At 57.0% G+C, this 112862-nt stretch carries 114 protein-coding genes (2 of these 114 running past the window's edge); 59 read left to right on the forward strand and 55 right to left on the reverse strand.

Features of this window, described 5'->3' with window-relative positions; genetic code table 11:
* On the forward strand, positions 1-897 hold the 3' portion of the coding sequence (locus FOV68_RS00820; RefSeq protein WP_045140397.1) for a D-2-hydroxyacid dehydrogenase family protein. It extends 60 nt beyond the left edge of the window; the window shows 897 of its 957 coding nt (coding positions 61-957); the start codon falls outside the window, past its left edge; its stop codon occupies positions 895-897.
* Positions 898-1036: 139 nt separating this feature from the next.
* Here FOV68_RS00820 and katE read toward each other — a convergent pair whose 3' ends face one another.
* The gene (gene katE / locus FOV68_RS00825) at positions 1037-3301 is read right to left on the reverse strand and encodes a catalase HPII (protein WP_143990172.1); all 2265 of its coding nucleotides are present in this window, start codon (positions 3299-3301) and stop codon (positions 1037-1039) included.
* Between the two features lie 389 nt (positions 3302-3690).
* Between katE and zinT the strand changes: the two genes are divergently transcribed.
* The 3 genes from zinT to FOV68_RS00840 all read left to right on the forward strand — a co-directional run bounded on the left by zinT (position 3691) and on the right by FOV68_RS00840 (position 5076).
* A complete protein-coding gene (gene zinT / locus FOV68_RS00830) occupies positions 3691-4338 on the forward strand; it encodes a metal-binding protein ZinT (RefSeq protein WP_022625726.1) in 648 nt (215 codons plus the stop codon).
* Positions 4339-4478: 140 nt separating this feature from the next.
* Positions 4479-4799 carry a type II toxin-antitoxin system RelE/ParE family toxin gene (locus FOV68_RS00835; RefSeq protein WP_010245489.1) on the forward strand — a complete coding sequence of 107 codons (321 nt, stop codon included), beginning with the start codon at positions 4479-4481 and terminating at the stop codon, positions 4797-4799.
* Complete coding sequence (locus FOV68_RS00840) at positions 4792-5076, forward strand: helix-turn-helix domain-containing protein (RefSeq protein WP_064704402.1); 285 nt, start codon at positions 4792-4794, stop codon at positions 5074-5076. Before FOV68_RS00835 ends, FOV68_RS00840 begins: the two co-directional genes overlap by 8 nt.
* 105 nt (positions 5077-5181) lie before the next feature.
* On the opposite strand, the gene FOV68_RS00845 is transcribed toward FOV68_RS00840, so the two are convergent.
* Complete coding sequence (locus tag FOV68_RS00845) at positions 5182-5547, reverse strand: MmcQ/YjbR family DNA-binding protein (RefSeq protein ID WP_143990173.1); 366 nt, start codon at positions 5545-5547, stop codon at positions 5182-5184.
* Positions 5548-5648: 101 nt separating this feature from the next.
* Between FOV68_RS00845 and FOV68_RS00850 the strand changes: the two genes are divergently transcribed.
* Positions 5649-6659, forward strand: a complete 1011-nt coding sequence (locus FOV68_RS00850) for a UV damage endonuclease UvsE (RefSeq protein ID WP_143990174.1) — start codon at positions 5649-5651, stop codon at positions 6657-6659.
* On the opposite strand, the gene FOV68_RS00855 is transcribed toward FOV68_RS00850, so the two are convergent.
* The 3 genes from FOV68_RS00855 to FOV68_RS00865 all read right to left on the reverse strand — a co-directional run bounded on the left by FOV68_RS00855 (position 6652) and on the right by FOV68_RS00865 (position 9000).
* On the reverse strand, positions 6652-7515 hold the full coding sequence (locus FOV68_RS00855) for an SDR family oxidoreductase (RefSeq protein WP_143990175.1): 864 nt from the start codon (positions 7513-7515) through the stop codon (positions 6652-6654). The genes FOV68_RS00850 and FOV68_RS00855 overlap by 8 nt on opposite strands.
* An 89-nt stretch (positions 7516-7604) precedes the next feature.
* Positions 7605-8453: a manganese catalase family protein gene (locus FOV68_RS00860; RefSeq protein WP_031591488.1), complete on the reverse strand. Its 849-nt coding sequence runs from the start codon at positions 8451-8453 to the stop codon at positions 7605-7607.
* A 289-nt stretch (positions 8454-8742) separates the two neighbouring features.
* A complete protein-coding gene (locus tag FOV68_RS00865; protein ID WP_022625723.1) occupies positions 8743-9000 on the reverse strand; it encodes a biofilm development regulator YmgB/AriR family protein in 258 nt (85 codons plus the stop codon).
* Between the two features lie 538 nt (positions 9001-9538).
* Here FOV68_RS00865 and FOV68_RS00870 point away from each other — a divergent pair.
* Positions 9539-9763, forward strand: a complete 225-nt coding sequence (locus FOV68_RS00870; RefSeq protein WP_010245468.1) for a hypothetical protein — start codon at positions 9539-9541, stop codon at positions 9761-9763.
* Between the two features lie 108 nt (positions 9764-9871).
* Here the strand turns inward: FOV68_RS00870 and FOV68_RS00875 are convergent, their stop codons facing one another.
* The gene (locus FOV68_RS00875) at positions 9872-10123 is read right to left on the reverse strand and encodes a hypothetical protein (RefSeq protein WP_033779254.1); all 252 of its coding nucleotides are present in this window, start codon (positions 10121-10123) and stop codon (positions 9872-9874) included.
* A 335-nt stretch (positions 10124-10458) separates the two neighbouring features.
* Between FOV68_RS00875 and umuD the strand changes: the two genes are divergently transcribed.
* The 5 genes from umuD (at position 10459) to FOV68_RS00900 (ending at position 13662) form a co-directional block, all read left to right on the forward strand.
* Positions 10459-10878, forward strand: a complete 420-nt coding sequence (umuD, locus tag FOV68_RS00880; protein ID WP_010245460.1) for a translesion error-prone DNA polymerase V autoproteolytic subunit — start codon at positions 10459-10461, stop codon at positions 10876-10878.
* Between the two features lie 2 nt (positions 10879-10880).
* On the forward strand, positions 10881-12149 hold the full coding sequence (gene umuC / locus FOV68_RS00885) for a translesion error-prone DNA polymerase V subunit UmuC (RefSeq protein WP_143990176.1): 1269 nt from the start codon (positions 10881-10883) through the stop codon (positions 12147-12149).
* 151 nt (positions 12150-12300) lie between these two features.
* Entirely contained in the window at positions 12301-12576 is a 276-nt protein-coding gene (locus FOV68_RS00890; protein ID WP_033767133.1) for a hypothetical protein, read from the forward strand.
* Between the two features lie 185 nt (positions 12577-12761).
* Complete coding sequence (locus FOV68_RS00895) at positions 12762-13376, forward strand: TetR/AcrR family transcriptional regulator (RefSeq protein WP_039391867.1); 615 nt, start codon at positions 12762-12764, stop codon at positions 13374-13376.
* A 145-nt stretch (positions 13377-13521) separates the two neighbouring features.
* Complete coding sequence (locus FOV68_RS00900) at positions 13522-13662, forward strand: hypothetical protein (protein WP_255473573.1); 141 nt, start codon at positions 13522-13524, stop codon at positions 13660-13662.
* Between the two features lie 271 nt (positions 13663-13933).
* Here the strand turns inward: FOV68_RS00900 and FOV68_RS00905 are convergent, their stop codons facing one another.
* From FOV68_RS00905 to FOV68_RS00920, 4 genes are all read right to left on the reverse strand, one after another.
* A complete protein-coding gene (locus FOV68_RS00905) occupies positions 13934-14206 on the reverse strand; it encodes a hypothetical protein (protein ID WP_143990178.1) in 273 nt (90 codons plus the stop codon).
* Between the two features lie 444 nt (positions 14207-14650).
* On the reverse strand, positions 14651-14881 hold the full coding sequence (locus FOV68_RS00910) for a YgdI/YgdR family lipoprotein (protein ID WP_010245445.1): 231 nt from the start codon (positions 14879-14881) through the stop codon (positions 14651-14653).
* A 15-nt stretch (positions 14882-14896) separates the two neighbouring features.
* Entirely contained in the window at positions 14897-15130 is a 234-nt protein-coding gene (locus FOV68_RS00915) for a YgdI/YgdR family lipoprotein (RefSeq protein WP_039391948.1), read from the reverse strand.
* A gap of 373 nt (positions 15131-15503) precedes the next feature.
* On the reverse strand, positions 15504-15707 hold the full coding sequence (locus FOV68_RS00920; protein WP_003848989.1) for a hypothetical protein: 204 nt from the start codon (positions 15705-15707) through the stop codon (positions 15504-15506).
* Positions 15708-15896: 189 nt separating this feature from the next.
* Between FOV68_RS00920 and FOV68_RS00925 the strand changes: the two genes are divergently transcribed.
* The 4 genes from FOV68_RS00925 (at position 15897) to pdxY (ending at position 19225) form a co-directional block, all read left to right on the forward strand.
* A complete protein-coding gene (locus tag FOV68_RS00925; protein WP_010245432.1) occupies positions 15897-16211 on the forward strand; it encodes an MliC family protein in 315 nt (104 codons plus the stop codon).
* 25 nt (positions 16212-16236) lie between these two features.
* Positions 16237-16893, forward strand: coding sequence for a pyridoxamine 5'-phosphate oxidase (pdxH, locus tag FOV68_RS00930; protein ID WP_010670068.1), 657 nt, complete (start codon positions 16237-16239; stop codon positions 16891-16893).
* A 140-nt stretch (positions 16894-17033) separates the two neighbouring features.
* Positions 17034-18308: a tyrosine--tRNA ligase gene (tyrS, locus tag FOV68_RS00935; protein ID WP_010245429.1), complete on the forward strand. Its 1275-nt coding sequence runs from the start codon at positions 17034-17036 to the stop codon at positions 18306-18308.
* 56 nt (positions 18309-18364) lie between these two features.
* Complete coding sequence (gene pdxY / locus FOV68_RS00940) at positions 18365-19225, forward strand: pyridoxal kinase PdxY (protein WP_010245428.1); 861 nt, start codon at positions 18365-18367, stop codon at positions 19223-19225.
* A 32-nt stretch (positions 19226-19257) separates the two neighbouring features.
* On the opposite strand, the gene gstA is transcribed toward pdxY, so the two are convergent.
* On the reverse strand, positions 19258-19863 hold the full coding sequence (gene gstA, locus FOV68_RS00945; RefSeq protein ID WP_033757533.1) for a glutathione transferase GstA: 606 nt from the start codon (positions 19861-19863) through the stop codon (positions 19258-19260).
* A gap of 151 nt (positions 19864-20014) precedes the next feature.
* Positions 20015-21511: a dipeptide/tripeptide permease DtpA gene (gene dtpA / locus FOV68_RS00950; RefSeq protein WP_010245419.1), complete on the reverse strand. Its 1497-nt coding sequence runs from the start codon at positions 21509-21511 to the stop codon at positions 20015-20017.
* 669 nt (positions 21512-22180) lie between these two features.
* On the opposite strand from dtpA, the gene FOV68_RS00955 reads away from it, so the two are divergent.
* Complete coding sequence (locus FOV68_RS00955) at positions 22181-22876, forward strand: CTP synthase (protein ID WP_039391880.1); 696 nt, start codon at positions 22181-22183, stop codon at positions 22874-22876.
* Between the two features lie 39 nt (positions 22877-22915).
* On the opposite strand, the gene FOV68_RS00960 is transcribed toward FOV68_RS00955, so the two are convergent.
* The 12 genes from FOV68_RS00960 to ydgT form a co-directional block, all read right to left on the reverse strand.
* A complete protein-coding gene (locus FOV68_RS00960) occupies positions 22916-24259 on the reverse strand; it encodes an enolase C-terminal domain-like protein (protein WP_143990179.1) in 1344 nt (447 codons plus the stop codon).
* Entirely contained in the window at positions 24237-25580 is a 1344-nt protein-coding gene (locus FOV68_RS00965; protein WP_039391884.1) for an MFS transporter, read from the reverse strand. Before FOV68_RS00965 ends, FOV68_RS00960 begins: the two co-directional genes overlap by 23 nt.
* Before the next feature lie 257 nt (positions 25581-25837).
* Positions 25838-26557, reverse strand: coding sequence for an HPP family protein (locus FOV68_RS00970; RefSeq protein WP_143990180.1), 720 nt, complete (start codon positions 26555-26557; stop codon positions 25838-25840).
* 207 nt (positions 26558-26764) lie between these two features.
* The gene (gene nth, locus FOV68_RS00975; protein WP_031591465.1) at positions 26765-27397 is read right to left on the reverse strand and encodes an endonuclease III; all 633 of its coding nucleotides are present in this window, start codon (positions 27395-27397) and stop codon (positions 26765-26767) included.
* Positions 27394-28098: an electron transport complex subunit E gene (locus FOV68_RS00980; RefSeq protein WP_010245400.1), complete on the reverse strand. Its 705-nt coding sequence runs from the start codon at positions 28096-28098 to the stop codon at positions 27394-27396. The genes nth and FOV68_RS00980 overlap by 4 nt, the downstream gene beginning before the upstream one ends.
* Positions 28091-28723, reverse strand: a complete 633-nt coding sequence (rsxG, locus tag FOV68_RS00985) for an electron transport complex subunit RsxG (RefSeq protein ID WP_039391889.1) — start codon at positions 28721-28723, stop codon at positions 28091-28093. Before rsxG ends, FOV68_RS00980 begins: the two co-directional genes overlap by 8 nt.
* A 3-nt stretch (positions 28724-28726) precedes the next feature.
* Positions 28727-29785, reverse strand: a complete 1059-nt coding sequence (gene rsxD, locus FOV68_RS00990; RefSeq protein ID WP_143990181.1) for an electron transport complex subunit RsxD — start codon at positions 29783-29785, stop codon at positions 28727-28729.
* Positions 29786-32623 (reverse strand): electron transport complex subunit RsxC, encoded by a 2838-nt coding sequence (rsxC, locus tag FOV68_RS00995; protein ID WP_143990182.1) that lies wholly within the window; start codon positions 32621-32623, stop codon positions 29786-29788.
* The gene (gene rsxB / locus FOV68_RS01000) at positions 32616-33194 is read right to left on the reverse strand and encodes an electron transport complex subunit RsxB (RefSeq protein ID WP_010245386.1); all 579 of its coding nucleotides are present in this window, start codon (positions 33192-33194) and stop codon (positions 32616-32618) included. Before rsxB ends, rsxC begins: the two co-directional genes overlap by 8 nt.
* A complete protein-coding gene (gene rsxA / locus FOV68_RS01005) occupies positions 33194-33775 on the reverse strand; it encodes an electron transport complex subunit RsxA (RefSeq protein WP_003853423.1) in 582 nt (193 codons plus the stop codon). Before rsxA ends, rsxB begins: the two co-directional genes overlap by 1 nt.
* A gap of 123 nt (positions 33776-33898) precedes the next feature.
* Positions 33899-34342, reverse strand: a complete 444-nt coding sequence (locus FOV68_RS01010; RefSeq protein WP_010245382.1) for a DUF2569 domain-containing protein — start codon at positions 34340-34342, stop codon at positions 33899-33901.
* 110 nt (positions 34343-34452) lie between these two features.
* Complete coding sequence (gene ydgT, locus FOV68_RS01015) at positions 34453-34668, reverse strand: transcription modulator YdgT (RefSeq protein ID WP_003853427.1); 216 nt, start codon at positions 34666-34668, stop codon at positions 34453-34455.
* A 687-nt stretch (positions 34669-35355) separates the two neighbouring features.
* Here ydgT and ytfQ point away from each other — a divergent pair.
* The 4 genes from ytfQ (at position 35356) to yjfF (ending at position 39901) form a co-directional block, all read left to right on the forward strand.
* Complete coding sequence (ytfQ, locus tag FOV68_RS01025; RefSeq protein WP_010245380.1) at positions 35356-36312, forward strand: galactofuranose ABC transporter, galactofuranose-binding protein YtfQ; 957 nt, start codon at positions 35356-35358, stop codon at positions 36310-36312.
* Between the two features lie 76 nt (positions 36313-36388).
* A complete protein-coding gene (locus tag FOV68_RS01030) occupies positions 36389-37909 on the forward strand; it encodes a sugar ABC transporter ATP-binding protein (protein WP_143990184.1) in 1521 nt (506 codons plus the stop codon).
* On the forward strand, positions 37902-38918 hold the full coding sequence (gene ytfT, locus FOV68_RS01035; RefSeq protein ID WP_010245375.1) for a galactofuranose ABC transporter, ATP-binding protein YtfT: 1017 nt from the start codon (positions 37902-37904) through the stop codon (positions 38916-38918). Before FOV68_RS01030 ends, ytfT begins: the two co-directional genes overlap by 8 nt.
* The gene (gene yjfF, locus FOV68_RS01040) at positions 38915-39901 is read left to right on the forward strand and encodes a galactofuranose ABC transporter, permease protein YjfF (RefSeq protein ID WP_010670080.1); all 987 of its coding nucleotides are present in this window, start codon (positions 38915-38917) and stop codon (positions 39899-39901) included. The genes ytfT and yjfF overlap by 4 nt, the downstream gene beginning before the upstream one ends.
* 44 nt (positions 39902-39945) lie before the next feature.
* On the opposite strand, the gene FOV68_RS01045 is transcribed toward yjfF, so the two are convergent.
* The 3 genes from FOV68_RS01045 to FOV68_RS01055 form a co-directional block, all read right to left on the reverse strand.
* Positions 39946-40413 (reverse strand): GNAT family N-acetyltransferase, encoded by a 468-nt coding sequence (locus FOV68_RS01045; protein ID WP_143790063.1) that lies wholly within the window; start codon positions 40411-40413, stop codon positions 39946-39948.
* A 382-nt stretch (positions 40414-40795) separates the two neighbouring features.
* Positions 40796-42295 (reverse strand): L-arabinose isomerase, encoded by a 1500-nt coding sequence (araA, locus tag FOV68_RS01050; protein WP_134160014.1) that lies wholly within the window; start codon positions 42293-42295, stop codon positions 40796-40798.
* Between the two features lie 190 nt (positions 42296-42485).
* The gene (locus FOV68_RS01055; RefSeq protein WP_031591459.1) at positions 42486-44189 is read right to left on the reverse strand and encodes a ribulokinase; all 1704 of its coding nucleotides are present in this window, start codon (positions 44187-44189) and stop codon (positions 42486-42488) included.
* 365 nt (positions 44190-44554) lie between these two features.
* Here FOV68_RS01055 and FOV68_RS01060 point away from each other — a divergent pair, with 365 nt between their 5' ends.
* The 5 genes from FOV68_RS01060 to FOV68_RS01080 all read left to right on the forward strand — a co-directional run bounded on the left by FOV68_RS01060 (position 44555) and on the right by FOV68_RS01080 (position 50297).
* Positions 44555-45538 carry an arabinose ABC transporter substrate-binding protein gene (locus FOV68_RS01060; RefSeq protein WP_010245365.1) on the forward strand — a complete coding sequence of 328 codons (984 nt, stop codon included), beginning with the start codon at positions 44555-44557 and terminating at the stop codon, positions 45536-45538.
* Between the two features lie 99 nt (positions 45539-45637).
* Positions 45638-47158 carry an L-arabinose ABC transporter ATP-binding protein AraG gene (gene araG, locus FOV68_RS01065; protein ID WP_010245364.1) on the forward strand — a complete coding sequence of 507 codons (1521 nt, stop codon included), beginning with the start codon at positions 45638-45640 and terminating at the stop codon, positions 47156-47158.
* Positions 47159-47170: 12 nt separating this feature from the next.
* The gene (araH, locus tag FOV68_RS01070) at positions 47171-48154 is read left to right on the forward strand and encodes an L-arabinose ABC transporter permease AraH (protein WP_010245363.1); all 984 of its coding nucleotides are present in this window, start codon (positions 47171-47173) and stop codon (positions 48152-48154) included.
* A gap of 76 nt (positions 48155-48230) precedes the next feature.
* Positions 48231-49148 carry an arabinose operon transcriptional regulator AraC gene (gene araC / locus FOV68_RS01075; protein ID WP_003853440.1) on the forward strand — a complete coding sequence of 306 codons (918 nt, stop codon included), beginning with the start codon at positions 48231-48233 and terminating at the stop codon, positions 49146-49148.
* Between the two features lie 102 nt (positions 49149-49250).
* Positions 49251-50297, forward strand: coding sequence for an oxidoreductase (locus FOV68_RS01080; protein WP_010670085.1), 1047 nt, complete (start codon positions 49251-49253; stop codon positions 50295-50297).
* 307 nt (positions 50298-50604) lie between these two features.
* Here the strand turns inward: FOV68_RS01080 and add are convergent, their stop codons facing one another.
* The 3 genes from add to malX all read right to left on the reverse strand — a co-directional run bounded on the left by add (position 50605) and on the right by malX (position 54522).
* On the reverse strand, positions 50605-51600 hold the full coding sequence (add, locus tag FOV68_RS01085; protein WP_010245359.1) for an adenosine deaminase: 996 nt from the start codon (positions 51598-51600) through the stop codon (positions 50605-50607).
* A gap of 143 nt (positions 51601-51743) precedes the next feature.
* On the reverse strand, positions 51744-52916 hold the full coding sequence (locus FOV68_RS01090) for a MalY/PatB family protein (protein WP_143990185.1): 1173 nt from the start codon (positions 52914-52916) through the stop codon (positions 51744-51746).
* Between the two features lie 16 nt (positions 52917-52932).
* On the reverse strand, positions 52933-54522 hold the full coding sequence (malX, locus tag FOV68_RS01095; protein ID WP_031593591.1) for a maltose/glucose-specific PTS transporter subunit IIBC: 1590 nt from the start codon (positions 54520-54522) through the stop codon (positions 52933-52935).
* Positions 54523-54696: 174 nt separating this feature from the next.
* Between malX and malI the strand changes: the two genes are divergently transcribed.
* Positions 54697-55722, forward strand: coding sequence for a Mal regulon transcriptional regulator MalI (gene malI / locus FOV68_RS01100; RefSeq protein WP_115758588.1), 1026 nt, complete (start codon positions 54697-54699; stop codon positions 55720-55722).
* A gap of 42 nt (positions 55723-55764) precedes the next feature.
* On the opposite strand, the gene FOV68_RS01105 is transcribed toward malI, so the two are convergent.
* Positions 55765-57264, reverse strand: coding sequence for a YdgA family protein (locus FOV68_RS01105; protein ID WP_143990186.1), 1500 nt, complete (start codon positions 57262-57264; stop codon positions 55765-55767).
* A 132-nt stretch (positions 57265-57396) separates the two neighbouring features.
* Positions 57397-58572: a mannose-6-phosphate isomerase gene (gene manA, locus FOV68_RS01110; RefSeq protein ID WP_143990187.1), complete on the reverse strand. Its 1176-nt coding sequence runs from the start codon at positions 58570-58572 to the stop codon at positions 57397-57399.
* 199 nt (positions 58573-58771) lie between these two features.
* Between manA and fumC the strand changes: the two genes are divergently transcribed.
* Positions 58772-60169, forward strand: coding sequence for a class II fumarate hydratase (gene fumC / locus FOV68_RS01115; protein WP_010245332.1), 1398 nt, complete (start codon positions 58772-58774; stop codon positions 60167-60169).
* A 43-nt stretch (positions 60170-60212) separates the two neighbouring features.
* Here the strand turns inward: fumC and tus are convergent, their stop codons facing one another.
* Positions 60213-61142, reverse strand: coding sequence for a DNA replication terminus site-binding protein (gene tus, locus FOV68_RS01120; protein ID WP_033757557.1), 930 nt, complete (start codon positions 61140-61142; stop codon positions 60213-60215).
* A gap of 202 nt (positions 61143-61344) precedes the next feature.
* Between tus and FOV68_RS01125 the strand changes: the two genes are divergently transcribed.
* From FOV68_RS01125 to FOV68_RS01145, 5 genes are all read left to right on the forward strand, one after another.
* Entirely contained in the window at positions 61345-62529 is a 1185-nt protein-coding gene (locus tag FOV68_RS01125) for an MFS transporter (protein WP_143990188.1), read from the forward strand.
* A 207-nt stretch (positions 62530-62736) separates the two neighbouring features.
* The gene (locus FOV68_RS01130) at positions 62737-63231 is read left to right on the forward strand and encodes an Rrf2 family transcriptional regulator (RefSeq protein WP_010245324.1); all 495 of its coding nucleotides are present in this window, start codon (positions 62737-62739) and stop codon (positions 63229-63231) included.
* 197 nt (positions 63232-63428) lie between these two features.
* Entirely contained in the window at positions 63429-63611 is a 183-nt protein-coding gene (locus tag FOV68_RS01135) for a type II toxin-antitoxin system HicA family toxin (protein WP_010245321.1), read from the forward strand.
* 22 nt (positions 63612-63633) lie between these two features.
* Complete coding sequence (locus tag FOV68_RS01140; protein WP_010245317.1) at positions 63634-64059, forward strand: type II toxin-antitoxin system HicB family antitoxin; 426 nt, start codon at positions 63634-63636, stop codon at positions 64057-64059.
* A 35-nt stretch (positions 64060-64094) separates the two neighbouring features.
* A complete protein-coding gene (locus tag FOV68_RS01145) occupies positions 64095-64448 on the forward strand; it encodes a type II toxin-antitoxin system HicB family antitoxin (RefSeq protein ID WP_143990189.1) in 354 nt (117 codons plus the stop codon).
* Between the two features lie 87 nt (positions 64449-64535).
* On the opposite strand, the gene oqxB is transcribed toward FOV68_RS01145, so the two are convergent.
* Together oqxB and FOV68_RS01155 are read right to left on the reverse strand one after the other, a co-directional pair.
* Positions 64536-67688, reverse strand: coding sequence for a multidrug efflux RND transporter permease subunit OqxB (gene oqxB / locus FOV68_RS01150; protein ID WP_143990190.1), 3153 nt, complete (start codon positions 67686-67688; stop codon positions 64536-64538).
* 12 nt (positions 67689-67700) lie between these two features.
* Positions 67701-68855: an efflux RND transporter periplasmic adaptor subunit gene (locus FOV68_RS01155; RefSeq protein WP_010245312.1), complete on the reverse strand. Its 1155-nt coding sequence runs from the start codon at positions 68853-68855 to the stop codon at positions 67701-67703.
* 302 nt (positions 68856-69157) lie between these two features.
* Between FOV68_RS01155 and FOV68_RS01160 the strand changes: the two genes are divergently transcribed.
* From FOV68_RS01160 to FOV68_RS01170, 3 genes are all read left to right on the forward strand, one after another.
* Positions 69158-69499 carry a helix-turn-helix domain-containing protein gene (locus tag FOV68_RS01160; protein ID WP_009090299.1) on the forward strand — a complete coding sequence of 114 codons (342 nt, stop codon included), beginning with the start codon at positions 69158-69160 and terminating at the stop codon, positions 69497-69499.
* An 86-nt stretch (positions 69500-69585) separates the two neighbouring features.
* Entirely contained in the window at positions 69586-70020 is a 435-nt protein-coding gene (locus FOV68_RS01165; protein WP_143990191.1) for a ribonuclease domain-containing protein, read from the forward strand.
* Between the two features lie 2 nt (positions 70021-70022).
* Positions 70023-70286, forward strand: coding sequence for a barstar family protein (locus tag FOV68_RS01170; protein WP_010670099.1), 264 nt, complete (start codon positions 70023-70025; stop codon positions 70284-70286).
* On the opposite strand, the gene FOV68_RS01175 is transcribed toward FOV68_RS01170, so the two are convergent.
* From FOV68_RS01175 to FOV68_RS01190, 4 genes are all read right to left on the reverse strand, one after another.
* A complete protein-coding gene (locus FOV68_RS01175; RefSeq protein WP_143990192.1) occupies positions 70283-72649 on the reverse strand; it encodes a virulence factor SrfC family protein in 2367 nt (788 codons plus the stop codon). The two genes, FOV68_RS01170 and FOV68_RS01175, sit on opposite strands and share 4 nt — an antisense overlap.
* The gene (locus FOV68_RS01180) at positions 72646-75609 is read right to left on the reverse strand and encodes a virulence factor SrfB (RefSeq protein ID WP_143990193.1); all 2964 of its coding nucleotides are present in this window, start codon (positions 75607-75609) and stop codon (positions 72646-72648) included. Before FOV68_RS01180 ends, FOV68_RS01175 begins: the two co-directional genes overlap by 4 nt.
* 2 nt (positions 75610-75611) lie before the next feature.
* Positions 75612-76976 (reverse strand): SrfA family protein, encoded by a 1365-nt coding sequence (locus tag FOV68_RS01185; protein ID WP_143990194.1) that lies wholly within the window; start codon positions 76974-76976, stop codon positions 75612-75614.
* Positions 76977-77148: 172 nt separating this feature from the next.
* Positions 77149-78321, reverse strand: coding sequence for a benzoate/H(+) symporter BenE family transporter (locus FOV68_RS01190; RefSeq protein ID WP_255473575.1), 1173 nt, complete (start codon positions 78319-78321; stop codon positions 77149-77151).
* Between the two features lie 123 nt (positions 78322-78444).
* Here FOV68_RS01190 and FOV68_RS01195 point away from each other — a divergent pair, with 123 nt between their 5' ends.
* From FOV68_RS01195 to FOV68_RS01205, 3 genes are all read left to right on the forward strand, one after another.
* Positions 78445-79002 (forward strand): helix-turn-helix domain-containing protein, encoded by a 558-nt coding sequence (locus FOV68_RS01195; protein WP_060680161.1) that lies wholly within the window; start codon positions 78445-78447, stop codon positions 79000-79002.
* 66 nt (positions 79003-79068) lie between these two features.
* Complete coding sequence (locus FOV68_RS01200; protein ID WP_031592861.1) at positions 79069-79494, forward strand: MarR family winged helix-turn-helix transcriptional regulator; 426 nt, start codon at positions 79069-79071, stop codon at positions 79492-79494.
* A gap of 15 nt (positions 79495-79509) precedes the next feature.
* Positions 79510-80070: an isochorismatase family protein gene (locus tag FOV68_RS01205; RefSeq protein ID WP_143990196.1), complete on the forward strand. Its 561-nt coding sequence runs from the start codon at positions 79510-79512 to the stop codon at positions 80068-80070.
* Positions 80071-80083: 13 nt separating this feature from the next.
* Here FOV68_RS01205 and FOV68_RS01210 read toward each other — a convergent pair whose 3' ends face one another.
* Together FOV68_RS01210 and pqqU are read right to left on the reverse strand one after the other, a co-directional pair.
* Positions 80084-80425: a contact-dependent growth inhibition system immunity protein gene (locus tag FOV68_RS01210; protein WP_143990197.1), complete on the reverse strand. Its 342-nt coding sequence runs from the start codon at positions 80423-80425 to the stop codon at positions 80084-80086.
* Between the two features lie 21 nt (positions 80426-80446).
* Positions 80447-82567 (reverse strand): TonB-dependent receptor PqqU, encoded by a 2121-nt coding sequence (gene pqqU / locus FOV68_RS01215; RefSeq protein ID WP_186289704.1) that lies wholly within the window; start codon positions 82565-82567, stop codon positions 80447-80449.
* A 165-nt stretch (positions 82568-82732) separates the two neighbouring features.
* Here pqqU and FOV68_RS01220 point away from each other — a divergent pair, with 165 nt between their 5' ends.
* Positions 82733-83623 (forward strand): NAD(P)-dependent oxidoreductase, encoded by an 891-nt coding sequence (locus FOV68_RS01220; RefSeq protein ID WP_071941098.1) that lies wholly within the window; start codon positions 82733-82735, stop codon positions 83621-83623.
* Positions 83620-84399, forward strand: coding sequence for a helix-turn-helix domain-containing protein (locus FOV68_RS01225; protein ID WP_143990198.1), 780 nt, complete (start codon positions 83620-83622; stop codon positions 84397-84399). The genes FOV68_RS01220 and FOV68_RS01225 overlap by 4 nt, the downstream gene beginning before the upstream one ends.
* On the opposite strand, the gene leuA is transcribed toward FOV68_RS01225, so the two are convergent.
* Positions 84320-86035 carry a 2-isopropylmalate synthase gene (gene leuA / locus FOV68_RS01230; RefSeq protein WP_143990199.1) on the reverse strand — a complete coding sequence of 572 codons (1716 nt, stop codon included), beginning with the start codon at positions 86033-86035 and terminating at the stop codon, positions 84320-84322. The two genes, FOV68_RS01225 and leuA, sit on opposite strands and share 80 nt — an antisense overlap.
* 240 nt (positions 86036-86275) lie before the next feature.
* On the opposite strand from leuA, the gene FOV68_RS01235 reads away from it, so the two are divergent.
* The 17 genes from FOV68_RS01235 (at position 86276) to FOV68_RS01315 (ending at position 100432) form a co-directional block, all read left to right on the forward strand.
* Positions 86276-87292 (forward strand): dipeptidase, encoded by a 1017-nt coding sequence (locus FOV68_RS01235; protein ID WP_143990200.1) that lies wholly within the window; start codon positions 86276-86278, stop codon positions 87290-87292.
* Positions 87293-87435: 143 nt separating this feature from the next.
* Positions 87436-87507, forward strand: a complete 72-nt coding sequence (gene pqqA, locus FOV68_RS01240; protein WP_010245082.1) for a pyrroloquinoline quinone precursor peptide PqqA — start codon at positions 87436-87438, stop codon at positions 87505-87507.
* 54 nt (positions 87508-87561) lie between these two features.
* Positions 87562-88479, forward strand: coding sequence for a pyrroloquinoline quinone biosynthesis protein PqqB (gene pqqB / locus FOV68_RS01245; RefSeq protein WP_061901461.1), 918 nt, complete (start codon positions 87562-87564; stop codon positions 88477-88479).
* A 3-nt stretch (positions 88480-88482) separates the two neighbouring features.
* Entirely contained in the window at positions 88483-89238 is a 756-nt protein-coding gene (gene pqqC / locus FOV68_RS01250) for a pyrroloquinoline-quinone synthase PqqC (RefSeq protein ID WP_010245074.1), read from the forward strand.
* Between the two features lie 3 nt (positions 89239-89241).
* Positions 89242-89520, forward strand: a complete 279-nt coding sequence (pqqD, locus tag FOV68_RS01255; RefSeq protein ID WP_010245072.1) for a pyrroloquinoline quinone biosynthesis peptide chaperone PqqD — start codon at positions 89242-89244, stop codon at positions 89518-89520.
* Positions 89483-90649: a pyrroloquinoline quinone biosynthesis protein PqqE gene (gene pqqE / locus FOV68_RS01260; RefSeq protein WP_161793189.1), complete on the forward strand. Its 1167-nt coding sequence runs from the start codon at positions 89483-89485 to the stop codon at positions 90647-90649. The genes pqqD and pqqE overlap by 38 nt, the downstream gene beginning before the upstream one ends.
* Positions 90649-92925, forward strand: coding sequence for a pyrroloquinoline quinone biosynthesis protein PqqF (gene pqqF, locus FOV68_RS01265; RefSeq protein WP_143990201.1), 2277 nt, complete (start codon positions 90649-90651; stop codon positions 92923-92925). Before pqqE ends, pqqF begins: the two co-directional genes overlap by 1 nt.
* Before the next feature lie 114 nt (positions 92926-93039).
* Positions 93040-93624: a YceI family protein gene (locus tag FOV68_RS01270; protein WP_010245067.1), complete on the forward strand. Its 585-nt coding sequence runs from the start codon at positions 93040-93042 to the stop codon at positions 93622-93624.
* Between the two features lie 458 nt (positions 93625-94082).
* Positions 94083-95063, forward strand: a complete 981-nt coding sequence (locus FOV68_RS01275) for a 6-phosphofructokinase (protein ID WP_143990202.1) — start codon at positions 94083-94085, stop codon at positions 95061-95063.
* 10 nt (positions 95064-95073) lie between these two features.
* Positions 95074-95388, forward strand: coding sequence for a PTS sugar transporter subunit IIB (locus FOV68_RS01280; protein WP_090961135.1), 315 nt, complete (start codon positions 95074-95076; stop codon positions 95386-95388).
* Positions 95381-96748: a PTS sugar transporter subunit IIC gene (locus tag FOV68_RS01285; RefSeq protein WP_008925155.1), complete on the forward strand. Its 1368-nt coding sequence runs from the start codon at positions 95381-95383 to the stop codon at positions 96746-96748. Before FOV68_RS01280 ends, FOV68_RS01285 begins: the two co-directional genes overlap by 8 nt.
* Positions 96735-97577, forward strand: coding sequence for a class II fructose-bisphosphate aldolase (locus FOV68_RS01290; RefSeq protein WP_010670115.1), 843 nt, complete (start codon positions 96735-96737; stop codon positions 97575-97577). Before FOV68_RS01285 ends, FOV68_RS01290 begins: the two co-directional genes overlap by 14 nt.
* A 95-nt stretch (positions 97578-97672) precedes the next feature.
* A complete protein-coding gene (locus FOV68_RS01295; RefSeq protein ID WP_010245053.1) occupies positions 97673-97942 on the forward strand; it encodes a hypothetical protein in 270 nt (89 codons plus the stop codon).
* A 9-nt stretch (positions 97943-97951) separates the two neighbouring features.
* Positions 97952-98389 carry a PTS sugar transporter subunit IIA gene (locus tag FOV68_RS01300; RefSeq protein ID WP_031592905.1) on the forward strand — a complete coding sequence of 146 codons (438 nt, stop codon included), beginning with the start codon at positions 97952-97954 and terminating at the stop codon, positions 98387-98389.
* Positions 98386-99009: an AAA family ATPase gene (locus FOV68_RS01305; RefSeq protein ID WP_143990203.1), complete on the forward strand. Its 624-nt coding sequence runs from the start codon at positions 98386-98388 to the stop codon at positions 99007-99009. The genes FOV68_RS01300 and FOV68_RS01305 overlap by 4 nt, the downstream gene beginning before the upstream one ends.
* Positions 98978-99418 (forward strand): thiol-disulfide oxidoreductase DCC family protein, encoded by a 441-nt coding sequence (locus FOV68_RS01310; RefSeq protein WP_143990204.1) that lies wholly within the window; start codon positions 98978-98980, stop codon positions 99416-99418. The genes FOV68_RS01305 and FOV68_RS01310 overlap by 32 nt, the downstream gene beginning before the upstream one ends.
* A gap of 114 nt (positions 99419-99532) precedes the next feature.
* Positions 99533-100432: a LysR family transcriptional regulator gene (locus FOV68_RS01315; protein ID WP_143990454.1), complete on the forward strand. Its 900-nt coding sequence runs from the start codon at positions 99533-99535 to the stop codon at positions 100430-100432.
* On the opposite strand, the gene FOV68_RS01320 is transcribed toward FOV68_RS01315, so the two are convergent.
* The 5 genes from FOV68_RS01320 to FOV68_RS01340 form a co-directional block, all read right to left on the reverse strand.
* The gene (locus FOV68_RS01320) at positions 100407-101216 is read right to left on the reverse strand and encodes a substrate-binding domain-containing protein (RefSeq protein WP_115387552.1); all 810 of its coding nucleotides are present in this window, start codon (positions 101214-101216) and stop codon (positions 100407-100409) included. The two genes, FOV68_RS01315 and FOV68_RS01320, sit on opposite strands and share 26 nt — an antisense overlap.
* A 10-nt stretch (positions 101217-101226) precedes the next feature.
* The gene (locus FOV68_RS01325) at positions 101227-102534 is read right to left on the reverse strand and encodes an MFS transporter (RefSeq protein ID WP_143990455.1); all 1308 of its coding nucleotides are present in this window, start codon (positions 102532-102534) and stop codon (positions 101227-101229) included.
* Positions 102535-102857: 323 nt separating this feature from the next.
* Positions 102858-103568, reverse strand: a complete 711-nt coding sequence (locus FOV68_RS01330) for a helix-turn-helix transcriptional regulator (RefSeq protein ID WP_143990205.1) — start codon at positions 103566-103568, stop codon at positions 102858-102860.
* Entirely contained in the window at positions 103546-103956 is a 411-nt protein-coding gene (locus FOV68_RS01335; RefSeq protein ID WP_039386689.1) for an amino acid-binding protein, read from the reverse strand. The genes FOV68_RS01330 and FOV68_RS01335 overlap by 23 nt, the downstream gene beginning before the upstream one ends.
* A 1-nt stretch (position 103957) precedes the next feature.
* Positions 103958-104272: an antibiotic biosynthesis monooxygenase gene (locus FOV68_RS01340; RefSeq protein ID WP_031592353.1), complete on the reverse strand. Its 315-nt coding sequence runs from the start codon at positions 104270-104272 to the stop codon at positions 103958-103960.
* A gap of 125 nt (positions 104273-104397) precedes the next feature.
* Here FOV68_RS01340 and FOV68_RS01345 point away from each other — a divergent pair, with 125 nt between their 5' ends.
* Positions 104398-105291, forward strand: a complete 894-nt coding sequence (locus tag FOV68_RS01345) for a dihydrodipicolinate synthase family protein (protein ID WP_039386684.1) — start codon at positions 104398-104400, stop codon at positions 105289-105291.
* Between the two features lie 19 nt (positions 105292-105310).
* Here FOV68_RS01345 and FOV68_RS01350 read toward each other — a convergent pair whose 3' ends face one another.
* The 3 genes from FOV68_RS01350 to FOV68_RS01360 all read right to left on the reverse strand — a co-directional run bounded on the left by FOV68_RS01350 (position 105311) and on the right by FOV68_RS01360 (position 106962).
* Entirely contained in the window at positions 105311-105805 is a 495-nt protein-coding gene (locus tag FOV68_RS01350; protein WP_143990206.1) for an ATP-binding protein, read from the reverse strand.
* A gap of 322 nt (positions 105806-106127) precedes the next feature.
* The gene (locus FOV68_RS01355) at positions 106128-106367 is read right to left on the reverse strand and encodes a hypothetical protein (RefSeq protein WP_010245020.1); all 240 of its coding nucleotides are present in this window, start codon (positions 106365-106367) and stop codon (positions 106128-106130) included.
* 265 nt (positions 106368-106632) lie between these two features.
* Positions 106633-106962: a cupin domain-containing protein gene (locus FOV68_RS01360; protein ID WP_143990207.1), complete on the reverse strand. Its 330-nt coding sequence runs from the start codon at positions 106960-106962 to the stop codon at positions 106633-106635.
* A 139-nt stretch (positions 106963-107101) separates the two neighbouring features.
* Here FOV68_RS01360 and FOV68_RS01365 point away from each other — a divergent pair, with 139 nt between their 5' ends.
* Positions 107102-107740 carry an RpiB/LacA/LacB family sugar-phosphate isomerase gene (locus FOV68_RS01365; RefSeq protein ID WP_003853539.1) on the forward strand — a complete coding sequence of 213 codons (639 nt, stop codon included), beginning with the start codon at positions 107102-107104 and terminating at the stop codon, positions 107738-107740.
* 70 nt (positions 107741-107810) lie between these two features.
* On the opposite strand, the gene FOV68_RS01370 is transcribed toward FOV68_RS01365, so the two are convergent.
* The 5 genes in view from FOV68_RS01370 to FOV68_RS01390 are tightly spaced (at most 9 nt apart) and all read right to left on the reverse strand, a layout consistent with a single transcriptional unit that may run on beyond the window.
* Positions 107811-108575 (reverse strand): ABC transporter ATP-binding protein, encoded by a 765-nt coding sequence (locus FOV68_RS01370; protein WP_143990208.1) that lies wholly within the window; start codon positions 108573-108575, stop codon positions 107811-107813.
* Positions 108576-108584: 9 nt separating this feature from the next.
* Positions 108585-109451, reverse strand: coding sequence for an ABC transporter ATP-binding protein (locus FOV68_RS01375; RefSeq protein ID WP_143990456.1), 867 nt, complete (start codon positions 109449-109451; stop codon positions 108585-108587).
* Positions 109423-110328: an ABC transporter permease gene (locus FOV68_RS01380; RefSeq protein ID WP_039386673.1), complete on the reverse strand. Its 906-nt coding sequence runs from the start codon at positions 110326-110328 to the stop codon at positions 109423-109425. The genes FOV68_RS01375 and FOV68_RS01380 overlap by 29 nt, the downstream gene beginning before the upstream one ends.
* A complete protein-coding gene (locus FOV68_RS01385; RefSeq protein ID WP_010245000.1) occupies positions 110325-111356 on the reverse strand; it encodes an ABC transporter permease in 1032 nt (343 codons plus the stop codon). Before FOV68_RS01385 ends, FOV68_RS01380 begins: the two co-directional genes overlap by 4 nt.
* Positions 111353-112862, reverse strand: partial view of an ABC transporter substrate-binding protein gene (locus FOV68_RS01390; protein WP_255473630.1) — the 3' portion only. It continues 77 nt past the right edge of the window; 1510 of the gene's 1587 nt are visible here — the last part of the coding sequence; its start codon lies off the right edge, out of view; its stop codon occupies positions 111353-111355. Before FOV68_RS01390 ends, FOV68_RS01385 begins: the two co-directional genes overlap by 4 nt.

A 112862-nucleotide genomic window follows, 5' to 3' on the forward strand; every position in this document is an offset into this window, starting at 1 on the left:
CTCCAGCACAATGACAAGTTTCATTGCTCAGCGCTGGGAGACCTCAGCAAAGATTTACGGGCAGATCAGGAGTTATCTTGTGCAGAAGCATTAATACTGATCCGCGAAAGAACCATCATTGATGAGGCTTTTCTGCGGCGTACCCCACATCTTAAATTGATCAGTCAGACGGGTAAGCTGGCGAGAAATGTTGACATTGATGCATGCACCCGAGCGGGAGTTGCCATTGTTGAAGGTATTGGCTCTCCGATTGCGCCTGCTGAATTAACCTGGTTGCTAATCATGGCATCCCGAAGGAAGTTAGTCTCGTCGGTGAACGCGATGGCTGAGGGCCACTGGCAAACAGAGATAGGTTCGGCCGTCCACAATCAGGTTATAGGTATTCTGGGCTATGGCAAAATAGGTAAGCGTCTCGCCTCATTTGCAGCCGTTTTTGGTATGCAGGTGCAGGTATGGGGAAGTCTGCGAGCACAAGAAGAGGCTCGCGCTGCCGGATGGGTGGTTCCTGCCAGCCGTGAACAGTTTTTCGCAACAAGCGATGTCATAACGGTACATCAGAGGTTGGTGGCTGCGACAGAAGGGAATATTACTTCAGCCGATCTCGCGCTGATGAAAACAGATGCCTTATTCGTGAACACCAGTCGTGCTGAATTGGTTTGTGAAGGGGCGCTTTATAAAGCTCTGAAACAGGGACGACCTGGATTTGCTGCACTGGATGTTTACGAACAAGAACCTTTGTATAACACTCACAATCCTTATTTACAGATGCCAAATGTTCTTTGCACTCCACATCTTGGATACGTTGAAAAGGCCAGCTATTCGCTCTATTTCAGAACGGCTTTTGATAATGTGATACGTTTTTTTGAAGGTGATGCTTCACATGTCATTAATTTTTGATTTTTTTATCAAAAAAGCCTGAATCCGGTAGAGTACCGAATCCAGGCCAGTTAACCGCCTGATATAAACCGTCCAACTTTATGGGGTCAGTTCACAGGGGCGGTTTTTTATTTCGTGACGCGGCATCGTGCCGCTGACATCAGGCCGGGACGGACTGTGCCTTCTGGCTGCGCGACCAGACGCGGTGCGCTTTCATCGCCTGAGTGAACTCAGACATCAGCGCGCTCTCCGCCGAGTCGCCCTGCACAATACCTTCTTCCTGATCCGCATCTTCCAGACCGAACTGCGCTTTAAAGCGGCGCGCTTCGCCCACCAGACCAATCACCTTGAGGTGCTTGTAGGCTTCCAGCAGGAAGTAACGGGCATCGCCGCTCAGCAGCAGGGCATCGATATTGCCATCCGGCACCATCACCGCATCAAAGGTCAGAGAGGGCAGACCGGCGAACGTCGCATCGACCGGCAGCACTGAACCGTCATCGGCGCGCACCTGGCCCATATGCGGAGCCAGCAGTTTGGCGTGAACACCCACTGCTTTCAGCGCCTGCAAAATCGCCAGCACATCAGCCGCCTTCACACCATCGCTGAGCAGCAGTGCGACCTGACGACCTTTAAGCTCGCCATCCGGAATGGCGTAGAGGCTCAGGCTGTCATCTTTGGTCAGGCCATTCACCGGCGCAGGCGGCTGAATGTTGAGCTGCTCATCCGTCAGAGCGAGTCCCAGGTTATCCGCCACGCCCTGCGCCAGTTTCGTATCAATGCGTGCCAGATGATCCACCACACGCTCACGGATATAAGCACGCGCCACTTTACTCAGTTCAAACGAGTAGGCACCAATGATGTGCTGCTGCTCGACTTCAGTCTGGCTCAGCCAGAACAGGCGCGGCTGCGCATAATACTCACCAAATGAGGGGCTGCGCTCGCGCACTTTATGGCCCTCAATCCGCTCCTGATAGCTCTCGAAGCCGCCGCCTTCTGCAGCAGGTGGAGTTTCACGCGGCCAGTTATCGTTGATCGAGTTCGGCTCGTAGTTCGCCGGATTGGTGTCGATATCCTGACGATGCATGCCCTGACGCTGGAAGTTATGGTACGGGCAGGTCGGACGGTTGATCGGGATCTCATGGAAGTTCGGTCCGCCCAGACGACTGATTTGCGTATCGGTATAGGAGAACAGACGACCCTGCAGCAGCGGATCGTTGGAGAAATCGAGGCCCGGCACGATATGGCCTGGGTGGAACGCGACCTGCTCGGTTTCAGCAAAGAAGTTGTCCGGGTTACGGTTAAGTACCATCTTGCCGACAATCTCAACCGGCACCAGCGCTTCCGGGATCAGCTTGGTGGCATCCAGAATATCGAAGTCAAATTTGAACTCATCCTCTTCCGGGATCAGCTGCAGGCCCAGTTCATATTCCGGGAAATCACCCGCTTCAATGGCTTCCCACAGATCGCGGCGATGGAAATCGGGATCGCGACCGGTCAGTTTCTGTGACTCGTCCCACAGCAGCGACGCTTTACCGGCCACCGGCTTCCAGTGGAAACGGACAAAGGTCGCTTTACCTTCTGCGTTAATCAGGCGGAAGGTGTGAATACCAAAGCCTTCCATGGTGCGATAGCTGCGCGGAATACCCCGGTCAGACATCGCCCAGATAACGTTGTGCATGGTTTCCGGCTGCAGAGAGACGTAATCCCAGAAGGTGTCATGGGCGCTCTGGCCCTGCGGGATTTCGTTATGCGGTTCCGGCTTAACGGCATGCACAAAGTCAGGGAATTTATGCGCATCCTGAATAAAGAACACCGGCGTGTTGTTGCCCACCAGGTCAAAGACACCCTCTTCGGTGTAGAACTTGGCGGCGAAACCGCGAATGTCACGCACGGTATCAGCCGATCCGGCACCGCCCTGAACCGTGGAGAAACGCACGAAAACCGGCGTAGTCTGCTCGGGATCGCTGAGGAACTGCGCTTTGGTCAGATCTTTCAGGGAGCGGTAAGGCTGAAAATAGCCGTGTGCGGCAGAGCCACGGGCGTGAACGATACGTTCCGGGATACGCTCATGGTCAAAGTGCGTGATTTTCTCACGCATAATAAAGTCTTCCAGCAGCGTCGGACCGCGCGAACCGGCACGCAGTGAGTTTTGATCGTTGGCGATGCGTGTGCCCTGGTTGGTGGTGAGGGCGCGGTCGGTGCCGTTTTTGCGGCTGGCTTCAAGCTGGTCAAGTTTGGCGTTGTGCGTCTGAGGCGCTTTCAGGCTGCCGGGGGCGGTGGGTTGCTTACCTGGCGGGGTCGGTTCGGCTGGGGGCTGATGCGAACCATCCTTCGGTGCCAGTGAACCCAGGCCCGGCTCTGAGGATTCCGGACCGGTGGTTGGGGCGCGCTCGCTCAGGGGTTTCTTCTCTGTTTCTTTCGACATTAATCCATGCTCCAGCGGTTATTTTACTTTCGACGACACTAAATATAGAACAACCTGAACAATACTGAGGTTAAACCGGGCATTTAACTGCGACGACTGTGCCTTTTTTGTCCGCCAGAAATGCGCACTTATCTCTTAATCCGGATTACCGTTTCGCTTATTCATGCCCTGTGCCGTCTGGCTTAACGTCGTATCAGCCCGCGCCTGCTATACGGATAATGTGCTTTCAGAGGATGCAGAATCTGCCGCCGCAGGAGGCGTTCATGGCCTGATGCAGGGTGGTAAAAGATTAATAAAATTAATGCTGGCGTTTGCTGCTTTTGGTTGAGCTTGGGAATGTTATATCATAACATTTCATTTTGTAACGTTGACCGGGGTATCAGACTTTGATGAATCATGCAGGTAAATGGATTGGGCTACTGGGCGCACTGTTAGTCAGCCAGCCGTCGCTGGCACACGGCACGCATGCACATGGAAAACCGCTGTCAGCCCTGGAGCAGAAAGCGGCAGAAGGGGTTTTTGCTGACAGCGATGTGAAAGATCGTCCGCTCGCTGACTGGGATGGCCTGTGGCAGTCGGTTTATCCGCTGCTGCAAAGCGGCGAACTGGACCCGGTCTGGCAGAAGAAAGCGCAGCAGGATCACAGCAAAACGGCAGAGGAGTATAAAGCGTATTACCGCAAAGGCTACGCCACCGACGTCGATACCATCGGTATTGAAAATGGCGTGATGGAGTTCCACATCGGCGATCAGGTCAGCGCCTGCCACTACCGGTATGCGGGCCACAAAATCCTGACCTATACCTCAGGTAAAAAAGGGGTGCGCTACCTGTTTGAATGCCAGGACGCGGGCAGCAAAGCGCCCAAATATGTGCAGTTCAGCGACCACACCATCGGGCCGCGTAAATCTGCCCATTTCCATATCTTTATGGGCAACGATTCTCAGCAAGCCCTGCTGGCGGAGATGGATAACTGGCCGACCTATTATCCTTACCAGATGATGAACTCACAGGTCGTGGAGGAGATGCTGCATCACTGAGTGCGGGGCCGGTGTTAGATGCCACGCTGTTCAGGGCTCTTACGCAAGGATAGCGACTGGATTCATTTCCCCCGTCTGAGGAAATATAGATCCTTGAGTTAAGTTAACTCATGAGTTAACTTAACTCCAACGGAGGATCTATGTTTGAGATAACGATACACAAGGACGCGCTCACTGAAATTAAGGCAATGCCAGAGATGCTCCGGGCTAAGCTGGCCCGGCAAATAGATAAACTGGCTGCCCGTGGAACTGATTTGAGAGAGCCGGATACCAAACCGTTAGGGTCGGGTTTTTTTGAGCTCAGGGCAAAGGCTAATGAGATTGGGCGAGCGGTGTATGTTTACCAGAAAGGCAGACGTATTTTTATCCTGAAAGCTTTTGTGAAAGAGACAAAGAAAACGCCAGCAGCAGTCATGACGGCAGCGGCGCACCGTTTAGAGGAGATGTTAAACGATGAGTAAGAAATCAGTTGCGTGGAAGACGGCCCGCAAAGAAATTTTATCTGATCCGGCTGTTCGCGAACATTACGAGGCAGAAGTTCGGGCAGAGCACCTGCGCGAGCAGTTAGCCAAATGGCGGGAAAGCGCCGGAATGACCAGCGCTCAGGTCGCGGAGGCGCTCGGTGTCAGCCCGTCGGCAGTGTCACGCACCGAGCGTCGCGCAGATAAAGCCACAGTTGAAACACTCGCCCGCTATGCCCGTGCCTGTGGCGTTGAAAATCCCCAGATCTCTCTTTGATTGAGAGATGACGGCAGGTGCCAGAACAATGCTGGCCCTGCTATTTATCTTGCCTGCTATCAAGCAAACTTTCTTTCCGGTGCACACGCACCCCCTCCACGGGTTTTATCCCACCCAGGCCGGGCGGCGCGAGGCGGGTATACCCTTAACCACACGGTGATACGAATCCTCAACCAACTGCTGAATCAAGCCAGGCGAGAGGTCGTCACCGGGATAGACCGTGATCCAGTGACGTTTATTCATATGATAACCGGCGGTGATCGAGGGATAGATCACCCGGTGCAGCTCTGCCTGCTGCGGCTCGCATTTCAGGGTGATAATCGGCACACCCCGCAGTTCGGTCAGCAGTAAAAACACTTTTCCACACACTTTATAGACCTGATGTTCCGGCCCGAATGGATAGCTGCATTCAGCGGCGGGCAGCCGCCCAGCCGCTTCAATGGCGATGCGCTGGATCTCATGACCCTGCATAGTGAGTCTCCCTGTGATTATTCAGCCTGAGTCTGCGGCCCGCGACTGGCTGGTCGCCAGGGGCCTGTTACACTTCTGATAAGCATAAATCAGGAGCAGACATGAAATTAGGCTTTGCATGTAAGTATCTCAACAGCGATGGCAAACAGTTTTTCCCGTTTCGCGCCACCACCCGTAAACGGTTTCTGAGTTTATCGCACGATGAACGTCATCAGCTGATCTATGAGATTACCGTCACTAACCTCAACAATCTCTACCTGACGCTTGAGCATCTGGCCACCTTACCTGAGCCACTCAGGATGATGCGCATCGGCAGCGATCTGTTACCGCTCTATACGGTCCCCGAGGCCACGCCACTGTTCACCGAATTTCTGCCCGAACTCTATCCGCTCTTTTCCCGCTGTGGCGAGCTGGCGCGGGCGCATCACATCCGGCTCTCATTCCATCCCGGACAATATACCGTGCTCGCCTCCGATAATCCCGATGTGGTGGTGCGCGCGCTGGAGGATGTGGAGTATCACACGCTCTGCGCCTGTCTGATGGGATATGGCAAGACCTTCCAGGATTTTAAAATCAACATTCATATGAACGGCAAGGCGGGATTCGACGGCTTTAAACGGTCATTTAATCAGCTCAGCCCGGAAGCGCGGCGGATGCTGACGGTGGAGAATGATGAGATCTCCTGCTCGCTGGATGACGTGCTGCAGGCAGCACCGCTCTGTCCGGTGGTGCTGGATATTCACCATCACTGGGTAAAAGAGAGTGAGTTTATTCAGCCGGATGACGCGCGTGTTGCCAGAGTGATCGAATCCTGGCGCGGCGTGCGGCCGGTGCTGCACTATTCGATTTCGCAGGAGGGGATGATTCCGCAGGAGGGCTGGCCCGATCAGCAGCAGCTGGGCGTGAGCAAAAGCAAGCTGCGGGCGCACTCTGACTACTTCTTTAACCCGACGCTGAATGCATGGGCACTGTCGTTTCAGGATTTCGATATCATGTGCGAAGTGAAAATGAAGAATCTGGCGCGGGAACAACTCTACCAGTGGGGGATAACGCAGAAGCTGATCACTCATCCCCTGGCCGAAGAGACCAGGGAATCGGCGAACGTTAAATAATGACCACACCGCCCGTCACGGCGATGGTCGCACCTGAAATGTAGCTGGCTTCGTCACTGGCCAGCATCACATAGGTTGGCGCCAGTTCAGCAGGCTGACCGGCACGCTGCAGCGGCACTTCGCTGCCAAAGTTCTTCACCTGTTCAACCGGCATGGTCGACGGGATCAGTGGCGTCCAGATAGGGCCGGGCGCGACCGCATTGGCACGGATACCTTTTTCAGCCAGTAAGGCTGCCAGGCCGCCAGAGAAATTAACGATGGCGGCTTTGGTGGCGGAGTAGGCGAGCAGCTTCGGTTTCGGCTGGTCAGCATTGATCGAGGCCGTATTAATGATCGATCCACCAGCAGGCATATGCCGTGTTGCCGCTTTAGTGATGTAAAACATCGCGTAAAGGTTGGTCTTCATGGTCCGGTCAAACTCTTCGTCGCTGATCTCATCCAGCGATTCGCGCGTCATCTGATACGCCGCGTTGTTCACCAGAATATTAATCTCACCAAAGGCTTCGACGGCTTTATCGACCAGGGCGTTGCAGTGTGACGCCTCGGTAATATCGCCAGGCACCAGTACCGCTTTCTGTCCCGCTTCTTCAACCAGCCGGGCGGTATCCTGTGCATCCTCATGTTCATCAAGATAAGAGATCAGGACATCGGCCCCTTCCCGGGCAAAGGCAATAGCGACGGCCCGGCCAATGCCGGAATCGCCACCGGTAATAATGGCTTTTTTCCCCGCCAGGCGGCCTGAGCCCTGATAACTCTGCTCGCCGTGATCGGGCAGAGGCTGCATAGCCGCGGTTTTACCCGGTGGCGTTTGTTGCTGTTCGGCAAAAGGGGGTTGCGGGCGTTGAGTCGATGACATGAATATTCCTCCATAAAAATCCGTTAGCGTAAAACAGCCGGTCTGGCTCACACCGCGCGGTGTGGCCCGGACCGGCACGCCTGTGTCAGTTAAGGCTTCGGTGACGTAATGCCGTCAATCTGCTCAGACTGCGCACCAGAACCGGGACGGGCATTGCCGAGCAGCGGCTCATCGCCCAGCATATCTGGCTGCTGTTTCGCGCTGAACTGACCATGGCCATCGTAAGCCGGGCCACTGCTCCAGCGACCTTCCGGCAGCGGTTTATCCAGCGAGGTATTCAGGCAGTAGTAAGAGTGCTCCTGCGCCTCATGTTCCTGCGGGAAGCTGTTCGGGATCGGCAGCGACGCGTTCAGTCCGCCCATCTCTTCGATCACCGCCAGCCACTGCTGCTGGTGCATAGTGTCACGGGCGATCAGGAAGGAGAGGAAGTCCTTCATGCCCTTGTCTTCCGTCATGTTGTAGAGGCGGGTAGCCAGTACGCGGCCCGTGGCTTCTGCGGTGACGTTAGCCAGCATATCGGCCGCCACGTTGCCGGACGCATAGATATGACTCATATCAAAAGGCACGCCGTTGGCGTTAACCGGCATCGCTGCCAGACCGGAAGAGAGGATATGGCGCGGGTTCATTCCGCCCAGAATCGCATTAACCACCGGATCTTTCGCTGACGCTTCCTGGTAAGAGAGCGGGGCGCCTTCAAGGTTAAGCGCCACGGCGTAGCCCAGCATCTCGATATGGCTAAGCTCTTCGGTGGCGGTCGAGATCAGCAGATCACGAATCCGCACATCACCGCGCGCGCCCATCGCCTGGAAAAAGTATTGCATCGCTACACGAATCTCACCTTCGACGCCGCCGATGGCCTGCTGGAGCAGCATGGCAAATTCTGGATCGGGTTTTTCTACACGAACCGGGAATTGAAGTTTTGATGAATGATGAAACATGATTATTTTCCTCGTCTGTGTTTGCAGTGGATGCAGAAAAAGCCTGGACACAGATATCGGATAAATAAAGCGAAACGAGAGCATTTAATCGGAATTTCAGGTTGAATAAGTGGCGAAAACGGTGAATTCCCGAGCTATATCTGGTCCGGCGGGGCAGGCAATCTTAGCGGTGAGAAGGGGACAAGTGATTCAGTGCAGGAGAAATAAAAAAAGCCCCATAACAGGGGCTGATTCCGGACGGGAAAAGCATCCATGCTAATTCGCGTTCCCTCATAACAGACACAGATTTTTAGCTGTCGCTGGTCGCCGAAGCGCGCTGCAGAACATGTTCAAGCGCCTGACGGTAAATATCCTGCTTAACCACGTCACGCTCACTCTCCAGGCGGTGAATCAGGCCCAGCACAATGTCTTTATCGGAGACATGGGTTTTCGCATGGGCGAGTTCGGCATGGACTGCGGCGATAACCTGTTTTTCAGTGGTCAGCGCTGTACCAGAGTTCATGAAGTAATCAGAAATCTGAGACTCTGTATTCATCGTTGTTTGCATGTCAGGCCTCATAAGAAATGGGGGGAAGAACGCGTCGATTCAGATCCGGTAACCGGCTGACGCAAAAAAAATGCATCTGAAGGTGGAAATCCACAACACCTTCAGATGCGGTGCAAAGCACCTTTCGTTACAAGTGATTTAACATCACGAGACAAAGTTATACAAGAATCGCAAAGTTGTACAATGAAATTTGACAAAATTTAACTGGTCGGTGATGTATTTCAAAAGTATGTTTAAAGTGGAAAAAGAGGTTTTCGATGGTTAATTGAATAAATACAGCGGGTTGGTGAGGTTTTCAGAGGGCGGCGATTTTCAGACCAGCAGGCTGGAAATTATGCTGACGACACATCAACACGTTAAAACCGCTTTTTTCCGCAGATTTCAGCCAAAGTTGTACAGGTTTCAACGCTGGAAAAGTGGCGGGTGCGATTGTGCTGCTGCAATCCTGGCCGTCTGACAGGCCATGCCGCATAATTCACTTCCCACGCCTGATGCAGAAGGCTAAGGTTGACCCCTTATTTATCACAAGGAAATGATCATGGTTCACGACTATTTCGCAATTCCGCCTGCGGGCATGACTCAGGAACAACATAAACGTTCGGTCGCCGTGGCTGCTGCTCTGTCAGTGGCAAAAGAGTCCGTCAGCGCCTCCACCTCGGCAACCGGCTCAAAAACCGCCTGGGATCTGCAGGCCGTGGCGAATGAAGTTGCTAATCTGGCCGACGCGATTCAGGATGCGCTGGAGAGTGACAGCGAGGTGTAAATACTAACCGGTATCGTCTGAGGCTGCTGCGGAGGCGGTGCAGGACAGGGCAGTGGCAGCGTTCAGGAGCCGATAAAGTCCGGCAATCGGACGCTGCCGGAAATCCGCTTATTCCATTGCGGGTGGCTCATATTTAATATACTGACGCAGGGCATCATGGATAGCCTGGTTATTGCCCTCTTCCAGACCGCGTTCGGCATACTCTTTCGCCAGCGCCGCCAGTACATCGTCAAACTTCCCTTTGTAATTGAGATTATTCAGCGCAATTTGCTGACCGAGTATCGCTTTTAATACCGTAGTCTCAACCGTTAACTGCGCAACTGCCTCTTCCAGATGTTTGATTCGATCGTCGTCTGCCATAACCCCTCCATGCTTAAAAAAGCAGAATAACCAGCCCGCCCGTAATATTCAAACCTCTCCGAATGCCAGAGAAGCGTTGTCAGATTTTCCTTAAGTAAAAATAATCAGCCGGTGAATTTATAAGATTCTTTACTGTAAGAAGAAATCGACGATATTCCGGCGATGCGGCGAAAGTAACCCGTTTCCGCTTACTCTGACGGCAATGCGAAAAAACGTTTAAAAAAAAGTGCATTACCATCAACCCCTTCGCTTAAAGATGTTCCATGTCACTTGATTAAAAGGGGGATTAGCTATTACTGTTTTTATATACAGTAATCTGAAAAAGGAGCGAAATTATGGAATTCATTAAACCTGCGGACATTCGTGCCGTTATGCCTTTACCGCTATATATCGAACGTGTGCCGTGCGGGTTTCCATCCCCGGCGCAGGATTATGTCGAACAACGCATTGATCTCAATGCGCTGATGGTTCAGCACCCCAGCGCCACCTATTTTGTCCGGGTCAGCGGCGAGTCAATGATTGAGGCGGGCATCAATGATGGCGACATGCTGGTGGTCGACAGTTCACTCACCGCCTCACACGGCGATATTGTGGTCGCCGCGGTCGAAGGTGAATTCACCGTTAAACGTCTCCAGCTTCATCCCTGCCTGCAACTGATGCCGATGAATACCAAATTTAAACCGATCGCTATCCAGACCGAAGATGCGCTGGAGGTGTTTGGCGTTGTGACCTTTGTTATTAAAGCGACCCACTGACCATGTTCGCGCTGGTCGACGTAAACAGCTTTTACGCGTCGTGTGAGACCGTTTTCCGGCCTGATCTTAAAGGTAAACCGGTAGTAGTGCTGTCGAACAACGACGGCTGCGTGATTGCGCGCAGCGCCGAGGCAAAGAAAGCCGGCATCAAAATGGGTGCGCCCTATTTTAAGATGCGTGAAGAACTAACGCGTCACGCGGTGCAGGTCTTCAGCTCAAATTATGCGCTCTACGCCGACATGAGCCATCGGGTGATGACCATACTGGAAGAGATGGCGCCGTCGGTGGAGATCTACTCGATCGACGAGGCGTTTATGGATCTCACCGGCGTGCAGAACTGTATGGCGCTGGAGACCTTTGGTCGCCAGGTCAGAGAACGAATAGGCAAAGAGACCCATCTGACCGTGGGCGTCGGCATTGCACAGACTAAGACGCTGGCCAAGCTGGCGAATTTTGCGGCCAAAAAGTGGAGCAAAACCGGCGGCATTGTCGACCTGTCGGACCCTGAACGACAAAAAAAGCTGCTGGCGCTGATTGATGTGGCGGAAGTCTGGGGCGTGGGTCATCGGATCGGCAAACGGCTCAACGCCATGGGCGTCATGACGGCGAAAGATCTGGCCGATCAAAGCACCGAGGCCATCCGCAAACAGTTCAGCGTCGTGCTGGAGCGCACTGTCAGAGAGCTGCGTGGCGAATCCTGTCTGGAGCTGGAGTCAGTGACGCCGGTAAAACAGCAAATCATGTGTTCGCGTTCGTTTGGCAGCCGTATCTCCGACTACGATCAGATGCGCGAGGCTGTCTGCGCGTATGCCGGGCGCGCGGCGGAGAAGCTGCGCCGTGAGAATCAATATTGCCGTCAGGTAGGGGTATTTGTGCGCACCAGTCCGCATGCGACTGACGAACCCTTTTATGGCAATCAGTCGATGGAGCAACTGCTGATTCCGACACAGGACACACGCGACATCATCAGAGTTGCAATGGCGTGCCTGGATAACATCTGGATTGAGGGACATCGCTATATGAAGGCGGGCATCGTGCTGGGGGATTTTTTCAGCCAGGGCGTGGCTCAGTTTGATCTGTTTGACGAACATCAGCCACGCCGCAACAGCGAAGAGCTGATGAAGCTGATCGACACAGTCAACAAGCTCGGCAGCGGGAAGCTGTGGTTTGCCGGGCAGGGGATCAACAAAGCCTGGTCGATGAAACGCGAGATGCTGTCGCCTGCCTATACCACCCGGATAACCGATCTGCCTGTGGTTGCGCTTAAGTGAAGGCTGACCCGATGTTCCTCTGCTGCTGAAGCCGCGGCCTCTGCTAAAAGCTTTTTTTATCACGCGATTAAAGTGGCAGGAAGTTATGCTTTGCCTGACCCGATGAGTAGTTTTTCATCGGGTATTTTAAGCAAATTACCAGGTAAATATAATGGATTTCAGGCAGTTTGAAGCCAGAGTGATGCTCTGGCCCGCAATACATTTCACAGCAATCATAAAATCCCGCCATCATGACGAATATGAGATTTATGCGATCGACGATAACAGCAATATAAAAACCCGACTCTTTCTATGTTTTGCTGACAATGAAAACCACGCCAGCCTGCTTATTAAGCAATTTACGTTATGGCTGATAAAAATAAACGCGCTGAAGCGCAGCCAGCAGCGGGAAAAAGGCCGCACAGAGACAACATCCTTATCTGAATGAACCGCGTCCGGCTTGCACCGCAGACCAGACTGCGGCTGGTCAGACCGCGGCAAATCATATTAACGCGTCCGGGAAATAACGGGCCGTCTGCGCGTGACGGGTGACGGACGGCCTATCTTGTTACCCGCGCCTGGGATAGAATCGCCATTGATTTTGACAGCAACACACCCCCCAGGCCGGTAACAATGACCACGACAGCCACAACGTATAAAAACAAAGAGCGGGGACGCCCCAGAGAGTTCGGGATCGAACAGGCTCTGGATGACGCCATGATCGTTTTCCGGCAAAAAGGTTATCACGCGGCCTCAATGAACGATCTGGGTGAGGCGATGCATCTCTCCGCAGGCAGCATCTATAAGGCGTTTAAAGATAAGCGCTCGCTCTTCCTGCTGGTATTCGAACGCTATCTGTTGCTGAGAAATAGTGAGTTGCGCCGTCGTCTGGCACCCTGTGCCAGCGGGCGGGGGAAAATAACCGAGCTATTGCAGTTTTACCTGGATTCGGCACGTGCCACAGAAGGGCGTTGCGGCTGTCTGGTCGTCGCCAGCGCGATTGCGCTGCAGACCATGGATCAGCCACTCGCGCAGCGCATTGATGAGGTCGTTCAGCGTAATCAGCGCTTCCTGGTCTCGCTGCTGGAGCTGGGGCAACAGGATGGATCTATCGATAACACGCTGGACAGCGAGGCGGCAGCCGGTTTAATTCTCTGCATTGCTTTTGGATTGCGGGTGGCAGGTAAGGTCAGCGATGTGACTAACGAAGAAAAGACGCTGGCACTGGCATTGAAAGTACTGGGGTAACCAGGCAAGGCCGCTCGATCAGTAAACAGATTTCCCGGACCAGGGCTTCCAGACAGAGAAATTCTGCACTCTCCTTTCCCCTCATCTGATTATATGCCAGGCTTTCACGCTTTATCCTGTAGCGAAGAAAATTAAGGCGCGTTTCGTGAAAACCTCAATCATACTGACACTTGTGGCAGCCATTGGCTGTTCTGTTTTTGCCGCCCGTGGTGGGTTTGAAACCCCTACAGCGAAACATCCAAAAACGCTGCAGGTGACTGAAAACGGGGAGCCGCTGACGTACTGACCGTGACGGCAGGTGGGGAGAAGCCGACGATGGCCGGTTAACGGCCAGACAGCAGGCTGATGAGTGCAGAGTAATGGCACTCATCAATGGGTGTCTGGCCGTTTCAGGCCGTGACGGGAGCCAGGTGCAGAGCATTGCAATTCACGTACTGGTCACGTTCTGGCGACATGCACTATTCCACTGCCACGCTGCCACGCTGTCCCGGCGTCTCTGGCCGAGAGGCCAGGCGCGCGCCCGGCACCCAAAATAAACAGCAATGACCCGCCCATAACTAACGATAATCTTTAAGATTAACCGGTGCCTGTCCGGTCTCAACCAGCCAGTTTAATTCGGCACGGTCGCGCGTTGAGGATTTGATAAAACCTTTGAGCCAGTTCCGCGCATCGGCAATCTGCGTGACCCGCTCATCGTTGCGCTCCTGTTCGGCCATGTCGCTCAACTGGCGAATCAGTGCTACCAGCGTAATTTCCTGTTCGTCAAACGCCAGATTAATTGCAGCTTCACCAAGAATCATATGACCGGTTGTTTTGTCGTGATAAACCATCTGCACCCTCCTGATTAAGTAGCGATATAAAGAGTCTAGTTAAAGGCGCTCCGGACTAAAAGGTGGGAAACAGCAGGGCGCTGTGATTAAAATTTACCGAAAATAAAGTGAACCTTTAAGCGAGGCGGTAAACCACTCATATCAAAGCATAAAAGCTGGCCGAGGTTATTCTTCAGAAATAAACTGAGCTATTATGCTGGTTAAAAACACGGTGAGTTGCCGGAAATTCAGATAAGAGCGGAGCGGCGAATGTCGTTATCAGATTATTATCTGCACGACTACCCGCACGGTTGCCTGTCATATTATTGCCACGCCGCAGCAGATATTTCTGATTTAAAAACTACCGGGGAATAAAACCAGGCCTGTGTGCCACTTCGTGGCCAGGCGCAGATAAAAATAAAGCCGCCCATGGGCGGCTTTATACATCGGGCAACAGCGATCGGGTTATTTCTTCGGTACTTCAGAGACCGCTTTGACGTCCGCTTTATTAATCTGCTGCTTCACGCCATTTGCATCGGTATAAGCCAGCAGACCTGCATCCGATTCAGAAGGCTTGCCATCACTAATAATGGTGCGTCCATCGTTAGTCTGAATCGCATAACTGGTACGGGTGCAGCCGGTTAATACGGTCATACCAATCAATGCGGCGAGAGGTAAAATCAGCGCTTTTTTCATCTTATTCACCTTATATTAGTTGTCGAGTTCACTCATGTTACTGATCTCGTTACGATTGATCTGCTCAGTTTTTCCTGTCTGAGCATCGCGGTAAGAAACCAGACCAGTATCTGAATCAATCTGCGGTTTGCCATCGGTGACAATCGTGCGGCCATCGGTGGTCTTAATCGACTGGTTTGAGGCACAACCTGCCAGCGTACCTAAAGTGAGAGCCAGCAACGCGACGGCTGACAGGGATTTCATTTTCATTTTCATTTTTTCTGCTCCATGAAGTATATCCGAACGTTTACAGCATAGTCGGCTTTATCAGGTTTGCTGGCTCTGCCGCGTCTCGCTGCCTGTTTTTTAAACAAAACCGGAGTGTATGGTGCTGATTAGGGGACATGGCGGCGTGAAATAGCATTTATTGCAAATGTACCCAGCCGTTCTGTGCCATCTCAGCAGAGGATGCGCTGTATCAAAATAAGATCGATGCTGATGCGGGAAATAAGCCCGGCAGCCAGAGCGGATATTTCCGTAGAAGCCGGAATAGCTGTGCGGAAATAGTCAGCATCGGGGTGAATGTCTGGCGGGATTCACGGGTCCGATACCCTGAAGGCTATCGGACCCGTGGAGAAGGGGATCAGAGGATGGAGTCTTCGCCCGCTTTGGCGGCCGCTTTTTCTGCTTTCATGGCGCTGACCGGGTCTGATGCGCTCAGCCAGCGGTCAAATTTCTGGTAGGTGTCGATAAAAGTTTTAAAGTAGCTGCTGGCGATGGTGGCATTCTCTTTGTGGTTCATAAACGCCACTGCCAGCTTAAATGCATCTTCGTTATCAAATTTCATGTTTGTCTTCCTCGCTTAAGATCTATAGAGCGTAGCCTGAGAACGCGGCCTGTGCATTCAGACAACCGTCTGAAAAGGCCCAATAATTCAGCCTGACTGACAGCATCTGCCAGATTGGCGTGGATTCCCACTTACTTCGCGCCCAATCCTTCTTATAATGCCAGCTTCACTCGTGAAGGAGACCCGCTTATGTTGAAAGGATTAACCGTTGCCGCGGTGCTACTGCTGTCAGGCTGTAGCCTGATGCATAAACAGCCGCCGTCGCCGCAGACCCTGCACTATCGCTGCGGAACCATGCCCCTGACCGTGACGCTGGACGAGGCGCAGCAGCAGGTCAGTTTCATCATGGATGGGCAGCCTCTGACGCTGAAGCAGACGGTATCCGCTTCCGGCGCACGCTACAGCGATAATACCTATGTGTTCTGGTCCAAAGGAAACGGCGCTTTTATCGAACGTAACGATAAAATTGTCGTGAATGATTGTGAGCTGCAACCTGCCAGCTGACTTGTTATCTGAATAGGCGAGCATTATGAGCGACAGTGAAACGCTACACACCATTGCCCATCTGCGGCGTGAATATACCCGCGGCGGATTGCGTCGTAAGGATCTGCCGGACGATCCGATCGCGCTGTTTGAACAGTGGCTAAGCCAGGCCTGCGAGGCAAAACTGCCCGATCCTACCGCCATGACCGTGGCAACCGTAGATGAGCAGGGCCAGCCGTGGCAGCGTATCGTGCTGCTGAAGCACTACGATGCGCAGGGCATGGTGTTTTACACCAACCTCGGCAGCCGTAAGGCGCTGCAGCTGGCGCACAATCCGCGCATCTCTCTGCACTTCCCATGGCACTATCTGGAGCGTCAGGTGATGGTGCTGGGTGAAGTGGAGAAACTGTCGCCCCTCGAGGTGCTGAAATATTTCCACAGTCGTCCGCGCGACAGTCAGATTGGTGCCTGGGTGTCGAAGCAGTCGAGCCGTATTTCGGCACGCGGTATTCTGGAAGGAAAGTTCCTGGAGCTTAAACAGAAGTTCCAGCAGGGCGAAGTGCCGCTGCCCAGCTTCTGGGGTGGCTACCGGGTGAAATTTCACACGCTGGAGTTCTGGCAGGGTGGCGAACATCGTCTGCACGATCGTTTCATCTATCAGCGCGATCACGACGGCTGGAAAATCGACCGTCTGGCACCCTGAATCTGCGCGATTCGCCCCTATCAGCGCTGGCACAGAAAGCGTCAGCGCTTTATGCTATAGCCCTGATTTTTTTCGATTCCGCAACTCAGCGGAAAGCTGTGTACCAGCATAGGTGCAGTCTGATCAATTTGGAGTCAGTAATGACCAGCAGTAACCTGATACAACAATTGCAGGAGAGGGGCCTAATCGCCCAGGTGACGGATGAAGACGCGTTAACAGAGAAACTGGCGCAGGGGCCAATTTCGCTCTATTGCGGCTTTGACCCCACTGCTGACAGCTTGCATTTGGGCCATCTGGTACCGCTGCTCTGCCTGAAGCGTTTTCAGGATGCCGGCCACAAGCCGGTAGCGCTGGTCGGTGGTGCAACCGGCCTGATTGGCGACCCGAGCTTCAAAGCCGCAGAGCGTAAACTTAATACCAGTGAAACCGTCAACGAATGGGTTGAAAAGATCCGCCAGCAGGTGGCGCCATTCCTCGACTTCGATTGCGGCAGCAACAGCGCCATCGCCGCCAACAACTACGACTGGTTTGGCGGCATGAACGTGCTGACCTTCCTGCGTGATATCGGTAAGCACTTCTCTGTTAACCAGATGATCAACAAAGAAGCGGTGAAGCAGCGTCTGAACCGTGACGATCAGGGCATCTCCTTTACCGAGTTCTCCTATAATCTGCTGCAGGGCTATGACTTCGCCTGCCTGAACGAGCTGCACGGTGTGTCGCTGCAGATTGGCGGTTCTGATCAGTGGGGCAACATCACCTCCGGTATCGATCTGACCCGTCGTCTGCATCAGAATCAGGTCTTTGGCCTGACCGTTCCGCTGATCACCAAGTCTGACGGCACCAAATTCGGTAAAACCGAAGGCGGCGCAGTCTGGCTGGATGCGAAGAAAACCAGCCCGTACAAGTTCTATCAGTTCTGGATCAACACCGCAGATGCTGACGTCTATCGCTTCCTGAAGTTCTTCACCTTCCTGAGCATGGAAGAGATCAACGCGCTGGAAGAAGAGGACAAAAACAGCGGCACCGCGCCACGTGCGCAGTACGTGCTGGCTGAGCAGGTGACGCGTCTGGTGCATGGCGAAGCGGGTCTGTCGGCGGCGAAACGCATTACTGCCAGCCTCTTCTCCGGATCCGTGAGCGAAATGACCGAAGCCGATTTTGAACAGCTGGCGCAGGATGGTATGCCAACTATCGTGCTGGGCGCTGACGATGATCTGCAGCAGGCGCTGGTGAAAGCAGAGCTGGTGCCGTCCCGTGGCCAGGCGCGCACCATGATCGGCTCCAATGCCGTTTCACTGAACGGTGAAAAGCAGTCCGATGCGGAGTACCGCTTCAGCGACAGTGACAAACTGTTTAACCGCTATACACTGCTGCGTCGCGGCAAGAAACATTACTGCCTGATTAACTGGCAGTAAGATTTCAGGGCCGGTTTCCGGCCCTTTTTTATGGCAAGGCAGGACAGGGCAAACAAGTGAAAAATATTTTAGCGATTCAGTCGCACGTTGTTTTTGGTCACGCTGGTAACGCGGCGGCTGAGTTTCCGATGCGCCGTATGGGCGCAAACGTCTGGCCGCTGAATACCGTGCAGTTTTCCAACCATACGCAATATGGCCACTGGACCGGCACGGTGATGCCTGCAACGCATTTAACCGACATTGTTAAAGGCATTGCTGACATCGACCGCCTGAAGACCTGTGACGCGGTCCTGAGCGGATATCTGGGCTCGGCAGAGCAGGGCGAGCAGATTCTGCAGATTGTCCGTCAGGTCAAAGCGGCCAACCCGAATGCCTGGTACTTCTGCGATCCGGTCATGGGCCATCCGGAGAAAGGCTGCATCGTAGCACCGGGTGTGGCGGAGTTTCACTGTAAAATGGCGATGCCTGCCAGCGACATTATCGCCCCGAATCTGCTTGAACTGGAGATGCTGAGCGAGCGCACCGTCACGGACGTCGACGCGGCGGTAGACGCTGCGCGGGCACTGATTGCCCAGGGACCACGCGTGGTGCTGGTGAAGCATCTGGCGCGTGCGGGTCGTCGCAGCGATCGCTTTGAAATGTTGCTGGTGACGGCTGAAGACGCCTGGCACATCAGCCGTCCGCTGGTCGATTTCGGTGTCCGTCAGCCGGTCGGCGTGGGCGATCTCACCAGCGGTCTGCTGCTGGTTAATCTGCTGCACGGCAAATCATTGCAGGATGCGCTGGAGCATGTCACCGCAGCGGTGTACGAGGTGATGCTGAAAACCCATCAGATGGGCGAATATGAACTGCAACTGGTGGCGGCACAGGATGCCATCGCCACGCCGACGCAGCACTTCGCGGCAGAAAAACTGTAACGCATCAGGGCCGGATAACCGGCCCTGTTCACTCAGGCTAAGCCTTCCGCTTTAAGCGCCGCCTGCACCGCAGGACGTTCCGCGACACGATCAAACCATGCGCCCAGCGCCGTAAAGCCGGATAAATCCAGTCCCAATGCTTTTGCCCAGCGCGTCACCACAAACAGATAGGCATCCGCCACGCTGAAATGCAGCCCCATCAGCCACTGTTTGTCGCGCAGTGACTCATCGACATAGCGGAATTTTGCTTCCAGCTGGCTGCGGGTCTGCGCTTTCACCTCATCGGAGTAACCTGGTCGAAACAGGGGACCAAAGCTTTTATGCAGCTCACTGCCGATGTAGCTGAGCCACTCCACAGTGTGATAACGCGTCAGGCTGCCAACCGGTGCCAGCAGATGGCGATCGGGCTTCAGATCCGCCAGGTACTGAACAATGGCGACGCCTTCCGTCAGCACAGAACCGTCGCTGAGCTGCAGCGCGGGCACCTGACCTTTAGGATTGATTTGGCGGAAGTCATCGCCCCGTTCAGTGATTTTTGTGGCCAGATCAACGCTCACCTGAGTGAAGTCGAGTCCGCATTCACGCATAACAATATGGGGTGAGAGAGAGCAGGCACCCGCTTTGCAAAACAGTTTCATGACCAGGTACTCCTTGTTGCAATGGGATATTTGCATAGTAAAGAGTCAAAGCGGGATTACCAGTGACAAAGATCAGGGATCTGCGAAGGGCGTTGCGGCAAGCCATAAAAAAAGCCGGGCAGAGCCCGGCTTAGCTGAAGTGCAGCAGCAATTACGCCTGCACGTTATTTTTTTTTGCGTCCGGATCCTGCGCCATGCGGTTCAGCATCGGCGCCGTAATCAGCATCAGCAGGGCGATCACCGCCGTCACGATACCAATCTGCTGGAATACGCGGCTGTAGGTCGCCAGCGAAATCAGTGGATCGGTAACGTTTTCAGGCACGGCCATCAGGTTTGCCACTTTACCGGCAATCACTGCCGCGCCAGCGGTAGTCAGGAACCAGGAACCCATGATAAAGCCCATCAGACGCTGAGGCACCAGCTGTGCCACCATCGCCAGGCCGAGGCCAGAGATCATCAGCTCACCGATACTCTGCAGCGCATAGCTCAGGATCAGCCAGTTAACGGAAACGATACCGGCATCGCTGGCGAACTTCGCACCCACCGGCAGCACCAGGAACGCAGCGGAGCAGAGCACCATACCAAAGGCAAACTTGTGCGGCATCGGCAGTTTATCGCCCAGCTTGTTATAGAGCGCCGCCAGCAGCGGACTGGCCAGCATAATCCAGAACGGGTTCAGTGCCTGGAACTGCTCGGGGGCAAAAGTAATGCCGAGAATGGTGTGCTCAACGTTGCGGATAGCAAAGAAGTTGAGTGACGTTGGCATCTGCATATAAAGCACGAAGAACAGAATCGCTTCGACCATCAGCAGGAAGGCAACAATCATCTTACGACGTGCCGCACCCTGCAGTGCAAAGGCTTCTTTAGCAAACACCAGCACGATACCCAGGGCAATCACCGCCAGCACCAGTCGTGCGATAGACTGGTGATGCAGCATCCAGTTGGCCAGTGCAATCAGTACGACGATGCCGACCAGCGTCATCAGCAGTTTTCCGATCTGCAACGGCGCGAAATCGGGTTTAGAACCGTAGTCCTTAACCATGCGTTTGCAGAACAGGAAGTTAAACAGGGTGATGATCAGACCGATAACGCACAGTGAGAAGGCTACGCTATAACCATATTTCGCCGCTAACCACGGTGTCAGCATCATTGAGAAGAGTGAACCGATGTTGATCGACATATAGAACATGGTGAAAGCGCCGTCGAGACGCGGGTCATCTTTGTCATAGCAGGTAGAGAGCAGCGAAGAGGGATTTGCCTTAAACAGGCCGCTACCCACCGCGATGGTCGCCATACCGATGTAGACAATGCTGACGTTATGACCGGAGAATGCCACCAGCGCATAGCCCAGCGCCAGCACCAGGACACCCAGCACGATGACGCGTTTAGTACCCAGCACCTTATCACCGAGCCAGCCGCCAATCGCGACCAGACCATACACCAGCGCACTGAATGAAGAGAACAGGGTAATGGAGTCTGATTCAGACAACCCCAGTTGCTTCACCAGGTAAACCGCCATAATGGCCTGCAGGCCATAGAAGCCAAAACGTTCCCATAACTCAATCGAAAAGATTAAGTAGAACGCCTTCGGCTGTTTAAACGCATTGAGACTGACAGCCTCATCAGTGTGTTTGTTTGCAGTTGACACATGTACCTCAGTTTTTTCATACCCTGTTTCGGGACAGGAATTAAGTCCGCGTCATGTGAGTTTTCCATGCGCAAGATTGTTATTAGAAGGGAAAAGCGGCGACTAATTTGGCTGATTACGGGCGGCAGGGCAAGAATTTTCTGACAACCCACCCGACCCTGAAATGTTGGGTTAAAAAACTTATAGCAAACTGTTAATTGGTTTTTAATTTTGAGTGTGGTGAAAATAGCAGTGCATAAGCGCTGGATAAGCGCCTCGCACTGGAGAGTATTAACATTAACTGCTAATGCGCGGTTAACCAGATAAATAGTTTGCTGAATGATAATCAGGCAGCACTAACGGCAGGTTGCTGATTAATTCACAGTCAATCTGCCGAATTATCGGACATTACACGCCCGGCATTGCCGGAAAAACCGTCAAATGATGATCCTGTGCACAAACAGATGATTTATTTCAGAAAGGAAAAAAAGAAACCGGTTGCGTCGTCTCGTCTGACGCGGGAGCTGAGGGTGCTCGCAGGCACCGGCAAGATAAGAATCAGCTCAGTCTGCCGGTGAAAAGCCGCCCGTGCGTGTTAAAAAACCTATCAGGAGAATCCGTTTTCAGCTCGCCCTCGACAGAAAATTAACATTACTGTAACCTCTCAATTTCCCCGAGAAGGATCTGTTTATGTCGTCCCCCCTGCGCTTATCCCTGGTTGGTGACTACCGCGCCGATGCGGTTGCCCATCAGGCTATCCCCCTTGCTATTGAACGTGCTGCCCGCTGGCTGAATATCACCGCTGAAGCGGAGTGGATCGCCACTGACCGACTGGATGAGTCAGAACTGCAACTCAGCGATGCCGTCTGGGTGGTGCCCGGTAGCCCCTATCGAAATGATGCCGGCGTGTTTGATACACTCCGCTGGGTGCGTGAAACCGGAAAGCCTTTTCTTGGCTCCTGCGGTGGCTTCCAGTATGCGCTGATCGAGTATGCGCGCAACGTACTGGGCTGGCAGGATGCCAGTCATGCCGAGACGGACACCGGGGGGAGGATGGTGATTGCCCCGCTGAGCTGCTCGCTGGTGGAACAGCGCGGCGCGGTGAGGTTCGAACCCGGGTCACGCATTGCCAGAGCCTACGGCGTGCTGGAGAGCGATGAAGGTTATCACTGTAACTTTGGTGTTAACCCGGAATTCAGTGCAGCGCTGGGCGATAATACGCTGCGCATTACTGCCTGGGACAACGCGGGCGATGTGCGTGGCGTTGAGCTACCGGATCACCCATTCTATGTCGCCACGCTGTTTCAGTCGGAACGCGCCGCACTGCAGGACAAAGATTCTCCGCTGGTGATTGCCTGGATGCAGGCGGCGCTGGCGCAACGCTAAATGCAATCATCCTGTGACACTGTCACAGGATGATGTTTATCAGCGCAGCATGGCCGGACGTTTTGCGTTAAAGGACCAGTTATCGATCAGAAACTGCATACCCAGCGCATCGTTTCGGTTTTTGTCCGGTAGCGAGTTGTAGAGCGCATGTGCCGCTTCAACCCGCGCCATATTCAGGGTAATCCCCAGCCCTGGACCCTCTGGCAGTTCCAGATAGCCATCCCGAATCTGCGGCGCATGCTGCGTCAGCTGCTGCCCATCCTGCCAGATCCAGTGGGTATCAAAGGCGGTCAGGCGATCACCCGGTGCGGCGGCCCCCAGATGCGCAACCATCGCCAGCGACACGTCAAAGTGGTTGTTTGAGTGGCAGCCGGTGGTCAGGCCCCACTCATGGCAGAGCTGCGCCACGGTATGTGCGTTACGCATCGTCCAGAAGTGTGGGTCGGCCAGGGGAATGTCGATGGCATTCAGCTGCAGCGCATGCTGCAACTGTCGCCAGTCATTGGCGATCATATTCGTGGCAACCGGAATGCCGGTGGCCCGCCTGAATTCTGCCAGCGTTTCCCGACCGGAATAGCCATGCTCCGCGCCACAGGGATCTTCCAGATAGGGAATGCGGCCCGCCAGCTGTTTGCCATAATAAATGGCCTCATCCAGCGACCAGCTGGCGTTGGGATCAACCGTTACCCGCGCCTGCGGGAAGCGCGCCAGCAGGGCATTGACCGTCTCCACTTCCACTTCGCCGTGATGGACACCGCCCTTGAGTTTGAAATCGCGGAAGCCATAGCGATCCGCTGCCGCCTCCGCCAGCCGCACCACGCCTTCCGCGTCCATCGCTTTCTCATGACGCAGTTGCAGCCAGGCATCACCACCCGTGTGGCCCGCCTGATAGTTCATGCTGGTCAGATTACGGTCGGCGATATAGAACAGATAGCCGAGGACCGGCACCCGATCGCGCTGTTTGCCGCTGGCAAGTAACTCGGCCACCGGCAGATTCAGGTGCTGACCCAGCAGATCAAGCAGCGCCGCTTCAATCGCCGCGGTGGCGTTGTAAAACTTCTCCGGATTCATCTGCGGAATATGAATGTCGTCGGTATGCGCGGTCTGCTGGTGTCGTGCGTCGCTGGCAAACAGCGTGGCGATGGTGGCATTCAGCCGCAGGAGTTCGCTGCCCTCAATCTGCGGACGAAAGCGCTCAAGCAGCGCCAGCGTTGAAGCGTGACACGGACTTTCGCCGACGCCGGTACGGCCAGCCGAGTCAGTCAGGATCACCAGGATACGGGTAAAGTAGCAGTTGTGTGCGCCGCCAATGTTCAGCAGCATGCTGTCATATCCGGCGACCGGCACTACCCGCATTGTTTTAATGACTGGACTGTCTGACATGTTGATTCTCCATAGGATCAAGGGAAGGCGGGGATGGCTTGCGGCGCAGCAGCAGCCACAGCCCGGTCAGCAGCGAGACGCTGGTCAGGGCGTAGAGACCGCCGGTGGTGGAGCCGGTCTTCATCTCCAGATAGCCAAAAACCGTCGGTGCGAAGAAGCCGCCAAGGTTGCCAACGGAATTCACCAGCGCAATGCCGGGCGCGACAATCGAGGCGGGCAGCTCTCCCTGCGGCATCGGCCAGAAAAAGGTCGCACTGACTTTCGAGCCGATACAGGCCACGATCATCGCCAGGAAGCCAAACCACGGGGAACCCAGCGTGGCCATAAAGGTGCCGCAGGCCGCGACCAGCATGGCGACACCCAGCGCTTTATCGAGCTTGTCGCGGTGGCGGTCTGAAAAGCGGCTCAGCAGGTTAATGGCGATAATGGCGCACAGCCAGGGCACGGCGGTGAGAATGCCGATGCCAAAACTGCTGAAGCCCTGAATGCGCTGAATAATCTGCGGCAGCCAGAACACCAGCGTGTAGCCGGTCATGGTCATAGTGAAAAAGATCGCGCAGAAGAACAGCAGGCTGCGATTACGTAGCAGCGACATTTTGCCTGGCTCGCGGTTAAGCTCGTCACGCTGCGCCTCTTCATTCTGCAGCTGCTGCATCAGCGCCTGTTTCTCCGCGGCACTCAGCCAGCGCGCCTCGCCAGGTCGTGACACCAGTACCCAGGCGGCCAGAATGCCGACCAGCACCGACGCACCGCCTTCGAGAAACATCACCCACTTCCAGCCAGCAATCCCCAGGAAATTGTGCATCATCAGGATCGCGCCGGTGATGGGGCCGGAGAAGAGAAAGGCGCCAGCGGTGGCACTCAGCACCATCGCGGTGGCACGGCCGCGCCAGGCATTGGGCACCCACTGACGGAAATAGAACAGCACGCCAGGAAAGAAGCCTGCTTCCGCTACGCCAAGTAAAAAACGCAGCAGGTAAAACTGGATCGGTGAGGTGACGAAACCGGTCAGGACCACCACCAGTCCCCAGGTAATCATAATGCGCGTCAGCCAGACGCGGGCGCCAAAGCGCTTCATCATCAGGTTGCTCGGCACCTCAAACAGTGCATAGCCAATAAAAAAGAGGCCCGCGCCCAGCCCAAAGGCCGCCGCGCTGATCCCGGCATCGGTGCGCAACTCCGCTTTGATAAAGCCAATATTGGCGCGGTCGATCTGGTTAATAATCAGCATCACCACCAGCATCGGGATGATATGGGTGAAGAACTTTTTGATGGCGGAGGCGATCAGCTCATCGTGCTGTGGGGACAAGGCGCTATCCATCGGTCTTCCTCGTGAGAAACGTAAAGAAGAGCAAAGTGTAGGGCGCTGAAAAGGCCAGCTCTATGGGCATCCGCCCAGGAGCCGATGGGCGTACGGCCTGGACGGTTGTGTTATCAATATGTTATGGAGTGGCGTGGACGAAGCGGCAGAGTAAAACTGTGGCAGCGATCAACTTCTTAAGCCCAGGGTTCAGAGGAGACCTGAATGCCAGAAGTTGCGCCGACACTGAAAGATGTGCCAGTGTCGGCAGACAGGGTTCAGCCACTGAACTGACGGCGCTGGGCAATCTCTTCAGCACGCAGCAGCAGCGCCTGTAAATCATCCTCGTCTATATCCAGCAGTTCACCGTCCTGCAAAGCCTGATGCAGATCCGCACGCGTCAGCGGGACCGGCATGGCTACCGGATCGGGTTTAACTTCTTCGGGGGCCAGCGGATGCGGATAGCGACGACCGGCCAGATTATTAAACAGCAGAGCCAGCAGGGCCAGGGTCAGTGAATTGAGCAGGATCGGCGTCAGGACAAAGTGATATCCAAGCTGCTGCACCGAAGGGCCGCCCAGAATAGCGGTCAGCGCAACGGCACCGCCGGGCGGATGCAGACAGCGCAGCTGGAACATTAACAGGATCGCCACACAGGCTGCGACGCCGCAGGCAAGGGCAGGATCAGGGATCAGCTGGCTGATGGTAACGCCCGCCAGCGCTGACAGGCTGTTGCCGCCGACGATTGCCCACGGCTGAGCCAGCGGACTGGCGGGCAGACCAAAGAGTAAAACCGCCGAGGCACCGACCGGCGCGACAAACCACAGATTCAGCTCGCCCAGCACCCAGTGGCTCAGCAGGCTGGTCAGGATCAAGCCGATACCGGCGCCCAGTCCGGCGATCATTACATGCTTTTTACTCACTGCCAGCGGATGTGGCCAGAGGCGCGTCAGAAACAGGCGCAGAGGATGGCTTCCGGCAGAAGCGCTTTTGTTCATTACTTTACTCACCGTGTCATAACATTTTCTTATCGTCAGGGGCGGCGATTCTCCATCATCAACATCAATGTAACAACCCGACAAACTGTACCGTTATTCGTACGAACAGGGAGAGCAGCGAAAAGAGGGATCAGGCAGGAGACGCGTCAGCAGCGGTGATCGCCGGATAATAAAAAACCCGCCGCAGCGGGTTTCTCGTCAGTGCGATCACTCGACTTTGTCGGGATACTCGCAGAGATCTTCAATCAGGCAGGAGCCACAGCGGGGTTTACGCGCCACGCAGGTGTAGCGGCCGTGCAGAATCAGCCAGTGATGGCAATCAACCTTGTACGCCGCCGGAACCACCTTCAGCAGCTTCTGCTCCACCTCTTCCACATTCTTACCCGGCGCAAATTTCGTCCGGTTGCTGACGCGAAAGATATGGGTATCGACGGCAATCGTCGGCCAGCCAAAGGCGGTGTTGAGCACCACATTGGCGGTTTTACGGCCGACACCAGGCAGGGCTTCCAGCGCCGCACGATCTTCCGGCACTTCGCCGTTGTGCTGCTCAAGCAAAATGCGGCAGGTTTTAATCACATTTTCCGCTTTGCTGTTGAACAGGCCGATGGTTTTAATGTATTCCTTCACGCCATCCACACCCAGCGCCAGCATCGCGGCAGGCGTATTGGCCACCGGATAGAGCTTTGCGGTGGCTTTGTTCACGCTGACATCGGTCGCCTGCGCCGAGAGCAGCACCGCAATCAGCAACTCAAACGGTGAGCTGAAGTTGAGTTCGGTGGTCGGATGCGGATTATTCTGCTGCAGCCGACGGAGAATTTCGGTCCGTTTGGTCTGATTCACACCGGTTTCCCGACTGCGTCCTGAGGGGGCGCGGTTTCGGCCGCCTGAGCACGCAGTGCTGCCCGCTGTTTCATCTTCTGATCGATCAGATATTTACCCGCCAGCATCATGCCCAGACCGATAAAGGCGCCTGGCGGCAACATTGCCAGCAACATTGGCGAATCGAAATGGACCACTTCGATACGCAGCGACTTCGCCCAGGGACCGAGCAGCTGGTCGGCACCGTTAAACAGCGTGCCGCTGCCGATAATTTCGCGCAGCGATCCCAGAACCACCATAGCGCAGGTCGCGCCCATGCCGATGGCGAAGCCATCCAGCGCGGCAAGCGGAATGCTGCTTTTAGAGGCGACGGCTTCAGCACGACCGACCACGATGCAGTTGGTCACGATCAGCGGGATAAAAATCCCCAGCGACTGATAAAGACCATAGGCATAGGCGTTGATCAGCATCTGTACGCAGCTCACTACCGAGGCGATGATCATCACATAAATCGGGATACGAATTTCCGACGGCACCCAGCGGCGCGAGGCGGAAATAAAACTGTTGGTCAGGGTCAGCACCAGCGTGGTCGCCAGTCCTAAACCCAGCGCGTTGGTGGCGGTCGCCGTGACCGCCAGCAGCGGGCAGAGGCCCAGCAACTGCACCAGTGCCGAGTTGTTCTTCCATAATCCACCGACCAGCAGGCTTTTAGCTTCACTCATTTGCGTCTCCACATACCGGTAACGAAGAGAGTCTCTCCGGAAGCGTTTTCATTAACAGCGCGGTGCGTCTGGTTGCATTGACTACCGCGCGTGGGGTAATGGTGGCACCGGTGAACTGATCGAATTCACCGCCATCTTTCTTAACCGCAAAGGCTTTATCTGCCGGACCATGAACCACTTTGCCATTAAAGCTGTTGATCCAGTCAGAGATACGCAGTTCGATCTTATCCCCCAGACCGGGCGTTTCATGGTGTTCAATCACCCGCACGCCCAATACTTTACCCTGGAAATCGGCACCAACCAGCAACTGTATCGCACCAGAATAGCCGTCAGGCGCAGTGGTCTCCAGCGCAGCCGCGACCGGCTGGCCACCTTTACGTGCCAGGAAGAGATGGTGCGGCGCACTGTTGCCCAACGCTGCATCCGTGACAACGTAACAGTCCTGCTGAATATTGTTATCATAAAGCTCAACAGGCACCACCTGGTCCAGCAGGTTTTTCTGCTGCAACAGGGTCTGATGTTCCACCGTCGGCCTGGTTACGGTATTCACCACTGCCGTGGCGGCGGTGGTGATCGCGGCGAATATTGCCAGCGTTACCCCGTTTTTGCGAATCGTCTCCAGCATCGCTTAATCCTTCTGATGGCCGTAAACGCGCGGCTGGGTGTAGTAATCGATGAGCGGCACGCAGATGTTCGCCAGCAGCACAGCAAACGCTACGCCATCGGGATAACCGCCAAAGCTGCGGATCAGCCAGACCAGCAGTCCAATCAGCGCGCCATACACCAGGCGGCCACGGTTGGTAGTCGAAGCGGTCACCGGATCGGTGGCAATAAAGAACGCACCCAGCATAGTGGCACCGGAGAAAAGATGAATCAGCGGGCTGTTCAGCGATTCTGGTGAGAAGAACCAGCCCAGCGTCGCGCAAAAGGCCAGTGACAGCAGCATGGCGGCAGGGACATGCCAGCGGATAGCATTTTTCCACAGCAGGAACAGGCCGCCGGCCAGATAACCTGTGTTAACCCACTGCCAGCCGAGGCCCGCCAGCACGCCGCTGTAAATCGGCTGTGCCAGCAGATGTTCAGCACTGTGCCCCGCGCGTAAACCAGTTTTAAACGTATCAAGCGGCGTCGCCTGGCTGATGCCATCGACACCTATCTGTAGCTGCTGCATGGTTTCACCCGCCAGCGTGTGGCCCTGGAACACCATGCTCAGGCTGTCCATCAGCCCGGGTTTGATCGCCTGAAGCGTATCGGGCGGCAACCAGCTGGTCATCTGCACCGGGAAGGAGATGAGCAGGACCACATAGCCGACCATCGCCGGGTTAAACGGGTTCTGGCCCAGTCCGCCATAGAGCTGTTTCGCAATGACAACAGCAAACAGGGTACCGATCACCACCAGCCACCACGGCGCCAGCGGCGGCAGGCTGATACCGATCAGGACGGCGGTCAGCAGCGCCGAGTTATCCGCCAGGGTGCTGGCAACGGGCGCTTTGCGCAGTCGCAGAATTGCCGCCTCTGTCAGCCAGGCAGTCAGCGTCGCCAGTAAGACCTGCAAAAAGGTGCCGTAGCCAAAGAAATAACACTGTGCAGCAAAACCTGGCACCGCGGCCAGCACCACCAGCAGCATGATATTGCCGGTGCTGCGGCGGTTATGGGTGTAAGGAGAACTTGCGATACGAAAAGCCATTTAATCCTCAAGCGTCGTAGACGACTGCGCTTTACGCGCTTTGGCACGGGCGATGGCGGCAGCAATAGCGGCCTTGCGCGCATCATCGGGTTGATTCAGTTCAGGTGCCTGTTCAGGTTCTGCATTGGCGTTATTTGCCTGCTCCTGAGCCTGCTCCGCTTTATCCACCGCAAAATGCGCGGCGGTGGCCAGTGCTGCGGCATCACGAGAAGCGGCATCCGCCTCACTTTCCGCCTGAGCGGCTTTCTTCGCTTTGGCACGGGCGATGGCGGCCTGAACCGCGGCTTTACGCGGATCGGTCTCAGCGGCGGCGTCCGGCACGGCTTCGGCAGCGCTGTCGGTTGCGGCCTGTGGTGCCTCGGCGTTTTCCGCCTGAGCGGCTTTCTTCGCTTTGGCGCGGGCGATGGCGGCCTGAACTGCGGCTTTACGCGGATCGGTCTCAGCGGCGGCGTCCGGCGCAGCCTCAGCAGCGCTGTCGGTTGCGGCCTGCGGAGCCTCGGCGTTTTCCGCCTGAGCGGCTTTCTTCGCTTTGGCGCGGGCGATGGCGGCCTGAACCGCGGCTTTACGCGGATCGGTCTCAGCGGCGGCGTCCGGCGCAGCCTCTGCAGCGCTGTCGCCTGCGGCCTGCGGAGCTTCGGCGGCTTCAGCCTGTGCGGCTTTCTTCGCTTTGGCGCGGGCGATGGCGGCCTGAACCGCGGCTTTACGCGGATCGGTCTCAGCGGCGGCGTCCGGCGCGGCTTCTGCAGCGCTGTCGGTTGCGGCCTGCGGAGCTTCGGCGTTTTCCGCCTGAGCGGCTTTCTTCGCTTTGGCGCGGGCGATGGCGGCCTGAACCGCGGCTTTACGCGGATCGGTCTCAGCGGCGGCTGGCGCAGCCTCTGCAGCGCTGTCGGTTGCGGCCTGCGGAGCTTCGGCGTTTTCTGCCTGTGCGGTTTTTTTCGCTTTGGCGCGGGCGATAGCGGCCTGAACCGCGGCTTTACGCGGATCGGTCTCAGCGGCGGCGTCTGCAGCGCCGTCGATTGCGGCCTGCGGAGCCTCGGCGTTTTCCGCCTGAGCGGCTTTCTTCGCTTTGGCGCGGGCGATAGCGGCTTCTACTGCGGCTTTACGCGGATCGACACTGGCCTCAGCCTGGTTATTTGCCGCATCAACCGGCACTGTTTTCTTCGCTTTCGCCCGGGCGATAGCCGCTTCAACTGCCGCTTTACGCGGATCGACGGTCTGACGCGTCACCGGCTGGGTTTCAGCCTGCGCCTCGGCCTGACGCAGACGCGCCTGTGCATGGCGGGCTTCACGCTGAGCTTCAAGCGTTGCCTCATCCGGTTCGGCCGCCTGGCGGGCTTTCACCCGCGCTTTGGCCGCAGCCAGTTCGCTGGTATCGGTGCGGGCAACGCGTTGTTTGGCCTCTTCATGACGCGCTTCACGAGCCAGCTTTTCACGCTCAAGCCGCGCCTGGCGGGCTTCGAAGCGTGCTTTGGCTTCCAGCGTGCGTTTCGCTTCCAGATCGATGGCGCGCAGTTCCGCTTTTTCCTGACGGTAATATTGCACCAGCGGAATATTGCTCGGGCAGACATAGGCGCAGGCACCACATTCGATGCAGTCATCAATATGGTGAGCGCGCGCTTTATCATGATCGCCGCCCTGGCTGAACCAGTAAAGCTGCTGCGGCAGCAGTTTGGCCGGACAGGCATCGGCACAGGCTGAACAGCGAATGCAGGACTGCTCTTCGTCGTTGTTGCCCATCTCACTGGCAGATGGAGCCAGAATACAGTTGGTGATCTTCACTACCGGCACATCCAGCGATGGCAGGGTAAAGCCCATCAGCGGACCGCCCATGATCACCATCTGACGCGGGGCAGGTGTGAACCCGACCTGGTGCAACAGATGACTGATTGGGGTGCCGAGACGACTCCAGACGTTACGCGGCTGGGCGATCGCCTCGCCGGTCAGCGTCACAACGCGTTCGGTGATCGGTTCACCATTGATAATGGCCCGTTTAACCGCCCAGGCGGTGCCGACGTTCTGCATCAGCACGCCGATATCGGAGGAACGCCCGCCATGCGGCACTTCCTTCCCGGTCAGGATGCGGGTCAGCTGCTTGGCTCCGCCGGAGGGATATTTGGTCGGGATGACCCGGATTTGCAGATCGCGCTCGCTACCCAGCGCCTGCTTCAGTGCGGCAATGGCTTCAGGCTTGTTATCTTCAATGCCAATCAGCACCTGTTCAGCCTGTAACACCCAGGCGAGAATACGGCTGCCTTCCAGGACTTCAGCTGCGTAGTCCTGCATCAGACGATCGTCAGCGGTGATATAAGGCTCACACTCCGCCGCATTAATAATCAGCGTTTTAACCCCGCGAAGGCCACCTTTCAGCTTGGTAGCGGTGGGGAAACCCGCGCCGCCGAGACCAGCGATGCCGGCGTCGTGAATGCGCTGCACAATGTCGGCGCGCGGATGCTGACGGTAGTCAGGCAGCGGATCCAGCGGTATCCAGCGGTCGTCGCCATCTGGCGTCAGGAAAATGCAAAGCTCGGAGAGACCCGAAGGGTGCGCGGTCATATGCTGACCGATATCTTCAATCACGCCGGAGGTGGGCGCATGGACCGGCAGCATGCGGCCGGTGCCAAATGTCAGAGGCTGACCGCGCAGCACTTTGTCGCCAGGCGCAACGCAGATCTCACCTTCATGTCCGATATGCTGTTTCAGCGGGATAATAAAACGGTGCGGCAACGGCAGTTCGCTGAGCGGCGTGTCGTTGGACTGGGTTTTCATTTCCGGCGGATGAATACCGCCCTGAAAATCCCAGACCTTCTCTTTTTTCAGGAAGTTAAACAGATTAAGCATGAGTTTCTACCGGGATCACCCGTACAGGAATGGTATTTAAATCCCACTTCCAGTTAGCTGGGGTGGTGGCAACCGGACGCATTTCAATACAGTCAGTCGGGCAGGGCGCGACACAGAGATCGCAGCCGGTGCAGACATCGCTCAGCACGGTGTGCATGGCGCGGGTTGCCCCGACAATGGCATCCACCGGACAGGCCTGAATACATTTGGTGCAGCCAATACAGTTGGCTTCATCAATAAACGCCACGGTGCGCACTGGCTCTTTCGCCGTTTCATCACCATCAATGGGCTGCGGTTCAACGTTAAGCAGCGCGGCCAGCTTGAGCATGGTCTGCTCACCACCTGGCGCGCATTTATTGATCGCTTCACCATTGTTGCCGACCGCATCCGCATAGGGGCGACAGCCCGGATAGCCGCACTGACCGCACTGGCTCTGCGGCAGAATGGCATCAATCTGCTCAACGATAGGATCTTCTTCGACCTCAAAGCGGCGCGAGGCGTAACCCAGCAGCGCACCGAACACCAGGCTCAGCGCACTTAATACGGCAACAGCAATCCAGATCGCGGTCATCAGAATTTCACCAGACCGCTGAAGCCCATAAACGCCAGCGCCATCAGGCCCGCGGTAATCAGGGCGATGGAGTTACCTTTAAACGGAGCAGGAACATTGGCCAGCACCAGCCGTTCGCGCATACCGGCGAACAGGACCATCACCAGTGAGAAGCCGATAGAGGCACTGAAACCATACAGCGCGGCCTGCATAAAGGTGTGGTTAAGGTTGACGCTCAGCAGCGGCACGCCCAGCACCGCACAGTTGGTGGTGATCAGCGGCAGAAAGATACCCAGAAGACGATAGAGCGACGGGCTGGTTTTACGCACCACCATTTCGGTGAACTGCACCACGACGGCGATCACCAGGATATAGGCCATGGTACGCAGATAGACCAGATCCAGCGGCAACAGGATCAGATGGTTGACCAGCCAGGCGCAGATCGAGGCCAGAGTAATGACGAATGTCGTGGCGAGGCCCATGCCAATGGCCGTTTCCAGTTTTTTGGAAACGCCCATAAAAGGACACAGGCCGAGAAACTTCACTAATACGAAGTTATTCACCAGCACGGTGCCAACAAAGAGAAGCAGATAATCGGTCATTTTTTCGCCTGGGAGCCAGAAAGCGGCTTATTATCATTGATAGCGCGGCGTATCTCAACACCTGCGCCATCCGCTGAGCGGCAGACCGCACTCAGAATTAAATTCCTGACATAACTCACAGCGTTACGGCGCGATAAAGGTCGTTTTTACCCGTTTTGAGCGTTTGAAGTAGGGCGCAAACACCGCAGCGGCCAGCAGCGACAGCAGTAATGTCTGGAGGGCACGGCTATCGGTAACCGGCGTAAAGGCAAAGGTTTTCAGCGCCAGCAGCACGGTAATCAGCAGCCAGAGCAGATAGTGACGCGGCAGGCGGCGGGAGCGCTTAAAGAACAGCCAGCTGATCCAGAGACTATAAGCCCAGACCGCCACGGCGGTGAGCAGGGAAATAGCCCAGTAAGAGAAGAGTGTGCTGCCGTGAGAAAACAGCGCCACACGCCATTCCGGATTAAACAGTGGTGTCAGATACATCGCCAGCACCAGAACGGTGGTTAACAGGGTCATTATCAGCCAGGCCAGCGGCAGCAAAAGCCAGCCACCAATACGCGGCGCAGCAACCTGTTCATTCATCGTGGTTATTCCTGTCTCGGGGAGTCGAAGCGCAGCAGAATAACATGTCCAGAGGGGCACGCCCATCCGGACAAGATCAGCGGGATAAACAGCGATAAATCAGCCGGAAATCAGACCACGTAGCGCCACACCGTTTTAGGGACACAGCCGAGATCATATAACCGTCCGCCAGAGACCAGTTCAGCACGTCGGTGATCGGCAGCCCGGTACATATTGATGATTTCCAGATCATTCGTCAGGGAGTAATTAAGATGATCGAAAAGCTTTTCCAGACTGTCTGAATTATTTACTTTGCGGAATTTAAGCAGGTAATCGTGCGCAGTCATCATTGCCATAACAGATAGAAGTAACAAAGGAGTACTCAGTATAGGGGGCAAGCTTATGCTGTCCAGATCATGCGGCTTAAAAAAGGCGAAAATCAGATAAAAGCACCTTATTAGTCACTAAAACTCCAGATCTGGCTTTTTTACTATTGTCTGAGCCAGCAACTCAGCGTCTCTAACTTAAACACCTCACTAACTAATTACGGACAGAGCCGGCATAGAGCGTTTAAAAGCAGAGGTTAAATATTATTTTTTTTCTTATTCAGCGCTGACAATGCATTAGTGGCTTCTTTCTCACCCTTTTAGCCCAAAAAAATTAGCCATTCTGCACTTAGTGCCAGAGAAACGTTTCGCGCCTGACTCAGGCCAGCGATCTACTGTGCGGACTATCACAAATCCCATTTTTTGTTCATCGCAGGCCGGATAACCCGTTTTGTACGCCTGGCTGTAATCGTTTCCAGTGGCAGTAAGCATAAGCGATTCTGTTTATTACAATTATTTAACGAGCAGATTTTTTCTACTCAGCCGTTTTATCCATAACTCCCTCGTCAGTCAAACCGTGTGACTACACGTAACCCCTTTAAATTGCTCTATTTTGTGAAGTGTGTCGCCATTATGCACGCTTTTTTAGTCCAGTCTAAGCAGGCTCTCTACCCTAAACAGCAAACGCCTTTCAGAGGATTAAAAACTATGTGGAAACGTTTACTTCTGACCACGCTGGTCAGCGCCGCGTTAACCGGCCCGGTACTCGCTGCAGATATGACGGTCGGCTTCTCGCAGGTAGGTTCGGAATCTGGCTGGCGTTCGGCGGAAACCAACGTAGCGAAAAGCGAAGCCAAAAAACGCGGAATCACCCTGAAAATCGCCGACGGACAGCAGAAACAAGAGAATCAGATCAAAGCGGTACGTTCGTTCATCGCTCAGGGCGTTGATGCCATCTTCATCGCACCGGTGGTGCAGACCGGCTGGGAGCCGGTACTGGAAGAAGCCAAAGATGCCAAAATCCCGGTTTACCTGCTGGACCGCGCCATTGTGGTGAAAGACAAATCGCTCTATCAGGCGGTGGTGACGGCTGACAACGTGCTGGAAGGCAAGCTGATTGGCGACTGGCTGGTGAAAACCGTGGGCGACAAGCAGTGTAACGTGGTGGAACTGCAGGGCACGGTGGGTGCCAGCGTGGCAATCGATCGTAAGAAAGGCTTTGCTGAAGCGATCAGCAACCATCCAAATATTAAAGTGATCCGCTCGCAGTCGGGTGACTTTACCCGCAGTAAGGGTAAAGAGGTGATGGAGAGCTTTATCAAGGCGGAGAACAACGGCAAAAACATCTGCATGGTTTACGCGCATAACGATGATATGGCGATCGGTGCCATTCAGGCGATTAAAGAAGCTGGCCTGAAACCGGGCAAAGATATTCTGACCGGCTCGATTGATGGTGTACCGGATATCTATAAAGCGATGCTGGCGGGTGAGGCTAACGCCAACGTGGAGCTGACGCCAAACATGGCTGGCCCGGCGTTTGATGCGCTGGAAAAATTCAAGAAAGATGGCACGCTGCCGCCAAAAGTGATCAAGACCGAATCTAAGCTGTTCCTGCCTGCCGACGCGCAGAAGGAGCTGGATACCAAAAAAGGCATGGGTTACTGATTCACCGATCAGCCGCAGACCAGCCGCAGACCGCCCTACGGGGCGGTTTTTCATGACGTGAGGCGGAGTGAGCAGAATGACCACGCAAAATGAAACACCGCTGTTATCCATCAGCGGCGTCAGCAAAGGTTTTCCCGGCGTCAAAGCGCTGAATAATGTTTCCTTTGATATCCGTAAAGGGGAGATCATGGCGCTGCTGGGGGAGAACGGTGCCGGCAAATCCACCCTGATCAAAGTGCTGACCGGTGTTTACAGCCGTGATGCAGGGACCATCACCCTGAATGATGAGCCGATTACGCCGCATAACACGGCGCAGGCGCAGGAGATGGGCATCGGCACCGTTTATCAGGAAGTGAATATGCTGCCGAATATGTCGGTGGCAGATAACCTCTATATTGGCCGCGAACCGCGCCGCTTTGGCATGATCGACCGTCGCCGGATGGTGCGGGAGGCCGATGCGCTGATGCGGAATTATGGTTTTTCCCTCGATGTAACACGTCCGCTAGGCCACTACTCGGTGGCGATGCAGCAGATTATCGCCATCTGCCGCGCGGTCGATCTTTCCGCCCAGGTTTTGATCCTGGATGAGCCGACAGCCAGTCTGGATGCCAGCGAGGTTGAGATGCTGTTTACCCTGATGGCGCAGTTAAAAGCCAAAGGGATGAGCCTGATTTTTGTGACGCACTTTCTCGACCAGGTGTACCGCATTACTGACCGGATTACCGTGCTGCGAAACGGGCAGTTTATCGCCACCCGCGATACCGCCACGCTGCCGCAGATTGAGCTGATTAAGCTGATGCTGGGTCGCGAACTGCTGGAGACGGCGCTGCAGCGGCAGGGCAGCACGCTGCGCAGCAATCAGCCGGTGGTGTCGTTTGAAGATTACGGCAGGAAAGGCACCATCGAGCCCTTTAATCTGGAAGTTCGTCCAGGCGAAGTCGTAGGACTGGCGGGGCTGCTGGGTTCGGGCCGCACCGAAACCGCCGAGGTGTTGTTTGGTATTCGTCGTGCCGACCGAGGAACAGCGAAGATCAAAGGCAAGGTGCAGCGCATTACTAATCCGGCGAAAGCCTCGCAGCTGGGCATGGGTTTTTGCCCGGAAGATCGCAAGACTGACGGGATTATTGGCGCGGCCTCGGTTCGTGAAAATATTATTCTGGCGTTGCAGGCGCAGCGCGGCTGGCTACGGCCGATTAAAAAGCGCGAGCAGCAGGCGATTGCCGATCGTTTTATCAAGAGTCTGGGTATTCGTACGCCGCATGCAGAGCAGCCGGTGGAGCTGTTATCGGGTGGCAACCAGCAGAAGGTGCTGCTGTCGCGCTGGCTGGTGACCAAACCGCAGTTTTTAATTCTCGACGAACCGACGCGCGGCATTGATGTGGGCGCGCACGCCGAGATTATCCGTTTAATTGAATCCCTGTGCGCCGACGGTCTGGCGCTGCTGGTGATCTCCTCTGAACTCGAAGAGCTGGTCGGTTATGCCGATCGGGTGTTGATTATGCGCGATCTGAAGCAGGTGGCAGAAATTCCGCTGGAGCAGCTTTCGGTAGCGTCGATCGTCAATGCTATCGCGGACGGAGGGGTAAAACATGCTTGAGTCCCCTATGACATCTGAAAAAACGCCACGTCGTAAGCTGAAACTCCCGCCTGGGATGCCGCAAATCGCCGCGCTGCTGTTGGTGCTGTTGATTGACAGTCTGGTGGCCAATAACTTTTTTGCCGTGCATCTGCAGGATGGGCGTCTGTTCGGCAGTCCAATCGATATTCTTAACCGTGCGGCACCGGTTGCCCTGCTGGCGATTGGGATGACGCTGGTGATCGCCACCGGCGGCATCGATCTTTCCGTGGGTGCGGTGATGGCTATCGCAGGCGCGACGGCTGCGACATTGACCGTAGCCGGACATGGTGTGCCGTTTATTATTCTCTGCACGCTGGGAACCGGTTTAGCCTGTGGCGTATGGAATGGCGTGCTGGTGGCACTGCTGCGTATTCAGCCATTTGTTGCCACGCTGATTCTGATGGTTGCCGGGCGCGGTATCGCTCAGCTGATTACGCAGGGGCAGATTGTGACGTTCGACAGTGACAGTCTTGGCTGGTTTGGTAACGGCTCGCTGTGGATGCTGCCGGTCCCGGTCTGGATCACGCTGGTGGTAGCGCTGGCGGTCTGGCTGCTGACGCGCAAAACCGCGCTGGGTCTGTTTATCGAAGCCGTGGGGATTAACCTGCGCGCGGCCCGTAACGCGGGTGTGACAGGCTGGCTGGTGGTGATGTCAACCTACGCCATAAGTGGCGTTTGTGCCGCTGTTGCGGGACTGATCGTCGCGGCGGATATTCGCGGTGCGGATGCGAATAACGCCGGATTATGGCTGGAGCTGGATGCGATTCTCGCCGTGGTGATTGGCGGTGCGTCGCTGATGGGTGGCCGCTTTAATCTGGTGTTGTCGCTGATAGGCGCGCTGATTATTCAGTCGATGAATACCGGGATTTTGCTCTCCGGCTTCCCGCCTGAGCTGAATCAGGTGGTGAAAGCGGTGGTGGTGATGTGCGTGCTGTTACTGCAGTCACCACGGTTTATTGCGATGTTGAAACGGAGACGCCCGACATGATTAAACGTCATCTTCCGCTGATGATCACTTTGCTGGTGTTTGTGGCGGGTTACCTGTTTTGTCTGAGTCAGTTTCCGGGCTTTGCCTCCACCCGGGTAATCTGCAATATCCTGACCGATAATGCTTTCCTTGGGATTATCGCCGTCGGCATGACCTTCGTGATTTTATCGGGCGGTATCGATCTGTCTGTGGGTGCAGTGATCGCCTTTACCGGCGTGTTTCTTGCCCGGGCGATCGGTGATTTTCATATCGATCCCTTGCTGGCCTTTGCGCTGATTCTGTCGCTGGGCGCGCTGTTCGGGGCCATGATGGGCTGGCTGATTGATGCGCTGAAGATTCCGGCATTTATCATTACGCTGGCGGGGATGTTTTTCCTGCGCGGATGCAGTTATCTGGTGTCGGAGAACTCAATTCCTATCGATCATCCGTTCTACAGCATGCTTTCCAGTCTGGCGTGGAAAGTGCCGGGCGGTGGGCGTCTCAGCCTGCTGGCGGTGATTATGCTGGTGGTGGTGTTTGGCGGGATTATTCTGGCGCACCGCACGCGCTTTGGTAACCGGGTTTACGCCATCGGTGGCAATATGACATCCGCCCAGCTGATGGGCGTTTCGACCCGCGCGACCACCATTAAGATTTATATGCTTTCCACCACGCTGGCGACGCTGGCCGGGATCGTGTTCTCGATTTATACCTCGGCAGGTTATGCGCTGGCCGGGTTGGGTGTGGAGCTGGATGCTATTGCGTCAGTGGTGATTGGCGGCACGCTGCTGTCGGGTGGTGTGGGTACAGTTTTGGGCACGCTGTTCGGTGTGTTGATTCAGGGGCTGATTCAGACCTGGATTAACTTCGACGGTACGCTGAGTTCCTGGTGGACCAAGATCGCCATCGGAATTCTGCTGTTTGCGTTTATCGCCCTGCAGCGGTTACTGACGGTCATCTGGGATCGTCAGCAGAACGCGCCCGTTAAGCGATTACCTTCCTGAGTTCTTCAGTACTCCGGTCAATGGCGGCTCGCAGGAGCCGCCTTTTACTGCGCAAGATGCAGCACCATTACCGTGACCTCTTCACCCGCGATTTGCCGCTGTTCCACCGCCTGCCACCCTGAACGCTGATAGTACGCCTGTTGATCGGGTGTATAGAGCCACAGTTCACTAATCTGCTGTTGTCTGGCTCGCGCAATCGCCTGCTGTATTAACGCTTTTGCCACGCCCTGACCCCGGAATGCCTTGTCCGTCACCACCTCACCAATCCAGAATTCTCGTGCCGGAATGTCATCCAGTTCATAGCGAATGACGCTACAGGTCGCGACCACCGTTTCACCATCCGGCGTGGCAATAAGGGTAAATTCTGCCGAAGGTTTCTGATTGCGCTGTTTTAAACGCTCAAGGATGGCAGGCGGGTGAGACCATACAGGAAGATGTGACCATTCAGTGTGCAACAGTTGTGCGGTTTGTCCGGCGAAGCCGGGATGTTGGTTTAGCTCGGCAATTTGCATGGCGCTGGCGACCTTTGTTTTTGTCAGGCTACAAGCAATACAGGCTGGTGGGGGAAAGTGCAAGAGCAGGAATTTAGCTTTTAAAACAATCACTCAGATCTAAAATAAAGGAGGGAATGATGGGCAGTGGAGTAAAGCGTCCGCCGCATGGACAAAAACGCCGGGAGCGTTTTTGAACAGCGCGAAGCGTTGGCCCGCTCGCGGGCGAGCCTCATGGATAAGGCGAGTAGACCGGCGGCCGAGCCTACAGGGATGTATTTACGGCGACTTTACGGAACGCCCGCCATTCCCGACTGAATAGCACTGATTTTCAAACAAACGGCGCTTTACCGTCTATGAATCAATCTTTTTCATAGACAATTAAAGCGCCAAAAAACAGTTTTTAACGTTTCAAACGGTAATACGCTTCGTTCCAGCGCAGCGCGTCTTTAAACGCAGGTAAACGCGTGTGCTCATCAATCACCAGCACTTCGATATCGTTCATCTCACCGTACAGATACATATCATCCAGCGTCAGCGCCTGACTGAACACCGTATGGTGCGCGCCGCCGCCCAGAATCCACGCTTCGGATGCGGTCGCCAGTGACGGCTGGGCTTTCCACAGTGCGCGCGCAACCGGCAACTTCGGCAGCGGTTTCGGCTGTTCGATAGCATCCACCACGTTAACCAAAAGACGGAAACGATCACCCATATCAATTACGCTGGCGTTAATCGCGCGACCCGCTGGTGTTGAGAAAATCATGCGCGCCGGGTCGGCTTTATCACCAATGCCCAGGAACTGCACATCGATCAATGGCTTCTCTTCAATGGCAATCGACGGGCAGACCTCCAGCATATGTGAGCCGAGGACCAGATCGTTACCAGGTGAGAAGTGATAGGTGTAATCCTCCATAAAGGAGGTGCCACCTTTGCGATTGCCAGCCAGCACTTTGAAAATACGCAGCAGCGCAGCGGTCTTCCAGTCACCTTCACCTGCGAAGCCATAACCCTGACCCATCAGACGCTGAACCGCCAGACCTGGCAACTGCGTCATGCCGTGCAGCGTCTGGAAGTTGGTGGTGAAAGCGTGACAGCCTTCCGCTTCCAGGAAACGCTTCAGACCCAGCTCAATGCGTGCGGCATCCAGCACGTTCTGACGCTTTTCGCCGCCTGAAGCGGCGACATCGGTAAAGCGATAAAGGCTTTCATATTCGTCGACCAGCGCATTCACGTCGCCATCGCTGACGCCATTGATCACCTCAACCAGATCGCCGACACCCCAGCCATTCACCGAATAACCAAACTGAATCTGCGCGGCGACTTTATCGCCTTCGGTCACGGCCACTTCACGCATGTTGTCGCCAAAACGCGCGACTTTCAGCTGCTGACTGGCCTGTTTTGTCAGTGCTGCACGCATCCAGTTGCCGAGGCGCTGCTGGCTGGCGCTATCCTGCCAGTGACCGGTCACCACGCTATGCTGCAGGCCCATACGTGCGCCGATGAAACCGAACTCGCGGCCGCCGTGTGCGGTCTGGTTCAGGTTCATAAAGTCCATGTCCATGCTGTCCCACGGAATCTCCGCATTGAACTGGGTATGGAATTGCAGCAGCGGCTTATTCAGCACGCTCAGGCCACCGATCCACATTTTGGCCGGGGAGAAGGTGTGCAGCCAGGTAATGATACCGACGCACTCCTTGTCATAATTGGCGTCGCGACACAGGGCCAGCGCTTCATCCGGTGACTTAACCAGCGGTTTCAGCTCCAGACGCAGCGGTAAACCGGCCTGATTTAAACCCTCGACCACCTGACGTGCATTCTGTTCAACCTGGCGTAACGTCTCCGCCCCGTAGAGGTGCTGCGTGCCGATGACAAACCACACGCTGTAGCTGTTTGACTGTTCCATAAACCACTCCTTTACTTTGAGCCTACCCAATAGGCTATTTTATTTGTCAGTCTGAACCTGGACAGTGCTCACACAGGCTGCTTTAGCAACCTGAACGCCCGTCAGGGCGGCCCTGAAAGGGCGAGCGTAGCGAGTAATCCTGTACGCTCCGGTTGTTCCGCGCTGTCCGTGTCCAGACTGCCTGCAACAATTACGCCTGGTGGGATAGGCTCTTAGCGGAAGCGGGGCGGGCGGCATATTGCGGTTCAGCCGCCACGCACCACTGTTGATAGCGTTGATAAAGTTGTTGATAGCGGGCGACGCGCGCCGGATCGGGCTGCAGCGTCACGGCAATCGGACTGGCCATCACCTGCTGGGCGTCGGGAACGCTGGCGTGCACACCGGCGGCGACGGCGGCGAAAATGGCCGCACCCAGCGCACAGCACTCGTCAGAGGCGACGATATCCAGTGGGCGGTTCATCACATCGCAGCAGGCCTGCATAATCGCCGGGGATTTCCGCGCGATGCCGCCCAGGGTCAGAATGCTCTCGACCGGGATCTGCTGCTGTTCGAAGCACTCCATAATTGCGCGTGCGCCAAATGCGGTGGCGGCGACCAGACCACCAAACAGCGCGGGGGCATCGGTGCCCAGATTGAGGTCGGTAATCACCCCTTTCAGTCGCTGATTGGCATTTGGCGTGCGGCGACCGTTAAACCAGTCCAGTACCACCGGCAGATGGTCGAGCTGCGGGTTCGCGGCCCAGGCCTCGGTCAGATCCTTAATCAGACTCTTTTGCATCTCAGCCAGCTGAGGCTTCAGCTCCGGATGCTGCTGCGCCGCCAGCTGCAATGGCCAGCCCAGTAAACGGCTGAACCAGGCGTAGATATCACCAAAGGCAGACTGACCCGCCTCCAGCCCGATAGCGCCTGGCATTACGCTGCCATCGACCTGACCACAGATGCCTTTGATGTCGCGATCGCCGACCTTTTCAGTATCCGCAATCAGGATGTCGCAGGTTGAGGTGCCGATCACTTTCACCAGGGTATAGGGTTTGGCACCGCCACCGACCGCGCCCATATGGCAGTCAAATGCGCCACCCGAAAGCGTCACGGTTTGCGTCAGGCCAAGACGCTGCGCCCATTCGGGGCTAAGCGTGCCGACAGGCAGATCAGCGGTCCAGGTATCGGTAAACAGAGGAGAGTCGAGCTGCTGCGTTAACAGCGGGTCCAGCGCATTGAGAAAATCGACATCGGGCAAACCATTCCAGTCGCCGTGCCACAGCGCCTTGTGCCCGGCCGCACAGCGGCCGCGGCGCAATTTGTCAGGTGCGGTGGTGCCACTTAACAGGGCTGGCACCCAGTCGCACAGCTCGACCCAGGAGACAGCGGCGTCACGCACGGCCGCATCTTCACGCGACACGTGGAGAATCTTCGCCCAGAACCACTCTGAGGAGTAAATCCCGCCAATGTAGCGGCTGTAATCCTGGAAGCGGCCGCTGTGGCACAGCTGATTAATCTCTTCTGCTTCTTCTATAGCGGTGTGATCTTTCCACAACACAAACATCGCATTGGGGTTGTCGGCAAACTCCGGACGCAGCGCCAGCACGTTGCCGTCGCGGTCAATAGGGGCAGGGGTCGAACCGGTGCTGTCAACACCAATGCCGACCACGGCGTTGCGCTGATCTTCACTCAGTGCATTCAGCACGCCGAGCAGTGCCTGCTCCATGGCGTCGATGTAATCCTGTGGATGGTGACGAAAACGGTTAGTGTGCGGATCGCTGTATAAGCCCTGTTGCCAGCGCGGATAGCTGAACACCGCACTCTGCAGCTCTTTGCCGCTATGACAATCCACGGCCAGCGCACGCACCGAATCACTACCAAAGTCCAGCCCAAGGGTGATGGCTCCAGCACGCATCGGAATCTCCTGTAGTTAGTTAACTCCTGTATCCTGGGTTCGCCGCGCCAAATCAGTTAGTCATCGCTGGCTGACAATATGCACTTTTCTGTCATCGGCAGTGATTTTGTGATCCATTGCAAAAGTTAAGGTCCGGTTAAATTTGCTGAATATATGGATCATTTTGTCGTGATTTTAAGATGTGATACCGCTCTACATTTTTCTTCGCTAATACCGCTAAAACTAGCCCAGCGTCTGGACAGTCTGTCAGCACATGCCAGCCTAACGCACTGATTTATGGCTGTACCCACAAAACAAAACAAACTGGTAGCGTTTACACCGATTCGTTATTAGCAGCGAAAAATAACCTGGTACCGGAGAGCATCATGCATAAATTCACTAAAGCGTTCGCGGCCATCGGCCTGGCAGCGGTTATGTCACAATCCGCTATCGCCGAGACCATGAAGCTGGGATTCTTAGTCAAGCAACCAGAGGAACCCTGGTTCCAGACTGAATGGAAATTCGCCGACAAAGCGGGCAAAGATCTTGGCTTTGATGTCATTAAAATTGCCGTGCCGGATGGTGAAAAAACCCTGAATGCCATCGACAGCCTGGCGGCTAACGGCGCGAAAGGTTTTGTTATCTGTACGCCCGATCCGAAACTCGGCTCTGCCATCATGGCAAAAGCGCGTGGCTACGGTCTGAAAGTCATCGCGGTCGATGACCAGTTCGTCACCGCCAAAGGCAAACCAATGGATACCGTGCCGCTGGTGATGATGGCCGCGACCAAAATTGGTGAGCGTCAGGGTCAGGAACTCTATAAAGAGATGCAGAAACGCGGCTGGGATGTGAAAACCACCGGCGTGATGGCGATTACCGCCAACGAACTCGACACCGCTCGTCGTCGTACCGGCGGCTCCATGGACGCCATCAAAGCCGCTGGCTTCCCGGCAGCGCAGATCTACCAGGTCCCCACCAAATCTAACGACATCCCTGGCGCGTTTGACGCCGGTAACTCTCTGCTGGTTCAGCATCCTGAAGTCAAACACTGGCTGATTGTCGGCATGAACGACAACACCGTGCTGGGCGGCGTGCGCGCGACCGAAGGTCAGGGCTTTAAAGCGGCTGACGTCATCGGTATCGGCATCAACGGCGTGGACGCCATCAGTGAACTGTCGAAAGAGAAGGCAACCGGCTTCTACGGATCGCTGCTGCCAAGCCCGGATATCCACGGCTACAAAAGCAGCCAGATGCTCTACAACTGGGTCAGCAAAGGTGAAGAGCCACCGAAATTCACCGAAGTTACCGATGTGGTGCTGATCACCCGTGACAACTTCAAAACTGAACTGGCGAAAAAAGGACTGATGTAACCCTGAGCCTGCCAGGCAGTTTGTCGCCTGGCATCCTTAATAGCCAATTTCGCGCCGCCCGCCATAACTGGCCGGTGGCGCGAAAGAGTGAGGAAAAACATGAACACTGATTCAGCATTTCTGTCGTTTCATGGCATCAGTAAAACCTTCCCTGGCGTCAAAGCGTTGCAGGACATCTCCTTCGACTGCCGTGGCGGTGAGGTCCATGCTCTGATGGGCGAGAACGGCGCAGGCAAATCGACGCTGTTAAAAATACTCAGCGGCAGTTATCAGCCGAGCGGCGGTGAGATTCGTATTAAAGGCCAGCCGATGAGCTTTCAGCGCACCACCGATGCGCTGGACGCGGGCGTCGCCATTATTTACCAGGAACTGCATCTGGTGCCGGAAATGAGCGTGGCAGAGAACATCTATCTCGGTCAGATCCCGCACAAACATGGGCTGGTCAACCGTAAGCTGATGCGTTTCGAGGCGGGCCTGCAACTGAAAAATCTCGGCATGGATATCGATCCCGATATGCCGCTGAAATACCTGTCGCTGGGGCAGTGGCAGATGGTGGAGATTGCCAAAGCGCTGGCGCGTAACGCGCGCATTATCGCCTTTGATGAGCCAACCAGCTCCCTGTCGGCGCGTGAAATCGACAACCTGTTCCGCGTCATCCGTCAGCTCCGCGAGGAGGGCCGGGTGGTGCTCTACGTTTCGCACCGCATGGAGGAGATCTTCGCCCTTAGCGATGCCATCACCGTCTTTAAAGATGGCCGCTACGTGCGGACGTTTACTGACATGGCTAACACCCATCACGACGATCTGGTGCAGGCGATGGTGGGACGAAACCTCGGTGATATCTATGGCTATTCACCGCGTGCCAAAGGCGCGGTGCGGCTGGAGCTGGATAAGGTCGAAGCGAAGGGCGTGCGGACGCCGATTTCGCTGAAAGTCCATGCCGGTGAAATTGTCGGCCTGTTTGGCCTGGTCGGTGCCGGTCGCAGTGAACTGCTGAAAGGGCTGTTTGGCGGCACGCGTCTGCGCGGCGGTCAGGTGATTCTGGACGGCAAACCGCTGCCGCTGCGGGAGCCGATCGATGCCATCCGTGCGGGCATTATGCTCTGCCCGGAAGATCGCAAAGCCGAGGGCATTATTCCGGTGCATTCGGTGCGCGACAACATCAACATCAGCGCCCGCCGTCATAACCTTACTGCGGGCTGCCTGATTAAAAACGGCTGGGAAAATAAAAATGCCGACAGCCATATCCGCTCGCTGAACATCAAAACGCCCAGCGCCGATCAGCTGATCATGAACCTTTCCGGCGGCAACCAGCAGAAGGCGATTCTGGGACGCTGGCTGTCAGAGGATATGAAAGTAATCCTGCTGGATGAGCCAACGCGCGGTATCGATGTTGGTGCCAAACATGAAATCTATAACCTGATTTATCAGCTGGCGAACCGGGGCATTGCGGTGCTGTTCGCCTCCAGCGATTTACCGGAAGTGATGGGCCTGGCCGATCGCATCGTGGTGATGCGCGAAGGTGCCATTGCCGGTGAACTGCTACACGACGACGCCACGGAGCAGCAGACGCTGAGCCTGGCGATGCCCAAAACCACTCAAGCGGCCGCCGTGGCCTGACAGGAGATCATCATGGCTTCATCCACGACCTCAAATACGCCGCAGCCCGCTTCACGCGGCGGCCTGCAGTTAGGTCGCATCTGGGACAACTTCGGCATGCTGGTGGTATTTGCACTGCTGTTTATTGTCTGTGCGATCTTTGTGCCGAACTTCGGCTCGTTTATCAATATGAAAGGCTTAGGGCTGGCAATGTCGATGTCCGGCATGGTCGCCTGCGGCATGCTGTTCTGTCTGGCCTCCGGTGATTTTGACCTGTCTGTCGCTTCCGTCATCGCCTGTGCGGGTGTGGTTACCGCCGTGGTGATTAACATGACCGAAAGCCTGTGGATTGGTGTGGGTGCCGGCCTGGTACTTGGTATGATCACCGGTTTTATCAACGGCTTCGTGATTGCCCGACTCAAGATCAATGCGCTGATCACCACGCTGGCGACCATGCAGATTGTCCGCGGCCTGGCCTATATCTTCTCTGACGGTAAAGCGGTCGGTATCGAAGATGAGCGTTTCTTCGAACTGGGCTTTGCTAACTGGCTTGGCGTACCTGCGCCAATCTGGCTGACCCTGGCTACGATGCTGATCTTCGGCTTCCTGCTCAACAAAACCACCTTTGGCCGTAACACCCTGGCGATTGGCGGCAATGAAGAAGCAGCACGTCTGGCCGGTGTGCCAGTGGTGCGTACCCGCATTATCATTTTCATTCTCTCCGGTCTGGTTTCAGCGGCGGCGGGCATCATCCTGGCGTCACGTATGACCAGCGGCCAGCCAATGACCTCCATCGGCTATGAGCTGGTGGTGATTTCTGCCTGCGTGCTGGGTGGCGTTTCGCTGAAGGGCGGCATCGGTAAAATCTCCTATGTGGTGGCAGGGGTGCTGATCCTCGGCACGGTAGAGAATGCGATGAATTTATTGAATATCTCGCCATTCTCACAGTATGTGGTACGCGGTCTGATACTGTTAGCAGCGGTGATTTTTGACCGTTACAAACAGAAAAAAGCCTGATTGAGCGAGCCGTTGGCCCGCAGAGGCAGAAGCCTCTGCGGGCTATCCGAACAATAACAGACTGAGTGAGGACGCTATGTATCACCGCGAATTACCGGCCGAGCAGCAAAACCCCTTGTTGCCGGGCTATTCATTCAATGCCTGGCTGGTGGCGGGGCTGACGCCGATCACCGCCGATGGTCCGCTCGATTTCTTTATCGATCGCCCGCACGGCATGAAAGGTTACATTCTGAATCTCACTATCAAAGGTAAAGGGCGGGTATTTGACGGCGAGCGGGCATTTGACTGCGAACCTGGCGAAATGCTGCTGTTTCAGCCGAAAACGGCTCACTATTATGGTCGCGCGCCGGACAGCCCACAGTGGTTTCACCGCTGGGTCTATTTCCGCCCGCGTGCCTACTGGCATGACTGGCTGCGCTGGCAGGATGAGCAGGAGGGCGTGGGACGTCTGCTGCTGCCTGAATCGCTGCGCGGCGAATTTGACCGCCTGTTTGCCAGTATCGAACAGACCCACAATTCGGGCCGTCGCTTTGCGGAAGAGCTGGCGATGAACCTGCTGGAACGGCTGCTGCTGCGCGCCGTTGAAGAAGATCCACGCAGCCATCAGTTAATTCGCGATCCGCGCGTGATTGAAGCCTGCCAGTACGTCACCAACCATCTCGCCAGCGAGGTTAAGATTGAAGAGGTGGCGCGCCACGTCTGTCTGTCGCCGTCGCGGCTGGCGCATCTGTTCCGCGAGCAGATGGGCGTGAACCTGCTGCGCTGGCGTGAAGATCAGCGCGTAATCCGCGCGAAACTGCTGCTGCAGACCACCCAGGAGCCGATCGCCTCGGTAGGACGTGAAGTGGGCTATGACGATCAGCTCTACTTCTCACGGGTGTTCCGCAAGCGGGTCGGCGTCAGTCCCAGCGACTTCCGCCGCCGTAATCAGGATGCGCACGACAGCCTGGCCGCTCAGACCGCCTGGCCGCTGGCGCGAAGTGCTATCTCTTAGTTTTTTCGGGGAATTCCGGCTTGTCGTCATTTGGTTAATAGTCTTAAATCAATCAGGTTATCAACTAAGAGTCTGGTCAATCAGGCTCTGAGAGGAATCCAAATGAGCGATAAATTACGTGTTGGTCTGATCGGCTACGGTTTTGCCAGTAAAACGTTTCACGCCCCGCTGATTGCGGGGACGCCGGACGTCGAGCTGGCAGCCATTTCCAGTAGCGACGCCAGCAAAGTCCACGCCGACTGGCCCGCCGTTAAGGTAGTGGCCGACCCTCAGGCGCTGCTGGACGACCCGACTCTGCAACTGATCGTTATTCCTACCCCCAACGACACGCACTTCCCGCTGGCAAAAGCGGCGCTGAACGCCGGTAAACATGTGGTGGTCGATAAGCCGTTCACCGTGACGTTGTCACAAGCGCGCGAACTGGATGCGCTGGCGAAAGCCAAAGGGCTGCTGCTGTCGGTGTTCCACAACCGCCGCTGGGACAGTGACTTCCTGACGCTGAAATCGCTGATTGAGGCCGGTACGCTGGGTGAAGTGCGCTACTTCGAATCGCACTTTGACCGCTTCCGTCTGGAAGTGCGTAATCGCTGGCGTGAAATGAAAGGCGCAGGCAGCGGAATCTGGTATGACCTGGGGCCGCATCTGCTGGACCAGGCGCTGCAGCTGTTTGGCCCGCCGGTCGCTATCACGGTTGATCTGGCCGAGATGCGTCCGGGCGCGCAGACTACCGACTACTTCCACGCGACGCTGACTTATCCGCAGCGCCGTGTCGTGCTGCACGCCAGCATGCTGGTAGCGGCAGAATCTGCCCGTTATACCGTCCACGGCACGCGCGGCAGTTACGTCAAATATGGTCTTGATCCGCAGGAAGATCGCCTGAAGTCAGGTGATTTCCCGCCGCAGGAAGACTGGGGCTATGACATGCGTGATGGCACTCTGACGCTGGTTGACGGAGATTCCCTGACCGAAACGACCCAGCTGACCCAGCCAGGCAACTATCCCGCTTACTATGCGGGCATCCGCGATGCGATTGCCGGACGTGGTAACAATCCGGTGACAGCGGAAGAGGCGATTCATGTGATGGAGCTGATCGAGCTTGGGCTGCAATCCGCCGAGAAACGCCAGACGATGTCGCTGAAGCGCGTTTAATCGGTCGGTGCTTAAAACGCAATAAGTAAAAAAGCGAAACGGGCCGGATATCCGGCCCGTTATGTTTGCTGTTTTAGCGGGGAGTTCGAGCCGGCGAAGGGAACACGGTCAGATCGGAAAGACGCAAAAGCTGCCATCCATGGCATGCTCGGCCCGCGCCGTCCTGGCGCGGGACGCTTTCCTCTTCTGACCATGTTCCCTGCGCGTCAAGCATATGCGTGGCTGTCAGAATGGCCCTGAGTGTGCTGGAGCAGCAGAGTGACGGGACGGATATCCATCCCGTTTTTTTATGGCTGATACCAGCCGATTACTGCACCCGTGCGCGAAGAGCCGCTTTCTCTGCTTCGCTAAGGAACGCAATTGTCAGACCATTTTCCTGCGCCTGACGAATCTGCGCCGCGCTCAGACCGGCAGCCGGTGCGGCGTGATGATACTCATGCGCCAGTTCAATGCCCTGAACCGCCGGATCATCCGTGTTAATCGTCGCCAGAATGCCATGCTCAAGGAAGGTCTTCAGCGGATGCTGCGCCAGTGATGGCACGGTGCTGGTCTGGATATTGGAGGTCAGGCAGGATTCAATACCAATACGGTGCTCCGCCAGGAAATCCATCAGCGCGCGATCTTCAATCGCCTTCACGCCGTGACCGATACGTTCTGCACCCAGCTCCCGAATCGCCTGCCAGATGCTCTCGGGTCCGGCCGCCTCGCCCGCATGGACGGTAACGCGGAAACCGGCATCGCGCGCCTGGGTAAAGTGGCTCAGGAACTCGCTGCCCGGGAAGCCCAGCTCATCACCCGCCAGATCGACCGCGGTGATGTGATCGCGATGGGCAAGCAAACCTTCCAGTTCGCTGAGGCAGGCATCTTCGCCAAAGGTACGGCTCATAATACCGATCAGACGCACGTCGATATCGTGCTGCTGACGGCCTGCGCGCACGCCCTCGATTACCGCTTCAACCACACCGGCAATCGGCAGGTTGTGGGTCATCGCCATATAACCAGGGGAAAAACGCAGTTCAGCATAGTGAATGCCCGCGCGGGCGGCATCTTCGACATTCTCCTGCGCGATCCGGCGGCAGGCATCCAGATCACCCAGCACTTTCACACCCCAGTCGAGCTTCTGCAGGAAGCTCACCAGGTCAGGCTCATTCTGGCCGACCTGTACATGTGGACGCAGCGTCTCCAGCGTGGAAGCAGGCAGGGCGAGGTTAAACTGGCGACCTAAATCGAGAATGGTTTGTGCACGGATGTTGCCATCAAGGTGGCGGTGAATATCAGTCAGAGGAATTTTAGAATCGATCATGGCGCACTCGCTCAGTTGTCGGTGAAGTGCAGAGCATTATAAAAATATCTTGCGCAACAGCGCCAGCTATTTGCGCAACAGCCGCGCCGGATGCTGCTTAATTACGCATAACCGGCGAGCAATGGTTGCCTCGCCGGTTAATGTCACTTCTGTAAATGATGGATCGCTGCAATCAGGCGTGAAACGCCCTCATCAACTTTGCTGCGCGGACAGCCAACGTTAAGACGCAAAAACCCTTTGCCTGCATCACCGTAGGTCGATCCGGGCATAATTGCGACCCGTTGCTGGATCAGCGCCTGTTGCAGTGGCTCTTCAGGAATGCCCAGCGGATTGATATCGAGCCAGGCGAGATAGGTCGCCTCGGGAATGTGCCAGTCAAGTGAGGGAAGCTCAGCGTTAAGCCGATCGGCAACCCGCGCAAAATTGCCAAAAAGATAGCTGCGTAACGCATCCAGCCAGGGTGCGCCCTGACGGTAAGCCGCGACGTGTGCCGTGACGGCCAGCACGGCCGGAGACGAAAGGCCGTCAGCATTTTTCAGCGCCTGAAACCAGGCGGCTCTGTCTGCCGCATCCGGGATGATCCCCCATGCACCGGTCAGGCCTGGCACGTTGAAGCTTTTCGACGCCGAGGTAAACAGCGCCCAGTCACTGCGCGCCACGCTGGCCCACGGAGTATGGGGCTGATTACCCACAATCATATCCATATGGATTTCATCGCTGATCACCCGCACGCCGTGACGATCGCAGAGCGCCGCCATCTGGTGCAGCTCAGCTGCTGTCCACACTTTGCCGGTGGGATTGTGCGGGCTGCAGAGCAACAGGATTTTACAGCGCGGGCGCGCCAGCCGCATCTCCAGCGCGGCCATATCACATCGCCAGCTACCGTTATCCCGCTTCAGCGGCATCTCCAGCACCTGTCGCTGATTGCCGCGTACCGTTTTATAAAAAGCATCGTAGGCGGGGGTGTGGAGCACCACTTCATCATCCGGGTTGCTCCAGCGGCGCAGCATCTGCGCCACCATATAGATCACCGAGGGGCCATAAACCAGCGTGTCAGCATCGGGCTGGTAGCCGAAACGGCTGGACATCCAGTGGCAGCAGGCGGAAAGAAAATCGTCATGCTGCCAGCGACTGTAACCCAACACGCCATGTGCTACGCGCTGCGCCAGCGCCTGCTGAACCGCTGGCGCAGTTCTGAAGTCCATATCCGAAATGGTAAACGGCAGCAGATCGGGGACGCCAAAGCGGTCAGCCACGAAGTCCCACTGGGTAGACCAGCTGCCGCGGCGATCGATGACTTCATCAAAGTTAAACATTATCGGCTCCGACACATCAGGCAGTGACATTCATCAGGTGTGACAGTTCATCTTTCACCGACTGCACCTGTGGACCGATAACTACCTGCAGGCTGGTCTGATTAAGATGGACCACTCCTATCGCGCCGTTGGCTTTCAGCGCCGCATCATCCACTTTACTCATATCCGCCAGGGTCAGACGCAGACGCGTCAGACAATTATCCAGCGAGGTAATATTCTCCACGCCGCCAAGTGCAGCCAGAATAGCAGGTGAGTTATAGCCAGATTTACCTTTACCGGCATTGCTGACCTGCTGCGCAACCGCACTGGCACTTTCCACTTCGCGGCCCGGTGTTTTGATATTGAAGTGTAGAATGGCGAAACGGAAAATCAGGTAGTAACCGACAAACCATATCGCTGCAACAACGGGCACCCAGTACCATTTGGTCGACAGCCCGTGCAGCACTCCAAACACCACAAAGTCGATGATATTGCCGTCTGTATTGCCGATAGTGACGCCCAGTATCGCCATGATGCTGAAGCCAACGCCGGTCAGCAGGGCGTGGATCAGATAAAGGAACGGGGCGACAAACAGAAACAGGAATTCGATAGGTTCGGTGGTGCCGCCAACCACGCAGGCCACCACGCCGGAGATCAACAGACCTTTGATCTTATGGCGATTCTCCGGTCGCGCGCAGTGATAGATGGCCAGGGCGGCACCTGGCAGACCACCGAGGAAGGCAGGCATTTTACCCTGTGACAGGAAGCGGGTCGCGCTTTCAGCAAAACCGTGGGTTTCCGGGCAGGCGAGCTGCGCCTGGAAAATGGTTAAGGCACCGCTCACGCTCTTGCCACACACATCCAGTGTGCCGCCTGCATCGGTAAAGCGCATGATGGCGACCAGAATATGCTGCAGGCCAAACGGCAGCAGCAGACGTTCGCCGGTACCAAAAATCATCGGGCCGAAATCACCCGCGCTGTTAATCATCCAGCCTAATCCGGTGATACCCCGCGCGAAAAAAGGCCAGATTAGCGGGACGACCAGTCCCAGTAAACCAATCACCAGCGTGGTGATAATCGGCACAAACCGGGTGCCGCCAAAGAAGGCCAGCGCATCGGGCAGTCGGATGTTATGAAAGCGCTCATGCAGCCAGAACACCACAATACCTACAATGACCGCGCCCAGAATGCCGGTATCGATCGACGGGATCCCCAGGATCGGCTGTACGTTGTTAGCTTTCAGCAGGGCGGCATCGGTGGTTGGCAGAATGCCGTGGATATTGAGCCAGAAGTTGATGCTGAGGTTTAGCACGGCATACCCCACAAAGCCGGCAAACGCTGCCACGCCCTTGTTCTCGCGCGCCATACCCAGCGGAATCGCAATGGCGAACATCACCGGCAGATAGCTAAAGGCGAACGATCCCAGTTTGGCCATCCAGAGAAACAGATATTGCAGCCAGGGGTGATCCAGCACGGGTAACAGGGTCAGGACATCACGACTGCTCAGCGAACTGCCAATCCCGAGCATGATGCCGCAGAAGGAAAGCAGGGCAACCGGCAGCATAAAGGTTTTCCCCAGACTCTGGAAAAATTCCCAGACGGACATTTTTTGGTGAGAGGGTGACATGAACGCTCCTGGATAAACGGACCACTGAGTGAAGTGGCGGGATGATAAAACGTTTTACCTGGATCTTATGCGCGCTGAATCACACTCTTCAGGTCATGGACGATATAATTCTGACGTCATAAGGTGTAACGTTTTACCTTGTTTTCTAATGCTGTAGTTCAGTTGAGTAATCTGATGAGTAAAATCACCATCAATGATGTTGCGGCGGCGGCGGGCGTGTCGGTGACCACGGTATCGCTGGTGTTATCCGGCAAAGGACGGATCTCTGTGGCCACCATGGCGCGCGTGAACGAGGCCATTGAGCAACTCGGTTTCGTGCGTAACCGTTCGGCAACCATGCTGCGCGGGGGTGAGAGTGGCGTGATTGGCTTGATCGTCCGCGATCTCAGCCAGCCATTTTATGCCGAAATGACGGCAGGCCTGAGTGAAGCGCTGGAGAAGCAGGGCAAATTGCTGTTCCTGACGCAGAGCGGTGCCCAGGGACAACATCTGCATCGCTGCTTTGAGTCACTGGTCGCTCAGGGAGTGGATGGCGTAGTGCTGGGAGGCGGTGCCGATAAGGCCAGCCAGATCGTGACGCGGGCCAGAGAGGTGAATATGGCCTTAGTCTGTGCCGCGCGCGCCAGTAGCCTGGAGGAGGTGGATGCTATCCGCCCCGATAATGCTCAGGCTGCGCGTCTGGCCACAGAATACCTGATTCGTCAGGGGCATCAGCGCATTGCCTGGCTGGGCGGCCATAGCGCATCACTGACCCGGGCAGAACGTCTTGGCGGCTACTGCGCCACCCTGCTGCAATATGGGCTGCCGTTCCGGCCTGAGTGGATTATTGAATGCGGTAACACGCAAAAAGAGGCGGCTGACGCGGCGGTACAGCTGTTTCAGCACCATCCGCGGCTGACTGCCGTGCTGGCCTATAACGCCACTACCGCGCTGGGATGCTATTTTGGGCTGTTGCGCACCGGGCGAACATTCGCGCGGGGTGCAGTCGACAGCTATTACGATCAGCAGCTGGCTCTGATGGGCTTTGGCGATGAACCGCAGGCGGAACTGACCGATCCGCCGCTTACGTTTGTCACCAGTTCAGCCCGGGAGATTGGCCGTGTGGCAGCTGAGCGTATCCTGCAACGGATAGCGCAACCCGATGCCGCCCGTCAGAACGTGATTATGCCGCCGCAGCTGGTTATTCGCGGCTCGGCATAAAAAAGGCGACCCGGAGGTCGCCTTTAAAGGAACAGAGAAAAATTACTGCGGCATCCCTTCGCTGGTCGGCATACCCAGCATATAGCGGGAGAGGAACTGCTCCAGCGTCATTTTGTCGCCGTTCATGTTCACCTGACCGTTGGTATACTGCAGGCTGGTGACGATATTGTTATCCTGCTGCTGGGTCAGGCGGAACATCTGACCCATCGCTGCCAGTCCTTTCACCTGCTGATCTGCCAGCTTCTGTGCGTCATCGGCCTGATATCCTTCAGCCAGTCCCACTTTATGCATGGTTTCGGTCGCCATTGGCATATTGATGACCAGCTTGCTGTCCAGGCTCTTCAGTACCCGATCAACCATGGCGCTGAGTGTCTGGGCTTCGCCGGTCACCGCTGAGGGATCGTTGAAATTAGCGTTCAGGTTAAAGGTGCTTTCACCTTTATCATTTTTCCAGCTCAGCGGGGCGATACTGATCGCAGGTGAGCCCTTCAGCAGCATCGGCAGGTTGCTCATCAGAATCTGATGCACACCCGCCTGGTAGCGGATAGGATCTTCCGCGACGCCAGGCTGGCTCAGCAGTTCCTGCATCTGCGCGTTGTAACGATCGGAGAAGGCTTTTACCGCCTGCGCATCAAACTGTGACAGTTTCATCTTCAGCGCTGCCTGACCAAAATCCTGCTTCTGCAGCTGAATGCCTTCAACCTTGTAGTCGATATTGCCGCCAATCTTACCGGCGCTGTTATCGAAAGAGGAGGTGCCTTTCATTTTGTGCAGCGTCAGGGCGTCCTGACCATTGATGCTGGCATTGACCTTCTCAATATCCACTGACTGGTCGCCAATACGTACGCCTTCCGGGCTGAGATGGGTGTTACCGCTCAGCTTCAGACCATTAATGGTGAACAGCACCGGCTGGCCCATCTCATTTTTACTGGTCAGCGCGAGGCTATCAACGTCACTGTCCAGCGACACTTTGTCGCCTTTGTTATCCGCGCTGACGTTGAAGGTGCCCCCATTGGTGGCCAGACGCTCGCCGCTTTGCGCATTCTGATAATCAACCGGCAGAACGCGCAGCGCCGTATCGGTGGCACCGCTGTAGCCGATACGGGTATCGGCGTTAATCAGTGACTTATTGCCGGTCAGCTCAAACAGCTTTTTCACTGCATCGGTGTTAGCCAGTTCGGTATGAACCGACGCCATGCTCGGGATCAGATTGAAATGCTTCAGCTGAGCAAACGGGAAAGGGCCATGATCGATGGTTTCGTTCAGGATGATGCTCTGGCCTGGTTTCAGCAGGGGATTATCTTCCGTCTGCGAGTTGGCCTGAATCACCAGATTCACTTTGCTGCTGAACACGCCGCGCTGATAGTCCTGATAGTTGATCTTCAGTCGGCTGTTAGGGGCATAAGCATTCAGCTGGGCATTGGCGTTCTGCACCAGCTCATCCCTGTGGCTTTCAATCTGCTTGCCGGTGAACCATGCCGCGCCAGTCCAGACTACGCCCAGTGCGATGATGACACCTACGGCAACATTGGTCTTTTTCATTGCTGATTCGTCCTTATCCTTGAGTCCGCTTATGCCGCAGGTTTACCCCAGCGACTGAAGAAAAACGCCCGCAGGCGTTTAAAAGCTAATAGGTTGAAATAATAGCAGTTAACAGGCACTCCGTCAGCCGCTTCACCCTAAGTCGTTAAATACCCGCGCCAGTCGGCCCGTGCCTGCGACCGTTACGGGGGATTCGCTGGCGGCAATAAAGCAGGATTCACCTGGTTTCAGCGTCACCTGCTGCTCGCCTTTGGCGATCACCGTCTGGCCTTCAATGCAGAACAGCACTGCGGCGCTCTGCTGCGCCAGCGGCTGTGGCTCTGCGTTCAGGGTATGAATGGCAAAAGCAAAATCCTCCACCGGAATCGGGAAGCGCAGCGCATTGCCCTGTTGCTCCGGCTCGGTCAGCAGGGTGCTGGCTGGCTTCTCTTCAAACTTCAGGTTCGCCATCAGCTCGGCGATATCGATATATTTCGGGGTTAAACCGGCCCGCAACACGTTATCGGAGTTTGCCATCACCTCCAGCGCCACGCCTTTCAGATAAGCGTGCGGGGTTTCCGCGTAGAGGAACATCGCCTCGCCCGGTTGCAGCGTGATTACGTTCAGCAGCAGTGGTGAAAACAGGCCGCTGTCGTCAGGATACTCTGCCGCAATCATGCGAATGGTCTGCCACGGCTCACCCTGTTGTGCATCAACCGCGGATTTCAGGATGCCCAGCGCCAGCGATTTTGCCTCACCCTCCAGTGACAGCAGGGTAGAGAAGAGCGCGGCCAGCGTATCCTGATCGGGATGCTGCAGAAAATGGGCAATCTGTGGATGTGCGCCCGCAACCGGCTCCAGCAGTGAAACCATCTCCGTCAGGGTGCGAAAGCCATTCATCGCCTGGAAGGGCGTCAGCGCGAAGACCAGCTCCGGCTTGTGGTTGGCATCTTTATAATTACGCTCAGCAGCTGTCAGCGGAATACCCGCCGCATTCTCACGGGCAAAGCCCACTTCGGCCGCGCGTTTGCTGGGATGGACCTGAATCGACAGCGGCTGATCGGCAGACAACACTTTGAACAGGAAGGGCAGTTCACCAAAACGCTGTGCCACCGCTTCGCCCAGCATGGCGGCAGGCGCGGCATTAATCACGTCACGCAGCGAACGCTCGCTGTCCTGGTCAATCACGGTGGAGGGGCTTTTCGGATGTGCGCCCATCCAGAGTTCCGCCATCGGCAGCCCCTGTGGATTAGCGATTCCGTAAAGCTCAGTCAACGCAGTTTTGCTGCCCCATGCGTAGTTTTGCAGCGTATTGTTCATTTTTTGCATTGTATAACCCTTTATCACGGGAAATTATTGCCAGTATTAAAGCAGAAACTGCCGGTAAAAATACATCTCCAGCGCAAAAGGACGCTAAGCTCTGATAATGTTAAATTATTGTGTATTACTATCCTGACCGCCCGGCAGTCGATCGTAATGACGTACCGGGCGGTCATTCTTTTAAAAACCAGATGAAGGAGACGTATTCATGGCAGCCAATCGCATTGAGAAAGATTCAATGGGCCCCATCGACGTACCGGCAGACAAACTGTGGGGCGCGCAGACACAGCGCTCACTGGAACACTTCCGCATCTCAACCGAAAAAATGCCGACCGCGCTGGTGCATGCGCTGGCACTGACCAAGCGCGCCGCGGCCAGCGTTAACCGCGATCTGGGACTGCTGCCCGCTGACCGCGCCGAGGCGATTGTCAGCGCGGCCGATGAGGTGCTGGCTGACAAGCATGCGGATGAATTCCCGCTGGCGATCTGGCAGACCGGTTCCGGCACCCAGACCAATATGAACATGAATGAAGTGCTGGCGAACCGCGCCAGTGAAATCCTCGGCGGCGAGCGTGGTATGGCGAGGCTGGTTCATCCCAACGACGATGTGAACAAGAGCCAGAGCTCCAACGATGTCTTCCCGACGGCGATGCACGTTGCCGCCGTTATCGCCCTGCGCGAACAGCTGATCCCTCAGATTCAGGTACTGAAAAAGACGTTGAGCCAGAAGTCCGACGCCTTTAAAGATATCGTCAAGATTGGCCGTACTCACCTGCAGGATGCCACGCCGCTGACCCTGGGCCAGGAGATTTCCGGCTGGGTGGCGATGCTGGAGCATAACCTTAAGCATATTGAGCAGAGCATTCCGCACGTGGCGGAACTGGCGCTGGGCGGCACCGCAGTAGGCACCGGCCTGAATACCCATCCGGAATATGCGGTGCGCGTGGCGAAGGCGCTGGCCGATCTCACGCAGCAGCCGTTTGTCACTGCGCCAAACAAGTTTGAGGCGCTGGCAACCTGTGATGCGCTGGTGCATGCACATGGCGCGCTGAAAGGGCTGGCCGCCTCGCTGATGAAAATCGCGAACGACGTGCGCTGGCTCTCTTCCGGCCCGCGCTGCGGCATCGGCGAAATCGCCATCCCGGAAAATGAGCCAGGCAGCTCCATCATGCCGGGTAAAGTTAACCCGACCCAGTGCGAAGCGATGACCATGCTCTGCTGTCAGGTGATGGGTAACGATGTGGCGATCAACATGGGCGGCGCATCCGGTAACTTTGAGCTTAACGTGTTCCGTCCGATGGTAATCCATAACTTCCTGCAATCGATTCGCCTGCTGGCGGATGGCATGGACAGCTTTAATCATCACTGCGCGGTCGGTATTGAGCCGGTGCGTGAGCGCATCGATCAACTGCTTAACGAATCGCTGATGCTGGTGACGGCGCTGAATACCCATATTGGTTATGACAAAGCGGCAGAAATTGCCAAGAAGGCGCACAAAGAGGGGCTGACGCTGAAAGGCTCGGCGCTGAAGCTGGGTTATCTTACCGAAGAGGAGTTTGATGCCTGGGTACGGCCGGAAGAGATGGTCGGCAGCATGAAGTCGTAGGGTTTGAGTGGGTCAGAGGCCAGCGAATGCTGGCCTTTTTAATTTATATCGGACAATCGACCCACAGATGCAGTCTGGGGATTAAAAGATTCAGCGGTTCTGCAGCAGGTTTATAACGATGGTTAATATTATCGGCATCGTAGTTAAGCAATTCGCCCAGTACCGGAACCTGGCTGCGATCGCGACAGATAACCAGAATCGGTGAAGGACAGGCCAGCTGAGTCTGTTTTTGTTCATCCGCGCGCCAGACGCGTGCAACCGGCTGGACTTTCACCGGGCGCTTGATTTTCAATCGTGCCGAGGCGGGTAGGGCACGCACGCTTGCCAGCTCCTCCTGCACTTTTTCCGCCCACTGTTCACGTGACCACGGCGCTTTTGCACGTCCCGACTTCAGGCTTTTTTCCAGCTGGGCGATCACCTCTTCGCGCTTGAGATTCTTGATAATGTGCTTGTTGGCCCAGCCGAAACGCAGGCTGTCGGGTGCGCTCAGCAGGGTGATAGTGCGATAGGCATTCAGGGTGATCAGCCCGCGCAAATGCTGGTGGACAAACTCAAAACGCGCCTCACTCGGCAGGCCAGAGTCCACCGTAATCAGCTGCTCCAGCCGTGCTTTCAGCTGATTGATGACGTCGACCAGTGCGCCGATCTCCGCTTCCTGCTGCGCGTCGCATTCGATACAGAGCGCGCCAGGTAAGCGCACGGCAGCCTTGGTGCTCAGCTGTTCTGACTGATGCTGCATAAACAGGCGGCAGTAGTGGTCAAGCGCCATCTTTAACGCGCTCTCACCGAGATGCTGCTCGACGGCAATCCGGGTGATCGCTTCATGTTCGCGGCCTTTAACCACCGGCGGCAGGCTGAAGACGCGGGCGATCAGCAGAGGCTGCGCTTCAATCTGCTGACGCAATTCACCCAGCGCCAGTTCCAGGTCATTTACACATTGATGCATATCAGCCACTAAGTCGTAGCGCGTCATGTTGTGCCTCCATAGTTACAACGTCCACAATGTGGCAGAAGCCTGACGAGGATGCAAGCACGCTATAGTTACAACATACTAAAAGTGTTTTACTCAAAACCGTGCGGCCTGCCTGGCTATCCAGTCGAAAGGGCATCACGCATTTTGGCTTATCGCAGAACATGTTATAAAAACGGTTCGCCTGCTAACCAAGAGAACGCTTGTGAATCAGAACAACAAACCCGCTATCGCCGCCATTATTACCCTGGGCTGGGTGCAGATCCTCTCGTGGGGCGGGTCGTTCTACCTGATGGCAGTGATGGCGAATCCGATTGCGGCTGAGACAGGCTGGTCACAGCAGTGGATTTATGGCGCGCTCTCGACCGGGATTCTGGTATCGGGCCTGCTGTCACCGCTGGCTGGCAGAATTATCGCCCGTACCGGTGGCCGCCTGTTGCTGGCGCTGAGTGGCATGGTGATGGCGGTGGGGCTGGTGATCATGGCTTATAGCCACTCTCTGCCGCTGTTTCTGTTTGCCTGGGTAATTATTGGCATCGGTATGGCGATGGGCCTTTATGACGCACTATTTGCCACGCTCGGCACCTGCTATGGCGGTCAGGCGCGTGCAGCGATCACCGGTATCACCCTGATATCTGGCTTCTGCACTACGCTGGTCTGGCCGGGAACGGCGTTGTTAATCCACGGATTCGGCTGGCGAAACGCGTCGCTGATTATTGCGGCACTGATGGTCGTCTGCGTGCTGCCCGCCTATCTGTTTGCTTTACCCGACAGTCATGCTAAGCGGCCGGTGAAACGACTGAGTCCGCAGCCTGGCACGGTGGAGATTGCGCCTGCGCTGTTCTGGCTGCTGTGTGCCATTTTTACCCTGGCGTCAGTGATCATGACGGCTATTTCCGTGCAGCTTATCGCCTTGTTGCAGGCGAGTGGCCATACGCTGACCTCGGCGCTGGCGATCAGCGCCGTACTTGGTCCGTGCCAGGTGGGATCCCGACTCGTCGATATAGCCTTTGAACGCAGCCATCCCATCCGCACCACCTTTTTTTCCGTCGGGCTGGTGGCGCTGGGCTTGCTGTTACTGGCACTGTTTCCGCAGATGGCGTTGCTGAGCATGGTGCTGTATGGCGCAGGAAATGGCTTACGTGCCATCGTGCGCGGAACTTTACCGCTGGCGATGGTCAAACCAGAGTCCTATGCGATCGTGGTGGGTAAAATGGCCCGTCCGGCGTTGATGGGGCAGGCACTGACGCCGCTGATAGGTGGATATGTGTTTGAAAAGATGGGAGCATCGGCGACGCTGTGGTTGCTTTGCGCCCTGGCAATCTTTAACGTGGTACTGGTTATGGCACTGAAGCAGCGATTACCGGCGGCATCGGCCACCACGGCATAACGGAACGGTTCTTCCTGCTCCGCAGGAAGAGGGCAGTTAGCAGGCTAAGCACCTTGTGCTATCGGGCCTCAGCCTTTGGTGAATACGTGCCTTGTCACCGCCGGTTTGCTTCAAAAAAGCAACAGTGTTTGTTATATTTATTGCTCATTGATTGTTCACTTATGCGGCAATAAAACAATAAGATGCACCGCAACTCAGGATAAAGAAATGCTTGATTACCGCTTCCCGACAGCTTTGCAAATGGTTCTGAGCGTAGCGATGGCGGAGCAAATGGGAAAACGCTCTACCAGCGCGATTCTGGCCTACGGGCTGGAAGCGAATCCCAGTTTCATACGAAAATTAATGGTCCCGCTGACCCGTGACGGCATTATCGTCTCCACGCTGGGCCGTACCGGTTCGATTCATCTGGGCCGTCCTGCTGCGGAAATTACCCTGCGGGATATCTATGTCTCCGTGATCGAAGACAAAAAAATCTGGGCCGCGCGTCCTGACGTTGCGCCGCGCTGTCTGGTCAGTGCTAATCTCTGCTGGTACTTCAAGTCGATAGCCGATGAAGCCGAGCAGGCGTCGCTGGATGTGCTGGCAAAACGCACCGTGGCAGACGCACTGAACGAACTGAAGAAACGCGATACCAGCAACTGCACTGCCGTGCCGGAACCGGAACCCGAAGAGATTGATGATCTCTGCAAAAAGAGCCGCTGATTAGCGGCTTTTTTTATGCCTGCTGGTCAGTAACTTCCTGCCTCAAATCTGCCATAAGCCAATAACTCACTTTCCTGGAGTCGGTTATCACGCTGAACCTGATCAATCATTTGAAAATTCAGCATCCATCACAACATAAATGTTGTATTGATTATCACCAATGTTATTCTTGCTGTTATACACAGCGAGGGAACGCGATGAAGTACAGTGAATTCAGACGCTGGCTCATTCAGCAGGGCGCTATTTTGACTAAGCACCGCAGTGGAAGCAGCCATTTCAAGGTCTTCCTGGGCGACAGGCAATCCATTTTTCCGGATCACGGAGCGAAAGAAATGCCTGAAGGTACGCGCAGAAAAATTTTAAAAGATCTGGGCCTGTGAGCCCGATCAGAGAGGTAACTCTATGTTTAATTATGCCGTCAGATTAACTCATGACGCCAAAACCGATACCTATGAGGTCTCGTGTCGTGATTTGCCGTTACTGCATTCCGTCGGCGACACCGTTGAGGAAGCACTTGCAGAAGCCGAAGATGGACTGGTGACGGCAATCTCTCTCGAGATGGATACGCGTCGTCCGATTCCGGTTGCCAGTAAACCGCTGGAAGGAGAGTACATTGTCTCTGTGCCTGTACTGGTGGCAATGAAAGCGGCACTTTACAACGCAATGATTGAAACCGGCACCCGTAAAGTCGATCTGGCACGCCAGCTGGGCGTGAATGGCCCACAGGTTGATCGACTACTGGATGTAGAGCACTCATCGAAAGTCGAAAATGTGGAGCTGGCGCTGGCTCAGCTGGGACGCAAAGCCCGGATTGAAATTCGGACCTGATCATCTGCCCGCAAGCAGAACGCTGGAGGTCAAAGATGAATAATAATTCAGATCTGGCTAATGTCGCCGGGCAACCCGCCGTGATCACCTATGTTCCTGAACTCAACATGTTCCGTGGGCGCTTTACTGGCCTGTCAGGCTACTGTGATTTTGTCTCTGACAGCGTACAGGGGCTGTACAAAGAGGGCGAGATTTCGCTGCGCGAATACCTGGAAGATTGTGCAGACTCCGGCATTAATCCCTATGCTGAGCAGGAAAAAATTAAGACCTTTACGCTGCGCTATCCTGAATCGCTGGGAGAGCGGCTGTCTCAGGCTGCCGCGCAAAATGAAACCTCGCTGAATGCGTTTATCATTGAAACGCTGAATGAAAGATTGAAGCGGCGCTAACCTGCAAGGCAGAATCTGCCGGCATCTGTGAATCACAGGCAAAAAAAGGGGGCGATCGTATGATCGCCCCCTTTTAACTTTTACGGTTTACGCCGTCACGGACGATGCACTACCTGACCGGCGCGTCACCAGCTTGCGCAGGGCGACGTAGAACACCGGCGTCAGGAACAGGCCGAACAGCGTCACGCCGAGCATGCCGGAGAAGACCGTAATACCCGTAACGCCGCGCACCTCTGCACCCGCGCCTTCACCCAGAATCAGCGGTATTGTACCGGCGATAAAGGCGATGGAGGTCATCACAATCGGACGCAGACGCAGGCGACACGCTTCCAGCGCCGCTTCCACAATCCCTTTGCCCTGAATCTCCAGCTCTCGCGCAAACTCGACGATCAGAATCGCGTTCTTACAGGCCAGCCCCATCAGCACCACCAGTCCGACCTGCACGAAGACGTTGTTGTCACCGCCAGTCAGCCAGACGCCAAACAGCGCAGAGAGCATGGTCATCGGCACAATCAGGATTACCGCCAGCGGCAGCGTCCAGCTCTCATACAGCGCGGCCAGCACCAGGAACGCCAGCAACACGGCCATCGGGAAGACAATCAGCGCGGTATTGCCCTGCGTTGACTGCTGATAACTCAGATCGGTCCACTCGATGTTCATGCCGTTTGGCAATAGCTGACCGGACATCGCTTCCAGCTGACTCATCGCCTGCGCCGAGGAGAGCACGCGTGGGTCGGCATCACCAATCAAATCCGCCGCCGGATAGCCGTTATAGCGGATCACCGGGTCGGGACCGTAGGTGGTGGTAATGTTGACCATGCTGCCAATCGGCACCATCTCACCACGATCGTTTCGGGTACGCAGGTTAGCGATATCTTCGATGCTGTCGCGGAAATCCCCGTCAGCCTGCGCCATCACCCGCCAGGTGCGGCCAAAGCGGTTAAAGTCATTCACATAAGACGAGCCGAGATAGGTCTGGAGCGTGCTGAACAGCGCGGTCAGCGATACTCCCTGAGCTTTGGCTTTATCCCGGTCTACCTTCACATCAAGCTGCGGAACGTTGGCCTGATAAGAGGAGATGGGGAAGTGCATCCCTGGCGTCTGCATGATGCTGCCCGACAGCGTATTAATCGCCGTCTGCAGTGCGCCATAACCCAGACCCGCGCGGTCCTGCACATAGAGCGAATAGCCCGAGCCCTGGCCAAGCCCCAGAATCGGCGGTGGCATAATCGAGAAGCCAAAGCCCTGCTGGATTTGCGCGATCTTCGCATTGATCTCAGCGTTGATCTCCGCCGCCGTATGTTTGCGCTCATTAAACGGCTTAAGACCGAAGAACACCGTGCCGCTGTTCGGCGTATTGGTGAACTGCAATGCATTCAGGCCGGGGAACGCTACCGCATAGGCGACGCCTTCGGTCTGCATACCGATTTCGCACATCTTACGAATCACTTCATCCGTGCGCGCCAGAGAGGAACCTTCCGGCATCTTCACGCCACCAATCAGGTAGAGCTTATCCTGCGTCGGAATAAATCCACCCGGCACGGTGTGGAACATAAATCCGGCACCCGCCAGCAGCAGAATATAGACGCCAAACACGGCGCCACGGCGACGCAGCGTACGGCCCACCAGCGATTCATAACCATGGGCACTGCGCTGGAAGAAGCGGTTAAACGGCCGGAACAGCCAGCCAAACAGCGCATCAATGATCCGCGTCAGCCGGTCTTTCGGCGCGTGATGATCTTTCAGCAGCATCGCCGCCAGCGCAGGCGAGAGCGTCAGCGAGTTAATGGCAGAGATCACTGTAGAGATGGCGATGGTAGTGGCGAACTGCTTGTAGAACTGCCCGGTGACGCCAGAGAGAAACGCCATCGGCACAAACACCGCGCACAGCACCAGCGCAATGGCGATGATCGGCCCGGAGACCTCACGCATCGCCTGATGTGCAGCGGCGCGCGGCGACAGCCCCATCTCAATGTTACGTTCGACATTCTCCACCACCACAATGGCGTCATCCACCACGATACCAATCGCCAGCACCAGCCCGAACAGGCTCAGCGTATTCAGCGAGAAGCCAAGCAGATAGAGCACGCTAAAGGTACCGACTATCGAAACCGGCACCGCCAGCAGGGGAATGATCGAGGCGCGCCAGGTCTGCAGGAACAGAATCACCACCAGCACGACCAGAATGACCGCTTCCAGCAGGGTCTGCACCACGGCTTTAATCGAGTCGCGGACAAACACCGTCGGATCGTAAGGCGCGGCCCATTTCACGTCGTTGGGGAAGCGGGTCGCCAGCTCATCCATTTTGGCGCGAACCGCATTGGAGAGGTCGATGGCGTTGGCACCAGGCGCCTGGAAGATACCGATACCGACCGCATCTTTGTTATTCAGCTGCGAGCGCAGGGCATAGCTGCCCGAGCCCATCTCAATCCGCGCCACGTCGCGCAGCCGCACCAGCGAACCATCTTCCGAGGTTTTCAGGATGATATCGCCAAACTGCTGCTCGCTCTCCAGTCGTCCCTGGGTGTTGATTGACAGCAGAAAATCGCTCTGTTTTTTCAGCGGCTCGGCACCCAGCTGACCGGCAGAGACCTGCACGTTCTGCTCCTGCATCGCCGTCACTACGTCAGAGGCGGTCAGACCACGCGCCGCCACTTTATTAGGATCAAGCCAGACGCGCATCGCATACTCGCCTGCGCCGAAAATCTGGATCTGACCGACACCCGGCAGGCGGGCCAGCTCATCTTTCACCTTGAGGGTGGCGTAGTTACGCAGGTAGAGCGAATCGTAGGTATTGTTCGGTGAGAACATGTGGACGACCAGCGTCAGGGTCGGCGACATCTTCTGGGTGGTGATCCCCAGCCGACGCACATCTTCCGGCAGACGGGCTTCCGCCTGCGCTACGCGGTTCTGCACCTGCACCTGCGCCTGGTCAGGATCGGTGCCTGGACGGAAGGTGACGGTAGTTACCAGCACGCCGTCAGAACCGGCCACTGACTTCATGTACATCATGTTTTCGACGCCGTTGATTGCCTCTTCCAGCGGCGTCGCCACGGAATCCGCAATCACTTTCGGGTTAGCGCCTGGATATTCGGCACGCACCTGCACGCTGGGTGGCACAACGTCGGGATATTCACTGACTGGCAGCAGCGGGATGGCAATCACCCCGGTCACAAAAATCAGGATCGACAGCACCGCAGCAAAAATGGGCCGGTCGATAAAAAAGCGGGAAAAGTCCATAGCGGCCTCGGGTTATTGAGCGGCTGCCGCACGCATGGCGACCGGCTGAGCAGTGACCGGCATGCCGGGCATAAATACTTTTTGCAGACCGGCGATGATGACCTTGTCGCCGGATTGCAGACCCGATTTAACGATGCGCAGACCATCCACCATCGCGCCAGGCTGGATATCGCGCCGCTGCGCTTTACCTTCGCCATCCACCACGTAGACATACTTGCGATCCTGGTCGGTCAATACCGCTTTATCATCAATCAGCACCGCCTCGAACTGCGCGCTGCCGGGCAGACGCACGCGGGCAAACAGGCCAGGCGTAAACTGACGCTGTTGATTGTCGAGCAGGGCGCGCATACGAATGGTGCCGGTGCTGGCGGTCAGCTGGTTATCCAGAAAGTCAATTTTGCCCTGGTGCGGGAAACCCTGTTCGCCGACCAGCGCAATCTCAACCGGCAGCGCATGGCGCTGCTGGCCCTGACGCGCCATCGCCTGATAGTTCAGGAAGGTGTTCTCATCGACATCGAAATAGACATACATCTGCTGCTGCGACACCAGCGTGGTTAACACACTGGCGCTGTCGCCGGCGGTCACCAGGTTACCGGCGGTGATCATCGCCCGGCTGGCGCGACCATCAATCGGCGCGGTAACGCGGGTGAAGTCGAGGTTCAGCTGCGCCATATCGACCGCGGCCTCTGCGGCCAGCACATCCGCCTGCGCCTGACTGGCGGCAGAACGACGCTGCTCCCACGCTTCGCGGGAAATCGCCTGCGTGCCGATCAGCTTCTCGCTGCGGCCCGATTCGCTGCGGGCCAGACTCGCCTGACTGCGCGCCCGGGCCAGTTCCGCTTTGGCCTGCTCCAGCGCCGCGCGGTAACTCCGGTCATCAATGGTAAACAGTACCTGACCTTTTCTGACCTCATCGCCTTCACGATAGTTAACGGCATCAATGTAGCCAGAGACGCGCGGACGCAACTGCACGCTCTGCACCGCTTCAACCCGGCCATTGAAATTATCCCACTGACTGACCGGTTTGATCAGCACGGGGGCGGCACTCACTTCAGGCGGCGGGGGAGCGGCGTTTTGCGCCACACCCTTATCGCAGCCGCTCAGTTGCGTGATGAGCAGTACCATCCCTAAGAGGGTTAAACCCTGACGAACCCGGTTCGTAATCATTGTTGTTATTCCGCGATAGATATAAACAGGCGGCCTGCAGGCCAATATTTGCAACTTTTAAGATTGCAATTAATCGCGGTGAGTGTAGGCTTGCGTGGCTGGCAACTGCAAGAATAACAGATACACTTTATGTGCGGTTTAGGGCAGGGCGATGAAAGCCTGAACAACTTAACTAAACCCCCACAAATAGTGCGGCATTTAATGTACTAATAAAACTTGCATTAAATGGCATAGTCAGCCACCCTTAAGTGTAACTGCAACTGATACTAATACTTTTCGCTACGGCGACAGGAGAGACTGGAATGATGAGTGATGCTTTTATTCACGATTTAATCGACTGGATTGATAACAACATCGAAGCACGTCTGGATCTGGATACCGTTTCAGAGCGCGCGGGCTACTCCAAATGGCACCTGCAGCGCATGTTTAAAGAGCACACCGGTTATCCACTGGGTGAATACATCCGGGTTAAGAAGCTGAAGAAATCAGCCGACCGCCTGACCAGCACAGATGAACCGATTCTCAATGTGGCGATCTCGTTAGGTTTCGACTCCCAGCAATCCTTTAACCGCAGCTTCAAACGCCAGTATGGCGTCGCGCCGGGTGCATGGCGTCGGCACAGCGGGGATTCGCACGCAGCATAACCTCGCCAGGGCCAGCTTGTCTGGCCCGCGCTTTTCTCTGCGCGCAAAACTGGTATCATCTGCGTCCTGTCGTCACGGATGCCATCATGTCAAAAAAACTCTGGATTGGACTTTTTCTCGTCCTCGCGGCCTGTTTCTACGGCCTAAAACCCTATCTGAATTCCGTTTCAGCCCCTGCCCAGGCGGATATCGCCACCCTGACTGACGCCCATACCGTGGCGCGCTGGGTGCTGCAGCATCAGCAACTGCCGGACTACTACCTCACCAAAAACGACGCGCGCAAGCGTGGCTGGAATCCGGCCAAAGGCAACCTGTGTGACGTGTTGCCTGGCAAAGCCATCGGCGGCGATCGCTTTACGAATCGTGAGAAGCGTCTGCCCGCGCGTGCAGGCCGTCAGTGGTATGAAGCGGATGTGAATTATCGCTGCGGCCATCGCGATGCCGATCGCCTGGTTTACTCCTCTGACGGGCTGGTGTTTATCTCCACCGATCACTACCGCAGTTTCAGGCAGGTGCCCTGATCATGCTTAATCTGACCTTTGACCTGCGTCAGCTCACCACGCGCGCGGCGTTTTATCAGCAGTTTGCTGAGCAGAGCGGCTGTCCGCAGACCTTCGGACATAATCTGGATGCGTTATGGGACTGGCTGACGGGCGGGATGGCGCTGCCTGCCACAATGTGGTTGCAGCACTATGCCGCGCATCAGGCCGATTTAGCGCCGGTGCTGGCGCTGCTGGAAGAGGCGGCGCAGTCGCTGGAGGGCGAACTGCGCCTGATCATTGATTAAGCGCGAAGCGGCTTAAGCAGCGCAACCAGCGCTTCGCGAGCTGCCAGCGGCAGATCGCCGCCGCCAGTGTAACCATTGTTCTCAATGATGACCTGGTTCAGCCCCACCAGCCAGTCGTAGATATAGTAGGCCGTGTGGTTGGCCGGGGCGGCAGAGAGTTTGGTCAGACGCTGACCGGCACTGAAGCTGACGCTGGGAGCCGGAGGACGCGAGAAAATCACCTGACCCCGGTTAACGCGGCTGGCAGGGCGTTCAGTTTCAGGACGCTGTAAAAAGCCGAGCCAGGCTACAAAATCCCCCAGCACCGTCATCGCCCGCGTCACCTGACGATCCGCGCGTGATTCATGACTGACGCTCTGCGTATCGGGCTCATGCAGCGCCTGCTGCAGCTTTTGCGCGATATCGGTGCGGAATCCGGCCGTGATCAGCTCCTCAACCAGCCACTCCATCGTTGGCTTATCCACGTTCAGCAACGCCAGCAGGCTGCGGTTTTCCGGCAGCTGACGCAGATGATCCAGCCACAGCAGCAGCACCTGACGCGGATACTGCTGAGCGCTCTGCAGACTCTGGCGTGGCTGAACCGGTGCTTCAGCCGGGCTCTCACTGAACAGGTCAAATTCAAATCCGATGCCAAACTGATTTTCCGGTGCCTGAATACTGGCCGGTTTGCTGCCTTGTAAGGCGGACTGATTGAGCCACAGCTGACGCAGCGCCTCACGCGGCGGCTGCAGGCGTTCCAGCAGCTCGCCATGCAGGCCGGTCCGATGCTGTAAACACTTCAGTAGCGTATCGGCGATATTCTGTTTGCGTGCCGCCTGTTCCGGGCTGGCACCCGCTTCGGTCCAGGGCAATAAACGCCGCTCCACCACAGCGTGCTGAATCTGCGCCAGCTGAGCCAGCAGCATGTCGCGGCGCGCTTCCGGCTGCATCTCATCCTGCAACCAGCTCGCCATGCGGTCGACGCCCGCGCGATCCAGTGCCAGCATCGATCCCCAGTGCTGACCGGGCTGTCCCATCTGACGCTGCACCGCTTCATCCACATTGACCTGCTGATGGCGGGCATCGAAAGGGGTAATCGCCCAGATCAGACGCGGTTTCTCTGCAGATTCCTGTGCGGGCTGCTGACGCTGCCATTCGCGCAGCGTTTCGCTGGCGAGGTCGGCATCCTGACGCTGGCTGGCTGCGGTACAGACCAGCAGCAGATCAATTGCCTGACGTGCGGCGTAAAAACCGGGCAGCAGGGCGCGTTTCTGTTCCAGCAGTTGGGCACGCAGCGGATCCTGCTGCTGCAGGCGCTGACGATCTTCCTGGGTTGCCGCGTCACCGGACTGGCCTGGCGCGGGGAGTTCCAGCATATCGGCATCATCATAGAGCGCGGTACGCGGTGTGGAACTCAGCGGCACCAGCACTTCCAGCGTCAGCAGCGCCAGTAATCCCAGCGGCACGTTCTGCGCCTTACCGATGCGGTTACCATTCAGCGGGCAGATTTCCACCAGCTGCTGCTGATCCTGCTCACTGGCTGGCACAATCAGCTGCTCGGCCGGCAGCAGTGATGTGTCGGTCAGCAGGCTCAGTGGAGCAAGCACCCGGCTGCTGTTACGCAGCTGGTGACGCAGATGCAGCAGGGTGCGCAGCATTTCATTCAGTTCAGGCTGACCAGGCCACAGCAGTGAAAAAAGCTGTACCCGGTCGTCAACGCTGAGCCAGGGCGCAAGCTCAACCGCCTGCGGCCAGAAATGACGATCAAGCCGCGCATCGTGGTGCGCACGACGACGGCACCAGGACCAGAGTGTCACCAGCGCATCGCCTTCCAGACCCGCCAGCGGCGTGGCGAGACGATGACGCTGCAGGCGCTGCAGTGCGCTGTCGATCTGTGCGGTGTCGGGCATTGTCGCGCCGGCACAGGCGACCATCAGCCGTACGATCTCCGCTTCACTCAGCAGCGTCAGTTCAACCGGCCACTCGTTTGAAAGCGGCTCGCGCTGATGGCTGAAACGGGTGGCGGTAGCAAAATCGAGGTTGCCGGGATTGATATGCTGAAACCAGTTCAGCAGTTTATCGCCCATGCGGGTCACTAACTGGCCCTGTGCATCGGCCACCATTTCGTTCAGCAGCCAGGCTTTACCCGCCTGCGACTGACCAAACAGCGCCAGCGTCACCGGACGCGCCACCTGCTGCGCCAGCGCCTGAGTCTGCACGCGCGCCTGGCGCAGTTGCAGCGTCAGGGTTTCTGCTTCCAGCGCCAGACGCGGCGACTGCTCACGGCTGCTCTCAATCCAGGCCAGACTGTTATTCAGGGCGTCCTGCAACAGGCCAAGACGTTTTGCCAGCGTTTGCGGCTGACGGGGTTTCAGGGCTTTCATCGTTTACACACGCTCCCGCTGTCAATCCAGTATTGCGCATTGGCATTGCCGGTTGCCGACAGGGTATTCAGCTTAAGACTCAACTGCTCCAGCGGCACACGGGTGCCATCATCCAGGCGGGCATCGCTCAGCACCAGACTTTCCGGGCCGGACGCGTCGGGTCCGGCTTTTACCGCCAGCCGGATGCGCAGCACGCTCTCACCGGCCACTTTACGCGCCAGGGTAGCGTCGTTCAGCGTCAGGCTATAGAGCGGCGAGGCGGGCCAGCGATCGTTATCGAGCTGGCGGAAGCCGAGACAGACGTTGCCGCGAATACGGAAACTGCGCTTTTTATCCAGCACATAGCCGGGATCGTCGAGGTCAATTTCGCTGTAGCAGAGGTTCTCGTCCGTCAGCGCCTGGTTTTCGTCGAGCATGCCAAGATAGCGAATCGTCGAGTAGGGTTCAAAATCGCCTGCGCGGAACCAGAAGCTGCTGAGGCGCAGATCCAGCGCCAGCAGGCAGAGCATCGCGCCAACCGCCGCAGTCGATTTTGGATTGTCGATGCGGCCATGTTTGTTAAACGGATACCAGTCGCTGGTGTGATAGCCTTCCAGCGACAGAATACGGCTGCCCGGCAGCGGTTGCAGATGACGCACCAGCGCCTGAATGCCCGGGAAGCGCGACGGGCGACCGGTCAGCAGCAGCACGTCACACTGGTAGAGCGACACCACTTCACACATTGAACGCAGCGCCGGGATAATCGCCATCCGGTGCTGCATAAATTCCCCGTGCAGCTGTGACAGGCTCACCACCAGCGGCACCTGCAGCAGGTCAAAGCGGCTGTTACCGCCCAGTTCGCGCTGAATCTCGCCGTTGACGAAGGCCAGTACCGCTGCGCCCGGAGGCTGCTCGACCAGCTCGCCAAACAGCGCGTTGATCTCCGCGTGGCTCACCAGCGGATCCCAGTTTTCGTAGCGTTCCAGTACCGCCTGCGCCAGCGGAATAAACAGTTGTAAGGTGACCTGCTGACGCAGCGTGGCCTGGCCGTCCATGCGGCTGTCGTGACCAAACAGCTTGTTCATCAGCGGTTCCGCCAGCGTCAGGCCCGCTTTCTGCAGATGCTGCTGCAGCGCCGGTAAAATCCAGAGCTGAATCACATCCAGCAGGATATCGTCGCCCGCGACTTTAAAGCCCTCGCGGAACAGCAGTCGCGGCGTGATTTTGACGTTGTTGCCCTGACCATCATCCAGGCGATACTGGGTGATGGCGAGGTCAGTAGTGCCGCCGCCGATATCAATCGAGGCGATGCGCAGGCTCTTGCCTGGCAGTTCGTCAGCATCGCGCGGGCGATCCGGACGGGCCATGCTGCTGAAAAAGTCTTCGGCGCGACCGGCAAAGTTGACCTGGGTTTCATTAAACAGCCAGACCATCTGACCACAGGTCGCTTCATCCCACTCCATCTGAACATCCGGCAGCGGTTTCGGATTCTGACGAGGCAGTGATGGTGAAAGGTCATCTTCGTCAGCCAGCCAGCCTTCCGCTTTCCAGACCAGCGCCAGCGCTTCCTGCATCCGGCGGCGGAAAATTTCACGCTCCGGCTTCGGCATCGCTGACGGCAGCGTCAGGATCACATGGCGCAGCTGACGCGGAGCGTGGCTCTGCGGCATCCGCTGACGCTGTGCCGCGCTGTTCATCTGCATCAGCGCCTGAGCCAGCAGCTCACACAGCATAAAGGTCATCAGCGAACTGCGGCTGTAGTGCGGAGAAAAGACCGGCAGACGATCGTCGGGTGCCAGCGTCGAAAGCGGCTGCCCTTCGTCGTTAAGCAGGGTGGTAAAGGGTGCGGCATAGGCCAGCGGTTCAGCCTGCTCGCCGGGCGTGTTAAAACGCCAGCCTGGCTGATAGCGCGCCTCATCCCACAGATAACGGCGCGGGCTGGAGAGGCCGGTACTGCCTTCCAGTCCCACACGCTGCAGGGCCAGACGGCTCGCTTCACGGCCGACGCGCGTCAGAGAAGGCCACATAAAGGCCTGCTCACGACCGCTCTCCAGCGAGAAGTTCGCTTTGCCAAACCGGGTCTCGGCAAACTCCAGACGGCTGTCAAACAGCTCGTTGTAAACCTGATGCGGCTGCGACAGATCGCGCAACTGCAGCTCATAGGTCTGCTTCAGGCCGTTGCTCTCTTCCGGGTGATCTTCCACCAGAATGCCGCAGGTATGGGAGTTACCGACATCCAGAATGATATCGACGTTGACCGCCGGGGTCTGCAGCGTGGCGGCCTGAATATGGATCTCGCTGAGGTCGAGCTGTTCGCCCAGCAGCTCCAGCAGATTGAGGTAGTGCGCCTGATACTCAAACTCGCGCAGCGCCTGATTAATCGCCTGTTCGCGGCGATCGGAGACGCGGTCGGTAAAGGATTCACGCAGCCAGCCGTCAACCCAGGTCAGGTCAAGAAAATCACCCAGCTCGTAGTTGTGCCAGGCGAGCGCAAAAGTCACACCGTTCTGAGCATCAGCCGGGCTGAGGCCGAGCTGTTCACCGCCATCCTGTTCCGCCACGCAGCGGGTATCAAAGGCCAGGCTTACGCGATGGGTATTGCCCGCTGCATCGGGCGCGGGCAGCGCAACCAGACGCATCCGCGCCCAGTTTTCAGGACCGCCGATGAAACGACGTCCGCTGGCACAGCGCAGCATCGGCAGCGGCAGCCAGCAGGCTGACAGCAGGGACAGCGAGTCCGCCAGCGCGATATCAGACTCCGGGCGCACCACTTCTGCAGCGCCGCCATCTTCCGGATAGAGCAGGAACTTACCGCTGTTGCCATCGACGTTCAGGCGCAGCAGCGGGCCGTTGGCGGTCTGGCGCACAAACTGGCGGCGCGCCGGGGTATCTGAGAGTTGCAGGCCGAAATCCAGAAACTGCACGCCGCTGTTTTCAATCAGCGAAATTTTTTGTTTGTCATCGATCAGGGGAGCCAGCATCGTTATTTACTCTCACGCTTAATCGTCATCGGGAAGACCCGGTCATCAGCATACTGCGCTTCACACACTGCGGCACCGATGCTCGCATGGCAGACCAGCAGTGGCATACGGTAGCGCGAATTGTTCTGGCACTTCGCCGTGTAGCGGCTCTCAATCACCAGGTTACCGGCGCTGGTCATGGCCGCGCTGACATCCGCTTTACAGGTGGTATTGCCCTGGGTGATCTGCACGCTGCCTTTGCCGTTTTTAAACTGGAAGCGCATCACCGGAGGCTTACCGGTTGGCGTCGGCATCTGGTCGATAGTGACACGCCAGCGGCCATCAATCACCCGTACCTGGCCATCGCGCACCGCATCCGGCGTCACGATCAGGTCATCGGGTTTGGCCGGAACCGGCGCCGTTACCGTTGTGGCAAGGGTAGCAGATGAGGTTGCCGGTGCGGTATCGGTGTTGGCGGCCGGTTTCTGCGGCTGCGATTCGGGGAGTTTTTCCGGTGCTGTCTGCTCTGCAGGTGGTGTGACAGACGGTGTTGCCGCAACCGGTGCCGGAGTCGCAGCAGGGGCCGGAGTGGATACCGTCGCCGGGGCTGACGCTGGCTTCGCGGTGGCAACCGGTGTTTTTACGGGTTCTGAACGATGCAGCAACACGGCCACCATCACGGCGGCAGCAATCGCCACCGGCGGTAACAGATACCAGACGCGGAAACGGCGGCGAGCCGCTACAGGCGTCACCGGCTGAGCTTCAACGGGTGCAGCAACCGGCAGCGGTTCAGCCATAGCTTCGGGTTCAGGTTCGGGCTCAGCGATCATCACTGGTTCAGCGATGACCGGTGCAGCAGGCAGCTCAGGCAGCGGTTCAACCAGCGCCACCGGCAGGTTCTCTTCCAGCGTGTCACGCAGGCAGGCCAGCGCGTCATCGCGGCTGCGCGCCTGGGCATCGACAAAGCCCCAGAAGGTGATGACCGGTTTGCCATCAACCAGATAGACATACTGCTGGTCGGGGAATTGCAGGGTTTTGCTCAGCAGCGCACCAAACAGCCGCATCGATGGGTTCTCTGCCGCGCGCGCGCGCGTACTGAGATCCTGCATATCCTGCTGACAGGCGGTGAGCTGTTGCAGCGCCGCGCGACGTTCATGATCGCTGGCACCCAGCCAGGATTTCACCCGGCCGCTAAAAGGGGCATACCAGTCGAGGCGATCGCCCCGTTCATTGGCCTGAGGAATGGCCAGGCAATCTGCCAGTGCGCTCTGACGGCGCAGGCGCAGGGTTTCACGAATTTGCAGTGCTGAAGCGTAGACCGGCTGGCCATTTTCACCTAACGCCAGAACTGCATCTAAATTACCGCTGCGCAGAAAAGTTTTTGCCACCTGTTGGGCCCTTATCGGTCGTTGTCTGAGGCAGAAAATCGCGTGTTATCGACGATTAGGTTGATTTTACGCGGGGCAATGACAAATCAAACGGCAGAAAAAGGGGGTAAATCCACTGTTTTTTTCACCGGCTGACGGAAAAACCACCGCTATTTCAGAGAGTATGACGCAATCAGCCGGATTTGCGCACCAGCAGCAGGTGGGCGATGACGCCGCCCGCCAGTCCCCAGAAGGCCGGACCAATGCCCAGCAGCGAAACGCCGGAAGCGGTGATCAGAAAGGTGATCAGCGCGCTGTCGCGTTCGGCAGGCAGATCCAGTGCGCGGTGGAGGCTGCCACCCAGCGTGGCAAGGAGTGCCAGTCCCGCAAGCGCCTCAATCAGCACCGCAGGCAGGGCGCTGAACAGCACGGCGATCAGCGCACCGGACGCGCCCGCCAGCAGATAGAAGATCCCCGCCAGCGCCGCCGCGCGCCAGCGTTGCTGAGGATTTGGGTCGACCTCATCGCTCATGCAGATGGCCGCCGTAATCGCCGCCACACAGACCGAAAAACCCCCTAATGGCGACAGCAGCAGCGCAATTAATCCTGTCCAGCTCATCAGTGAAGAGACGGGTGGATGGTAGCCGTGCGCCTGCAGCGTGGCGATGCCGGGGGCGTTCTGCGACGCCATCGTCACCAGGAAATAGGGCACGCCGATCCCCAGCAGCGTGGTGAGGGTAAAGTGCGGCATCACGACTTCCGGCATTGCCAGCCTAATCGGCTGCGGCGGAAAGTGGATGGCGTGCTGTGCCAGCGCGACGGCAACACCTACCAGCAGCGTGACCAGAATTGCATAGCGGGCCAGCCAGCGGCGGGCCAGCAGCCAGGCCAGGCACATGCTGCCGCACAGTACAAAGTTACTTTGCAAATCGGCAAAGGTCTGCAGCCCGAAGCGCAGCAGAATACCTGCCAGCATCGCCGCTGCCAGTGAGGCGGGAATGTAGTTCATCAGCCGGGCAAACAGGCCGGTGACGCCGCACAATACGATCAGCACATTGGCGAAAACAAAGACGCCTACCGCCTCATTCAGCGAAATGCCGTGAAAACTGGTCGCCAGCAGTGCAGCGCCGGGCGTTGACCAGGCAGCCAGCACCGGCATGCGGTAGCGCAGTGACAGGCCCAGCGAGGCGATCCCCAGCGCGATGCCCAGCACCGACAGCCAGCCGCCAATCTGCGCGGGCGTGGCGCCCGCCGCCTGAAACATCTGATAGATAATTGCGCCGCTGCTGCTGTATCCCACCAGCACAGCCACGAAGCCGGAGACCAGCATCGGCAGGGTAAAACGGGGATGTTCCGCTCTCGTCATGGTCAGACTCTTTATGAGGTTGTGCGTTATAGCGCACATGGTCGCATGATGCGCTATAACGCACAAGTGTTACACTATTACCATAACGTCACTCACCAGGATGACGAGAAAGCAGGAGAAAAAATGGCGGATTTTCAGCAACACCTGAGCAGCGCGCTCAGACAGTTGCGGCAGGCCAATGGCTGGAGCCTGACGCTGACGGCGGAGCGAACCGGCGTCAGTAAAGCGATGCTGGGCCAGATTGAGCGCGGCGAATCGAGTCCCACCGTGGCAACGCTGTGGAAGATTGCCACCGGTTTCAACGTTCCTTTTTCCTTTTTTATCGACGGCAGCGTACTGCCTTCAGGCGCCGCGCCTGGATTCAGTCAGCCCAATGCTGACATGTCGGTACGGTCGCTGCTGCCTTACGATCCGCAACTGCGTTTTGATCTGCTGGCGGTGGAGCTCGCAGCGGGGGCGCAGAGCCATTCTTCGCCCCATGAAGCGGGCTGTGTGGAGCAGGTGGTGGTAATCGAGGGCGAACTATTGCTGGGCGTCGGGGATCTCTGGCGACGTCTGCTCGCCGGGGAGGCGTTCCAGTTCAGGGCCGACGTGCTGCACAGCTACCGGAACCCGCTCAGCACACCGCTGCGCTTCCACAGTCTGATCCACTATCTGCAGCGCCCGGACGTTACAAATTGATACCTGAGCAAACTACACAGTTTACCTTCGTATCTTTATACTTTCGCTTATCGATGGAGACGGGTAATGAGCGATCCGACTGAATCCGCTGCAATGCTGCGTATGCTGGTGGGCAAGCTGGGCCGCCGGTTGCGCGAGTCAGCACCGCCTGGCGAATTAACCTGGTCGCAGGTCGCGGTGCTGGGTCATCTGGTTCGCGATGGAGCGATGACGGTGACGCAACTGGCGGCGGCCGAGGGCGTACGCACCCAGTCAATGGGCGCGACCGTCGCCGGGTTACTGGCGGCCGAACTGGTGACGGGCGAGCCGGATCCCCATGATGGTCGTAAAACCCGCTATTTGCCCACGACGTCCAGCCTGGCGGTGATTACGTCGAGTCGCGCGATGCGCGATGACTGGCTGGTCCGGACGCTTGAAGCGCGACTGAGTCCGGCAGAACAGCAGCAACTGACCGACGTTCTCCCTCTGCTGCAACGACTCACTGACTATTAAATCTGAGGATTCAACATGGCTGTAACCACACTTGATGCAAAAACTGCGCTGATTGTTATCGACCTGCAACATGGCATTGTGGCTTTGCCGCTGGTTCATGAACCGCAGCCGGTAATCGAACGCTGTGCCGGACTGGCTGAGACGTTTCGCGCGCACGATCTGCCGGTTGTGCTGGTTAACGTGGCCGGTGGGGCGCCGGGCCGCAATGAGCAGGCACGTCACAGCGGCGAACTGCCCGCCGACTGGGCGACGCTGGTTCCGGCGATGACCCCACAGCAGAATGACCTTACGGTCACCAAGAAAACCTGGGGCGCGTTTCACGCCACGGCGCTGCACGATGAGCTGCAAAAGCGCGGCATTACTCAGGTAGTAATTTGCGGTATCGCGACCAGTATCGGCGTGGAATCTACCGCACGACAGGCGTATGAGCTGGGTTACAACGTCACGCTGGCGACCGATGCGATGACCGATCTGAACCTCGATACGCACAACAATAGCGTGAACCTGATCTTCCCGCGCCTGGGTGAAACCGGCAGCTGTGAGGATATTAAGGCGCAGTTAAAATCGCGCGCCTGATTCGCGTGTGACGTTAAGCTTTGGGCCACCGCGACGGTGGCCCGTTGAGGGCAGCCACAGCTCTTATCAAAAAACTGCGCCACGTTTCTCCCCAGGGGGCCGGACGAAACTCTTGACCAGCAATCGCTGACATAATGACATTCAAATCATCATCCTCATTCTGAAGCAGGATGTTTATTTCATTCCGCGCTTCAATAACAGGCATGTCATGATCAATATAGCTCTGGAGCATTTCTTCGAGGGTATTGCCAAAGTCGTCATGGCGGCAGCTTAAAAACACTCTTAACATGCCGGTTAGCGCCGGGTATTGTTTCTCGGGTTTATCACCCCATCCACGGATAAGACGTGAGAACATAATGACGTTACCCGTTATAATTTAGCGGAAGGCGTAACCCAGCGTTAAACCGACGCTGTAATTGCGGCCCGGCGCGGATTCGAAGTAGCGTCCATTACTCTCATTCACAATCACTGAACCCACATAGTGCCGGTCAAACAGGTTATCGACCCGACCAAACAGATCCAGCGTCCAGTTCTCAACCAGCCACTTATAGCCACTGTTAACCGCTGCAACGGTGTAGGACGGGGTGTTCACGCTATTCTGATCTTCAGCGTCGATCTGGCTCAGATAACGCACCTCACTGCCTGCATAAAAGCCCTGTTCAGGCAGGTAACCGAGTCCGGCGTAAGCCATGTTACGGGCGATGCCGGGAATGCGGTTGCCGTCACAGCTGTCACTGCCGCAGGCGTTGCTGCGATAGCGCGCATCCAGCAGGGTGTAGGCCATCTTCAGCCGCCAGTCCCAGGCAAACTGCTGATCCAGGCTTAATTCCAGACCGCGACGGCGGGTCTGACCGGCATTTTTATAGGTAGTGCGTCCGCCACTGCTGGCATCCGCCACAATCTCATCCTGGGTATCGGTCTGGAACAGCGCCGCGCTGATCAGGCCATTGCCGATGCGTTTCTTGCTGCCAATCTCCAGCGTATCGCTGGTGGCCGGTTTCAGCCCCAGATTCAGACCTGTCGCGCCATCTGAACGGTAAGAGAGCTCATTAATGGTCGGGGTTTCAAAGCCGCGACCGGCGGAGATCCACGCGTTCCAGCTCGGGTCAAAGGCATACTTCAGTGCCGCAGCGGGCAGCCATTTGTGATAGCGCGCATCACCGCTGTCGTCGCCGTTACCGGGCTGAATATAGAAGTCATCAGAGTCAAAGTTAACGGTGCTGAACCGCACACCCGCATCCAGCGACAGCTTATCGGTCAGCTCCCAGGCGGTCTGCAGATAGGGATCGAGCGTCCACATCAGGTTGCGCTCGTTGCGGCGCAGATTGCCCTGTTCGCCCAGCTGCGTCACCCCGTTGCTGACCGTGAAATTTTCATAGCCCTTGCGGCGCTCGGACATGGTTTCGTAGTCGAGTCCGCCGGTCAGCGCCACCGGAATTGACAGCAGCGTGTCGCGATGAGTCCAGCGGGTATCGACGCCCTGATAGTGGCGGGTCAGGGCGATCACGCCACCGGGATGAGACGGGTTGCGCTGCACGGCTGCAGGAATCGACTGGAACTGGGTAGTTTCGCGCATGCCCGCGTAGAGCATCACGCTGAGGTCGTCGTTTTCACTCATCTGGCGCTGATAACGCAGGCCGCCCTGAGTCTGATCGACAGTCTTGCGGGTGTTATAAAGCGGGACGTTGCTGACCACCTGACGTGGATTGTCACGCCACTGTGCCTCGGTTAAGCCGCCGGGATCCTGCGCGTCAATGTGAACGCTGTTAAACAGCAGCGTCAGGGCGCTGACATCATCGATCCGCACGCCCAGTCGGGCGTTACCGAGATTCTTCTGCGCAGCGCTGTGATCACGATAACCGTGAGTGGTGAAGCGGGAGGCGGAGACGGTGTAGTTAACATCCCCGGCATGACTGCCGTCGCCGGTCGCGCCGCTGGCTTTGACGCTGTTGCGCCAGCTGCCGTAGCTGCCGTACCAGCTGCTGGCTTCAAGCGTGGTCGGCTGCTGGCCCTGCTGAGTGGTGACATTGATCACGCCACCCGAAGCGTTGCCATACAGCGCAGAAAACGGGCCGCGCAGCACCTCGACATGATCAATCGAGCCGATATCGATATTGGAGGTCTGCGCCTGACCATCCGGCATGGTGGCCGGGATGCCATCCACGTAGATGCGCAGCCCGCGTACGCCGTAGGTTGAGCGGGAGCCGAAGCCACGCATCGACAGCTGCAGGTCCTGAGCATAATTCTGGCGGTTCTGGATCTGCAGACCCGGCACGCTGCTGAGATTTTCCGACAGGTTAACGCGCGGCGCTGCCTGGCGCATATCGTCGCCACCGACCACGCTCAGGGCCGCAGGCGTATCGAGTTCGTTAAGGCCCGTTTCCGGCGGTGCAGCCGTGACGACCAGGGTATTGTCATTATCCGCCGCCAGCAGCGGCAGCGGCAAAATGGCAGGCAACATCAACAGCGTCGCCTGGCGCAGAGAGATTATTTTCATTATATGTGGCCTGAAAAAAGAGAGGATATGAACCAGGTGGAACAATTTCCGCATATGGTAAGGGTTTGATGCGCCGGGGTACATCGTTTCGGGCTGGATTTTTTCTCTGTTTACCGCCAGGCTGGAATCCATCTTTTGCAGTGATAAGGCGTCCGATTCACCCGGATGCAGACAAAAAAACTCACGGGAGTCAGCATGAAACAACCTGAAGTGGCGGTTCTGGGATTAGGCGCAATGGGGCACGCATTTGCTGCCAATCTGCTGAAAAAAGGCTTTCGCGTTCATGGCTGGAACCGCACCCGCGCGCGCGGCGAAGATCTGCTGGATGCGGGTTTGCAGCTGGCTGACTCGCCAGCTGAGGCGGTGCGTGAAGCAGATGTCGTGATCGCCATGCTGTCTGATGGCGACACCACTGAGCAGGTGTTGCATCAGGTCAAAGAGGCGTTTAAGCAGGGCGCGACGCTCTGCCAGATGGGCACCATCGGCGTAGAAAAAACCGACGCGCTGATCGCCTTTTTCGCAGAAAAACGCCCCGATTTGTTACTGATCGATGCGCCGGTCTCCGGCACCAAAGCGCCAGCAGAGAATGCGCAGATTCTGGTGCTGGCCAGCGGCGATCAGAGCCGGGCGCAGGCAGCAGAAGCGGTGTTTGCTGCCATCAGTAAAGGGACAAAGTGGCTGGGTGAGGCGGGCAAAAGCACCCGGATGAAGCTGGTGATCAACAGCTGGCTGATTGGCATGATGCAAAGCCTGGCAGAGAGTACCCGGCTGGCAGAGCAGTTCGGCTTTTCCACCGACGATCTCTGGCAGGTGCTGGAGGGCGGTCCGCTGGCTGCACCGTATGCAAAAATGAAGCTCGGGATGATCGCCAGCGACGACTTCACGCCGCAGATGCATCTGGTCTGGGCGCTGAAAGATGCCCGCCTGGCGCTGGATGCCGCAGAGACGCCGCTGCCGGCGCTGGAGAATATTGCACAGCTCTGGCAGCAGGCGGTGGAGGCCGGACACGGTGAAGAGGACCTGGCGGTGATCTACCGCTACCTGAAGGCGCAATGAGTCAGCAGCATTTTGACTTCAGCACGCGTCCGCTGGTGCCGCTGGCGCACGATTACCTGCACGGTGCCAGCGAACCCTGGCACCAGCACGCCTGTGCCCAGCTAATCCATACCCTGAGCGGCGTGGTGCGGGTGGAGACGGAGTATGGCAGCTGGATTGTGCCGCCGAGTCGCGGCGTCTGGCTGCCTGCGTTTACACGTCATGCGCTGCAGATTACCGGCAGTGTGGCGGCGCGCACGCTGTTTATCGATCCGCTGGCGCGAGCCGATCTGCCCGCCAGTTGTCAGGTGGTGCAAATCTCACCGCTGCTGCGCGAGCTGATTGTCACGGCGCTGAGCCTGCCGGAGCGTTACGCCGCAGGCAGTCGGGCCGAGCGGGTGATGGAGTTGATTCTGGATGAAATCCGCGGCATGGACGTGCTGCCCTTTGCCTTGCCGACGCCCGACAGCCCCCGTTTACAGGCCCTGTGCGAGCTGATTCAGCAGACGCCCGGTGAAAGCTGGACGCTGCTGCGCGCCAGCGCCCACCTGAATGTCTCGGGCCGCACTCTGGCCCGCCATTTTATGCGCGAAACCGGCCTGCAGTTCAGCGACTGGGTGCGGCGCGCCCGCCTGGCTATCGCCCTGACGCGACTGGCGCAGGGCGACTCCGTGCTGCGGGTGGCGCTGGAGCTGGGCTATGAAAGCCCCAGCGCGTTTAGTGCGATGTTTCGTCGTCTGCTGGGCGCCTCTCCGACTGACTACTTTCCGCCTGCAGAAACTGGCCTGCCGCGCTGAGCAGCGCCTGCAGGGCTGCGCGGGCGGTGTCATTGTCGATACTCACTCCCCAGGCTCGCGCGCCACGGGCATCCACGCAGCTGATATAGGCCACCGAGCGGCTGTCACTGCGTCGTCCCAGCGTATGCTCGTGATAGTCCTCAATGGTCAGATGCAGATCAAACGCGCTGCGCAGGGCATTGACCGCCGCCGACAGCCAGCCGTTGCCGCTGCCGGTCAGCATCAGCGATTGCATCTGATAGACCACGCTGGCGCTAATCTGCGTCTGCCCGCCGCTGTCACTCTGGCTGTCAGCCCGCTGTAATGCCACCGCGGGCTGCGTAACGCCATACTGGCGGCAGAAGAGCTGCCACAGCGCGTAGTGCGTCATCTCTCCGCCGTGCCGGTCAGTCTCCTGCTGTACACAGCGGCTGAAATCCTGCTGTAGCGCTCGCGGCATTTGTAACCCGTGATTCTGCTCCAGCAGCCAGGCGGCCCCGCTTTTTCCCGACTGGCTGTTAACGCGGATCACCGCCTCATAGCTGCAGCCAATGTCGGCCGGGTCCAATGGCAGGTAGGGAATCTGCCACTCTGTTTCCTGCTGTTCGGCGCGGATGGCGAACCCTTTTTTAATCGCATCCTGATGAGAACCAGAGAAGGCGGTGAAGACCAGCTCGCCCGCATAAGGATGGCGCGGATGAACCGGCAGCTGGTTGCAGCGGGTTACCACTTCAATCACCTCATGCATCTGGCTGAAATCGAGCTGGGGCGAAACGCCCTGGGTATAGAGATTCAGCGCCAGCGTCACCAGGTCCACATTGCCGGTGCGTTCACCGTTGCCAAACAGACAGCCCTCGACCCGGTCTGCACCCGCCAGCAGCGCCAGTTCTGCGCAGGCAACGCCGGTGCCGCGATCGTTGTGCGGATGCACGCTGATGCAGACGGCATCACGGCGGCTGAAGTGACGGCAGAAAAACTCAATCTGATCGGCATAAACGTTGGGGGTGTTCACCTCTACAGTGGCGGGAAGGTTAATGATCATCGGGCGCTGCGCGTCCGGTTGCCAGACATCGGCCACCGCCTCGCAGATCTCCAGCACAAACTCTGGCTCGGTAAAGCAGAAGGTCTCTGGCGAATATTCAAAGGTCCATTGAGTTTCCGGCTGCGCCTCGCATTCGGCGCGGATCTGCCGTGCACCAGCGGTGGCCAGCGCCACGATTTCCGCTTTGCTCTGCTTAAATACCCGCTCGCGAAACAGCGGCGCGGTGGCGTTATAGAGATGCACGATGGCGCGCGGGACGCCCTGCAGCGCCACAAACGTGCGGGCAATCAGGTCCTCCCGCGCCTGGGTCAGCACCTGTAACGTCACATCCTCCGGGATAAGCTGCTGCTCAATCAGGTCGCGGACGAAATCGAAATCCGTCTGCGACGCCGAGGGAAAGGCGACCTCGATCTCCCGGAACCCGCAGCGCAGCAGCAGATCCCAGAAGGCCATTTTGCGTTCCCGATCCATCGGTTCTGCCAGCGCCTGATTGCCGTCACGCAAATCGGTGGAGAGCCAGCGCGGCGCCTGGGTCAGCTGGCGTGAGGGCCACTGACGATCGGGCAGGGTGATCAGCGGGGAGGGACAATATTTATCAGCGGGTCGGGTCAGCATAGGAGTCTCCTGTGGTTTTTTTATCAGTCTGCCGACACGCCTCCGGGTCCGCGCGCGCAGGGCTGACAACCTGACGCGCAAAAGTGACAATAACCTGCATGACCTGCATGACCTGCATGACCTGCATGACCTGCATGACCTGTATGACCTGCGTGGCCTGCGTGGCCCTGCGTGCGCTCTGGTTTGGTGAATCCGCCGGGCAGGGTTAGCATGGTCACCTGTTTATTCGGGTGGACTCTTATGCTGATTTTTGACGGTCACAACGATCTGTTGCTTAACCTCTGGCTGCATCATCGCGATGCGCCCGCGCAGGCGTTTTATCAGGGGATTGAACGGAGCCACCTCGATTTTCCGCGCATTAAGCAGGGCGGGTTCGGCGGCGGGTTGTTTGCGATCTTTGTGCCTCCGCAGGAGTACATTGCCCGCACCGTTCCGGCACGCGCCGACGAGCCGTTTCAACCGCTTCAGATCATGTGGCAACAGCTTGAGATCCTGCAGCAGCTGGCCGATGCGTCAGGCGGGCGGGCGCAACTCTGCCGCAGCCATGACGAAATTGCCGCCTGCCGCGCCGCAGGCGTACTGGCGATGGTGGCACACATCGAAGGTGCTGATGCGCTGGATGAGGAGGGCGAGCAGCTGCACGCCTTCTGGCAGGCGGGGGTGCGTAGCATCGGGCCATTCTGGAACCTGGCCAGCCGCTTTGGTGAAGGCGTCAGCGGCACCTTTCCCGGCTCGCCCGACACCGGGCCAGGCCTGACCCGCGCCGGAGAGAGGCTGATTCAGCAGGCGAGTGACCTGAAGATGATGATTGACGTGTCGCATATGAACGCAAAAGCCTTTTGGGACACCGCCCGGCTCTCCAGCGCGCCGCTGGTCGCCAGCCACTCCAACGCGCATGCTCTCTGTCCGCAGCCGCGTAATCTGACGGATGAGCAGCTGGTGGCGATCCGCGACAGCGGCGGTCTGGTCGGCATTAATTTCGGCAACGCTTTTCTGCGCGCCGACGGTAAACGCGACGCTGACACGCCATTAACAGAAATTGTTAAGCATTGTGATCACTTGTTGAAGATAATGGGCAGCGACCATGTAGCCTTTGGCTCTGATTTCGACGGGATTACCCCACCGGCTGCACTGGGCGATGTCAGCGGATTGCCGCGATTGCTCGCCGCTTTTCAGGAAGCGGGCTATGATCAGACACTGACAGAGAAACTGGCATGGGGAAACTGGCAGCGGGTTTTACATCTGACCGGGCTGTGATAACAATTTCCTGATGTTCCGGGCTTGATCCCGACGCGCCATTGGCGCAACATCTGCCTGGAAATTGTGACGGCGGTCTCATTCAATGCCGATCACACTGATTTCAGGCAGCTTATTTATTATTAACCAAGAGGAAGTAACTCATGTGGAAAAAACCAACTTTCGTTGATATGCGTCTCGGTCTGGAAGTGACTCTCTACATCTCCAACCGTTAATCGTTCTGCCCGCCCTCTGAGCGGGCATTTTTTTTCAACTTCTGGTTTTCCTCTATGTTTATCAAAATCCTCGGTTCAGCCGCGGGCGGCGGGTTTCCGCAGTGGAACTGTAACTGCGCCAACTGCCACGGCGTGCGTAACGGCACGATCCAGGCCCAGGCACGCACGCAATCGTCGATTATCCTCAGCGATAACGGCGAAGATTGGGTGTTATGCAACGCTTCACCCGACATCAGCCAGCAGATCCTGCACACGCCAGAACTGACCCGCAAAGGGGTGTTACGCGGCACGGCGATCGGCGCGATTATCCTCACCGACAGCCAGATCGATCACACCACCGGGCTGCTGAGCCTGCGTGAGGGCTGCCCGCATCAGGTGTGGTGTACGCCGGAAGTGCATGGTGACCTCAGCACTGGCTTCCCGATCTTTCCAATGCTCACCCACTGGAATGGCGGCTTACAGCACCGTCCCATTGCGCCACTGACGCCGTTCAGCGTCGATGTCTGTGATGATCTTCAGTTCACCGCGATTCCGATTATCAGTAATGCACCGCCTTACTCGCCGTATCGCGACCGGCCGCTACCGGGCCATAACGTGGCGCTGTTTATTGAAAACCGCGCGAATGGCCAGACGCTGCTCTACGCGCCAGGCCTGGGCGAGCCGGATGCGGTGATCCTGCCGTGGCTGCAAAAAGCGGATTGCCTGCTGATTGATGGCACCGTCTGGCAGGATGATGAGCTGTTAACCACCGGCGTGGGCCACAACACCGGCAAGGCGATGGGCCATCTGGCGCTGGCGGAAGAGCAGGGGCTGATGGCGCTGCTGGCATCGCTGCCGGCAAAACGCAAAATTCTGATCCACATTAACAACACCAATCCGATCCTTAACGAGCAGTCACCGCAGCGTCAGTTTCTGACGGAGCAGGGAATAGAGGTGAGCTGGGACGGAATGGCGATCCACCTTCAGGGCTAAAACATGCAGATCACTGACACGCTGTCGCCGCAGGCTTTTGAACAGGCCCTGCGCGACAAAGGCGCTTACTACCATATCCATCACCCGTATCACATCGCGATGCATAACGGTCAGGCCACGCGCGAGCAGATTCAGGGCTGGGTGGCGAATCGCTTCTATTACCAGACCACCATTCCGCTGAAAGATGCGGCGATCATGGCCAACTGCCCCGATCCGGCTACCCGCCGTAAATGGGTGCAGCGCATCCTCGACCACGACGGCAGCAACGGCGAAGAGGGCGGCATTGAAGCCTGGCTGCGGCTGGGCGAGGCGGTCGGGCTGACGCGCGAAGAACTACTTTCAGAGCAGCATGTGCTGCCGGGCGTGCGCTTCGCGGTGGATGCGTATATTAACTTTGCCCGCCGCGCCAACTGGCAGGAGGCGGCCTGCAGCTCACTCACCGAGCTGTTCGCCCCGCAGATCCACCAGTCACGGCTCGACAGCTGGCCGCAGCACTATCCGTGGATCAAAGAAGAGGGCTATTTCTACTTCCGCAGTCGCCTGGGTCAGGCGAACCGCGATGTGGAACATGGCCTGGCGCTGGCGCTGGAATATTTCACCACCGCTGAGACGCAGAACCGCATGCTGGAAATTTTGCAGTTTAAGCTCGATATTTTATGGAGCATGCTGGACGCCATGACCATGGCATACGAGCTGAAACGTCCGCCTTATCACACCGTGACGGATAAAGCGGCGTGGCACACCACCCGACTGGTATAACAGATGAATGAAAACTCGATTGCCGCGTTTCGTCGCGGCTACCGCATGCAGTGGGAAGCCGCCCAGGATACCCATGTGGTGCTCTATCCCGAAGGCATGGCGAAGCTGAACGAAACCGCCGCTGCCATCCTTGAGCTGGTGGATGGCAAGCAGGATATCGCCGCGATTATCGCAACGCTGGATAGCCGTTTTCCGGAAGCGGGCGGCGTGGGTGCAGACGTTTTAGAGTTCCTGCAATCAGCCTATGAACAGAAGTGGATACAGTTCCGTGACCCCGCATAAACCTGACGTGAATCCGCCGCTCTGGCTGCTGGCTGAGCTGACCTATCGCTGTCCGCTGCAGTGTCCCTACTGCTCCAACCCGCTGGATTTCGCCCAGCAGGAGAAGGAGCTGACCACCGAACAGTGGATTGAGGTGTTTCGTCAGGCGCGGGCGATGGGCAGCGTGCAGCTCGGATTCTCCGGCGGCGAGCCGCTGGTCCGTAAAGATCTGCCGGAGCTGATCAAAGCGGCGCGCGATCTCGGCTTCTACACCAACCTGATCACCTCGGGCATCGGCCTGACGGAGAAGAAGCTGGATGCGTTCAGCGAGGCGGGTCTGGATCATATCCAGATCAGCTTCCAGGCAAGTGACGAAACCCTGAATGCGGCGCTGGCCGGTTCGAAAAAAGCGTTTCAGCAGAAGCTGGAGATGGCGAAAGCGGTGAAAGCCCACGGCTATCCGATGGTGCTGAACTTTGTTCTGCATCGCCATAACATCGACCAGATCGACAGGATTATCGATCTCTGCATTGAGCTGGAAGCGGATGACGTGGAACTGGCGACCTGTCAGTTCTACGGCTGGGCGCAGCTTAACCGGGAAGGCCTGCTGCCCACCCGCGAGCAAATCGCCCGCGCAGAGGCGGTGGTGAAAACCTACCGCGAGCGGATGAGCACCACCGGCAATCTGACCAATCTGCTGTTTGTGACGCCAGACTACTACGAAGAGCGCCCTAAACCCTGCATGGGTGGCTGGGGTGCCATCTTCCTTAGCGTTACGCCAGAGGGCACCGCGCTGCCGTGTCACAGTGCGCGTCAGCTCCCGGTAGAATTTCCTTCAGTGCTGACGCAAAGTCTGGACGATATCTGGTATAACTCATTCGGCTTCAACCGTTATCGCGGTTTTGACTGGATGCCAGAGCCATGCCGCTCCTGTGATGAGAAAGAGAAAGATTTTGGCGGCTGTCGCTGTCAGGCCTACATGCTGACCGGCAATGCCGACAACACCGATCCGGTCTGCAGCAAATCACCGCATCACGGCAAAATCCTTGACGCCCGGCGTGAGGCGGATTGCAGTGACATTAAAATTGGTCAGCTGCAGTTCCGTAACCGCAGCAACTCACAACTGATCTATAAAACACGGAACCTCTGATGAAAACGCGTTGCCTGGAGATAAACGGTCTGACGGTTGAACTGGTGCATCAGCCCGATGCCAGCCAGGCCGCCGCCCTGATTCAGGTGGGCGCGGGGAGTCACGACGAGCCAGATCGCTGGCCCGGACTGGCGCATCTGCTGGAACATCTGCTGTTCACCGGCAGCACCGGCTGGCCTGATGAGGGCCGGTTGATGAGCTGGATTCAGACGCAGGGTGGCAGGGTTAACGCCACCACGCTGGCCCGGCGCAGCGCGTTCTTTTTTGAGGTTACGCCGTCGCTGCTGGCTGACGGGCTGGCGCGGCTGCAGGATATGGTCTGCCATCCGCTGCTTGATAATCAGGCGATCGGCCAGGAAGTGGCGGTGATTGATGCGGAATATCAGCTATTGCAGCGTCATCAGCCGTCACGCATTGAAGCGGCACTGCTGCACGCCGCCGCGTCACCTGCGGAATTCCACCGGTTCCATATTGGCAGCCGGGCGAGTTTTGGCGATGAGCTCTCTGCACTGCAGCGGGCGCTGCGCCAGTTCCACCAGCGCTACTACTTCGCCAGCAATATGCGGCTCTGGCTGCAGGGGCCGCACTCACTGGATGAGCTGGAACAGCTGGCGCGTAACGTTGCTGCCGTGCTGCCCACAGGGCAGTGGCGACAGGATCTGCCACCGCCGCAGCTGACCAGCGATATCGGCTGGCAGCTGGCAGAGACCGCACCTGCGGCGCTATGGCGCAGCTGGATACTGGATAATAGTGACGGTGTCACGTTATGGCGTGAATTTCTGCTGGATGAAGCACCCGGATCGCTGCTGGCTACCCTGCGTGAGCAGGGGCTGGCGGAGTCGCTGGAGCTGAAGTGGATCTATCAGGCGGGAGGCGCGCTCTGGCTGGCGCTGGGCGTTGAAACGCATCAACCCGAAACCGTTAATGTTTTGATCGACAGTTATCTGGATGCACTGCGCCAGACGAATGCGCCACAACATCAACACTATCACCAGCTGGCGCAGCAGCGATTCGTGACACTGTCACCGATGGAGCAGTTACGCCAGCGCGCAATCGGCTTTGCACCGGATGAAGCCGTGCCTGCGTTACAGCCGCTGCTGGCGCGTCTCACCGACGCGCCGGGCACGCTGCTGTTCTGCACGTCGCACCCGGCTGAGGAAACCCTTCAGACGCAGGGATTCAGCCTGGCGCTGACCGCCTGGCAACCAGCCCCGTCTGAGGCGCTACCAGCGGCCGATTTCACTTTCTATCCGTTTGACACCGCCTTAACGTCTGAGCCGCTGCCCGCACAGGCGGTGGCATTGCCGCATTTTCAGCCTGACGACCTGCAGGCGACGCTGATCCTGCGACCAGAGTTCTGGTCAACGTTCACCGAAGCGGCAGGCGAAGGGCTGGGGCGGCGGTTACGTCCGCTGTTTGCCGCGTTGCGTCATCAGGGCGGCAACGGCAACTGGCAGGAAGTGGAGGGCGTGTGGCAACTGACGCTACAACTGACGCCGGATGAGGCGGTGGCTGACCGGGCGCTGAGCCAGATTGTCGCCGCACTGACGCTGCCGGTTGAGGCGGCGCAGCCTTCTTCGGGGGAAAGCATCGCGATCCGTGCACTGCTGCGGCAGTTACCCTGGCAGCTGGCCGCCACCATTACGCCACATTGCTGGCGGGCGGCGCTGAAAGGCGGCAACGCGGCACTGCATTCATTAATTGCCCGGCGGCTTAGCGCACTGTCGCTGCCGGTTAACCCTGACACGCCGCCAAAGCGCATGACGACGCAAACCGGTATGACGCGCCTGCCACACGGCAGCGCGGACAATGCTCTGCTGCTGTTTATCCCGCTGCATCGTCCTGAACAGCTGGCGGCGCTTCGCGCGCTGGCGCTGATCTATGAGCCGCGCTTTTTCCAGCGCTATCGCGTTGAGCAGCCTATCGGTTATGTGGTCAGCAGCCGCTATATGCGCTGTGCCGATGAAGATGGGGTGCTGTTTGCGCTGCAGTCGCCCGATTACAGCGCGCTGTCACTGCTGCGCTACTGCCGCAACTTCCTGCGGTCACTGAACGAGACGCTGGCGGGTTACGATCTGGCGGCACTGAAAGCGCGTCTTCTGAGCCGGGAAGTGGATCAGCCACTGGCGTGCTTACGCGCTGACAATGGCCTGGCAGAACCGGATGCGGCGCAGATTGAGGCGCTGACACTTGCGGATCTGCAACAGCTTCACCGCACGCTGATTCAGGATCGCCGCCGCTGGCGGGTGCTGTTCACCGGCGGCGAGAATCTGTAGTACCCAGTATAAAGTTGCTGAATTTATTTGAAAATTACCGACAAATCTCTTCACTGTCTATTCCGGGCGAACTGGACCACACTCAATTCACTTTGTCCGCATAAGGAATTGACCGTGAAAAACTTCAAACGTATTGCACTGCCCCTGTTAGCCGCTGCCACCCTTTACGCCCCGTTGTCTCAGGCTGAGGCGATGCACTACCAGCTGAATCCTGAGCATACGTCGGTGATTGTTGCCTGGAACCACTTCGGCTTCTCAAACCCTACCGCTGATATCCCTGATGCAACCGGTAACCTGGTGTTTGATAAAGATCATCCAGAGGCATCACGCGTTGACGTGACCCTGCCAGTCAGCAAAATCGACAGCCACGTGGCTGCGCTGACCAAAGAATTCAAAGGCGCTGAGTACTTCGACACCGCTAAATATCCGACTGCGACCTTCCACAGCACCAAAGTGGTGGCAAAGGGCGACAACAAATTTGATGTTGAAGGCAACCTGACCCTGAAAGGGATCACCAAACCGGTTACGCTGCACGCGACGCTGAACAAGCAGGGCGAGCATCCGATGGTGAAAAAGCAGGCGATTGGTTTTGATGCCACCGGCACCATCAAGCGTTCGGACTTTAAGCTGGACAAATATGTCCCAGCGGTAAGCGACGAGGTCACCCTGACCCTGTCAACTGAAGCCTACGCGAAGTAAGCTTTTTGGGGCGTAGCAGCTTGCTGCTACGTCTCTTATTCGTTTTTACCGCGCCTTCTTCCCCTCTGAAATCTATTCTGCCCGCCTGTTTATCTGCCATAAAATAATCCGGATAGCTCCTCATCAACTATTTTCTGAACGCTTTATCTGGCCCGGAACCGGGAAAAATGAGGCGAAAGTCACAAATTTGCAACAGCACGGAATAAGCCACTCTGTGCCGCTGTGTGGCGAAATAAAACTCAGATGCCTTCTGAGCTAACTCATTGATTTATATCGTTTCGCTCTAATCGGCTTTCCCGCAAATAGTGTGATTTTGATCTCATAAACCGCCGTTCAGACACCCCTGTCAATAACTCCGCCTAAAAAATACCGCTCGTAACTGTGATCTCCTCTGCAAATAACAACCCCACTTACCGGAAGAATGGCCCTCAGCAGATTAAGTCCGCGAGGTGAGGGAAATGCGAATTGGAATGGTGATCAGTGGCGGTGATGTGACCGGCATTAATAATTTTGTCTTTCAGTTAGGGAGACTGGCGCAGGCGGAGATGGTGATATTTGACGGCGGCATTCCCGGCCTGCTGGCAAATAACCATCGTGACATCAGCCAGCGTGACCTGCTCGACTTTTCCATCGCCCCGATTCCGGTTATGCAATCGGGACGCACGCAAAAGAAACTGGTGCGCAGCGAATATGAATGTATTGCACGCCAGCTGAAAAGCGCCCGGATTGACGTATTAATCATGGCGGGCGGTGACGGGTCGCTGCAATTTCTCCATACCCTGTCGAAGTCTGGCGTGAATTGTTTCGGCGTCGGCATGACTATCGATAATGATGTTTTCGGCAGTGATTACACCCTGGGTTTTTCCACCGCCTGCGAGCAGGTATTAAAAGAGGTCGCGAAACTGCGCAATACCGGACGCGCCTTACCAGGCCGGGTATTTATGCTGGAGTTACTCGGCGGCTACTGCGGCGAATTAACCCTGCAGTCGGCGATTAAATCCAATGCGGACATTGCGCTAATTCCGGAGTGCCAGATCCCGCTGCCACAACTGGCGCAGCGCATCACCCAGCGGCTGGCAGAGCAGAACAGCGTGATCATTCTCTGTTCAGAAGGCTACACCCGCGAATATTCGCCCGGTTTTCAGGGGGCTATCGACACCTTAATAAAACAGCTTGAGCCGCTTATTGGCGTACGCGTCCGTAAAACTATCCTCGGTTACGGGCTGCGGAATGGTGATCCCACCTGCGAAGAGATTTATCAGGGCACCATTATGGCCAGTGAAGTAGTGCGTTGTATTCAGTCAGGTATGCGGAATAAAGCGGTCATTATCAACGGCAGCAATAAACCGATTCCGATTGATTTAATAAGCATGCAAAAACGCCTGGTCGATATTGACGGGCACCATTACAAACTCGCTAAACAACTCAATATATTGTGAGGAGAAAACCATGCTGAAAATATTGTGTGTCTGTGGTTGTGGCTTAGGATCCAGTTTTGCGATTGAGATGAGCGCAAAAGCAGTTTTAAAAAAACTGGAGATTGAGGCCGATATCGATCACACCACCATTTCAGAAGCAAATGCCTTTAAGTCGGACATGATTCTGACGCAAAAAGCCTTTGCCGATGTGTTGAATGCCGACGCCAGTCCGGAACAGATTAAGCGGGTCATTATTCTTAACCGGCTCACCGATAAAGCGGAAATAGAGCAGAAGATCCTGGCCTTTTTAAAAGAACGCAACGAAAAGGTCGCCGCCCATGAATAGTGTGATCGACTTCCTGGTAAAAGATCTGCTGGGGCAGGCGTCGATTCTGATCGCCTTTATTGCCCTGATCGGTCTGCTGCTGCAAAAGAAATCGGCAGGCAAGGTGGTGGAAGGCACCTTTAAAACCCTGCTCGGTTTTTTAATTATGATGGCGGGTATCAATATTATTGTGGGAACGCTGACGTTCCTCAATACCATTTTTACCCACGGCTTTGGCATGCGCGGCTATATCACCGACGTCGCCGCCATTGCCGGGCTGGCTAACCGTGAGCTGGGATCTGAAGTCGCTCTGACGCTGCTGGTGATCTTTATCGTCAATATCATCATCGCGCGACTGACGCCCTTTAAGTACATCTTCCTGACCGGCCAGGCCCTGCTGTGGATGGCGACGATTGGCGCGGTGATTGGCTACAAAGCGGGGCTGACCGGTCTGCCGCTGATCCTGACCGGCGGCATCTTTGGCGGAATCATGGCCGTGGTGATGCCTGCGCTGGCGCAGCCGGTGGTACGACGCATTACCGATTCGGACGACGTTGCCCTGGGTCACTTCTGCACCATTGGTTATCTGGTCACGGCGGCAGTCGCCAAAGTGGTCGGCAAAGGATCGCGATCCACCGAAGATCTGAAGCTGCCCGATAACTTCAAGTTCCTGCAGGATACCTATCTGTCGATGGCGCTGGTGATGGTGCCAATGTACCTGATCCCCGCCGTGGCGGCTGGTCCGGCGTTCATCGCCCAGTACAGCAACGGCATGAACTACCTGATGTACGCCTTTATGCAGTCGATTCAGTTTGTGGCCGGAGTCTTCGTGCTCTACAGCGGCGTCCGCCTGCTGCTTAACGAGCTGGTGCCTGCCTTCCGCGGTATCGCCATGCGTGTTGTGCCGGATGCCAAACCGGCGCTGGACTGCCCGGTAATGTTTCCCTATGCCCCGAACGCGGTGATTGTTGGCTTTCTCGCCACCACGCTCGGTTCAATTGTCGGCATGCTCGTCTTCCCGATGTTTGGTCTGGCGATGATCCTGCCTGGCCTGCTGACCAACTTCTTTGCCGGTGGCACCGCCGGGGTATTTGGTAATGCCATGGGCGGACGGCGCGGCGCGATGATCGGCGGCTTCGTTCACGGCCTCTTTATCACCATTCTGCCCGCCATCCTGGTGCCGATGCTGGAGAGCTATGGCTTCACCGGTGTGACCTTCAGTGACTCAGATGTCATCAGTACCGGCCTGGTGCTCGGCCACGCCTTCCAGAATAACTGGCTGTTCGTTGCCCTGTTTATTGCCTTTGTTACCGCGCTTGCCTGGTTTGTTAATGGCAAATCCACAAAACCTCAAGAGGAAAAAATCCATGAAACTTTATAACTTCGCCGATCTGTTACAGCTGGCTAAACAGCGCGACTTTAAAGCGGTGGGTTCTTTTAATCTTCACTGCCTGGAGATGCTGCCCGCCTATTTTAAAGCGGCAGAGAAAACCAATAGTCCGTTAATGATTCAGATCTCCACCGGCACGGCAAAATATCTCGGTCATAAATTACTGGTCGATGCGATTAAATCGCTGTCAGAGAGTATGAATGTCCCGACCTGTCTGCATCTCGATCACTGTTCCGATTTAGCGGCGATTCAGACAGCGATTGATGCCGGATTCAGTTCCGTGATGTATGACGGGTCACATCTGTCGATAGAAGAGAATATTGCCAATACCCGCCGGGTGATTGATATGGCGCGTCCGCACAATGTTTCGGTAGAAGCGGAGCTGGGCGCGATTGGCGGCTCGGAAGATGGTAAATGCGTGGAAATGGAGGCGATTGCGTTTACGCCGGTAGAAGATGCGCGCCGCTTTGTCGAAGAGACTGGCGTCGATATGCTGGCGATCTCCATTGGCACCGTGCATGGGCTTTACACCGGTAAAGCGCATATTCAGCATCAGCGACTGGCAGATATCACGGCGGCAACCCACACGCCGCTGGTGCTGCACGGCGGCACCGGCGTCAGCGATGAAGATATGCGGCTGGCGGTCAGTAGCGGTATTGAGAAGGTCAATGTTGGCACCGAAATGAATGTTCAGTGGGTAGCGCAGTGCAAATCGACCTTTGAAAAAGGCAAGGTCAATGACAGCGTGCGTAATTTCCTGGTGCCGGCCAATGATGCGGTAACCAGTGTGCTGGTAGAGAAGATGCAATTATTCCGGTAATCGCCCGTTTCGCCATCACCGGCTTATTGCGTCAAACCTTTTATAATTACCTATTAATCTGAGCCACCCCGACATGCTACGGGGCAGGAGAGCCTATGTTTGGATTCTTAAAAAAGTCTCCGGCTGTGGAACAACCCAGCGAGCAGCAGCAGGATCATCTGGCTGAATTAAGTCGCGAGAAAATAACGCAACTGGAGCAGCAGCTGGCTATTAATCCGCGTGATGGCGAAACGCAAAAACAATTAATGCTGGAATATAACCGGGCATTAAGCTTATTTGCGAAAAGCCGTCGCTATCGCAATGAAATTGATGCGCTGTTTGTCAAAATCGATGAATTACGCAATGTGGTTCGCCAGTCGATTTAAGGAGAGCTGATGACGATTAAGCAGTTATTGCAAGAGGCAAACGCTATTCAGATTGGTATCGACGCCACGGACTGGCGTCAGGTTATCGCGCTGGCTGCCGAACCCCTGGTCAGTGGCGGCTATCTCGATGCCTCTTATCCTGATGCGGTAATCGCCAATACGCTGGCCCATGGCGCTTACTACGTGTTTGAGGAGGGGATCGCCATTCCCCATGCGCGACCGGAAGCGGGGGTGATCCGTGACTGTTTCAGTATGATTCTGCTGAATGAACCGATCTCGTTTGAGGGCAGTGATAAAGCGGACATTGTCATCATGTTTGGCGCGCGTGACAGCAATGCCCATATCGAAGAGGGGATCCGCGCGATTGTGTCGCTGCTGGAAGATGAGGAAACGCTGGTCAGATTACGTCAGGCCAGCAGCATCGCGGAGGTCATTGATATTTTATGACGCTAAAAACACCGTTAAAACGCGTGGTGCTGGTGAATGGCATTCCGGCTTCGGGTAAAAGCACCCTGACGCACGCGCTGTCACAACACTTTGGCTGGCCGGTGCTGACGCTCGATAGCCTGAAAGAACCCTTTATGCACGCTTTTGCGCCGGTCGATCGCCAGCGTAACCGGCAACTGGGCTGCGCGGCCTATCAGGCGATCTGGAACATCGTCGCGCAGGCTCCCGCCAGTCAGGTCTGGCTGATCGACGCCTGGTTTGGGTTCCAGCCCCGCACGCTGCTGGAGCAGGGACTGAAACAGGCGGGCGTGGAGGAGGCGCTGGAGCTGTGGCTGAAGATTGAACCGGAAGCGGCGGTGGCGCGCTACCAGGCGCGGCTGTCGCAGCGGCTACCGGGCCATCCGGGGGCTGAATATCTCCCTGAACTGCGCCAGCTGGCGCAACAGGCCACTCCGATGACGCTGGGCCCGGTGTATGAGGTCGATGCCTGCGCCCAGGATCACGCTGCCGTTATTCACTGGCTGCAGCAGCAACTGACCAGAACCCGCTACACTTCAGTTCATCATCAGAGGAGTGAGGAGTTGCAGGATGTCGTCGCCCCCTTATCTGCAAACCGGTGAAAGCGCCGTGCTCTATGACGGTGTCTGTAAGCTGTGCAACGGCTGGGTTCAGTTCCTGCTGCGTCACCATCTGGCGCGGCAGGTCCGTTTTGCCTCGGTGCAGAGCGAGCAGGGTAAAGCGCTGCTGCGCTGGGCCGGACTGCCGGAAGAGAACATCAGCACCATTGTCTACATTGCCGATAATCAGCACTGGCTGCGGGCGCAGGCGGTGTTCCGCGTGATGCAGCACCTGCCAGCCCCGTGGCGCGGGCTGGCGGTGCTGCGCCACTTTCCCGACGCGATCAGTAACTTTGCCTACGATCGCATCGCGTTAAACCGCTATAAGCTGTTTGGGCGTTACAGCGCCCAGCAAGCTATCAAACCCGATTATCCTGGTCGATTTCTGCATCAGGTTGATACAGCTCACTAATCTTTAACAGCCAGTCACAGGTGGCAATGAGATCAATGAGAACAATGATGTTATTGTTATGTCCATCGAATGTTGGATAAATGTGATGCTGACAGGCAGCGGTTAGAGGGATTTATGCCGGTTAATTTCGATCTCAACGATCTCTATGCGTTTCGCGCGCTGGTGGAGTTTGGCAATTTTCGCCTGGCGGCGGAATCGATCTGTCTCTCACAGTCGGCGCTGAGCCGCCGGATAGATAAGCTGGAAACCTCGCTGGGGATCAAACTGTTTGAGCGTACCACGCGCCGCGTCACGCTGACGCTGAAGGGGCATGCGTTTGCTCAGCGCTCGGATAAGTTGCTGGCTGATTTTGAAGAGGTCATGGCCGATCTCAGTGAGGTGAGCTTAGCCCGTACTGGACTGATTACCGTGGCCTGCGTGCCGTCAGCCGCCTACTACTTTATGCCCAACATCATCCGGCTGTTTCAGGCGCGCTATCCCCGCGTACGAGTCAAACTGATCGACAGCAGTGCGGCTAACGTTTATGACGCGGTGATTGGCGGTCAGGCCGACTTCGGCATCAGTTTTTCCAGCCGCTCGCAGCCGGATGTGCATTTCCAGCCGCTGATGGATGATCCCTATGTGGCGGCCTGTCGGCGTGACCATCCGATAGCCGGCAAAAAGAGTCTGAGCTGGCAGGCGTTTTATCAGTATGAGTGGGTCGGGCTGGATAAAACCTCCGGCAATCGCAACCTGCTGGATCAGGCGTTGCAGGCGATCATGCCCGAGAAACCCTGTATCTGTGAAACCCGGCACGTCACCACCATGCTGGGGATGGTTGAGGCGGGGCTGGGCATTGCTGCCGTCCCCGCCATGTCGATGCCTGGCTACGATCATGCCCTGCTGATGGCGGTTCCATTGACCGATCCGCAGGTGAAACGCACCGTGGGTCTGCTACGTAAAAATGGCCGGATGTTGTCGCACATTGCGGGCGAACTGGAGAACCTGATTATTGAACAGTATCAGCGGCTTTAACCGGTTTTGACGCTTTCACGGTGTGCAGTCCGCTGGCGTGCACCGCCTGTTGTGCCTCAGAAGAGGCAAGCCAGCGCAGCAGCTTAGCCGCCTCATCCGGCTGCGCTGACTTGCGCACCACGGCACCGGCGAAGCGGGTGGTGTATTGCAGCTTGTCCGGCAGTTCGCCAATAAAAGTTACGCCCGGTACCGGCAGCAGCTCACTGACCTGCTGAAAGCCGATAGCGTATTTACCGGCCGCGACCTCTGATGCCACCGGGATGCGCTCAACCTTCACCGCTTTCGCCTTAACCTGATCCTCAATGCCCAGGCGGCTGAACAGCTGGCTGCTGACATATTTACCGCTGGCGCTGTCGGAATAGGCGATGGAGCTGGCATTCAGCAGAGCAGTACGCAATGCGCTTTCGCTGCCGATCTTAACCGGTGTGGCACCCTGTTTGATCACCGCGCCGATGCGGGAGTCCGCCAGTTCAACCCGTGAACCCGGCAGCGTCTTGCCCTGTTTTTGCAGATCGCTTAACGCATCGCCGACCATAATCACCACATCGGCCGGTTCACCGCGCGCCAGTCGTGCCGGAATGGCCTGCGGGGTTTTACCCATAGATGGACCGGCGACGGTGTTGATAGTGATCCCCTCACGCTGGGCGAAGCGGGGCGAGAGCGTATCCCACGCTGCTTTAAACCCGCCGGAGATCATCACCGTCAGCTCTTTTGCCTGCGCCGTGACGCTGCCCGCCACGCTGAACAGCAGAGCAGCGTACAGCGACATCGTTTTCAGTTTCATTTTACGTTCCTCAGCTAACGGTTTCATGGACAGGCAATACGGCACTGCGGGTGCGACGATAGAGATAAAGTGTTGCCCCCAGGGCGCAGACTGCGGCAAAACTCATCCAGTAGCCTGGCGAAGCTTTATCGCCGGTCAGCTCTATCAGGCCGGTTGACATCACAGGGGTAAAACCACCAAACAGCGCAGTTGCCAGGCTATAGGCCAGCGAGAAGCCCGCCACACGCACTTCCGCTGGCATGATTTCGGTCAGCGCCGGGATCATCGCGCCGTTGTAGAGACCATAGATCATTGACAGCCACAGCAGCACGCCCAGCATCATCGAGAAGCCCGGTGCTGCGGCCAGCATGCTCAGGGCCGGATAGGTGGTGACAATCGCCAGCAGGGTCATGGCAACCAGCACAGGCTTACGGCCAAAACGATCGGAGATCGCGCCGCCAATCGGCAGCCAGATAAAGTTCGATACCGCTACCAGCAACGTCACCAGCAGGCTGTCAGAGGCGCTGAGCAGCAGGACTTTCTTGCCAAAGGTCGGCGCGTAAACCGTAATCAGGTAAAACGCAGTCGTGGTCATTGCTACCATCAGCATCCCGGCAATCACCACCTGCCAGTTGGCGAGCAGGATGCGGAACACCTGCTTCACATCGGGATGGCTGCGACGGTTGTTGAATTCCTGGGTCTCTTCCAGCTTGCGACGCAGCAGGAAGATAAACGGCACAATCAGGCAGCCAAACAGGAACGGAATGCGCCAGCCCCATTCACGGATGGCGCTCTCTTCCAGCACCGCGTTGAGGATAAAGCCCATCGCCGCCGCCACCATAATCGCGACCTGCTGACTACCCGACTGCCAGCTGGTGTAGAAGCCCTTGCGGCCCGGTGTGGCGATCTCTGCCAGATAGACCGACACGCCGCCCAGCTCTGCACCGGCGGAGAAGCCCTGCAGCAACCGACCGATCAGCACCAGCAGCGGCGCCCACAGACCAATACTCTGGTAAGAGGGGATCAGCACGATCATAAAGGTGCCGGCCGCCATGATGGAGAGCGTAACGATCAGCCCTTTACGACGGCCAACCTTATCGATGTACGCCCCCAGCACTACCGCGCCAATCGGGCGCATCAGGAACCCTGCGCCAAACACGGCAAAGGTCATCATCAGTGAGGCGAACTCACTGCTGGCCGGGAAAAAGGTATGGGCGATATAGGTGGCATAGAAACCGAACAGGAAGAAGTCGAACTGTTCGAGAAAGTTGCCTGAGGTAACACGGAATATTGCGCCAATCCTGGCGCGGTGAGTCATGGGTGAGGTTGTCTGCATCAGTAACTCCAGTAAGGTATGACGCTTTTTGCCGCGCCTGTCACTGAAGAGTGGATCAGCGCCCGGCGCTAAATAAGTGCAAAAAGGGCATCGATTAATGTGCCAGCCGCATGATTGCCAGGCGTTATCACTTAAAGTGTTTCGCATTCAACAGGTTAAGTGGCGAGATGATTTTTTTGTGCCTGTTAGTGGGTCTGAGAGGAGTTTGCGGAAATGTGACAGATTTCATAAGCGTGTTGCAGGTGAACAGGTGGAATCTGGCTTGTCTGAGGCCATCAGCGCAGAGTCTGGCGGCAAAAAGGGTTCAGTACGCAGGCAGCAAGGCGTCAGGGAAAGGTTATGCCAAAAATCTGACGTAAATGTTGGACGCCCGCCACGGTAAACACCACTTCACGGTAGCCAGGCTGCCGGGTTAGCCAGCCTTGCGTTTCAAAGGCACTCAGCAGCGCTGCACCCGCGTAGCCGCCGAGATGGAACCGGCGCTCACTCCAGTCGAGACAGCCACAGCAGGCTCTGCGGCGTCCGGGCTGCGACAGATCAATCTGCAACGCCGCAAACTGCTGCAGACCCAACAGGGTGACAGCGCTGCCTTCCGGCGTGATCCAGCCCTGTTGCGCCATTACGGCATAAATCTGCACCGCAATATCACCGGCCAGATGGTCGTAACAGGTGCGGGCGGTGCGAAGAGATGTTGGGGTGGTGCTCACCGGCGCGGCAATACGTCGCCACGATACGCCCATCATGTTCTCAATCAGCGCAGCGATGTCACTGCCGGTCAGTCGGTAATAACGGTGACGCCCCTGCGCCACGCAGACGATCAAGCCGCTGTTGATCAACCGGTTCAGATGGGCGCTGGCGGTTGAGGGCGCCACGTCGGTGACGGCACTGAGTTCGGTGGCGGTCCAGGCGCGTCCATCCATCAGCGCGGACAGCATCTTCACCCGTGACGCATCGGCCATTGCGGCGGCGACGCCCATAATCGCATTCTCAAGTGCTTCGCTATCGTCAGGTGCGTTATGCGGTTGTGGTGTTGCCATCAGATAAGCGTGCCCATTCTGTGGTCAGCCCGGCGGCTGATCGATTGTTATCGGTGATCAGGATCAGCTGGTTAGCGTGATCGCTGTATTGCACCAGTATGTTGATTCCGGCATCGGCAAGGCGTGCAGTGATCGCCCCCAGCTCGCCGGGACGCTTTTGCGGTAACCTGCGTATAAGCGGGACGTTAACCGCCTCGACGGCGATACCCCCGGCTTCCAGCACGGCCCGCGCCCGTTCGCCTTCCTCGACCAGAAAATGAGCGTGGCTCTGTTCACCAAAGGAGAACAGGCCGCCGCCTTCCAGTCCAATCCCATGACGGCCCAGCAGCGTAGTGAGCCGGGAAAGTGTGCCTGGACTATTTTGCAGGATGACATGAATATCGAACATGTTAATTTACTCCCTGTTGTGAGGCATATTCTCTGACCAGCGTGACGATGCGAAGACGGTAACCGGCAAAAAGGGTCTCGCGGCCTTCACGCTGTGCGGCCTGGTGACAGAGGTTGCGCTTCCAGGCCAGCACCGATTCTTCATCACGCCACCAGGAGAGCGAGAGAATTTTTTTCTCATCGGTCAGGCTTTGAAAGCGCTCAAGAGAGATAAACCCGCTGTTTTGCATCAGCAGCGGTTTAAGGTCGGCAGCCAGTTGCAGGTAACGCATCTGGTGTTCGGGTCGGGCTTCGGCTTCAAATAGTACGGCAATCATCGCTATCCTCCTTTGGGTGATAGCGCAAAAATAGCGGGCGGGGCGAGTTGATGCTTCGGCCGGTAACGAAATATGGCTGCAGGGGCGACCTCAGGCCGGTGCAATCTCGTAATGGAGCAGATGATATGTTCAGCGGACTCAGTGCGTTCCCCCTTACTCCCTTTGCGGCAGGCAAGCCCGATGAGGCGGCTTTTTTGCGGCTGCTGCGCAGGCTGACTGATGCAAAAGTCGATTCCCTTGGCGTGCTGGGGTCCACCGGCAGCTACGCCTATCTCACCCGCGCGCAGCGCAGGCGCATCGCAGAACTGGCGGTGGAACATGCAGAGTCGATTCCGGTGATGATCTGCATTGGTGCGGTGGGCACTGACGAGGTGCTGGCGCTGGCGGAGGACGCGCAGCAGGCGGGCGCGGCTGCCTTACTGCTGCCGCCGCTGGGTTATCAGGCGTTGAATGAAGATGAGGTGTTCACGCTTTTCGAGACCGTGACGCGACACGCCTCGGTGCCAGTCTGTATCTATGACAACCCCGGCACCACCCATTTTACGTTTTCCGATGCGCTGCTGAGCCGGATCGCCACACTTTCCGGTGTCGGGTCAGTGAAAATTCCTGGGGTACCGGCAGATCAATCTGCGGCTAACGATCGCCTCGCTCAACTGCGCGGCACGCTGCCAGATGCCGTGTCGATTGGCGTCAGTGGCGATGCCTCAGCCGCCAACGGGCTGATTGCGGGCTGTGATGGCTGGTATTCGGTGTGCGGCGGGCTGTTTCCGCGCGTCGCAAAAGCGATGACCGAAGCGGCGGCCGCGGGTGACCATCAGAGCGTCAGAGCGCAGTCCGATCGCCTGCAGCCGTTATGGGCGCTGTTCCGCCAGCATGGCGGCAGTTTCCGGGTGATCAGCGCCGCGGCGGGGCTGCTGGGACTGACCGAACGCGACTGTCTGCCGCGCCCGCTGTTACCGCTCTCCGCGGCGGACTTCCAGCAGATTGCTGACGTGCTCGCGGCACTCGACCTCTCCTGAGATCCCACGCCAGAAGGCATTAACCGTGGCGCACCAGGTTAAAGCCTTCTTCCTCCTGCGGTGCTTCGAAATAGCGGGTAATCAGCGCGAACTGCTCGTCCGTTGCGGCAAAGGCGTGTTCGCCGTCCTGATTTCGGGCGTGCAGGCGCGATTTACACAGCGCATCCGGTACGTCCAGATAATGCAGGCGATGGTCGGCAGAGGATGCCTGAATCACCGACATCATCCAGTCGCGATTCGCCCGGGTGTTGGCAGGAAAATCGAGCACCACCGACACGCCTGCGTTAAGCAGCGCGACCAGATGAGGCGTCATCGCCTTTCTGAGTTTTGCTGCATGGCGCACGTAATCGGCCACTGACTGCATCTCGTCCTTATAGAGTGCGGCGAGCCACTGATCCTCGCTGATCACCACGCAGCCGGGGACGGCGCTCAGCTCCGCCGCCAGCGTCGATTTCCCGGAGGCAATTTTTCCACACAGCAGATGCAGCGTGGCGGGGGCAAAGGTCATGGTCATATCACTCCTGTGTCAGCCTGATAGTGAACCGCGCGCATTACGCGAAGGGAAAGTAAAGCAGGTCTCGCCGAAGCGGGATTCAGGCTAACAAAACAGGGGAGAGATAAGCAATGAGAAGCAGGAAGTTGCTGGTGAGTAAAACCCGGATTTACCGCGCGTAACAGTCTCTGCTGCTGCGGGCGTTACTGCATTCAGAAAAAACCGCGGCTTTCGCTGGGCACGTTGACACGCCTGAACGGGGATGTGCGCTCAGGCGTAGCGTGGGATATCAGATACGCTTTCAGAAAGGGGTGAATCTGCGCTGAACAGCTGGCAACTGACTTCATTTTTGTGCCATCAGCAACGTCAGCAGTTCGCGGCAGCATGCCTCTTCTTCTGCACTGTCTGCGGATGCCAGATGGCGCAGCAGTTCCATACAGCTTTTTTCCTTGCCCGCTTCCAGTAACTCTTCGATCAGAAAGTTGAGTTTGTCCTGTTCAGACACGGCAAAGGATGAACTAAACTCATTTTTGACCGGGCCACTGTGATTCACCGGCAACGTGAGGGTGTTTTGCATTGGCATAGTATTGTCCTGTTTCGGGTTAAAAAATGTTCGGCGGTTGCTATTAAACTTATACAACGATTCGGAATTTGTACAGAAATCTGCCCGATTGATTTTCAGGACGAAGCTAAGCGCAGCGCGGTTGCAGCGTAAATGTCAGCTAATCATTAAGTTAGCGGGAGAAGGAATTTCAGAAAAATTCTGCGGGCCTGAAGCAGGATACGGATGCAGGGAAATCAGGTCAGTCATGCGTCAGTTCAACAGGCGGCCCACCGGGCCGCATGCATTATTTAGCGGTCAGGAAATCTTCGCGCTGCGGTGTAAACGTATCCAGTAAGGTGCCCGCCTCAAGACAGACACAGCCATGAACCACATTGGGCGCTTTATAGAGCGTATCTCCTGCGCCCACCTCACGCGTTTCACCATTGATGGTGAAGGCAAAACGTCCGCTCAGCACATAGGTCAGCTGCTCGTGGGTATGGTGATGCAGCGGGCCGACAGCCTCTTTCTCGAAAATCACTTCTACCGCCATCATGGTGCCGCCGTACGCCAGCACGCGGCGGGTCACGCCGTTGCCCAGATCTTCCAGTGGTCGCTCTTTATGGTAGATAAACATCGCAATCCTCCTGCGGTTGCCCCTGCTGCGGTGACCGTTTTGTGATGGATCTCACAGCGCTCGGGTGAATTAGTTTATGCACTTTAGTGGTTTTTCACTAAAATGAAACGGTGTTTCAATTAATTTATAAGGGTAGATCATGAAAATCGCGTTAATGATGGAAAACAGCCAGGCCGCTAAAAACGTTACCGTGCTGAAAGAACTGGAAGGCGTCGCACAGCCACTGGGCCATCAGGTCTTCAACGTCGGTATGAGCGATGAGCAGGATCACCACCTGACCTATATTCACCTCGGCATTCAGGCCAGCGTGTTGCTCAACAGCCAGGCCGTGGATTTCGTGGTCGCGGGCTGCGGCACCGGGCAGGGCGCGCTGATGTCGCTTAACATCCATCCGGGCGTCGTCTGCGGCTACTGTATTGATCCGGCGGATGCCTACCTGTTTGCCCAGATCAACAACGGTAATGCCTTATCTCTGCCGTTCGCCAAAGGCTTTGGCTGGGGCGCTGAACTTAACCTGCGCTTTATCTTTGAAAAAGCCTTCACCGGCGAGAAGGGCAATGGTTATCCCCCAGAGCGTAAAGAGCCGCAGGTGCGTAACGCCGGTCTGCTGAATCAGGTCAAAGCTGCCGTGATTAAAGAGAACTACCTCGACACGCTGCGCGCCATCGATCCTGAACTGGTGCGTACTGCCGTTAGTGGCCCACGCTTCCAGCAGTGTCTGTTTGAGCATGGCAAAAATCAGGAAATCGTCGCTTTTGTGCGTCAGCTGACCCACTAACGCATCCGGGGTCATAAGGCCGGTCTGACCGGCCTTTTTTTATTCTCTCTTTCCCGACGTCAGCTGAACGTCAGCTATGCTGCGCCAGCGCCGGGTTGTAATGACGACTCGCCTCTACCAGCATCCGCGTGTAGGGCATCGCGGCGCGGTCGGCCACCAGCGTCGGCACATCCAGCGTCTCCAGTACCTTGCCCTGTTGCATAACCGCCACGCGATGGCAGAGGTGCGCCACCACGCCGAGATCGTGCGTCACCATCAGATAGGTCAGATTCTCCTGCTGCTGCAGATCGCTGAGCAGATTGAGGATCTCCGCCTGCACCGAAACATCCAGGGCGGAGGTCGGTTCATCCAGCAGCAGCACGCGCGGCTCTAATATCAGCGCCCGGGCAATCGCCACGCGCTGACGCTGACCACCAGAAAGCTGGTGCGGATAACGCGTCTGCCAGGCGCGATTCAGCCCGACCTTATCCAGCATCGCCACGACGCGCTGCTGGCGCTGCCCGATACCCTGAATCTGTAATGGCTCTTCAAGGATATCGCCCAGCGTATGACGCGGATGTAGCGAACCATAAGGGTCCTGAAACACCATCTGCACCTGACGGCAGCGCGCCCGATCGATGCGGTGCGCCAGCGGCTGGCCATCAATGGTCAGTTCTCCCTGCCAGTGATTAAACAGGCCCGCCAGACACTTCAGCACCGTGGTTTTGCCCGAGCCTGACTCACCGACCAGCCCGAAGATTTCACCCTGTTTAACCTGCAGGCTGACGTCGAACAGCACCTGATTACGGCGACCCTCTTCACCAAAACTCAGGTTGAGATTTTTCACCTCAATCATCGTAACTCCTTAGTCAGTTAGCCAGCTGGCGTGACGTTGTAACACTGGCAGGCGCGTGCGCCGCCGATCAAGGTCGGGCAGTGCTGCCAGCAGTCCCTGAGTGTAGGGATGCTGCGCGTGGTCAAGTTCGCTGGCGGCCAGCGACTCCACCACGCGCCCGGCGTACATCACCAGCACCCGATCGCAGAAGCTGCGCACCAGATTGATATCGTGACTGATAAAAATCAGTCCCAGACCGCGCGCTTTCACCAGATCATCCAGCAGCGCCAGCACCTGCAGGCGAACCGAGACATCCAGCGCAGAGGTGGGCTCATCGGCAATCACCAGTTCCGGCTCGGTGATCAGCATCATGGCGATCATCACGCGCTGCCCCTGGCCGCCGGAAATCTCATGGGGATAGAGCTGATATACCCGTTCAGGATCGCGGATCTGCACCTCCTCCAGCATCGCCAGCGCCCGCTGACGTGCCGCCGATTTCTGGCCGCGATGGTGACTGCGCCAGGCTTCGGCAATCTGCTCGCCAACCCGGATCACCGGATTCAGCGAATATTTCGGGTCCTGCATAATCATTGAGATGCGTTTGCCTCGAATGGCGCGCATCTCTGCCGGGGTGGCGTGCAACAGGTCGATATCGCCAAACTGCATCCGGCTCGCCTCAATGCGCGCCTTAGCCGGATGCAGCTGCAGCAGGGCGCGACCCACGGTCGATTTACCGGAGCCGGACTCACCGACAATCGCCAGCTTCTCCTGACCGAGCTGAAAGGAGACGCCACGCACCGCCGGCGTAATCTGGCGTCCGTTAACAAAGTTCACGTGCAAATCGCGCACGTCGAGCAACGGCGAGGCGTTACTCACTGCGGGGATCGAGCAGGTCACGTAGGCCATCTCCTAAAAAGTTAAATGCCAGGCTGTTAATCAGGATCGCCAGCCCGGGCACGGTCACCACCCACCAGCACTCCAGCATGTAGGTGCGGCCACTGGCGATCATCGCGCCCCATTCCGGATCCGGCGGCTGCGCGCCCAGCCCGAGAAACCCCAGCCCGGCGGCGGTGAGGATAATGCCCGCCATGTTCATGGTGATGCGGATAATCACCGACGGCAGGCAGAGCGGAATAATGTGCTTCCAGAGCACCCGCAGCGGCGACGCGCCCTGTAAGCGCACCGCCGAGATAAAGTCCGCCTGACGCAGCGACAGCGTTTCAGCGCGGGCCAGACGGGCAATGGGTGGCCAGGCGGTGAGCGTAATCGCGATCACCACATGCTCCAGTCCTGGCCCCAGCGCGGCAACAAAGGCCAGCGCCAGTACCAGGCTCGGGAAGGAGATAAAGATATCGGTGACACGCATCAGCACGCCGTCGACTTTGCCGCCAAAATAACCGGCGGTGACGCCCAGCAGCAGGCCCAGTGGCCCGACGGTGACCGACACCAGCAGCACGATGTAGAGCGTGATGCGTGCGCCCCACACCAGACGACTGAAGATATCCCGGCCAAACTCGTCGGTGCCGAACCAGTGGGCCGCGCCGGGGGGCGTCAGCGCATTATTCAGATCCTGAACCAGCGGGTGATACGGCGCGATCCAGGGTGCGAAAAGTGCCACGATGCAGAGCAGCAGCACAATGCCACCACCAATTGCGGTCAGGGGATTACAGGCCATGCGCCAGAGGAAATGGCCGCAGCGGGCAGCAAAACGCTGACAGCGCACCAGCCGCTCACGGGAATGACTCACAGACGCAGCGTCAAAAGAGATCGTCATACTTTGGTCCTCGGATCGAACACCTGATAGAGCAGGTCGGAGATCAGGTTAAGCAGCACAAAAATCAGACCCACCACCAGCACACAGCCCATCACCGCATTCATATCGCCCAGCATCAGGCTGCCGGTGAGGTAGGAGCCAAAGCCAGGCCAGGAGAAGACGGTTTCAATCAGCACCGCGCCCTCCAGCAGTGAGCCATAGGCCAGCGCCACCACGGTCAGCAACTGCACCAGGATATTGCGGAAGGCGTGCTGCCAGATCACCTGCCATTCAGTCAGGCCTTTGACCCGCGCGGTCAGAATGAACTCCTGCGACAGCTGCGCGAGCATAAAACTGCGCGTCATGCGGCTGATATAGGCCATGGAGTGAAAGCCAAGCAGCGAGGCGGGCAGCACCAGATGATTCAGCGCATTCCAGAACACCTGGCTGTTGCCCGCCAGCAGGGCGTCAATCAGCATAAAGCCGGTGCGACGCGGCACGATGCCATCCAGGCTGAAGTCCACCCGACCTGCGCCGCCGACCCAGCCAAGATGGGCATAGAACAGCAGCAGGCCAATCATGCCGACCCAGAAGATTGGGGTGGAGTAACCGGCCAGGCTGAGCATCCGCACCACATAGTCGATGACGCTGTTGCGACGTGCCGCCGCCAGCACACCCAGCGGCACGCCCAGTCCTGCGCCAATCACAATCGCCAGCGTGGCCAGCTCTACGGTTGCCGGAAAGACGCGCACAATGTCATGCACCACCGGCTGACCGGTAAGCAGTGCATGGCCGAGATCGCCATGCAGCAGCGCGTTAAGGTAGATGCCAAACTGCACCCACAGCGGTTTATCAAAGCCGAGCTGATGATAAACCTGCTGATAGGTGGCCTGATCGGCGTCGGGGCCGACAATCGCCAGCACCGGATCCAGCGGCATCACCCGGCCAATAAAAAAGGTCAGCAGCAGCAGGCCGAACAGGGTTATCACTACCTGCACCGCGCGATGGCTGATGCGGCGGCACTGAGTTCGGGTCAGGGTCAGGATCATAGGGTGCCTCCCGCTTTGGCTTCAGGGGTTTTCCAGACATCGCGGAGGAAGGTGGTCGCTGAGGGATGCGGCTGATAAGCCTGCACCCGGTCGCTCACCACCACGGAGTCGAGCATTTGTGAAATCGGCATCAGTGCAGGCACCAGCTGGTCATAGCGCTGCTGGATGGCGTAATAGGCCTGCTGCTGGCGGGTTTTGTCGCGCTCCACCAGCGCCTGATCGATCATGCTGTTGAGCTGCGCGTCATAGAAACCGGTGCGCCAGCCCTGGAAGTTGGTCAGCCGGGCGCTGTCAGCATTATTCGGGTTATAGACCAGCGCGCGCAGGCTGGAGTGGGGATGCGGCTCCACGCCGCTGCCACCGCGCCCGACCAGCAGACTGAACTGGCGATCGCGCATCGCGCCATAGATCTGGTTACCGGTGCCGGTGATGATTTTTGCGCGGATCCCGCCCTGGAGCAGCGTGGACTGCACCGCGATGGCGATGTTCAGAAAGGGCTGATCGGCCAGCACCCGCAGCGTGGTGTCGAAGCCGTCCGGATAACCCGCTTCAGCCAGCAGTGCGCGGGCGCGCGGCACATCGAGCCGGTAACCGGGATCGGGCAGCGTGGCGGGCATGCCAGCCTGAATCGGGCGCTGATGCAGCTCGCCATAGCCGGTCATCAGGCTTTTATTGATGCCCTGATAATCGACCAAATAGCGTACCGCTTCCCGCACTTTGATATTGTCGAAGTGCGGATCTTTCATGCTCATCGCCAGGTAGTAGATCGTTCCTTTTCTTACCGCATCAATGGTGAGGTCGGGGTCGTGCCGCAGGGCGCGCACGTCGGGGATCGCCATGTTACTGGCGATATCCAGATCGCCTTTCTCCATCATCAGCCGCAGGGTCTGCGACTCCTGCAGATGGCGGAACACCACCCGCGACATCTTCGCCTCGCCGCGCCAGTAATCAGTCGCACGACTCATGCGCAGCACATCTTTTGCCTGCCATACATCCAGCCTGAACGGGCCGGAGCCCGCTTCATGGGTGGTGAGCCAGCGGTTGCCCCAGTCGCCATCCACCTCATGCTGCTGCACGGTTTTGCTGTCCAGCACCACCATGCTGCCCAGCGCCGCCAGCGAGTAGATCACCAGTTGCGGATCGTTAGGTCTGGGCAGGGTGATCACCAGCGTGTGGTCGTCGGGCGCGGTAATCATCTGGTCAACATTGTCGCGGCTGAAGCCGTAAGATTTCCACACCGACGCCTGCGCCAGGTTCAGATGCAGCACCCGCCGCATCGACCAGACCGCATCGGCGCTGGTGAGCGGATTGCCCGAGTGAAATCTGACGTTGTCGCGCAGGTGAAAAGTCAGGGTGCGGTTATCCGGACTGACTGACCAACGCTCCGCCAGCGCCGGGCGCACCTCGGTGAGTTGCTGCGGGTTTAGCTCCACCAAACCGTCATAGAGATTCACTACAATGCCGACCACCTCGTTGCCGGTCATAGCGGCAGGATCCAGGGTGAGC

This window comes from Pantoea sp. paga (assembly GCF_007558755.1).
Lineage (GTDB): Bacteria > Pseudomonadota > Gammaproteobacteria > Enterobacterales > Enterobacteriaceae > Pantoea > Pantoea agglomerans.

Coding starts and splice junctions, on each gene's coding strand:
- yjfF (WP_010670080.1), top strand. CDS start 38,915: ATGATTAAACGTCATCTTCCGCTGATGATCACTTTGCTGGTGTTTGTG.
- FOV68_RS00895 (WP_039391867.1), top strand. CDS start 12,762: ATGACCACGACAGCCACAACGTATAAAAACAAAGAGCGGGGACGCCCC.
- FOV68_RS01080 (WP_010670085.1), top strand. CDS start 49,251: ATGAGCGATAAATTACGTGTTGGTCTGATCGGCTACGGTTTTGCCAGT.
- FOV68_RS01190 (WP_255473575.1), bottom strand. CDS start 78,321: ATGACGAGAGCGGAACATCCCCGTTTTACCCTGCCGATGCTGGTCTCC.
- FOV68_RS01225 (WP_143990198.1), top strand. CDS start 83,620: ATGAGTCAGCAGCATTTTGACTTCAGCACGCGTCCGCTGGTGCCGCTG.
- FOV68_RS00840 (WP_064704402.1), top strand. CDS start 4,792: ATGAGTAAGAAATCAGTTGCGTGGAAGACGGCCCGCAAAGAAATTTTA.
- FOV68_RS01330 (WP_143990205.1), bottom strand. CDS start 103,568: ATGGCAACACCACAACCGCATAACGCACCTGACGATAGCGAAGCACTT.
- FOV68_RS01010 (WP_010245382.1), bottom strand. CDS start 34,342: ATGAATGAACAGGTTGCTGCGCCGCGTATTGGTGGCTGGCTTTTGCTG.
- FOV68_RS01220 (WP_071941098.1), top strand. CDS start 82,733: ATGCAGACAAAAAAACTCACGGGAGTCAGCATGAAACAACCTGAAGTG.
- FOV68_RS00965 (WP_039391884.1), bottom strand. CDS start 25,580: ATGGATAGCGCCTTGTCCCCACAGCACGATGAGCTGATCGCCTCCGCC.
- FOV68_RS01235 (WP_143990200.1), top strand. CDS start 86,276: ATGCTGATTTTTGACGGTCACAACGATCTGTTGCTTAACCTCTGGCTG.
- leuA (WP_143990199.1), bottom strand. CDS start 86,035: ATGCTGACCCGACCCGCTGATAAATATTGTCCCTCCCCGCTGATCACC.
- gstA (WP_033757533.1), bottom strand. CDS start 19,863: ATGAAACTGTTTTGCAAAGCGGGTGCCTGCTCTCTCTCACCCCATATT.
- rsxB (WP_010245386.1), bottom strand. CDS start 33,194: ATGACCGCGATCTGGATTGCTGTTGCCGTATTAAGTGCGCTGAGCCTG.
- FOV68_RS00980 (WP_010245400.1), bottom strand. CDS start 28,098: ATGAGTGAAGCTAAAAGCCTGCTGGTCGGTGGATTATGGAAGAACAAC.
- FOV68_RS01355 (WP_010245020.1), bottom strand. CDS start 106,367: ATGCCAATGCAAAACACCCTCACGTTGCCGGTGAATCACAGTGGCCCG.
- pqqU (WP_186289704.1), bottom strand. CDS start 82,567: ATGAAAATAATCTCTCTGCGCCAGGCGACGCTGTTGATGTTGCCTGCC.
- pqqC (WP_010245074.1), top strand. CDS start 88,483: ATGCAGATCACTGACACGCTGTCGCCGCAGGCTTTTGAACAGGCCCTG.
- FOV68_RS00860 (WP_031591488.1), bottom strand. CDS start 8,453: ATGTTTCATCATTCATCAAAACTTCAATTCCCGGTTCGTGTAGAAAAA.
- FOV68_RS01305 (WP_143990203.1), top strand. CDS start 98,386: ATGACGCTAAAAACACCGTTAAAACGCGTGGTGCTGGTGAATGGCATT.
- FOV68_RS01175 (WP_143990192.1), bottom strand. CDS start 72,649: ATGAAAGCCCTGAAACCCCGTCAGCCGCAAACGCTGGCAAAACGTCTT.
- FOV68_RS01320 (WP_115387552.1), bottom strand. CDS start 101,216: ATGAAACTGAAAACGATGTCGCTGTACGCTGCTCTGCTGTTCAGCGTG.
- FOV68_RS01385 (WP_010245000.1), bottom strand. CDS start 111,356: ATGATCCTGACCCTGACCCGAACTCAGTGCCGCCGCATCAGCCATCGC.
- FOV68_RS00970 (WP_143990180.1), bottom strand. CDS start 26,557: ATGAACAAAAGCGCTTCTGCCGGAAGCCATCCTCTGCGCCTGTTTCTG.
- FOV68_RS01360 (WP_143990207.1), bottom strand. CDS start 106,962: ATGTTTATCTACCATAAAGAGCGACCACTGGAAGATCTGGGCAACGGC.
- malX (WP_031593591.1), bottom strand. CDS start 54,522: ATGTCACCCTCTCACCAAAAAATGTCCGTCTGGGAATTTTTCCAGAGT.
- malI (WP_115758588.1), top strand. CDS start 54,697: ATGAGTAAAATCACCATCAATGATGTTGCGGCGGCGGCGGGCGTGTCG.
- FOV68_RS01200 (WP_031592861.1), top strand. CDS start 79,069: ATGAGCGATCCGACTGAATCCGCTGCAATGCTGCGTATGCTGGTGGGC.
- pqqB (WP_061901461.1), top strand. CDS start 87,562: ATGTTTATCAAAATCCTCGGTTCAGCCGCGGGCGGCGGGTTTCCGCAG.
- araA (WP_134160014.1), bottom strand. CDS start 42,295: ATGGAACAGTCAAACAGCTACAGCGTGTGGTTTGTCATCGGCACGCAG.
- FOV68_RS01205 (WP_143990196.1), top strand. CDS start 79,510: ATGGCTGTAACCACACTTGATGCAAAAACTGCGCTGATTGTTATCGAC.
- tus (WP_033757557.1), bottom strand. CDS start 61,142: ATGACGCGCTACGACTTAGTGGCTGATATGCATCAATGTGTAAATGAC.
- araC (WP_003853440.1), top strand. CDS start 48,231: ATGTATCACCGCGAATTACCGGCCGAGCAGCAAAACCCCTTGTTGCCG.
- FOV68_RS01045 (WP_143790063.1), bottom strand. CDS start 40,413: ATGCAAATTGCCGAGCTAAACCAACATCCCGGCTTCGCCGGACAAACC.
- FOV68_RS01290 (WP_010670115.1), top strand. CDS start 96,735: ATGAAACTTTATAACTTCGCCGATCTGTTACAGCTGGCTAAACAGCGC.
- FOV68_RS00855 (WP_143990175.1), bottom strand. CDS start 7,515: ATGTCATCGACTCAACGCCCGCAACCCCCTTTTGCCGAACAGCAACAA.
- FOV68_RS01280 (WP_090961135.1), top strand. CDS start 95,074: ATGCTGAAAATATTGTGTGTCTGTGGTTGTGGCTTAGGATCCAGTTTT.
- rsxC (WP_143990182.1), bottom strand. CDS start 32,623: ATGCTTAATCTGTTTAACTTCCTGAAAAAAGAGAAGGTCTGGGATTTT.
- FOV68_RS00910 (WP_010245445.1), bottom strand. CDS start 14,881: ATGAAAAAAGCGCTGATTTTACCTCTCGCCGCATTGATTGGTATGACC.
- FOV68_RS01365 (WP_003853539.1), top strand. CDS start 107,102: ATGAAAATCGCGTTAATGATGGAAAACAGCCAGGCCGCTAAAAACGTT.
- FOV68_RS01135 (WP_010245321.1), top strand. CDS start 63,429: ATGAAGTACAGTGAATTCAGACGCTGGCTCATTCAGCAGGGCGCTATT.
- FOV68_RS00845 (WP_143990173.1), bottom strand. CDS start 5,547: ATGCAGGGTCATGAGATCCAGCGCATCGCCATTGAAGCGGCTGGGCGG.
- FOV68_RS01380 (WP_039386673.1), bottom strand. CDS start 110,328: ATGACGATCTCTTTTGACGCTGCGTCTGTGAGTCATTCCCGTGAGCGG.
- fumC (WP_010245332.1), top strand. CDS start 58,772: ATGGCAGCCAATCGCATTGAGAAAGATTCAATGGGCCCCATCGACGTA.
- pqqE (WP_161793189.1), top strand. CDS start 89,483: ATGAACAGAAGTGGATACAGTTCCGTGACCCCGCATAAACCTGACGTG.
- FOV68_RS01370 (WP_143990208.1), bottom strand. CDS start 108,575: ATGATTGAGGTGAAAAATCTCAACCTGAGTTTTGGTGAAGAGGGTCGC.
- tyrS (WP_010245429.1), top strand. CDS start 17,034: ATGACCAGCAGTAACCTGATACAACAATTGCAGGAGAGGGGCCTAATC.
- FOV68_RS00905 (WP_143990178.1), bottom strand. CDS start 14,206: ATGGTTTATCACGACAAAACAACCGGTCATATGATTCTTGGTGAAGCT.
- pqqF (WP_143990201.1), top strand. CDS start 90,649: ATGAAAACGCGTTGCCTGGAGATAAACGGTCTGACGGTTGAACTGGTG.
- ytfQ (WP_010245380.1), top strand. CDS start 35,356: ATGTGGAAACGTTTACTTCTGACCACGCTGGTCAGCGCCGCGTTAACC.
- zinT (WP_022625726.1), top strand. CDS start 3,691: ATGAATCATGCAGGTAAATGGATTGGGCTACTGGGCGCACTGTTAGTC.
- FOV68_RS01335 (WP_039386689.1), bottom strand. CDS start 103,956: ATGTTCGATATTCATGTCATCCTGCAAAATAGTCCAGGCACACTTTCC.
- FOV68_RS01030 (WP_143990184.1), top strand. CDS start 36,389: ATGACCACGCAAAATGAAACACCGCTGTTATCCATCAGCGGCGTCAGC.
- FOV68_RS01300 (WP_031592905.1), top strand. CDS start 97,952: ATGACGATTAAGCAGTTATTGCAAGAGGCAAACGCTATTCAGATTGGT.
- FOV68_RS00955 (WP_039391880.1), top strand. CDS start 22,181: ATGTCGTCCCCCCTGCGCTTATCCCTGGTTGGTGACTACCGCGCCGAT.
- FOV68_RS00925 (WP_010245432.1), top strand. CDS start 15,897: ATGTTGAAAGGATTAACCGTTGCCGCGGTGCTACTGCTGTCAGGCTGT.
- katE (WP_143990172.1), bottom strand. CDS start 3,301: ATGTCGAAAGAAACAGAGAAGAAACCCCTGAGCGAGCGCGCCCCAACC.
- FOV68_RS01195 (WP_060680161.1), top strand. CDS start 78,445: ATGGCGGATTTTCAGCAACACCTGAGCAGCGCGCTCAGACAGTTGCGG.
- FOV68_RS00960 (WP_143990179.1), bottom strand. CDS start 24,259: ATGTCAGACAGTCCAGTCATTAAAACAATGCGGGTAGTGCCGGTCGCC.
- rsxA (WP_003853423.1), bottom strand. CDS start 33,775: ATGACCGATTATCTGCTTCTCTTTGTTGGCACCGTGCTGGTGAATAAC.
- FOV68_RS00865 (WP_022625723.1), bottom strand. CDS start 9,000: ATGCAAACAACGATGAATACAGAGTCTCAGATTTCTGATTACTTCATG.
- FOV68_RS01350 (WP_143990206.1), bottom strand. CDS start 105,805: ATGACCATGACCTTTGCCCCCGCCACGCTGCATCTGCTGTGTGGAAAA.
- FOV68_RS01155 (WP_010245312.1), bottom strand. CDS start 68,855: ATGATTACGAACCGGGTTCGTCAGGGTTTAACCCTCTTAGGGATGGTA.
- FOV68_RS00915 (WP_039391948.1), bottom strand. CDS start 15,130: ATGAAAATGAAATCCCTGTCAGCCGTCGCGTTGCTGGCTCTCACTTTA.
- ytfT (WP_010245375.1), top strand. CDS start 37,902: ATGCTTGAGTCCCCTATGACATCTGAAAAAACGCCACGTCGTAAGCTG.
- FOV68_RS01090 (WP_143990185.1), bottom strand. CDS start 52,916: ATGTTTAACTTTGATGAAGTCATCGATCGCCGCGGCAGCTGGTCTACC.
- FOV68_RS01160 (WP_009090299.1), top strand. CDS start 69,158: ATGATGAGTGATGCTTTTATTCACGATTTAATCGACTGGATTGATAAC.
- FOV68_RS00875 (WP_033779254.1), bottom strand. CDS start 10,123: ATGGCAGACGACGATCGAATCAAACATCTGGAAGAGGCAGTTGCGCAG.
- FOV68_RS00835 (WP_010245489.1), top strand. CDS start 4,479: ATGTTTGAGATAACGATACACAAGGACGCGCTCACTGAAATTAAGGCA.
- araG (WP_010245364.1), top strand. CDS start 45,638: ATGAACACTGATTCAGCATTTCTGTCGTTTCATGGCATCAGTAAAACC.
- FOV68_RS00920 (WP_003848989.1), bottom strand. CDS start 15,707: ATGAAATTTGATAACGAAGATGCATTTAAGCTGGCAGTGGCGTTTATG.
- FOV68_RS01170 (WP_010670099.1), top strand. CDS start 70,023: ATGCTTAATCTGACCTTTGACCTGCGTCAGCTCACCACGCGCGCGGCG.
- FOV68_RS01055 (WP_031591459.1), bottom strand. CDS start 44,189: ATGCGTGCTGGAGCCATCACCCTTGGGCTGGACTTTGGTAGTGATTCG.
- ydgT (WP_003853427.1), bottom strand. CDS start 34,668: ATGACTGCGCACGATTACCTGCTTAAATTCCGCAAAGTAAATAATTCA.
- FOV68_RS01315 (WP_143990454.1), top strand. CDS start 99,533: ATGCCGGTTAATTTCGATCTCAACGATCTCTATGCGTTTCGCGCGCTG.
- FOV68_RS01285 (WP_008925155.1), top strand. CDS start 95,381: ATGAATAGTGTGATCGACTTCCTGGTAAAAGATCTGCTGGGGCAGGCG.
- rsxG (WP_039391889.1), bottom strand. CDS start 28,723: ATGCTGGAGACGATTCGCAAAAACGGGGTAACGCTGGCAATATTCGCC.
- FOV68_RS00870 (WP_010245468.1), top strand. CDS start 9,539: ATGGTTCACGACTATTTCGCAATTCCGCCTGCGGGCATGACTCAGGAA.
- umuC (WP_143990176.1), top strand. CDS start 10,881: ATGTTCGCGCTGGTCGACGTAAACAGCTTTTACGCGTCGTGTGAGACC.
- FOV68_RS01165 (WP_143990191.1), top strand. CDS start 69,586: ATGTCAAAAAAACTCTGGATTGGACTTTTTCTCGTCCTCGCGGCCTGT.
- FOV68_RS01275 (WP_143990202.1), top strand. CDS start 94,083: ATGCGAATTGGAATGGTGATCAGTGGCGGTGATGTGACCGGCATTAAT.
- FOV68_RS01310 (WP_143990204.1), top strand. CDS start 98,978: ATGTCGTCGCCCCCTTATCTGCAAACCGGTGAAAGCGCCGTGCTCTAT.
- FOV68_RS01140 (WP_010245317.1), top strand. CDS start 63,634: ATGTTTAATTATGCCGTCAGATTAACTCATGACGCCAAAACCGATACC.
- FOV68_RS01345 (WP_039386684.1), top strand. CDS start 104,398: ATGTTCAGCGGACTCAGTGCGTTCCCCCTTACTCCCTTTGCGGCAGGC.
- umuD (WP_010245460.1), top strand. CDS start 10,459: ATGGAATTCATTAAACCTGCGGACATTCGTGCCGTTATGCCTTTACCG.
- araH (WP_010245363.1), top strand. CDS start 47,171: ATGGCTTCATCCACGACCTCAAATACGCCGCAGCCCGCTTCACGCGGC.
- pqqD (WP_010245072.1), top strand. CDS start 89,242: ATGAATGAAAACTCGATTGCCGCGTTTCGTCGCGGCTACCGCATGCAG.
- oqxB (WP_143990190.1), bottom strand. CDS start 67,688: ATGGACTTTTCCCGCTTTTTTATCGACCGGCCCATTTTTGCTGCGGTG.
- FOV68_RS01060 (WP_010245365.1), top strand. CDS start 44,555: ATGCATAAATTCACTAAAGCGTTCGCGGCCATCGGCCTGGCAGCGGTT.
- FOV68_RS01130 (WP_010245324.1), top strand. CDS start 62,737: ATGCTTGATTACCGCTTCCCGACAGCTTTGCAAATGGTTCTGAGCGTA.
- FOV68_RS01180 (WP_143990193.1), bottom strand. CDS start 75,609: ATGCTGGCTCCCCTGATCGATGACAAACAAAAAATTTCGCTGATTGAA.
- rsxD (WP_143990181.1), bottom strand. CDS start 29,785: ATGGCTTTTCGTATCGCAAGTTCTCCTTACACCCATAACCGCCGCAGC.
- FOV68_RS01145 (WP_143990189.1), top strand. CDS start 64,095: ATGAATAATAATTCAGATCTGGCTAATGTCGCCGGGCAACCCGCCGTG.
- FOV68_RS01340 (WP_031592353.1), bottom strand. CDS start 104,272: ATGATTGCCGTACTATTTGAAGCCGAAGCCCGACCCGAACACCAGATG.
- pdxH (WP_010670068.1), top strand. CDS start 16,237: ATGAGCGACAGTGAAACGCTACACACCATTGCCCATCTGCGGCGTGAA.
- FOV68_RS01210 (WP_143990197.1), bottom strand. CDS start 80,425: ATGTTCTCACGTCTTATCCGTGGATGGGGTGATAAACCCGAGAAACAA.
- add (WP_010245359.1), bottom strand. CDS start 51,600: ATGATCGATTCTAAAATTCCTCTGACTGATATTCACCGCCACCTTGAT.
- FOV68_RS01295 (WP_010245053.1), top strand. CDS start 97,673: ATGTTTGGATTCTTAAAAAAGTCTCCGGCTGTGGAACAACCCAGCGAG.
- FOV68_RS00890 (WP_033767133.1), top strand. CDS start 12,301: ATGGATTTCAGGCAGTTTGAAGCCAGAGTGATGCTCTGGCCCGCAATA.
- FOV68_RS01105 (WP_143990186.1), bottom strand. CDS start 57,264: ATGAAAAAGACCAATGTTGCCGTAGGTGTCATCATCGCACTGGGCGTA.
- manA (WP_143990187.1), bottom strand. CDS start 58,572: ATGCAAAAAATGAACAATACGCTGCAAAACTACGCATGGGGCAGCAAA.
- FOV68_RS00850 (WP_143990174.1), top strand. CDS start 5,649: ATGAAATTAGGCTTTGCATGTAAGTATCTCAACAGCGATGGCAAACAG.